General features: G+C 35.0%; 63 protein-coding genes, 1 other RNA gene and 1 pseudogene (1 of these 65 running past the window's edge). 56 read left to right on the top strand and 9 right to left on the bottom strand.

What is annotated here, in order from left to right:
* The 3 genes from DES36_RS02540 to DES36_RS02530 all read left to right on the top strand — a co-directional run.
* Positions 1-2,635: D-glucuronyl C5-epimerase family protein (locus DES36_RS02540; RefSeq protein ID WP_207657418.1), on the top strand; the 2,635-nt coding region annotated here is incomplete at its 5' end.
* Positions 2,636-2,730: 95 nt separating this feature from the next.
* Positions 2,731-5,835: a glucosaminidase domain-containing protein gene (locus DES36_RS02535; protein WP_113919644.1), complete on the top strand. Its 3,105-nt coding sequence runs from the start codon at positions 2,731-2,733 to the stop codon at positions 5,833-5,835.
* A gap of 434 nt (positions 5,836-6,269) precedes the next feature.
* Positions 6,270-8,624 (top strand): N-acetylmuramoyl-L-alanine amidase, encoded by a 2,355-nt coding sequence (locus tag DES36_RS02530; RefSeq protein ID WP_170128145.1) that lies wholly within the window; start codon positions 6,270-6,272, stop codon positions 8,622-8,624.
* A gap of 38 nt (positions 8,625-8,662) precedes the next feature.
* Here the strand turns inward: DES36_RS02530 and DES36_RS02525 are convergent, their stop codons facing one another.
* Positions 8,663-9,685 (bottom strand): LCP family protein, encoded by a 1,023-nt coding sequence (locus DES36_RS02525; RefSeq protein ID WP_113919642.1) that lies wholly within the window; start codon positions 9,683-9,685, stop codon positions 8,663-8,665.
* Positions 9,686-9,998: 313 nt separating this feature from the next.
* Here DES36_RS02525 and galE point away from each other — a divergent pair, with 313 nt between their 5' ends.
* The 6 genes from galE (at position 9,999) to DES36_RS02495 (ending at position 18,406) form a co-directional block, all read left to right on the top strand.
* Positions 9,999-11,006: a UDP-glucose 4-epimerase GalE gene (galE, locus tag DES36_RS02520; protein WP_113919677.1), complete on the top strand. Its 1,008-nt coding sequence runs from the start codon at positions 9,999-10,001 to the stop codon at positions 11,004-11,006.
* A 143-nt stretch (positions 11,007-11,149) separates the two neighbouring features.
* Positions 11,150-11,548: a glycerol-3-phosphate cytidylyltransferase gene (tagD, locus tag DES36_RS02515; RefSeq protein WP_113919641.1), complete on the top strand. Its 399-nt coding sequence runs from the start codon at positions 11,150-11,152 to the stop codon at positions 11,546-11,548.
* A 95-nt stretch (positions 11,549-11,643) separates the two neighbouring features.
* Positions 11,644-13,884 (top strand): CDP-glycerol glycerophosphotransferase family protein, encoded by a 2,241-nt coding sequence (locus DES36_RS02510; protein WP_113919640.1) that lies wholly within the window; start codon positions 11,644-11,646, stop codon positions 13,882-13,884.
* A gap of 2 nt (positions 13,885-13,886) precedes the next feature.
* Positions 13,887-15,122: a CDP-glycerol glycerophosphotransferase family protein gene (locus tag DES36_RS02505; RefSeq protein ID WP_113919639.1), complete on the top strand. Its 1,236-nt coding sequence runs from the start codon at positions 13,887-13,889 to the stop codon at positions 15,120-15,122.
* A 9-nt stretch (positions 15,123-15,131) separates the two neighbouring features.
* Positions 15,132-16,256 carry a CDP-glycerol glycerophosphotransferase family protein gene (locus tag DES36_RS02500; protein ID WP_113919638.1) on the top strand — a complete coding sequence of 375 codons (1,125 nt, stop codon included), beginning with the start codon at positions 15,132-15,134 and terminating at the stop codon, positions 16,254-16,256.
* Positions 16,257-16,639: 383 nt separating this feature from the next.
* Positions 16,640-18,406, top strand: coding sequence for a polysaccharide biosynthesis protein (locus tag DES36_RS02495; RefSeq protein ID WP_146953589.1), 1,767 nt, complete (start codon positions 16,640-16,642; stop codon positions 18,404-18,406).
* 16 nt (positions 18,407-18,422) lie between these two features.
* Here the strand turns inward: DES36_RS02495 and DES36_RS02490 are convergent, their stop codons facing one another.
* Positions 18,423-19,331 carry a hypothetical protein gene (locus tag DES36_RS02490; protein WP_113919636.1) on the bottom strand — a complete coding sequence of 303 codons (909 nt, stop codon included), beginning with the start codon at positions 19,329-19,331 and terminating at the stop codon, positions 18,423-18,425.
* Between the two features lie 645 nt (positions 19,332-19,976).
* On the opposite strand from DES36_RS02490, the gene DES36_RS02480 reads away from it, so the two are divergent.
* The gene (locus tag DES36_RS02480) at positions 19,977-20,546 is read left to right on the top strand and encodes a DNA-3-methyladenine glycosylase (protein WP_113919634.1); all 570 of its coding nucleotides are present in this window, start codon (positions 19,977-19,979) and stop codon (positions 20,544-20,546) included.
* Positions 20,547-20,849: 303 nt separating this feature from the next.
* Here DES36_RS02480 and DES36_RS02475 read toward each other — a convergent pair whose 3' ends face one another.
* A complete protein-coding gene (locus tag DES36_RS02475) occupies positions 20,850-21,809 on the bottom strand; it encodes a peptidoglycan-binding domain-containing protein (protein WP_113919633.1) in 960 nt (319 codons plus the stop codon).
* Between the two features lie 142 nt (positions 21,810-21,951).
* Between DES36_RS02475 and DES36_RS02470 the strand changes: the two genes are divergently transcribed.
* On the top strand, positions 21,952-22,410 hold the full coding sequence (locus DES36_RS02470; RefSeq protein ID WP_113919632.1) for a hypothetical protein: 459 nt from the start codon (positions 21,952-21,954) through the stop codon (positions 22,408-22,410).
* Between the two features lie 490 nt (positions 22,411-22,900).
* Here DES36_RS02470 and DES36_RS02465 read toward each other — a convergent pair whose 3' ends face one another.
* Entirely contained in the window at positions 22,901-24,646 is a 1,746-nt protein-coding gene (locus tag DES36_RS02465; protein ID WP_170128144.1) for a B12-binding domain-containing radical SAM protein, read from the bottom strand.
* Between the two features lie 259 nt (positions 24,647-24,905).
* Here DES36_RS02465 and ftsE point away from each other — a divergent pair, with 259 nt between their 5' ends.
* The 11 genes from ftsE to yihA all read left to right on the top strand — a co-directional run bounded on the left by ftsE (position 24,906) and on the right by yihA (position 41,767).
* Positions 24,906-25,592, top strand: coding sequence for a cell division ATP-binding protein FtsE (gene ftsE / locus DES36_RS02460; RefSeq protein ID WP_113919630.1), 687 nt, complete (start codon positions 24,906-24,908; stop codon positions 25,590-25,592).
* A complete protein-coding gene (gene ftsX / locus DES36_RS02455) occupies positions 25,582-26,478 on the top strand; it encodes a permease-like cell division protein FtsX (protein ID WP_113919629.1) in 897 nt (298 codons plus the stop codon). Before ftsE ends, ftsX begins: the two co-directional genes overlap by 11 nt.
* Positions 26,479-26,512: 34 nt before the next feature.
* Entirely contained in the window at positions 26,513-27,742 is a 1,230-nt protein-coding gene (locus DES36_RS02450; protein WP_170128143.1) for a murein hydrolase activator EnvC family protein, read from the top strand.
* Between the two features lie 533 nt (positions 27,743-28,275).
* Positions 28,276-29,490, top strand: coding sequence for a S41 family peptidase (locus DES36_RS02445; protein ID WP_113919627.1), 1,215 nt, complete (start codon positions 28,276-28,278; stop codon positions 29,488-29,490).
* Positions 29,491-29,912: 422 nt separating this feature from the next.
* The gene (gene uvrB, locus DES36_RS02440; protein WP_113919626.1) at positions 29,913-31,865 is read left to right on the top strand and encodes an excinuclease ABC subunit UvrB; all 1,953 of its coding nucleotides are present in this window, start codon (positions 29,913-29,915) and stop codon (positions 31,863-31,865) included.
* Positions 31,866-32,195: 330 nt separating this feature from the next.
* The gene (uvrA, locus tag DES36_RS02435) at positions 32,196-35,006 is read left to right on the top strand and encodes an excinuclease ABC subunit UvrA (RefSeq protein WP_113919625.1); all 2,811 of its coding nucleotides are present in this window, start codon (positions 32,196-32,198) and stop codon (positions 35,004-35,006) included.
* 378 nt (positions 35,007-35,384) lie between these two features.
* The gene (tig, locus tag DES36_RS02430) at positions 35,385-36,680 is read left to right on the top strand and encodes a trigger factor (protein WP_113919624.1); all 1,296 of its coding nucleotides are present in this window, start codon (positions 35,385-35,387) and stop codon (positions 36,678-36,680) included.
* Between the two features lie 30 nt (positions 36,681-36,710).
* Positions 36,711-37,292, top strand: coding sequence for an ATP-dependent Clp endopeptidase proteolytic subunit ClpP (gene clpP, locus DES36_RS02425; RefSeq protein ID WP_113919676.1), 582 nt, complete (start codon positions 36,711-36,713; stop codon positions 37,290-37,292).
* A gap of 13 nt (positions 37,293-37,305) precedes the next feature.
* A complete protein-coding gene (gene clpX / locus DES36_RS02420; protein ID WP_113919623.1) occupies positions 37,306-38,586 on the top strand; it encodes an ATP-dependent Clp protease ATP-binding subunit ClpX in 1,281 nt (426 codons plus the stop codon).
* A 236-nt stretch (positions 38,587-38,822) separates the two neighbouring features.
* Positions 38,823-41,174 (top strand): endopeptidase La, encoded by a 2,352-nt coding sequence (lon, locus tag DES36_RS02415; protein ID WP_341457115.1) that lies wholly within the window; start codon positions 38,823-38,825, stop codon positions 41,172-41,174.
* On the top strand, positions 41,174-41,767 hold the full coding sequence (gene yihA / locus DES36_RS02410) for a ribosome biogenesis GTP-binding protein YihA/YsxC (protein ID WP_113919622.1): 594 nt from the start codon (positions 41,174-41,176) through the stop codon (positions 41,765-41,767). The genes lon and yihA overlap by 1 nt, the downstream gene beginning before the upstream one ends.
* Before the next feature lie 256 nt (positions 41,768-42,023).
* Here yihA and DES36_RS02405 read toward each other — a convergent pair whose 3' ends face one another.
* The 3 genes from DES36_RS02405 to DES36_RS14715 form a co-directional block, all read right to left on the bottom strand.
* Positions 42,024-42,773 carry a hypothetical protein gene (locus tag DES36_RS02405; protein ID WP_113919621.1) on the bottom strand — a complete coding sequence of 250 codons (750 nt, stop codon included), beginning with the start codon at positions 42,771-42,773 and terminating at the stop codon, positions 42,024-42,026.
* 191 nt (positions 42,774-42,964) lie between these two features.
* Positions 42,965-43,192 carry a hypothetical protein gene (locus tag DES36_RS02400; protein ID WP_146953588.1) on the bottom strand — a complete coding sequence of 76 codons (228 nt, stop codon included), beginning with the start codon at positions 43,190-43,192 and terminating at the stop codon, positions 42,965-42,967.
* Positions 43,193-43,369: 177 nt separating this feature from the next.
* A complete protein-coding gene (locus DES36_RS14715) occupies positions 43,370-43,525 on the bottom strand; it encodes a hypothetical protein (protein ID WP_170128142.1) in 156 nt (51 codons plus the stop codon).
* Positions 43,526-43,690: 165 nt separating this feature from the next.
* Between DES36_RS14715 and DES36_RS02395 the strand changes: the two genes are divergently transcribed.
* From DES36_RS02395 to trxB, 17 genes are all read left to right on the top strand, one after another.
* Complete coding sequence (locus tag DES36_RS02395; RefSeq protein WP_146953586.1) at positions 43,691-43,990, top strand: hypothetical protein; 300 nt, start codon at positions 43,691-43,693, stop codon at positions 43,988-43,990.
* Positions 43,991-44,001: 11 nt separating this feature from the next.
* Positions 44,002-44,361, top strand: a complete 360-nt coding sequence (locus DES36_RS02390; protein WP_113919618.1) for a hypothetical protein — start codon at positions 44,002-44,004, stop codon at positions 44,359-44,361.
* A gap of 26 nt (positions 44,362-44,387) precedes the next feature.
* On the top strand, positions 44,388-45,629 hold the full coding sequence (locus DES36_RS02385) for a S8 family peptidase (RefSeq protein WP_207657417.1): 1,242 nt from the start codon (positions 44,388-44,390) through the stop codon (positions 45,627-45,629).
* Between the two features lie 38 nt (positions 45,630-45,667).
* On the top strand, positions 45,668-46,213 hold the full coding sequence (locus DES36_RS02380; protein ID WP_113919616.1) for a hypothetical protein: 546 nt from the start codon (positions 45,668-45,670) through the stop codon (positions 46,211-46,213).
* 170 nt (positions 46,214-46,383) lie between these two features.
* Positions 46,384-47,490 carry a tRNA epoxyqueuosine(34) reductase QueG gene (gene queG, locus DES36_RS02375; protein WP_113919615.1) on the top strand — a complete coding sequence of 369 codons (1,107 nt, stop codon included), beginning with the start codon at positions 46,384-46,386 and terminating at the stop codon, positions 47,488-47,490.
* Between the two features lie 224 nt (positions 47,491-47,714).
* Complete coding sequence (locus tag DES36_RS02370) at positions 47,715-49,133, top strand: Rne/Rng family ribonuclease (protein ID WP_242981678.1); 1,419 nt, start codon at positions 47,715-47,717, stop codon at positions 49,131-49,133.
* 285 nt (positions 49,134-49,418) lie between these two features.
* Complete coding sequence (gene rplU, locus DES36_RS02365) at positions 49,419-49,736, top strand: 50S ribosomal protein L21 (RefSeq protein ID WP_113919613.1); 318 nt, start codon at positions 49,419-49,421, stop codon at positions 49,734-49,736.
* 6 nt (positions 49,737-49,742) lie between these two features.
* Positions 49,743-50,066, top strand: a complete 324-nt coding sequence (locus DES36_RS02360; RefSeq protein WP_113919612.1) for a ribosomal-processing cysteine protease Prp — start codon at positions 49,743-49,745, stop codon at positions 50,064-50,066.
* A gap of 16 nt (positions 50,067-50,082) precedes the next feature.
* Positions 50,083-50,370: a 50S ribosomal protein L27 gene (gene rpmA, locus DES36_RS02355; RefSeq protein ID WP_113919611.1), complete on the top strand. Its 288-nt coding sequence runs from the start codon at positions 50,083-50,085 to the stop codon at positions 50,368-50,370.
* Positions 50,371-50,721: 351 nt separating this feature from the next.
* Positions 50,722-52,005 (top strand): GTPase ObgE, encoded by a 1,284-nt coding sequence (gene obgE, locus DES36_RS02345; protein WP_113919609.1) that lies wholly within the window; start codon positions 50,722-50,724, stop codon positions 52,003-52,005.
* 9 nt (positions 52,006-52,014) lie between these two features.
* Positions 52,015-52,320, top strand: a complete 306-nt coding sequence (gene yhbY, locus DES36_RS02340) for a ribosome assembly RNA-binding protein YhbY (protein ID WP_113919608.1) — start codon at positions 52,015-52,017, stop codon at positions 52,318-52,320.
* 12 nt (positions 52,321-52,332) lie between these two features.
* Positions 52,333-52,950, top strand: a complete 618-nt coding sequence (gene nadD / locus DES36_RS02335) for a nicotinate-nucleotide adenylyltransferase (RefSeq protein ID WP_113919607.1) — start codon at positions 52,333-52,335, stop codon at positions 52,948-52,950.
* A 144-nt stretch (positions 52,951-53,094) separates the two neighbouring features.
* Entirely contained in the window at positions 53,095-53,661 is a 567-nt protein-coding gene (yqeK, locus tag DES36_RS02330) for a bis(5'-nucleosyl)-tetraphosphatase (symmetrical) YqeK (RefSeq protein WP_170128140.1), read from the top strand.
* A gap of 13 nt (positions 53,662-53,674) precedes the next feature.
* Complete coding sequence (rsfS, locus tag DES36_RS02325; protein ID WP_113919605.1) at positions 53,675-54,013, top strand: ribosome silencing factor; 339 nt, start codon at positions 53,675-53,677, stop codon at positions 54,011-54,013.
* 345 nt (positions 54,014-54,358) lie between these two features.
* Positions 54,359-56,770, top strand: coding sequence for a leucine--tRNA ligase (gene leuS / locus DES36_RS02320; RefSeq protein ID WP_113919604.1), 2,412 nt, complete (start codon positions 54,359-54,361; stop codon positions 56,768-56,770).
* A 357-nt stretch (positions 56,771-57,127) separates the two neighbouring features.
* Positions 57,128-57,595, top strand: a complete 468-nt coding sequence (gene trmL / locus DES36_RS02315) for a tRNA (uridine(34)/cytosine(34)/5-carboxymethylaminomethyluridine(34)-2'-O)-methyltransferase TrmL (RefSeq protein WP_113919603.1) — start codon at positions 57,128-57,130, stop codon at positions 57,593-57,595.
* A 386-nt stretch (positions 57,596-57,981) separates the two neighbouring features.
* Complete coding sequence (gene trxB, locus DES36_RS02310) at positions 57,982-58,893, top strand: thioredoxin-disulfide reductase (RefSeq protein ID WP_113919602.1); 912 nt, start codon at positions 57,982-57,984, stop codon at positions 58,891-58,893.
* A 362-nt stretch (positions 58,894-59,255) separates the two neighbouring features.
* On the opposite strand, the gene gap (DES36_RS02305) is transcribed toward trxB, so the two are convergent.
* Entirely contained in the window at positions 59,256-60,299 is a 1,044-nt protein-coding gene (gap, locus tag DES36_RS02305; protein WP_113919601.1) for a type I glyceraldehyde-3-phosphate dehydrogenase, read from the bottom strand.
* 283 nt (positions 60,300-60,582) lie between these two features.
* On the opposite strand from gap (DES36_RS02305), the gene DES36_RS02300 reads away from it, so the two are divergent.
* The 14 genes from DES36_RS02300 (at position 60,583) to DES36_RS02235 (ending at position 75,849) form a co-directional block, all read left to right on the top strand.
* A complete protein-coding gene (locus tag DES36_RS02300) occupies positions 60,583-61,620 on the top strand; it encodes a sugar-binding transcriptional regulator (RefSeq protein WP_113919600.1) in 1,038 nt (345 codons plus the stop codon).
* Positions 61,621-61,631: 11 nt separating this feature from the next.
* Positions 61,632-62,633 carry a type I glyceraldehyde-3-phosphate dehydrogenase gene (gap, locus tag DES36_RS02295; RefSeq protein WP_113919599.1) on the top strand — a complete coding sequence of 334 codons (1,002 nt, stop codon included), beginning with the start codon at positions 61,632-61,634 and terminating at the stop codon, positions 62,631-62,633.
* 377 nt (positions 62,634-63,010) lie between these two features.
* Complete coding sequence (locus DES36_RS02290) at positions 63,011-64,201, top strand: phosphoglycerate kinase (protein WP_113919598.1); 1,191 nt, start codon at positions 63,011-63,013, stop codon at positions 64,199-64,201.
* Positions 64,202-64,211: 10 nt separating this feature from the next.
* On the top strand, positions 64,212-64,955 hold the full coding sequence (tpiA, locus tag DES36_RS02285) for a triose-phosphate isomerase (protein WP_113919597.1): 744 nt from the start codon (positions 64,212-64,214) through the stop codon (positions 64,953-64,955).
* A gap of 190 nt (positions 64,956-65,145) precedes the next feature.
* The gene (gpmI, locus tag DES36_RS02280) at positions 65,146-66,681 is read left to right on the top strand and encodes a 2,3-bisphosphoglycerate-independent phosphoglycerate mutase (protein WP_113919596.1); all 1,536 of its coding nucleotides are present in this window, start codon (positions 65,146-65,148) and stop codon (positions 66,679-66,681) included.
* A gap of 25 nt (positions 66,682-66,706) precedes the next feature.
* Positions 66,707-67,993: a phosphopyruvate hydratase gene (eno, locus tag DES36_RS02275; protein WP_113919595.1), complete on the top strand. Its 1,287-nt coding sequence runs from the start codon at positions 66,707-66,709 to the stop codon at positions 67,991-67,993.
* Between the two features lie 265 nt (positions 67,994-68,258).
* Positions 68,259-68,486: a preprotein translocase subunit SecG gene (gene secG, locus DES36_RS02270; RefSeq protein ID WP_113919594.1), complete on the top strand. Its 228-nt coding sequence runs from the start codon at positions 68,259-68,261 to the stop codon at positions 68,484-68,486.
* Between the two features lie 201 nt (positions 68,487-68,687).
* A complete protein-coding gene (locus DES36_RS02265; RefSeq protein ID WP_113919593.1) occupies positions 68,688-70,652 on the top strand; it encodes a sodium-translocating pyrophosphatase in 1,965 nt (654 codons plus the stop codon).
* 492 nt (positions 70,653-71,144) lie between these two features.
* A complete protein-coding gene (locus DES36_RS02260; RefSeq protein ID WP_113919592.1) occupies positions 71,145-71,411 on the top strand; it encodes a DUF1294 domain-containing protein in 267 nt (88 codons plus the stop codon).
* A gap of 109 nt (positions 71,412-71,520) precedes the next feature.
* A complete protein-coding gene (gene rnr / locus DES36_RS02255; RefSeq protein ID WP_113919591.1) occupies positions 71,521-73,707 on the top strand; it encodes a ribonuclease R in 2,187 nt (728 codons plus the stop codon).
* A 98-nt stretch (positions 73,708-73,805) separates the two neighbouring features.
* On the top strand, positions 73,806-74,264 hold the full coding sequence (smpB, locus tag DES36_RS02250) for an SsrA-binding protein SmpB (protein WP_146953591.1): 459 nt from the start codon (positions 73,806-73,808) through the stop codon (positions 74,262-74,264).
* 165 nt (positions 74,265-74,429) lie between these two features.
* Positions 74,430-74,795: a four helix bundle protein gene (locus DES36_RS02245; RefSeq protein ID WP_113919589.1), complete on the top strand. Its 366-nt coding sequence runs from the start codon at positions 74,430-74,432 to the stop codon at positions 74,793-74,795.
* An 86-nt stretch (positions 74,796-74,881) separates the two neighbouring features.
* Positions 74,882-75,238, top strand: a transfer-messenger RNA (tmRNA) gene (ssrA, locus tag DES36_RS02240).
* 137 nt (positions 75,239-75,375) lie between these two features.
* On the top strand, positions 75,376-75,849 hold the full coding sequence (locus DES36_RS02235) for a flavodoxin family protein (protein WP_113919588.1): 474 nt from the start codon (positions 75,376-75,378) through the stop codon (positions 75,847-75,849).
* Here the strand turns inward: DES36_RS02235 and DES36_RS15420 are convergent.
* Positions 75,848-75,949 (bottom strand): annotated as a pseudogene (locus DES36_RS15420) (EamA family transporter); the annotation flags it as partial. The gene DES36_RS02235 and the pseudogene DES36_RS15420 sit on opposite strands and share 2 nt — an antisense overlap.
* A gap of 67 nt (positions 75,950-76,016) precedes the next feature.
* Between DES36_RS15420 and asnB the strand changes: the two are divergent.
* From asnB to gltB, 3 genes are all read left to right on the top strand, one after another.
* A complete protein-coding gene (gene asnB / locus DES36_RS02225) occupies positions 76,017-77,843 on the top strand; it encodes an asparagine synthase (glutamine-hydrolyzing) (protein WP_113919587.1) in 1,827 nt (608 codons plus the stop codon).
* 320 nt (positions 77,844-78,163) lie between these two features.
* Positions 78,164-80,731, top strand: coding sequence for a PEP/pyruvate-binding domain-containing protein (locus tag DES36_RS02220; protein WP_341457113.1), 2,568 nt, complete (start codon positions 78,164-78,166; stop codon positions 80,729-80,731).
* A 116-nt stretch (positions 80,732-80,847) separates the two neighbouring features.
* Positions 80,848-84,548, top strand: partial view of a glutamate synthase large subunit gene (gene gltB, locus DES36_RS02215; RefSeq protein WP_113919586.1) — the 5' portion only. Its footprint extends 880 nt past the window's final position; only the first 3,701 of its 4,581 coding nucleotides appear in the window; the start codon lies at positions 80,848-80,850; the stop codon falls past the right edge of the window.

Genomic DNA, 84,548 nt, shown 5'->3' with positions numbered 1-84,548 from the left:
CATAATTCAATATTATGAAAAGAATTCCCCCGTAACATATCCCTACGAATATGTTGCTCAAGGTTTAGAATTAGAAAAATTTGTAGATATCGTTATATTAGAAGCAAAGGCTGAAGGTGTCAGGGCAGATATAGCCTTTGCACAAATCATATTAGAGACAAATTGGTTTACATTTAGTCAACAAGCAGATATAACCAAAAATAACTTTGGAGGGCTCAAGGATGAGAATGGAAACTATTTATCTTTTCAATCCATAGAAGAAGGAATAAGAGCGAATATTCAGCTTTTAAAGGGAGATGCAAGTACTGAATCATTAAATCAAGAAAAAATTAAACAGCATCTAGAACAAATGGTAAATACACAGATTGGAGTAGCAACGGAGGAACAATTAGAGAAAAATGATTCCTTAGAGGAATCTAATGCTACAAGTTTACTTAATACAGAAATAATTAAAATGGAAGATAATCCATCTCCAGAAGCTATAAAACAGATCGAAGATGTAAGTACTCAAAAGCAAATATCACAAAATATACCGACCAATGTTGCAGAGCAAAATATAACAATGAATAGTGTGTCCCAGGTAATTGAAGCTCAACCAGCAGAAGTAAAAACATTAACTATAGATGGAACAGGGTATGCCGGAGTGAGTCATAGGATAAGATCTTATGGAACAAGTGAAAATGGAGTTTTGTATCAATTTTGGGTAAAAGATTTAAGTGAGAACAAATGGATGATGATTCAAGACTATAACAAAAGCAGTGCTCAATGGATACCTACCAAGCCAGGGAAATACTTATATGGCGTACATATCAAGGATGAAATGAGTAGTGAAAGATTAGATGCACATTCATATAAGGAGATAATAATTAAGGAGATACCAGCAGAAGTAAAAACCTTAAGCATAGAAGGACCTGAGTATGTAGGCGGGAGTCACAGAATAAGGTCATATGGAACAACTACTAATGGAGTAGTATATCAGTTTTGGATAAAAGATTTAAGTGAGAACAAATGGAGTATGATTCAAGACTACAGTAAAAGTAGTGCTGTGTGGACACCAACAAAATCAGGTAAGTATTTATATGGAGTACATATCAAGGATAAAAAGAGTACTGAGAAATTGGAGGCTTATTTATATAAAGAGATAACAATTGAACCTGCGAAAGTGAAAACTTTAAGCATAGACGGTCCAGGATATGTAGGAGGAAGTCATAAAATAAGCTCCTATGGAACAAGTGTGAATGGAGTCTTATATCAATTTTGGGTAAAGGATTTAAGTGAGAATAAATGGAGTATGATCCAAGACTATAGTAAAAGCAGCGCCACATGGATTCCTGAAAATTCTGGAGAATATTGGTATGGCGTACATATCAAGGATGAAGGTAGTAATGAAAAGTTGGACACGCATTTATATAAAAGAATAACTATTAGAGAGGCAATAATTAACAGTTTAGCTATTCAAAATAAAGGGTATGTGCGAGATGAACTAAAAGTAAATGCAGGTGGTTTAAGCGCGAATGGAGTCTTGTATCAGTTTTGGATAAAAGATTTAGGTGAGAATAAATGGTCTATGATTCAAGACTATAGTAAAAGTAGTAGTGCAGTTTGGACACCAACAAAGCCTGGAAAATATTTGTATGGAGTCCATGTTAAGGATGAAAAAAGTGATAAAGAGCTAGACGAATATTTATATATAAGCATTGATATAGAATATAATATTGTTGATAAAGCATTATATTCTTATAAAGAACAAGGTATAGAATATAAAACGCGCTTACAAGATTATAATGTTATTGGAGATTATTTAAATTATGGAAAGACAGTAAAATATACTGAATCCACTAAACTTATATTTGATGATAATGGGATACCAAAAGTTAAATATGGTCAAGATTTCTATTATAATCCAGTGATCATTTCTCAATATGCGCTTACGAAGTATGGTCAGTATATAAATGAAAAAGGAGAAAAACACAAGTTAGATTTTCTAGCTGCCGTAGATACACTTATTGAGCTACAAGATGAAACTGGAGCTTTTAGATACGATTTTTCCTGGAAATACTACTTAACAGGTGAAACATATAAACCGGGATGGGTTTCAGGAATGGCCCAAGGACAAGCTTTAAATGCTTTATCAAGAGCATACAGGTTAAGTAACAATCCTAAATATTTAAAGGCTGGAGATAAAGCGGTAGAGTTTTTAATTACCCCTACTGACCAAGGGGGAACAATGTCTACATTAGAAAATCTGGATCCATCGCTTAAGGATTACATCTTTTTTGAAGAATATATTAGCACACCAAATAATTATACACTAAATGGATATATGTTTACTCTATTAGGATTATATGATTGGAAAATTATCACTAGTGAATATCGGTTAGAAGAAGAGAATCTTGCTGAAGAATATTTTGAGTCTGGGATTAAGACCTTAGAAATAATATTACCTTATTATGATATAGGAGGTTTTAGTGCATATGATTTAGGACATTTTAATTTTAATAAAGAACCACATATTAGTGAGAGATACCATGCAGTGCATATACAATTATTGCATGCATTAGATAGCGTAGAAAGTAATAAAGAGTTAAAAGAATATGAAAAACTATGGAGATTATACGTTGATGAATTAGAATAAAAGTATAAACTTAAAAATAAAGAATATATATTTGTTTTTAGAGATATAAATTTTATACATTAATTTAATAATAATCATAGACTAGGGGGAAGGTAGTGTACTCTAAACATTATTTTAGTAGAATAATTATTACAATATTTATTATGTGTTTGTTATTGATAAGTAATAATAAAACAACGGTTTTGGCAGCAAATCAGGTACCAATTATAGGAGAAACAGAAGCAACTAAAGGGCAGATAATTCAATATTATGAAAAGAATTCCCCCGTAACATATCCCTACGAATATGTTGCTCAAGGTTTAGAATTAGAAAAATTTGTAGATATCGTTATATTAGAAGCAAAGGCTGAAGGTGTCAGGGCAGATATAGCCTTTGCACAAATCATATTAGAGACAAATTGGTTTACATTTAGTCAACAAGCAGATATAACCAAAAATAACTTTGGAGGGCTCAAGGATGAGAATGGAAACTATTTATCTTTTCAATCCATAGAAGAAGGAATAAGAGCGAATATTCAGCTTTTAAAGGGAGATGCAAGTACTGAATCATTAAATCAAGAAAAAATTAAACAGCATCTAGAACAAATGGTAAATACACAGATTGGAGTAGCAACGGAGGAACAATTAGAGAAAAATGATTCCTTAGAGGAATCTAATGCTACAAGTTTATTCAATACAGAAATAATTAAAATGGAAGATAATCCATCTCCAGAAGCTATAAAACAGATCGAAGATGTAAGTACTCAAAAGCAAATATCACAAAATATACCGACCAATGTTGCAGAGCAAAATATAACAATGAATAGTGTGTCCCAGGTAATTGAAGCTCAACCAGCAGAAGTAAAAACATTAACTATAGATGGAACAGGGTATGCCGGAGTGAGTCATAGGATAAGATCTTATGGAACAAGTGAAAACGGAGTCTTGTATCAATTTTGGGTAAAAGATTTAAGTGAGAACAAATGGATGATGATTCAAGACTATAGCAAAAGCAGTGCTCAATGGATACCTACCAAGCCAGGGAAATACTTATATGGCGTACATATCAAGGATGAAATGAGTAGTGAAAGATTAGATGCACATTCATATAAGGAGATAATAATTAAGGAGATACCAGTAGAAGTAAAAACCCTCACTATAGATGGTACAGGTTATGTAGGGAGTAATCATAGGATCAGATCGTACGGAACAAGTCCAAATGGAGTTTTATATCAATTCTGGATAAAGGATTTAAGTACAAATAAATGGACAATGATACAAGACTATAGTAAAAGTAGTGCTGCTTGGATACCTGCTAAGCCAGGGAAGTATTTATACGGAGTACATATTAAGGACGAAAAAAGTCAAGAAAAGTTAGATGCCCATTTGTATAAGGAAATAACGATTAAAGAGATACCTACAGAAGTAATAAGCTTAGCTATAGAAGGTACAGGTTATGTAAAAGAACAACATATAATAAGATCTAGTGGTACAAGTCGAAACGGAGTGTTATATCAGTTTTGGATAAAAGATCTAAGTGAAAATAGATGGATTATGATTCAAGACTATGGAAGTAAAAGCAATACTATATGGATGCCGGAAAAACCAGGGGATTATCTATATGGAGTACATATAAAAGATGAAAAAAGCACAAATAGATTAGATGCTCATATATATAAAGAAATAACTGTTAAAGAAATACCTACAGAAGTAACTAGTTTAGCTATTGATGGTACAGGTTATGTAGGAGAACAACATGTAATCAAATCTAGTGGTACAAGTCGAAACGGAGTGTTATATCAGTTTTGGATAAAAGATCTAAGTGAAAATAAATGGACTATGATTCAAGACTATGGAAGTAAAAACAGTGCTATATGGACACCAACGAAGCCAGGTAATTATCTATATGGAATACATATTAAAGATGAGAAGAGTACTGAAGGATTAGATGCTCATTTATATAAAGAGGTAACTGTAAGATCACCTATCACATATGTTTATACAAATTACAATCAAACCCTAATGGAGAATATTAACATTCAAATGACAATTAACCCTCAAACAGATTTGTATGGCGGTGGCTGGAAAACAGCAACATGGGAAGATACTGCTCAAAAGATAAACCCCAATAATTGTATAGATACAAATTTAATACTAGTCAGTAATAGTAGTGCTGAGGTAATGGGGGTTGGAAAAATTACTGCTAGTCCTCAATTGAATGTAAGGAATCAACCCACAACAAATAACAGCACAATAATCGCTACTGTTGATGAAGGCAAAGAATACACAATTACAGGACAATCAAATGGATGGTATAAGATTACTACTGAAACGGGTGTAACAGGTTGGATTTCTGGGGCTTACGTAGAAGTAAGTTATACAAACTTATCAAAGCTTACAACTTTAGAAATCAAAAAAGCATTATACGTGAGAAGTGAACCAACTACCGCAACCAATAACAATTTTGCTCTTGCTAGAGTTGGAGAAAAGTACACTATTCAAGGTCAAAGGAATGGTTGGTATAAAATTAAAGTAGGAGATCGATTTGGCTGGATTGAAATCTCAGATAATAGGGGTCTATGTATTTCAATTTTATCAAATCCCGTAACAAGTGTATCTTATCCTCTGCATACAACAGCAAACCAGATTTCTACTGAGATGTACCAATTTCTAGTTTTATCAGGAAGCTCAGGGATTTCTGTAGATGACCTGAGCAAAGAATTAGTCGGCAAAGGCATTCTTCAAGGAAAAGCTCAAGCGTTTATCGATGCAGGAAAGCGATACAATATTAATGAAGTATATCTTTTATCTCATGCATTATTAGAGACAGGTAATGGCAAGTCATCTCTAGCCAATGGGATTTTGGTGACCTCTGTTGATGGACAACCTGTAACACCTAAAGTTGTATATAATATGTATGGTATTGGTGCAGTGGATAGTAATCCTATAGGTGGTGGAACCGAATATGCATACAAAGCTGGATGGTTCTCACCAGAGGAAGCAATCATAGGAGGAGCAAAATTTATAGGGCAAGGTTATATAAATGAAGGGCAGGATACTTTATATAAAATGAAATGGAATCCATTAAATCCTGGCACTCATCAATATGCAACTGATATCGGCTGGGCTACAAAGCAAACAAAAAATATTGGAATGGTAATGGATATATGTGAACGATATGGCAGTACAAAGTTAATATTTGACATCCCAGTTTATAGATAGGCTGTAGTACTGAATAAAATAAATACCACATACTGTGTGGAAAATGTAATATAGATAAAATCCCTTGTGATGTCAATAAATCACAAGGGATTTTTGTACTCATATTTTTACAGTAAGTCCTTTGCAAATATAATTATAACAAGGTAAGTGCTTTACAACAGAATACCTTATACTAAACTCTCTAAAGTTTTAGTGCTCTAGTAGTATCAAGTGGCTAAAGTTTGTAGTAGTGGTTCCTTTCGATGGCAATATTCATCATTATTACAAATTGACATATTTTATGACAAATTATATAATTACCAATAGAAGAAACTTCATTGTTACGATTGAATCATGTAGTTTAGCATACATTTTTCCATTGATGATGTAGATGAACATGTATAAAGATCATGAATGATTCTATTAATTTTTGTTACATTTTAAGGGAGGAAAAAGTGGTTTATCATAGAAAAAACAAAAAAACATTACCTCGAATGATTATTTTGTGTATCATTTTGATGAGTATTATATTACCAATATCAGTATCAGCATCAGATTTTATACATATTATGGGAGAAACTCAAATAGATAAAAAAACAATAGTTCAGTATTATAAAGAAAATTCTCCTATTTCATATCCTGAGGAATATCTTAATCAAGGTGTTGGTTTAGAGGGGTTTGTAGATTTAGTTATACGAGAATCAAAAGCAGAAGGAATAAGATGGGATATTGCTTTTGCGCAAATTCTAGTAGAAACAGATTGGTTTAAATTCAGTGATGAAGTGAATATAGCGCGGAATAATTTTGGTAGATTAAAGGACCAGGAAGGAAATTATTTATCTTTTCGTACCTTAGAAGAAGGAATAAGGGCCAATATTCAACTCCTTAAGGGATATGCAAGCGCTGAACCATTAAATAAAGAAAAGATCATTCCAACCTATGATTTAATCAACCCTAAAGGAATTGTTGTTAATGTAGAAGATTTAGGAAATGGGAATTGGTCTGAAGATTCTGAATATGGAGAAAAAATCAAGATACATCTACAGAAGATTATAAATATGCAAACTATGGAACAAATGGAGACAAAATTAGAAGTAGAATTAGAGGGTATTAATCAAACAGTAAATGTTGACTCTAAAAACCAAATAGCACAAAATATATATACGAGTACCAACAACGAGATACTAACGACAACTAGTGTATCTCAACCAGTAGAAGTAAAAACCCTAACTATAGATGGTACAGGTTATGTAGGGAGTAGTCATAGGATAAGATCCTATGGAACAAGTCTAAATGGAGCCTTATATCAATTCTGGATAAAGGATTTAAGTACAAATAAATGGACAATGATACAAGACTATAGTAAAAGTAGTGTTGCTTGGATACCTGCTATACCAGGGAAATATTTATACGGAGTACATATAAAGGACGAAAAAAGTCAAGAAAAGCTAGATGCTCACTTGTATAAAGAAATAATAATTGAAGGGGTACCAACAGAAGTAAGAACTTTAACTATAGATGGATCAGGATATACAGGAAGCAATCATAGAATAAGGTCTTACGGAACAAGCAATAATGGAGTGCTATATCAATTTTGGGTAAAAGATTTAAGTGAGAACAAATGGACAATGATACAAGACTATAGTAAAAGCAGCGCTATATGGATACCTACAAAGCCAGGGAAGTATCTATATGGAGTACATATTAAGGACGAGAAAAGCAATGAAAAACTAGATAAATACTTGTATAAGGAGATAGAAATTAAAGGGGTATCTGCAGAAGTAAAAACACTAACTATAGATGGATCGGGATGTGTAGGTGACAGTCATAGAATAAGATCTTATGGAACAAGCAATAATGGAGTCTTATATCAGTTTTGGGTAAAAGATTTGAGTGCAAACAAATGGACGATGATTCAAGACTATAGTAAAAGTAGCGCTACTTGGATACCCACGAAGCAAGGAAAGTACTTATATGGAGTACATATAAAAGATGAAAAAAGTAGTAAAATGCTCGATTCTTATTTGTATAAAGAAATGACTATAAAAGGATCTCTACATAAAAAAACAATTATGCTCGACCCAGGTCACGAAGGCAAATATCCCTTAGACCCAGGGGCTGTTGGAAATCGTCTGTACGAATATCAACTTAATAATAGTCTTACAAAAATGATTGCTAATAAACTAGAATCACAAGGTTATAATGTAATCTATACTCGTAATCCTAATATCGAAGGACCAGCTCCATTAAAAGAAAGAGATGAAAAAGTTAATTCTCTTATGCCAGACTTATTGATCAGTATTCATCATGATTCAAGTGTAAACCGCTCAGCAAGTGGTTACAGTATATTCTGGAGTAGCTATAGGTATCGAATTGATAAAAGTGGGATAGTTGTAACGGATAATGGTGTAGAGTATCCATTTGTTGATCAAATTAAGCGAATGGTAAATGGTTCAGAAGAGACATATATCGTTTATAATAAAAATGGGAAGAATGTTGAGAAAAATATTAACGATTCTGATGGTGCTATCATGGTTAGAGATAGGACATTAAGTACAGTTGCTAAAGAATCTCAAAGGTTCGCTAATATTTTGCATAGCAAGTTACAAACATTAGACTATATAGATCCAAGACCTAATCCAGTAAACAATAATAATATATACATCATAAGAGAAACGAATGTGCCAACTGTATTATTTGAAGGCGGTTTTATATCAAATTCTACAGAAGCTCAAAAAATTAATAACACTACAAATCAAAATAAATTTGCTAATAAAGTAGTTGAGGCAGTTAACGCATATTTTAAATAAAAACAAAGAAAATCCCTTAAGCATAAGGGATTTTTTTATTACTGAATTTCATTGCTAATTCCGGATACCGTAGAGGTAGGGATGTAATCAGACTCTTCGTAAATAAACTCATGTAAGTAGGTAACATTGTCAGAAAGGTTTCTTGGTTTTAAATAAAATGTTCCATCCCAGGTTCCTCCTTGAGAATACTTATCCAACGGTAGCCGAGTATTCTCCATGTCCTTTATACCAGAAGTGAAAACGGATGTAGCATAACTAACCATTTCATTTGTATTAAGGCTAGTCTCAATATAAGGTGATAGATTTTTAATGAGAGATAGTGCTTGTGCTAAAGAGCCATCATTTAATACTTTGTTAACAATGTTTTCTAAGACAGTTCTCTGCCTTTCAGTTCGTTCATAGTCACCATTACCTGCATAACGTATTCTGCTATATGCTAATGCTTGTCTTCCAGATAATGTTTGTAATCCTGAAGAAGTAATTTTTTTAGTAGACTTACCAGAAAAATTGTCAAATGATTTTATTACTATATTAAATTGTTCGATTTCGCTTTGTTTTACATCAATCTCCACCCCACCAACAGCATCTACAATCTTCTCCAATGCTTCAAAATTCACAGTAACATAATCCCTAATATTCATATCAAAGTTTTGATTAATCGTTTTAATTGCTAGTTCCGGTCCTCCATAGGCATAGGAGTGATTTATCTTGTCATATTTTTCACCAGGGATACTGACATATGTATCTCGCATAATAGAGGTTAGTTTTAGTTTTTTATGTTCTTTGTCTAATGTGCCAATCATAATGGTATCGGCTCTGCCACTATATCCTTCCTCTCGAGTATCAATACCAAATAATGCGATATTGACGATGTTTTCGTTTTTATTTAGCTCTTCTGAAATATTTAAATCATCTGATATCTCTACTTTGTCAATATCTCCTAGCAATACATTCGATACTACAAAAGCTCCTGATATACCTAGTACAACTAATATAAATATAAATGTGAGGAATTTTCTTAGGAAGCTTCCTTTTTTCTTTTTCTTTCGTTTTTTAGCCATATGTATTCTCCTTCTATAAATAATTTTTACATGATTTTATAAAACTAATTTTCACTTAAGTAGATGAGTTGTGTGACGAAAGATGTCGCTTAAACACTTATTTATTATAACATGATTTTCCTCAAGGGAATATTGAATTTGTAATGAGGATATAAAATTCGTGTAAAATAAAAATGATAAATATATGAAATATGTTAGAATGAATTAACAAAATTATAAATAGTAGATAAATTGTGGTAAAATGTTTTAGAAACATATTGAATATTTTATCAAGGTATTTAATAAAGTGTACAAATCACAAATGGAGGCAGTAATTATGATCTTGGTTACAGGTGGTGCAGGCTATATAGGGAGCCATGCTTGTGTTGAATTATTAAATGAGGGTTATGATATTGTAGTTGTGGATAATCTTTCTAATAGTAAGACAGAATCCCTTAAACGAGTGGAAGAATTGACGGGTAAGTCGATAAAGTTTTACGAAGTAGATATTTTAGATAGACAAAGCCTTGAACAGGTTTTTGATGAAAATAATATTGAGGCTGTCATTCACTTTGCTGGATTGAAGGCTGTAGGAGAGTCTGTTCAAATACCTCTAAGGTACTATCACAATAATATTACAGGCACTCTTATCCTTTGTGAAGTGATGGAGAAGCATAATGTAAAGAAATTGGTGTTTAGCTCATCTGCTACGGTTTACGGTGTTCCTGATACTGTGCCAATTTCAGAGGATTTTCCTCTTAGTACCACCAACCCCTATGGAAGTACTAAACTCATGATTGAGCAGATTTTAAGAGATCTTTATATTTCTGACAAAGAGTGGAGCATTTCTCTTCTTCGCTATTTTAATCCTATAGGAGCTCATGAGAGTGGGAGAATAGGGGAGGATCCTAATGGCATACCGAATAATCTGATGCCTTTTATTACCCAGGTAGCTATAGGCAAGAGGGAAAAATTAAGCGTCTTTGGCAATGATTACGATACTCATGATGGAACTGGTGTTAGAGATTATATTCACGTAGTAGACTTGGCAAAAGGGCATCTAAAGGCTCTTCAAAAGATAAAAGACACTACTGGTATAGAAGCTTTTAATTTAGGAACAGGCACAGGATACAGTGTGCTAGATATTGTAAAGAACTTTGAAAAGGCCAATGGTATAAAAATCCCCTATGAGATTACACCAAGACGCCCTGGAGATATCGCTCAGTGCTATGCTGATCCTACAAAGGCTAAAGTAGAATTAGGCTGGGTCGCAGAAAAGGGTATTGAGGATATGTGTAGAGATTCTTGGAATTGGCAAAAGAAGAATCCTAAGGGCTATTGATTGCTAAAATGCTTAAGGGTAGTAGTGAGAAATCTGTCGGGTGTGGACAATTGTCTTTTGTAATGTTATAATACCATATGTTAAAATAAATTAACAAAATATAGTAGATACAAATGAAAATAAAATAACTTTAGGTGATATATATGAAGCGAGTCATAACTTATGGAACTTTTGATTTATTACATGTAGGGCATATTAATCTTTTACGAAGAGCAAAACAATTAGGCGATTATTTAATTGTTGCAATCTCAGATGATGAATTTAACGCAATGAAAGGCAAAAAAGCTTATTATACTTTTGAAGCAAGAAAAACAATTTTAGAATCAATACGATATGTGGACTTGGTTATTCCCGAGCAAAATTGGGAACAAAAGGTCCAAGATGTTCAAAAATATAATGTAGATGTATTTGTTATGGGCGATGATTGGGAAGGCAAATTTGATTTTGTAAAAGAATATTGTGATGTAGTTTATTTGCCACGAACTGAGGGGATTTCAACTACAAAAATCAAGCATGATTTAAAAGATCAATTAAATAAATAAAAATTTAGGGATGCATTTTGCATCTCATTTTTTTAGATACTATATTAACTATAGTAGTTTCATTATGGGTGGAATAAAAGGAGAACATATTATTTATGAAAAGTAGAGATTTACAAGGCTTCGATAGAGCTACTTTGCAAACAAAATTTCAATTATCAAATATCATCTTTGATCAAACGAATGCTAATATTGCAAATACTATTAGCAAAAAAATTATTATCAAAGAGGCAACTGGTTTGCAAGTAGATGATCAAGAAATCGATACATATTATCTTGTTCACAATTTATATTATGAACAAAATAAGTATTTTGATGAATGCCTTTCGTCTATAAAAAATTATATAAAAAAAATATCTTATGAAACTTTTATTAAAGACAATGATCTAAGGGATGAGGCGGTATTGTTAAAAACGGATTACGAGCCTGTAAAGCATCCTTTTAATGAACAAGTATTAAATGGAGTGAATTACGAGATTACTCCAGAAAGAATCATCATTTCTTTAGAAAAAGATATTCTATTAGATAAAGTTTCCCTCTTGCTATTTGCTAAAGGGGAGTCTTTTTTGTACGAGGTAGAGGTAGTAGATTATAAAATCGTATGCGATTTGCATTTAGGTCTTGGTGTGAAAAAATACAAACTATTTCTATTAAATAATAATCAGATTTTTGACTTTCATTATGATAATCCTGAGGTTATATCTTTGCGCCCATTTAGCATCATGAATAAAAGGATTTTTCAGCTTTCATATGAAAACAAAGGTTTGTATCTGTCATCAAATCGATTAAAAAGTTATGTTACGATTGATGATGTCCTGTGGCAAGAGGAGGAAATTACTCTTCGTGCAAAAATAAATGTGGAAGACAGCCCAAATGAATGCTCTATGATTTTTAAAGGTAGAAAAAACAACAAAGTTGAAAAGGTAGAGGCTGAGATATTAGAGAATGGCTTTGTACAAGCTGTAGTACCTGTCAAAGAGTTTCTTGATGAACGATTTACAGATATTTATGTGCAAATACAATTTGATTCTACTGAAATACTATGTGTTTTGTCTAAAAAAGAATCTTATTTTGAAAAGAAATATAGGGTCCTCGAAAAAGATATTAGTATTGAGACAACGAAAGCGGGAAAAATTGTCCTTGAGGTAATCAAGGATAAATCTTGGATTACAAAAAGAATAAACAGTATTCGATATAATTTAATAAGATTAATGGTCAAAAAGCTAAATAGAGGTAATAAAAAGGTCATTTTTGAGAGTTTTGGAGGAAGGCAATACAGTGACCACCCCAGAGCCATTTACGAGTATATTCTTAAAAATTACCCACATATGAACTGCGTATGGAGTATAGAACCAGATGCTATTAAAATCTTTAAGGAAAATAAAGTCCCTTATGTAAAGAGATTCTCTCTTAGATGGTTTTATCGTATGGCTTCATCTAAATACTGGGTGTCCAATACGAGATTTCCCCTTTGGGTAGAAAAACCTAGAGATACGGTTTATTTGCAAACATGGCATGGAACGCCTCTAAAGAGATTAGGTACAGATATTGACGAAGTCCATATGCCAAGTACAAATACATTTAGCTATAATCGAAATTTTTACCGAGAATCTAGAAATTGGGATTATCTTGTCTCACCAAATTCCTTCTGTACAAATATTTTTTCTCGAGCATTTAGCATACCAAAGGAGAGCATTCTAGAAAGTGGTTCACCTAGAAATGACTTCTTAGTGCAGAATAAGAATAATATGGATACGACCAATGAAATAAAGAAAAAATACAATATCCCATTAGCTAAAAAGGTAATATTATATGCGCCAACTTGGCGAGACGATCAGTATTTTGAAAAATCTAAATACAAGTTTACAAATCCTATAGACTTAGAGAAGCTAAAGAACAGTATTTCTGACGAGTATGTCATTATTTTCCGCATGCACTATTTAGTTGCAGATAGCATTGATTTAACTGGTTATGAGGAGTTTGCCTACAATATTTCAACAGGAGATATTGCTCAGCTGTATTTAATAGCTGATGTACTCATTACAGATTATTCTTCTGTTTATTTTGACTATGCTGTGCTAAAGAGACCGATGATTTTCTTTATGTATGATCTTGAAGATTACAGAGATCGATTACGTGGTTTTTATCTAGATGTAGAGACAAGCATGCCTGGACCTATTGTTCAAACAAATGATCAATTAGTCTACGAATTGAAAAATATACGTGGTAATGATGAACGATTAGACAGATTTATAGAATCGTTTTGTAAGCTAGAAGATGGAAATGCAACGAAAAGAATTTGTGATTTCATCTTTAAAGACAATGAAACAGGTGATTGACCATGGATAAATTAAAACATGTAATAGCAAAAAATAGATTACTACGAAAGATCGCTATTACTCTTTTAAAAACTTTCCGTAGTTTTACTTATAATATTCTCATTAGAATATTGCCCGTAAATGACAAGTTGGTTTTATTCTGTAGTCATAAGGGTCAAGGATTTTCGTGTAATCCTAAGGCTTTATATAATGAAATGAGATATGATGAGAGATATAAGGATTTTACATTTGTATGGGCATTTAATAATCTAAAAAAGAATCGTATTGAAGGGGCTATAAACGTAAAATATAATAGCTTACAGTACTTTTATTACTTAGCTACTTCTAAGTACTGGTTCTTTAATGCAAAGATGCCTGTTTACTATAGGAAAAAAAGCAATCAAATATACTTGCAAACTTGGCATGGTACGCCTCTTAAAAGATTAGCTGCAGATATAGAGGTAGGAGATAATACTACTTTTTATCGAAGTGAGATGAGTTGGGAAGACATGGTAAATAGCTATGTGAAAGATTCTCAAAAGTATGACCATATGATCTCAGCTAATGAGTTTTCTTCTCAGGCTTTTACTAGCGCTTTTCGTTTAAAACCTGGTGTCATTATTGAGACAGGTTACCCACGAAATGATATCTTAGTAAATGGGAGCAAAGAATATATAGAAGAATTGAAAGAGAAATACAATATACCAAAGAATAAAAAAGTGATTTTATACGCGCCTACGTGGAGAGATAATACATATGACACAAAGGGGTACGTTTTTGAACTGAAAGTAAATTTTAGCAAGTGGTATGAAGCTCTTGGTGAGGAGTATGTGGTTGTTTATAAGCCTCATTATCTTATATACAATACAAAGAATAAAGAGCTGCCGCCAAACTTTGTTTATGATGCAAGTCATTGTCAAGATATCAATGATTTATATCTTATGAGCGATATTTTGGTTACAGATTATTCCAGCGTATTCTTTGATTATGGCGTCTTAAGGCGACCTGTCTTATTTTATATGTACGATTTAGAAGAATATAGAGATCATTTGAGGGGATTTTATCTAGATATTTATAAAGAACTACCAGGTCCCATATTGGAGAAGGAAGAAGAGCTATTAGATCAGATTGTTCATATTGAGCAGGTTCAAGAAGAATATGATAATCGGATGAATGCGTTTTACCAGAATTATTGTCAGTGGAATGATGGGAAATCGAGTAAAAAGGTATTAGATATTGTCTTTAGACAAGATAGATGAGGTTAAGATATGGAAAAGATAATAGCTTTATTGGTGGTGAAACTAACTTCTTTACTTACCCGTTTCATTCCAATAAATAAAAAGAAGATCGTCTTTATTTCTTATTTTGAGACACATCTTACGGGAAATTTTAAATTAATAAGTGATGAATTGAAAAAAAGGAATAAAGGCTACAAAATAGTCCATCTCATTCGAAAGTTTGACAATACCCTCTTTGGAAAATTCATATACTTACTAAATTTTGTCATGCAAACATATCATATTAATACCTCCTCTGCGGTTTTATTAGATGGGAATAATTTTCCTGTATGCAATATAAAAAAGAAAGAGGAAACGACAATCATTCAAATCTGGCATGCTTGTGGAGCAGTAAAGAAATTTGGTTGCGATATTAGCAGAAGGTTTAAAATTAGAAACTACGATTATGTATATGTTGCAGGCGAAGAATTTCAAAAGACTTTCTCGACAGCCTTTAATATGGAGAAGGATAAGATCTTAAAGCTTGGCGTAGCAAAGACAGACATACTATACAATAAAGATACGATGGAGAAATACCGTCAACAAATGTACAAAAGATATCCACAAATAAAGGGAAAAAAGGTCTTGTTATACGCCCCTACTTTTAGAGGAGATGGGGTTTTTGATAAGAAATATGTCCAGTTGGATTTGTCTTATATCTACCAAGAGCTAGAGGAAGATTATGTTTTATTGTACAAAATGCATCCCTTTTTACATGATATTAGCTTGGGACACGAAAATAACGAGAGCATTATCAATGTGAATCATTTAGATATATATGAGCTATTTTCCGTAAGCGATATTTTAGTATCGGATTATTCGGCAGTAATATTTGATTTTTCTATACTAGAAAAACCCATTATACTTTACGCACCAGACTTAGAAGAATACAAAGCCAAAAGAGGATTGTACTATGACTATGAGGAACTAGCGCCAGGCCCCATTTGCTATACGAAAGAAGATATGGTTCGAGTCATTAAAAACGAAGATTACCAAGTGGAAAAGGTAAGGCAAATGAAAGAGCGATTTTTTGATCATCAGGATGGTCAGTCGACAGAGCGGGTTGTGAATGAGATTGAGAGAGTATTGCAAGGTGGTAAGGTGGTAAGGTGGTAAGGTGGTCAACAAAGGCATCTTGTGTATTCCTTTTGGGTCTTAGATCCTTCGCTTCGCTCCAGGATGACCTTCGCGAAAGCGCAGTGACCCTAGCTACTGCCCCAGTCATTCTGAGCCTAGCGAAGAATCTTACTAGTCTTCTTTAAAGGCAAGAAACAATTTTAAATGTTCAATTTTCATTTGCAAATTGCGCGAAGCGCAGCCCCGTCCAAGCAACCAACCAACCGACTAGCCTATAAACTTTACAACTTAATGAGTTCCACTTTCCACTTTTCGCATTCCACATTCTGCTTTCAACTAAATTTTTCTTCTGACAAATTCCTGACTTTTTTTTACATTGGACATGTTATGATGTACAAAAACAGGAAGAAGTTGGGGTGCAAATGAAGAAGAGTTCACGAAAAAATTTTATATTTATGTCTTTGTTAGAAATGATATCCTTAGCCATTTCTTTTTCTTTCAGTCTGATTTTAGTGGATATATGGTATGCAGGTAATTTGCTGCAGTTTTTATACGGAGGGCTTGTCGTAGTTTTGATGTCCAAGCTGTCTGTCATTTTGATTTTCTTTAAATTTTATGCTCAAAGCAAACAGCTCAATAAAGTTCTTGCGATTGTTGCTATTTATAATCTTTTTAGCTTTATCTGCTTGTATTTGATAAATGTTGAATGTTTATATGAAATTTGCACAATTAATTTATTAGTGGACGTGTTGTTTATTGGAATCAATAGAAACCTAGAAAGAAAGGCTCAAGAGAAGCGTGATGCAGCAAGGGTCTCTGTAATGTCCCCAAATAAAAAGAAAGCTTTTTCAAATTTCAGCAAAAAAGAAATGAGTTCTTACACACCAACACCTTTGATTATTGTGAAAGATTTAAAGATGAAGGAACTTAAACAAATAAAAAACTTTGCTCCTAATGGCATCATATTAAATATTAGCCTTCAAGATGAAAATTTTGTTTATATAGATGATTTGCGAGATAAGATTAATGAGATTGGATTTGATTCCATTGTGGTTTACACTAAGAATTTTTATAGACTAGAATTTTTAGATATCTTTGAAATAACAAAGGACATGCCCTTTTCAATAGAGTTGTTAGATGAAAACTATTCACTTACTGAATTAACTAATATAGAAGATATTATAAAGTACTTCCCATTAAATATAGAAAGTAGTGGAGATTTTATTGATGAAAATATACTGCTCCTTTATACAGGAGATGTGTGTGTGGAATTATGTGAGCAAATAATAGAAAAAGGCGCAAAAGGCATTACGGTAGTAGACTATGAAGCAAATCTGTTGCAATTATATCAAAGGTATATGGACCATAACGAAATTGTCTTGATCTCTGCACAACCAGAAGGTGTAGTAGAACAAGAGGTCTTTGAAGGACACCAACGAATTGTTTATGGTTTGCCCATTGATGATATTGAAAAATGTGAGAGTGACATTAAATCGTGTATTGAACGGAATATTGTTTACACCAAGAAAATTCTACAAAGTATACCTGAGTCTGTTAAGACTTTTACATTTGTATCTTCTTCTTTAGCAGAAAAACCAAAATCAATTATGGGTAATTGCTATGGAAATGTAGAGTCCTTAGTTCGGTCGAGAGATAAATATATGGAAACTTGTTATCAAGTTGTCCGATTGCCAAATTATTTAAAGAGGGATAATCCTTTTATAAGAGAATTACGACAATATCCCTTTAATAAAGTAGTCGAAGCAAATCCCAAGGATATCTTTGTCCATTTGTACGATAAAGAAGAAGCTGTTAGGATTTTATTGAGTTGTATACAAAAGAAGGAGTCTGTGGGGGTCTATGTAGGTCATCAAATATTTTTACCCAATTTTATAAGCGAAATGAACTACAGGGGGCTGCTGGAAGAAAAAATTCATGTTACATTTACAAAAGGAGCTTATCCACTCAAATTGTACATAGCTCATCAAGCTTTAGGACACATGTCTTCTGATAAGCTAGATTCCTATGTATATGAATTGCCTGAAGTGAAGGTAGACTATTATTTAGCTTTAAAAGTCGTGGATATAATAGAAGCAAAGCTCCAAATGGGTTTGTTAGAAGAATGTAGGAAGTATTTAAAACAACTTACTGAAGAAAAGTTGTATATATATAGTGCGTATAGTTCTTAGAGGAGTAGGTTTAAACCTACTCCTCTAAAGCTCGTTCGACCATAGCTCGAATTTGAGCCAGATCTCCTTTTTTAATGATGATTTCAGAATGTTTGTCCTTGAGTTTTACCTCGTCATCACCCAATTCTGGTGAATCGAATAGGACATGATAAAGTTGCTTGTCGTATTCTCTCTGTCTTTGTTCAAGTGTTTTTATTTGTTTGTCTATGTAGAGTTCTTTTTCTTCTAAGGTTTTTATTTGCTTTAAGATTCCTTCAGAAATTTGTTCTAAATTTTCAAATACAGAATAAAATGAATCATTCTCTTGTGTATTTAAAGCTCCGTTGTCGTTGTGCTCCTTATTAGAGTGAGAAATGGAAGCACTTTTTTGAAGGGCTTCTGCCATTTCTTGTTGTTTTTTTGATAAGTCTAATTCCCTATCTTTAATCATAGTTTCAAGAAAAGACAATTCTTCTTTTTTATCGATGATTTTATTTTTTAGAGATTCTAAGTCTTGCTTCATGCCCATGAATTGATTGATGTCGTCGATTTCTTCATCTTTTTGTCTATTTGATGATATTTTGTTTATCACCGCAATCAAGATGAAAATTAGCACAAAATCTATTGCAGCATTTATTCCATAAGGTATATAGGATTCTATAGACAAACCAAGATAAAAAATCAATAATAAAATAGCAGCGATATTACTTGCTAGGATGCCTAGTATTGTGCGTATATAACTGTACCGCTGTTTTTTAGTGATTATAAATAAGGATAAAACCAATACTTTGATTCCTATTAAATAATACATATTTGAGCTTATTTGAGTTATATATGTAGAATTTAATAGAACGAACTGGTTAATAATAGAGCTGCTAAAATAAGAAAGAGAAATCATCAATCCACTAAAAACCCATAACAACAATAGTTTCCCAAAAGTTTTCATCAAACACCTCCGTATGTATAAAAGCATTTTTATTATACCATAAATCTATAGGTAGTAATTAGTATAATTGCGTTTTCTGTTTAAGGTGGTCGTCGGCGCGGAAGAACTTTTGTGAGGTGGTCGGGTAGTCAGGTGGTCAGGTGGTCAGGTGGTCAGGTGGTCAGGTGGTCAGCAAATATGCGACCTACGTCGCGGTGAACAATGAACAGGGAACAATGAATAATGAACAATATAAAGGTTTATTGAGTCGCATATTTGCACTGTTCTATGTTCTATGTTCCATGTTCAGTGTTCATTTTTCATTGAAGATTTTTGTGTTTGTTATAGTACTAATTAAATTAGAACTATTATATAGTTTATGTACTTACAGTTTGTTCAGTGGGATTCTTCGCTACGCTATGGATGACTAAGCAGTAGCTAAGGTCACTGCGCTTCATGCACGTCATTCTGAAGCGAAGCGAAGAATCTTTGACCTTAAAAACTGACCACAGAGCCTACCCCAAGGTTATGCCAAAATGCTGAAGACTGGCCGCTGATTGCAGGTTTTATCAGCTTTTAGCTCTTCGCGATTTTAAAATCTTGTGTTTAAAATGCCCAACAAGGGTAATATAATATTTATAATATATAGGAATAGGACGATAGTGGATGAAATTAGACAAATCTTTTTATACTAGAGATACATTGGAAGTGGCGCAGGATCTTTTAGGGAAGGTTCTTGTTTGTAATGACATTAAGGTGAGAATAAGAGAGGTAGAAGCTTATATTGGGGCGATAGACAAGGCGGCTCATTGTTATGGACAACGGCGTACTAAAAGGACTGAGGTCATGTTTTATGAGGGCGGGCATGTGTATGTGTACATGATTTATGGCATGTACTATTGCATGAATATTGTGACAGGGAATGCTGACGAAGGGTCGGGGGTTTTGTTGAGAGGTGTAGAACCTGTAGGAAATATAGATGCGATGTTTGTCAATCGGTACGGAATTTCCCGGGAAATTGCCAGTAAGTATCAAATTAAGAATTTATGTAATGGACCAGGAAAGCTTACTAAAGCTTTAAATATTACAAAAAAAGATAATGGAAGGTCGCTTTTAGGAGAACGTTTGTATTTAGAAGATGATCATTTTGTCGTAAAACAAATTCAAAAGGGGAAGAGAATCAATATTGATTATGCAGAGGAAGCTGTAGATTTTGAATGGAGATATTACTACTAAGGTGGTCAGGTGGTCAGGTGGTCGGGTGGTCAGCAAATATGCGACTGACGTCGCAGTGAAGAATGAATATAGAACAATGAATAGTTAACAATATAAAATGCTCTGTAAATAGTCGCATATTTGTACTGTTCCATGTTCCATGTTCCATGTTCAGTGTTCATTATTCAATTTAAGATTTAAAATTATTATCAAGTCTTTCTAATATGGATAATATTAAAAACAAAAAAGCGAAAAGAAAAACCATAACCTGTTTTACCAAGTTAATTGATCTTTTACCTTTCCGCTTTCTGCCTTCAACTTCCGCTATTTAAATTTCACTTGTTGATCTAATGGTTTTTTCATGGATGTTAAGGTTTTGGTGTCTAGGTAGCCTGTTATTTCAAGGTCGTTTTTTTCTTGATAGATTTTGATAGCATCTACGCTAATGGAGCCTAGTTGGCCATCTGGATTTCCTTGTAAATATCCTAAATTAATTAATACATCTTGATACTCCATGATGGCTTTACCTCTTTTGCCAGCTAAGTATTCAAGGGTCTCGGATTTTAAGGATTTTTGAGTCTCTTGCGTTAGTACGCCTGTATCTTCAAGTTTTCGATCTTCTTGATAGCTTTTTACGGCTGTTTCCGTAAGATTATCAAAGTTTCCTTTTGGATAATCTTTTATGTAATCAAGATAGTAAAGAATAAGTTGATAACTTTGAATTTCCTCTCCAGATTTTCCAACTTTAAATTCAATTGGTTTTGAGATTAAGGACTCTTGAGTTTCTTTATCCAAAGTACCTGTCGCTTGTAATTTTTCTTTTGTCTGATATTCCTTTACTGCTGCTTCTGTAGTCTTCTCAAAATTGCCTCCAGGAATTCCTTTATACTGTCCTTCTGGTAAGGCTTCTAAGTAGCCTAAATAGTAGAGAAGCTTTTGATAAGCTAAGATTTCCTCTGAAGAATCACCTAATGTGTAACCAGCTTCATTGACTGTGGGTTTATTTTCGTATAAACCTTCATAAGCTACTTCTCCTGAAGTTGAAGTGGAGGGTTGAGAATCTTCTTTTTTTTCTTTTTCTTTCTTTTCTTCTTTTTTAGCTACTTGCGTATTTTCATCCATTTTACTTGATGAGCTGTAAAAGACCTTCTTCATTTTTTCTTCTTTAAGACTTATGTCTCCAATTTTGCTTATATCTTCACTGCTTACCAGAAAAGAAGATGTAAGAGTCATGATGAAAATCATGATAATGCAATAAGTTCCTAAGTTTTTTACTAATTTCACACTAGTTTTCCCCTTTTGTCATATTTAGTTTTATTTTATCAATAATAACAGTGTAAATCAATAGATGGGAAGTATTGCTAAAAAGGAACAATTTTAAATTCAGAACATAATATAGTAATAAGGCAGAGGGGGAGTGTTTCTATTGGCAAATCAAATTCCAATAATAAATTTTGTCGTACATATTGTTAAAGAAGAGTCTTATTACTTAAGCAACTGTGTTGAACATGTAGTGATGGTAAACGAATTATTGCAGGAGCAGGAAAATTTGAAAGAGATAGAGAATGTAGTTCAAGGATTAAATAGAGTATATGAAAATATTCAAAAAACCATACCTCAATTAGAACAATTAGAAGACAGAGCCCTTTATGGAACTCGGGATTCAAAATTTGTCTATGAACTGTGCACAGATTGCAATAAGGTTTTGCAAGAATTGAACAATATTGCCGTTCTTTTCTTACAAGCCTTGGGAGAATTGGAAAAGCACTGTGAGAAAAACCTATTCCTATTGATTATTCATCATATCACCATTGAAGAAAGATATGGCTTAGAAGTGTTGTCTGGGTATATTGGACGGATAGCGAGTAGTGGATTTATGGTTTAAGCTGAAAGCAGAACTTTTTAAGCTAGTATGTTGGAAACTTAGGAAATTTATTGGTTGGTTCGTTGGACGGTTGGGCGGTTGGACGGGACTGCGCTTCGCCCACGTGATCCTGGAGCGAAGCGACGAAGGATCCCTAGGAATTAAGTAGTAACATAGACATGTATGAAAATGAAAAATAAACTCGACTTTCAATGAGATCTAGTGAGATTCTTCGCTACGCTCAGAATGACACGGCAGGAGCTAGGGTCACTGCGCTTGGCGCATATCGTCCTTTACCTTAATTATCCACCCTAGTCATCCTGGAGCGAAGCGAAGGATCTTACCATATTAACTATTAACGCATGAACGATATAATCACCTAGTATTAAATTAAAACACAAAACCTTCAATGAACGATGAAAAATAAACATCGAACACGGAACAGTACAAAGATGCGACTATTTACTTAGCCTTTAATACTGCTAATTATTCATTGTTCCATGTTCATTGTTCACTGCGACGCAGTCGCATATTTGCTTATCACCTTATACTCATTCACTTGCCGTAACATCGGCTTTGTAGCCTTATGAAACATGAGGACAGTATCTCGCTTCATAGGGGCGGCTAGGTTTGTGATATTGTATTTAAAAATTTCTATCTGAACTTCTTTATACAGTTTTTTAGCTGGCGTTTCTATTTGGTATGGGAGGTATTTTGCTTTAAAATTTGGGTTTTTTAGCAACTCGAAGACTTCTTCTTTTCTTGGTGATGTGGATGCTATAAAAGCTGGAAGGGTTAGCTTGTTGTACATTAAATAATCTAATTTTAGTAGTTCTTTTATGAAGTCTACATTTTCTTCTAAAGTGTAAGCAAAATCTAGCAAGATTTCATAAAGTCTATCCTTGTTATGAGATACGTCAAATAATTTTTTTTCTTCCCAATAGCTTACAAACTCCTGAAAAAAGCTAAAAGGGGCTTTTTCTTTTTGAAGGATGAAGTAGTCTAAGGTGTTTTGGAAGTTACCGCTATTGTTGTATCGATCTAAAAGACTTTCGATTTTTTTTAGGCCTATAATCTCGTCATAGCTTATAAAATCATTGGACAAGATTTCATAAGGTGGATTTGCAGTGTATTTTAGGTGGTATTTGTCCCTTTGTAAGTAAATCGGGGAACCCTTTAGTACCTTAAGAAAGCCCAACTGGAGCATATCTGGTTTCATAGTATAAACTTTATTAAATGAATGAGCAAAGGTATCAAAGTCTTCTTCTGGCAATCCAGCAATAAGGTCTAAATGTATATGCATATTTTGACTAGATTGAAGCTTGCGTATGTTTTTTTCGATTTTTTCAATACTCGTAGCTCTTTGTATGGATGCTAAAGTAGATTCGTTGACAGATTGAATGCCAACTTCTAACTGAAACAATCCTACAGGGGCAGTATTTAGTAATTTTATAATCTCGTCATCTAATAAATCTGCTGCCATCTCAAAGTGAAAGTTTGTATGGCCATTATTGTTCTGTATAAGAAAGGAAATAATATCTTTTGCCCAAGAAACATTACAGTTAAAAGTACGATCTACAAACTTCACTTGTTTTACATTGTGATCTAGAAAATGCAGTAAATCTCTTTTTACCCGATCAATAGAATGGAGTCGCACTGCCTTATCTACAGAAGACAGACAATAGCTGCAAGAAAAAGGACATCCCCTACTTCCCTCATAATACAAGATTTGATTTTTATATTTGCCCATATCCTCTTTTTCGTAGGCAAAATGCAATTGATCCATATCTTGTAAAGCAGGTCGATCTCTTGTTTCATAGATGGTTTGGTCTTTTTTATAGACAATGCCATCTGTGTTGTAATAATCTTCTCCACTTTGATATTTAGATAATAGCTCTCTAAAGGTAATCTCCCCTTCACCTTTTACAACAATATCTGCACAGGAGTGATCTAACACTTCTTTTCCATCAAAAGATACCTCTGGTCCCCCTAGTACGATAAGGGCAGTAGGAAGTATTTTTTTTAGATTCCCTACGATTTTTAAGGTTTCCTCTAGATTCCAAATATAACAAGAAAAGCCGTATATATCTCCTTTGCAACGATATAAATCGCTGAGTATATGATCTAGTTGATCATTAATGGTATATTCTTTTAATAAGGATTGAAATCCTTTAGGTATAGAGTTTGAATGTAAAGCTCGGATGGATAAACTAGTATGGATGTATTTAGAGTTTAGAGTAGATAATATGATTTTCATGTTCATGCCTCTTTCATTTAGTTATTACAATTTATTTACATTGTTGATTATAGTCATAATACCATATAATGAAATGTAGAAAAAATAGATTTTTAGTACAAGAATTATGAATGCAAAAGTAAAATCTTGTTAAATTTAGGGTTTCAAAAAGAAAAATATAGGAATTTTGTCAAAGGGGTTTTATTATTTTGCAGAGTTTGATATAATGTGACTGTTACAAATAGTTTACAATTAGACAAATCATCTTGGAGGTAATTTTTTGATTGAGTTAAAAGATGTAAGTGTTACTTATGACAAGACGAAACACCTTGCCCTCTCGGATGTAAACCTAGAGATTGGTACCGGGGAATTTGTATTTGTTGTCGGTAAAAGTGGTGCAGGAAAATCTACTTTTATAAAGTTATTGTTGAAAGAATTGGAACCTTCTCTCGGTCAAATCAAAATTGACAGTCGAAACATCACACAGATGAAAAAAAGAGATATTCCTTATTATAGAAGAAAATTGGGGATTGTATTTCAAGATTTCCGATTGCTTTCAGAAAAAACAGTTTATGGAAATGTTGCTTTTGCAATGGAGATTGTTGAAAAGAGCCCTTCTGAGATTAAGGATAGGGTTAATGAAGTTTTAGAATTAGTTGGATTGTCTCATAGAGCAGATTATTTTCCAGATCAATTGTCAGGTGGAGAGCAACAGAGAGTTGGAATAGCTAGGGCAATTGTCAATAAGCCTGATTTTATCATTTGCGATGAACCTACTGGGAATTTAGATCCGAATACATCAAAAGACATTATGAATATATTAGAAAATATCAACAATCAAGATACTACAATTATTATGGCAACCCACGATAAAGAAATCGTAAATTATATGCAAAAAAGGGTAATAGCCTTAAGCGGCGGAAAGATTATTAAAGACGGAAGAGGTGGGTACCCAAATGAAGATTAATACCTTTAGGTATTTCTTTAGAGACTGCTTTAGGAGCATTAAGAAAAATTCCTTAATGAGTATAGCATCGATCATTTCAGTTTTAGCAGCTTTAGTCATACTTGGGATCTTCTTGATTTTAGCCTTTAATATAGAACATATTACGAATGAGATGGAAAATCAATTGGAGTTAAAGGTATTTTTAAAAGAAGACATAACAGAGGCCCAAAAAGATTCTCTCGAAAATGCTTTTGATTCTAATTCCAATATAGAGAGTTTTATCTTTGAAACAAAAGAAGATGCATTAAAAAACATGGCAGAAGAGTTAAATCAATATCAAAAAATCCTAGAAGGATTGGAAGAAGACAATCCTTTGCCTGAATCTTATGTAGTAAAAGCCGTAAACGGTGAAAAAATCGTACCATTAAGCAAAGAATTAAGTGAATTAGAAGGTGTAGACTACATAAATTATGGCGAGGAATATGTAGATTCGCTTATAAAATTTAGCAATTTTGCAAATGCACTTAGCTTAGTTGTATTAGTAATCTTGACAGGAATATCGTTGTTTATTATTTTTAACACAATTAAAATTACAGTTTTCGCTCGAAGAAAAGAAATTGGCATCATGAAACTAATTGGCTCAACCAATTGGTACATTCGAATTCCTTTTCTCATTGAAGGAAGTATATTAGGATTTGTGGGTTCTTTGTTAGCGGTTCTTGTAGTAAGAAATGGCTATTATTTCTTCTTGGGAATCCTTCAAGAGCAATCTGGAATTCTTATGGGTACTACATTTGCAACACCTGAAATGATTATGCCTCAGATTACCACTTACTTTCTAATCTATGGTATTGGTGTAGGAGCAGTAGGAAGCCTGTTTTCAATGCGAAAATTCTTGGATATATAAGAAAATGAACACAAATGAATTAGGGGGCTATATTGTGAAAAAGAAGTTACTCAGTTTATTGTTAGCAGGTCTTATGCTCTTTAGCTTGCCGGTATATGCATCTACAGCAGACCTAAAAGGTGACCTGGAAAAAAATGAAGAATCTCAAGACGAAGTACAAGAAAAACTTGATGCAAATAATGCCTCTATGGAAGAATTGAAGGCTGAAATCGACAAATTAGACGGTCAAATTAAAAAGGCAGAAAACGAAATTGCAGATATTGAAAATAATATTAACAAAACGCAAAAAGAATTAGATGCAATAGTCGTTGAGCTCGAAAAAGCTATAGCACAAAAAGAAGAGCAAAAAAAGACTTTAGACGAGAGATTAAGGGTCATGTACATGTACAGTGATACAAGCCCATTAGAGATTCTCTTTAGCGCTCAAAACTTTAGTGATTTGATTTCAAAAGTAGATATGATTAAGACGATTGCAGAATATGATCAAGATTTGTTTGCAAAATTAGAAGCTATAGAAAATGAAATCGCAAAGAAAAAAGAAGAGATTGAAGTAAAGAAAAATAATCTTTTAGGTATGAAAAAGAAAGCTGAGGATCAAAGAGGCAGCTTAAACACAATCAAAGCGGAAAGAAACAACTATATGAGTGAGTTACAGGCCAATGCAAATAAGCTAGAATCTGAGCTTAGAGAATTAGAAGCACAGTCTAATTCTATTGAGGCTGAAATTAAAGCCATACTTGCACAGCGAGCTGCAGAAGAGGCAGCAAAGCGAGCAGCAGAACAAGCTCAAAACAATACTGGTGGAGGATCTAGCGGAGGATCCACACAGCCCTCAAGCCAACCAACAACCAATGGTGCATATAGATGGCCAGTACCTGGACACTCTTCAATATCTTCGCCATATGGAAGTCGCATTCACCCTGTTTTAGGGACGAGAAGTTTTCATACAGGAATTGATATTCCAACGGGAAGACGTGCTGGAGTGAATGCAGTAGCTGTAGGAGATGGAGTAGTAATTAAATCTGTACATAGTGGTAGCTACGGCAATTATGTTATTGTAGACATGGGAACAGATAAAAACGGCAACAATATTAGTGCCCTTTACGCTCATTTAGCACAACGTTACGTTGGTGCTGGAACTAGAGTTTCAGCAGGACAAGCAATAGGAGAAGTTGGTACAACAGGTAGATCTACTGGCATACATCTTCATTTCGAAATAAGAGTAAACGGCTCACATACAAATCCATTAAATTACGTAAGATAATACATATAAAAAACTTCTAGGCCCAGCCTAGAAGTTTTTTTATATGTAGAATAAGCGTAGACTACGGTCGCTTCTGTAGGGTTGGTTCTACGTTTTAAGTTGTACGTTTCTGGGGTCATTTTCTCTAGGGTCAAGATTCTTCGCTTCGCTCTAGAATAACAAGGGTAGCAGCTAGGGACGGCTTCGTGAGTCTTTATGTGTCAGAGACACTGTTTGACTCTAGCCACTGCTTTGTCATCCTTGAGGCTTTAGCCGAAGGATCTTTCTTTTCTCTACCTCGCCTATAGGCGAGTTTAGGTTTTCCTGACCACCTGACCACCTTAAAAAAGATATTTCCCGTACAACCTTTAATAAAATCTTAAGTTTGATTTTATATACTTTTTCAAGGAAGGATGGTGCCTCAATCCATTTTATCTTGATAAAGGGTTTATAAAGTGGTAACATTCTTAAGAGTTAGAGTGATTAAAGCTCGATGATTTTGCATATAATTCATTTATAGGTAAAATATTCTTTAATATACAAGGGGAGGCTTTATGAAAAATAAAAAATGGTATGTGGTTGTAATTGTAGTGATTTTGCTTTTATTAGTGACGAATGCTACAACCTTTATTGTTGCAAATGGCATATCCATTGCATTAGGAGACAAGATTATCGTAAAAACAGAAGATACTGCTACAACAGAGTACATAAAGAAGCTATTATATTTAAAAGATGAAATTCAAACAAGTTACTACAAGGATGTTAAGGACCAGAGTTTACTAGATGGCGCTATAAAAGGGATGTTTGAAGCTGTTGGCGATCCCTATACGGCTTATTATGACGCAGACCAGTTCCAAGCTTATATGGAACAAGTACAAGGGAGCTATGTTGGAATTGGTGTAGTAGTAGGATTAAATGAAGATAATAAAGTAACTGTTGTTTCAGCAATAGATGGTTCTCCTGGCAAGAAAGCTGGTTTGCTTTCTGGAGATCTTATTGTAAAAGTAAATGGAGACGATGTTACGGGATTAAACTTAGAACAGGTGGTCTCTAAAATAAAAGGAGATGCAGGAACCTCTGTAGTATTAGAAATTGAGAGAGAAGGTTCTGCTAAGCTCATTGAGAAAGAAATCACCCGAGAAGAAATCGTGTTAAATAGCGTAGATAGCATGCTTTTAGAAGACAATATTGGCTATATCACGATTACCCAATTTGAAACGAATACTGCAAAAGAATTTAAAGAGCATTTAGACAAATTGCAGTCTGCAAATATTAAAGGACTTATTTTGGATGTAAGAGATAATCCTGGTGGAATGATGGACACGGTAGTACAGATTGTAGATCAGTTGATAGGCGAATCTGTAATTGTTTATACGGAGGATAAAGCGGGTAAAAAAGAGATTATGAGCTCTGAAGAAAAGAGCAAAATAGATTTACCAATGGTGGTATTAATCAATGAGGGTTCAGCTAGCGCTTCTGAAATATTTGCAGGAGCATTGCAAGACACAGGGGCAGCTACAGTAGTAGGAGCTACTTCTTTTGGCAAAGGGATTGTACAGAGAATGAGCGATTTAAATGATGGCACAGGTTATAAGATAACTGTATCAGAATACTTTACACCTAATGGCAGAAACATCCACGGCAAAGGAATCGAGCCAGATGTACCAGTAGAAATGTCTCAAAAAGCTCGTTATGAAGGAGATTTTGATATAAAAGATGATGTTCAATTGAATAAGGCGATTGAGATTATGAGGGAGAAAATTAAATAAGGTGGTAAGCTGACAAGGTGGTAAGGTGGTAAGCAAAGGCAATCTCGCCTTTAGGCGAGGTAGATTTATGCTTTGATACTTTTACAGTGACCTGTTTAGTAAAAAGTGAAAATAAGCAAAGGTAGTGGGCCAGGCCCCTCCTTTGCTTATTTCCTATATTTTAAGTATATTGACGTGGGTTTTTGAGTGTTGTATAATAAGCTCGAACATATGTGCGATTCAAATTAAGTGTGGTACATGCTATGTATTTATTTTATCTTTTATATACAAGAATAATAATATAAGTTTGTAAGGTGCCAATAAGAACTAAGAGGCAAGATACAGTGTTAGGAGTAAGAGTTACCTCGCCTAGAGGCGAGTTGTGGTTTTGCTTACCACCTTACTACCTGACCACCTTACCACCTTAACAGGAGGTTTATAGTATGCCAGATTTCAAAGTTACTTCTGATTTTACTCCTCAAGGGGATCAGGGGAAGGCTATTGCGGAGTTAAGCAAAGGGGTAAAGGATGGGCTTAAAGCGCAAACTTTACTAGGAGTTACAGGTTCTGGAAAGACCTATACTATGGCAAAAATTATTGAAAATGTGAACAAGCCGACTTTAATATTAGCTCACAATAAAACATTAGCTGCCCAATTATATAATGAATTTACAGAGTTTTTCGGAGAAAATGCTGTTGAGTATTTCGTCAGTTATTACGATTATTATCAGCCTGAGGCATATGTGCCTGGCTCCGATTTATATATTGAAAAAGATGCGTCTGTTAACGATGAAATTGACAAACTTCGCCATTCGGCGACAGCAGCTCTCTTTGAGCGAAAAGATGTCATCGTCGTATCCTCTGTATCTTGTATTTATGGACTGGGTAGTCCAATTGATTATGAAAACTTAGTTTTATCCCTCCGTCCTGGAATGGAAAAAGATCGAGATGATGTCATTCGCAAGCTTATCGATATACAGTACAAGCGAAATGATATTGAATTCGCTCGAGGAACATTCCGAGTTCGAGGGGATGTTTTAGAGATTTTTCCAGCTGCATCTACAGATCAAGCTGTTCGAATAGAGTTTTTTGGGGATGAAGTAGATCGAATTTCAGAAATCGATGTGCTTACAGGTGAGGTAACAGGTTATCGAACTCATATCTCTATCTTTCCAGCATCTCACTATGCTACAACTCCTGAAAAACTAGAAGTTGCCATAAAGGAAATTGAAAAAGAGCTAGAAGAGCAAATAAAGGAATTTAAAAAATCAGATAAATTGCTTGAGGCTCAGAGGATTGAGCAGAGGACCAATTACGATATTGAAATGCTTCGAGAAATGGGCTACTGTAATGGCATAGAAAATTATTCTAGACATGTCAGTGGATTAGAACCTGGAAGTCCGCCCTTTACTTTAATTGATTATTTTCCTAAGGACTTTCTCCTTATAATAGATGAATCCCATGTTACCATTCCTCAGGTTCGGGGTATGTATGCTGGAGACCGTTCTCGAAAAATGAATCTAGTAGAATATGGATTCAGGTTGCCATCTGCATTAGATAATAGACCATTAAATTTCCAAGAGTTTGAGGGTAAAATTAGCACTGCTGTATTTGCTTCTGCAACTCCAGGTCCTTATGAAAAGGAAAAATCACTAAAGGTAGTAGAACAAATCATTCGACCAACTGGATTAATTGATCCAGAAATTGAAGTAGTACCAATACAAGGTCAAATTGACCACTTAGTTGGTCAAATCAATGAAAAGATTGAAAAAAATCAAAGAGTACTCGTTACTACTTTGACCAAAAAAATGGCAGAAGATTTGACAGATTACTTAAAAGAAATTGATATAAAGGTTCAATATCTACACTCTGATGTCATTACTTTAGAGCGTACAAAAATCATACGAGATTTACGACTGGGTATATACGATGTGTTAATAGGCATTAATTTGCTTAGAGAAGGCCTTGATATTCCAGAGGTAGGTTTAGTAGCCATATTAGATGCAGATAAGGAAGGATTTTTGCGATCAGAAACTTCCCTTATTCAAACCATTGGACGTGCTGCACGAAATGTAGACGCCAAAGTAATCATGTACGCAGATAATATGACAGGCTCTATGGAAAGAGCTATTACAGAAACCAATAGAAGAAGGACTATTCAAGAGGAATACAATAAAAAGCACAATATAAAACCTCAATCCGTCAAAAAGAAAATCCACGACGCCATAGAAGTAACAAAAGTCGCCGAAGACGAAGAAAAATATGCTGTGGTAGGCGAAAATATAGAAGAAACGATAATAAAACTAGAACAAGAAATGATTGCGGCAGCAGAAGAACTAGAATTCGAAAGAGCAGCCGAGTTGAGAGACCGAATTCAAGCCTTAAAGAAGGCTTGAATTCAGTAGTTCTAAGTTGTAAGTTCTATGTAAAAGCGTAATAGTCACTTTAGGTGACCAAAAACTTAGAACATACAACGTAGAACTTAGAACTCAAAAGAGGGCTTAAATTAGGTAGTTCTAAGTTGTAAGTTCTATGTAAAAGTGTAATAGTCACCTTAGGTGACCAAAAACTTAGAACATACAACGTAGAACTTAGAACTCAAAAGAGGGCTTAAATTCGGTAGTTCTAAGATCTAAGTTCTATGTAAAAGCATAACAGTCACCTTCGGTGACTAAAAACTTAGAACTTACAACATAGAACTTACAACTTAAACGAAGGGAGCATTTATGAAATACATTACGATAAAAGGTGCTAAAGAACACAATCTAAAGAATATTAATATAAAGATTCCTAGGGATCAGTTTGTGGTTTTGACTGGGCTTAGTGGGTCTGGGAAATCTTCTTTGGCTTTTGATACCATATACGCAGAGGGACAGAGAAAGTATGTAGAGTCTCTTTCTTCCTATGCAAGAATGTTTTTAGGTCAAATGAGCAAGCCTGATGTAGAAAGTATTGAAGGTTTGTCTCCAGCAATATCTATTGATCAAAAGACCACCAATCGAAATCCTCGATCCACTGTAGGAACGGTTACGGAAATCTATGATTACTACCGATTGTTATACGCTAGGATAGGTATTCCTCACTGTCCTAAGTGTGGTAAGGAGATTTCATCCCAATCTGTAGACCAGATGGTAGACCAAATTATGTCTATGGAGCCTAGGACAAAATTCCAGATACTAGCACCTATTATTCGAGGAGCAAAAGGACAGCACAAAAAACTTCTTGAATCCATTAAGAAAGATGGATATGTGCGAGCAATTATCGATGGGAATATGTTTGAATTAAGCGAGGAAATTGATTTAGATAAAAATAAAAAACACACCATTGAAGTAGTTATCGATCGTTTAGTAATAAAAGAGAATATGGAAAAAAGATTGACAGATTCTATAGAAACAGCCTTAAAAATGTCAGAAGGAGTTATTATAGTTGATGTAATTGACGGAGAAAGGCTTACTTATAGTGAAAAATTTGCCTGTGACGATTGCGGTATTTCTATGGATAAATTAGAACCTAGAATGTTCTCCTTTAATAATCCCTTTGGCATGTGTGAAGAATGTAATGGCTTAGGGTTTCATAGTCAAGTGGATCCAGAATTGTTAATTCCTGATAGGACTCTGTCTCTAAACAAAGGAGCTGTTCAATTCTATGGAATAGGCAATGAAGCTACTTATTACCATGAAATCGTATCAGGGTTAGCAAAGCTTTACGATTTTTCTATGGATGAGCCTATAGAAAATGCCCCTAAAGAGTTTATGGATGCACTTCTTTACGGAACTGATAGAGTCGTTCGCATTAACTTTGATTCTCATTTTGGAGGGTGGAAGGAAAAAGATGTAGTCTTTGAGGGTATTGTAAAAAACATGGACAGAAGGCATAGAGGGACAACGTCAGAACAGATGTTAAAGAAAATTGAGAACTTTATGTCAGATATTCCTTGCCCCAAATGCAAAGGAAAGAGATTAAATGACAATACTCTCGCAGTCACTGTTAATGATATTAATATCATCGAATTAACGGATTTGTCTGTAAAAGATAGCATAGACTTTTTCCGCAAAATTGAATTGACGCCATATGAAAAGATGATCTCTGAGCAAGTACTAATCGAATTAAAATCTCGTCTACATTTTCTGAAGGATGTAGGACTAGACTACCTGAATCTTTCTCGAAGTGCAGGCACCCTTTCGGGTGGTGAATCTCAGAGAATTCGGCTAGCCACTCAGATAGGTGCAGGTTTAGTTGGCGTTTTATATGTATTAGATGAACCTAGCATTGGTCTACACCAGAGAGATAATGAGAAGCTTCTTCAGGCTTTGAGAAACCTCACCAATCTAGGCAATACATTGATTGTAGTGGAACATGATGAGGATACCATGTATGAAGCGGATTATATTATCGATATTGGACCAGGTGCAGGCATTCACGGAGGCGAAGTAGTAGCCGAAGGAGATGTAGAAAAGATTAAAAAGTCTAGAAAGTCTATAACAGGTCAGTACCTAAGTGGCAAGAAGAGCATCCCTGTTCCATCCCAAAGACGAAAGGGAAATGGACATTTTCTTGAGATTAAAGGAGCCAAAGAGAATAATTTAAAGAACATTAATGTAAAATTCCCTCTTGGAACTTTAAACTGTGTAACGGGAGTATCTGGTTCTGGAAAAAGCACTTTGATAAATGAAATTCTCTATAAAGGTGTAGCCAACAAGACCAATCGCTTAAACAGAAAGATAGGAAAGCATAAGGAAATAGTGGGTATTGAGAATATTGACAAAGTCATTGATATTGATCAATCTCCAATAGGTCGAACACCTAGGTCAAATCCTGCCACCTATACTGGGGTATTTGATATGATTCGAGATTTATATTCTCAGACACCAGACGCAAAAGTAAAAGGATATCAAAAAGGTCGCTTCAGTTTTAATGTAAAAGGTGGGAGATGTGAAAACTGCAAGGGCGATGGCATTATAAAAATCGAAATGAACTTTCTTCCTGATGTGTATGTTCCTTGTGAAGTCTGTAAGGGGAAACGCTACAATAGAGAAACGCTTGAGGTAAAATATAAAGGAAAGAGCATTGCCGATGTCTTAGAAATGACTGTGGAAGAAGCCCTTGAATTTTTCAAGAATATTCCTAGAATCGAGCCAAAGATGCGAACGCTATACGAGGTAGGGCTAGGCTATATTAAATTAGGACAACCCTCTACTCAGTTATCTGGAGGAGAAGCACAGCGAATTAAATTGGCAACAGAGTTGAGTAAAAGGGGTACAGGCAAAACTTTATATATTTTAGATGAGCCCACTACAGGACTTCATATTGCAGATGTAGATAAATTGGTTACGGTCTTAGAACGACTAGTAGATAATGGAAACACCGTAGTCGTTATTGAACATAATTTAGATGTGATTAAAGTTGCAGATTATGTTGTTGATTTAGGTCCAGAAGGTGGAGAAGGCGGTGGGAGTATCGTCATTACAGGAACACCAGAGGAAGTGGCTCAACATGAAGGATCTTATACAGGGCATTTTCTAAAAGAAAAAATTTAGAAAATTTATGTGTTTTTTGTTTTGATTTGGAAAAAGTTTGGTATAATGCCAATATAGCCACTAGCAATCAGCGTTCAGTCATCAGTTTAGGGCACTGCTCTGCGGGTCAAAAACGATAAGCCAAAGGCGCTTTTAGTCCCTAGTGTTTAGTTAATAGCATTAGAGGATTCGTTTTGGGTCTACAAAATTATGTGCGAAAGCTCGTGTAGGGGACGACTCTGTCGTCCTGCTTAATCAACACTTACGATAGATGTAAGGTGAAAATGGAATTGTAACTAATTTAAATTTCCAATTTGTATCTTTCAAAATCGTATGTTATAATGAAAAGGTTAAAAATTTGTTTATTCAGAAGAAGAAAGTGGATATAGGAGGATTTCGATGGGATCAACAGTTGAAAAAATAGAAAAAAATGTAGCGACGGTAAAAATGGAAGTTTCAGCAGAGGACTTTAATAAAGCCGTAAACCAATCATATAATAAGAACAAAGGCAAATTTAATGTTCCAGGATTTAGAAAAGGAAAAGCACCAAGAAAGGTCATTGAAGCACAATATGGAGCGAATGTATTCTATGAAGACGCAATCGATTTTGCATTCCCAGAGGCTTATAATAAAGCTGTAGAAGAACATGAATTATTTCCAGTTTCCAGACCATCTATGGAAAGTTTAGATACAATTGATGCACAAGAAGGTCTTGTTATGACCATAAGCGTTGCTGTAAAACCTGAAGTTGAATTAGGTGAATACAAAGGCGCTGAAATCGAAAGTTTAGATTATGTAGTAACAGATGAAGACATCAATGCAGAATTAGAAAAAATTCAAAGTCAAAATGGTCGATTGGTAAGTGTTGAAGAAGGTACTGCTGCAAAAGAACAAGATACAGCTGTAATTGACTTCGAAGGATTTGTAGATGAAGTTGCTTTTGAAGGCGGTAAAGGTGAAAACTACAATCTAGTATTAGGATCAAAACAATTTATTCCAGGTTTTGAAGAACAATTAATTGGTGCAAAAGTAGGAGAAGAAGTAGACGTAAAAGTAACTTTCCCTGAAGAGTATCATGCTGCTGACTTAGCTGGAAAAGAAGCTATTTTCAAAGTAAAAGTGAACGAAATAAAGACAAAAGAATTGCCTGAAATTGATGACGAATTCGTAAAAGACATTAGTGAGTTTGATACATTAGATGAATACAAACAAGACTTAAAGGCAAAACTGCAAGAGACAAAGACAAATGAACTAAAAGAAGAAGCAAGAAACAAAGCAGCTAAATTCGCTGTAGATAACGCCACTGTTGAGATTCCTAAGCCAATGGTCGATGAAGAAATCGATAAGACAATAGAAAACTTCTCATACCGTATGCAAATGCAAGGAATCAGTATGGAAGATTATTTTAGATACACCAACTCTTCTGAAGAAGCATTTAGAGAAAGTGCAAGAGGGGATGTAGAAAACCAAATCAAGACGGATTTAGTTTTGACAAAAATAACTGAGGTAGAAAATATTCAAGCGACAGAAGAAGAAATTGCAGAAGCTATTGAAGAATATGCAAAATCTTATAATATGGAAGCAGACAAGATGAAAGAGACTATGACAGATAGTGATAAAGAATATTTCCAACAAACAGTTAAGAGAAAAAATGTAATTGCATACTTAGTTGAAAATGCAGTACAAAAGAATTAATAGATAAAAAAAGGAGTGGAATTTATGGATATGAATTTAGTTCCTATGGTTGTCGAACAAACAGGCAGAGGTGAAAGATCTTACGATATCTTTTCTAGATTATTAAAGGAGAGAATCATCTTCTTAAATGGTGAAGTTAATGATACAACGGCAAGTTTAGTTGTAGCTCAATTGCTATTTTTAGAAGCAGAAGATGCTGACAAAGACATTCAGTTGTATATTAATAGTCCTGGAGGTTCTGTTACAGCTGGTTTTGCTATATATGATACCATGAATTACATTAAAAGCGATGTCTCTACAATTTGTATTGGTATGGCAGCATCAATGGGAGCCTTCTTATTAGCTGCAGGACAAAAAGGAAAGAGATTTGCCCTTCCTAATAGTGAAATTATGATTCATCAACCACTAGGTGGCGCAAAAGGTCAATCTGTGGACGTACAAATTTACGCAAACCGATTGATTCGAACAAGAGATGAAATCAATAGAATATTAAGTGAAAAAACAGGTCAACCTATCGAAGTCGTTCAAAAAGATACAGACAGAGATAATTTTATGAATGCTAAAGAGGCAAAAGATTACGGTTTGATCGACAAAGTTATTACTTCAAGGTAAGTGAGGTGTTATAGTGGCAAAAAATGACGAACAACATATAAATTGTTCATTTTGTGGAAAAACTCAAAATCAAGTAAAGAGAATGGTCGCAGGACCAGGTGTTTATATTTGCAATGAGTGCATCGACCTTTGTCAAGAAATTGTAGGCGAAGAATATGTCTACGAAGATATTAATCTTGGTGATATTCCGGTACCACATGAAATAAAAGATTTTCTAGATGAATTTGTTATCTCACAAGAGAGAGCGAAGAAATCTTTATCTGTTGCAGTATACAATCATTACAAGAGGATTAATGCTGAGCAAATTGACGATGTTGAACTTCAAAAGAGCAATATCCTTTTATTAGGGCCTACTGGTTCAGGTAAGACTTTATTAGCTCAGACTCTAGCAAAAATCTTAAACGTCCCTTTTGCTATTGCAGATGCCACATCTTTGACAGAAGCAGGTTATGTAGGGGAAGATGTAGAAAATATTTTACTAAAATTGATTCAAGCTGCTGATTATGATATTGAAAGAGCGCAAACAGGTATCATCTATATTGACGAAATTGACAAAGTCGCTCGAAAAAGTGAAAACCCATCCATTACCCGTGATGTTAGCGGTGAGGGCGTTCAGCAAGCATTGCTCAAGATTCTTGAAGGTACAGTAGCAAATGTTCCTCCACAAGGTGGAAGAAAACATCCTCATCAAGAGTTCTTGCAGATTGATACCACGAATATTTTATTTATTCTTGGTGGTGCATTTGATGGAATCGAAAAGATCATTGCAAAACGTAGTGGTAGTAAGGCAATTGGATTTGGTGCCGATGTCAAAGGAAAAAAAGATTCCAATAGCATTAAGTTATTAAAAGAGATTCAGACAAAAGATTTACTAAAATATGGTCTAATTCCTGAGTTTATAGGTAGGGTTCCAATTATCACTACATTAGAGCCATTGGATGAAAGTGCCTTAATAAGAATCTTAACCGAACCTAAAAATGCTTTAGTTAAACAATATCAAAGATTGTTCGAAATGGATGATGTAGAATTAATTTTTGAAGAAGGTGCCTTAAAAGCAATCGCAAAAAAGGCTCTTAAAAACGAAACAGGTGCTAGAGGTTTAAGAGGAATTATTGAAGAAGTGATGTTAGACGTAATGTACGATGTTCCTTCTCAAAAGGACATTATCAAGTGCATTATTTCTGAAGAAACCATCACAAAAAACAAAGCACCTCTTCTAGTATACAGAGAAAAACAACTAGAAGAACCTAAGAAAACAAGTAAAAAGAAAAGCGACGAAGAAAGCGCTAGCTGAGAAAAAGCTCTAGAGAGAACCTCTAGAGCTTTTTTAAGCAATCAGCGTTCACGGGTGGCCAACGAACTTTCGAAGTTTTTTGCTTTTCTTAGAACTTAAAACGTACTACTTGCAACAAATCTTTTTAAAAGGAAATGACAGCATTCGCACTTTTTTTGTTGTAATAATTGCATAAGATAGTTAAAATGATATAATGATAAACGAATAGACTGTTTTTGTTAAGGAGGACTTAGGGTTTGGACGATACCATTAAATATATAGAAGAGCCAAATGAAATTTTTCAAGATAAAGAATACCCCCTAATCCCATTAAGGGGATTAAGTGTATTTCCAGGAATGGTTTTACACTTTGATGTAGGGCGAACAAAGTCTATAAATGCATTAGAAGAAGCTATGGCAGATGATCAAAATGTTATATTGGTCTGTCAAAGGAATGCAGATGTAGATGATCCAGAACCAGAAGATTTGTATTCAGTAGGTACATTAGCTGTTGTAAAACAACTCTTAAAGATGCCAGGAAATGTTATTCGAGTTTTAGTAGAAATTGAAGGCAGGGCATTGATTACAGAATATACGGAACAAGAAAACTTTTTTAAAGTTCATATACAAGAGATTAAAGGAGAACAACTAAAAGATAAAGAATCAAAAGCTTTATTGCGAATGACGAAACAATCTTTTATAACTTACCTGGGTTTGACGAAGAAATCATCACCAGATATCATTTTGGCGATGGATTCTATTAAAAACACAGATCAACTACTAGACGTCATTGGAGCAAATTTGCTTTTAGATATTGAAGAAAGCCAGGATTTACTTCAAGAACTCGATACGAAAAGACGTGTATACAAAATATACGAAGTATTAGTAAAGGAATTAGAGCTTCTTGAAATAGAAAAGGATATTGACGACAAAGTCAAAGACCAAATGGATAAGCAGCAAAAAGAATATTATCTAAGAGAGCAAATGCGTGTCATTCAAGAAGAGCTTGGAGATGGCTCTACTTCTAATAGTATTGAAGAGTATAGAGAAAAATTATCTAAGCTGGATTTAGAGGATGAAATCAAAGAAAAAGTAGAAAAGGAAATCTCAAGGTTAAGCAAAGTTCCATCAGGAACAAGTGAGGCTGGAGTTATCCAAACTTATATTGAATGGATTCTAGATTTACCTTGGAATACAGAAACAGAAGAGTTCATCGAACTAAAGGAAGCTAGAAAGATTCTAGATGAAGATCATTATGCTTTAGATAAAGTAAAGGAAAGAATTCTAGAGTATTTAGCGGTAACAAAACTATCAAATTCATTAAAGGCACCTATTTTATGCTTAGTAGGACCTCCAGGTGTAGGTAAAACTTCCATAGCAAAATCCATATCTCGTGCTATAGGTCGTAAATTTGTTCGAATGTCTTTAGGTGGAATGAGAGACGAAGCTGAGATTCGTGGACATCGTCGTACTTATGTAGGAGCTATCCCTGGAAGAATTATTTACAATATTAAACAAGCTGAAAGCAAAAATCCACTATTTCTTCTAGATGAAATAGATAAAATGAGTCAAGATTTTAGAGGGGATCCAGCATCTGCTCTATTAGAGGTACTTGATCCAGAACAAAACACAACATTTACAGACAATTATTTAGAACTTCCGTTTGACTTATCAAAAGTGATGTTCATTACCACTGCTAATAGCACAAGTACGATACCAGGTCCACTATTAGACCGTATGGAAATCATTGAACTATCGGGTTATATGGCTCAAGAAAAATTAGAAATCGCTAAAAAATATCTTTTGCCAAAACAAACCGAAATGAACGGATTAAAGAAGAGTAATATCAAGATTTCTGAAGAGACTTTAATGGAAGTGATCAATTACTACTCTCGGGAATCTGGAGTACGTGGATTAGAAAGATTGATTGCGCGTATTTGTAGAGTAGTAGCTAGAATTATCGTAGAAGATAATAAAAAATCTGTTACTGTAAATAATAAAAACTTAGAGAAATTCTTAGGATCAAGGAAATACTTCTATGATATTATCGAAGACAAAAAAGAAATTGGCTTGGTCAACGGCTTGGCTTGGACATCTGTAGGTGGAGAGACATTACAAATTGAAGCTATTTCTATGCCAGGAAAAGGAAAGGTCGAACTTACCGGACATTTAGGGGATGTAATGAAGGAATCAGCTCTAGCAGGAATTAGTTATATCCGCTCTAAAACAAAAGATCTAGGTATTGATGAAAACTTTTATAAAGAATTAGATATTCACCTTCACGTTCCAGAAGGAGCCATACCAAAGGATGGTCCCTCTGCAGGAATTACCATGACTACTGCGTTAATATCTATGTTGACAAAAACGCCAGTAAATCAGAATCTAGCTATGACTGGAGAAATCACTCTGAGAGGAAGAGTGCTGCCAATTGGTGGAGTAAAAGAAAAGCTTTTAGCCGCTCATCGAGCAAATATTCGAAATATCATTATTCCTAAGGAAAATGAGAAGGATCTAGATGAAATACCAGATAATATTAAAAAAGAGCTTCATATTTCCACTGTAGGCAATATGGAAGAGGTTATTCAATTGGTGTTTCATGGTGATTTATAATGAAAATCAATAATGTTCATTTGATTATTAGTGCAGTAAATGCAAAGCATTATCCACAACACGACCTACCAGAAGTTTTGCTTTTAGGTAGGTCGAATGTGGGCAAATCTTCGTTTATTAACACAATGATCAACAGAAAAGCCCTAGCTAGAACCAGTTCTCAGCCTGGAAAAACCCGAACGATTAATTTTTATAATGTAGAAGATCTTTTTTGCTTTGTAGATATGCCTGGTTATGGATACGCCAAGGTATCTAGAGAGGAAAGAAAAGACTTTAAGAGGATGATCGAAGAATATATAAAAAAACGTGAAAATCTAACAATTGTCATACACCTAATTGATTTTCGCCATGAGCCTACTGCTGACGATATAGAAGTGCATAATTGGCTTAGAAAGATGGACATAACTCCTATCGTCGTAGCCACAAAAATTGACAAAGTAAAGAACAATGACTACCGAAAAAATATAAAACAAATCGTTCAAGCATTCGACTTAGAAGATCCAGAAGATATTATCTTGTTTTCTTCTACTGCAAAAAGAGGAAAAGAAGAATTGATGGGAATTCTAGATGAAATCTTTTTGGATCAAGAATAAGGGATAATCTTATAATCTAATGCAGAGGCACTTAGAAATTTTTGGTTGGACGGAAAAAAATTAAGGTGGTCGGGTGGTCAGGTGGTCAGGAAAACCTAAACTCGCCTATAGGCGAGGTAAAGAAAAGAAAGATACTTCGGCTAAAGCCTCAAGGATCTAAGACCCAAGAGAAATACCCTAAACTGATTGCTGAACGCTAGTGGCTGATTGCTAATCCAAAAGGAATACTCAAACAAAAAGACAGAGTAAATGACATTTACTCTGTCTTTTTGTTTGAGAATTTATCGAGCAAATCAACGATATCGGATAATTGCTCATTTTTGTTTTTGTTTTGATCTACATTTTGGTGTTCAAAAGATTCAAATTGTTGATCTTCATTTATGCCTAGGTTATCTTCTTCTACAGAATCGTCAACGCGAGAAATTTCTGCGGTGCTTTGAAGTAATTTGAGTATGTTGACGGTTTGTTTGATTTTTGTGTATTTATCTCTTGGCATGAAAAGTTTTAGATTATCTAGTATGTATTCTGCCTTGACTTCTAGCGATTGTGCAGTTTTAATGCCGTTGATGCTATTTTTTATTTTATCTATTGTGTGGAGCCTTGATATCGTATTGTTGACTTGTCGATTGGCGCTTCCTGATAAATAAGGAGACATCTCTTGGGCAATCTCTAGACCTTCCTTAAGGGTCATTGGTCTAACGCTTACTGTATTAATGGAAGGTTCGCTTTGAATTTTTGTTAGTGAGCCTATATCATGTTTTATGCTATTTAACTTGATTAAAGCTCTTAAGAGAATTTGATTTTTTGGTTGAAGATAAGGGTTAAGCGTTTCTACAGCTTGAATGACGTCTTCTGTATCTTCACTATAGCTTGCCTCAAAGTCCGTATTGACAACTTGATGCCCTATTGGCTCTTGAGTGATATCATCTAAAGGAAAGGCTTTTCTATACAATGGAAGTTGACTATGGCCTTTTGGCCCCCACTCGTATGATCTGTTTTTATTCATATACAACACTCCAAGTTTATTTACTATAATCTATGCTTCTCCAATTTCATATAGACCTAGCTGTGCATAAGGTGTTTCATTGATTCATTTGGGGATTATGTACCTAGTCTATCAGCCCCCAAATGAATCAAAAGGATTAACCTTTATTGTATTAATTTGCTACTAGGATTTCCTGAGGTGATTCACGGATCCTAAAAAATATCAAATCCGTCTCCACATAGACATAATATTACGATTAAGATTAATAGCCAATTGTCTCCTAAATTAAATTTATCAAAAATATTGTCTCCACAACCATCATCTTTAAGTAGTAAAAAGACTACAAGTAAAATTACAATAATCAAAAGCGTATTATCATCATCGAATATACCTTCTAAAAAACCCATACTTACCTCCCTATTATATATAGGAAATGGCATTGGCCATTTCCCAAACTCTTATTTCCCTATAGTCTATATTCTATACAGGGACTTCTTATGCAATTTTTAATATGTGTTTCTTTGCACGGTGCATTATTTTGAAAAATTTACTCTGGTGTATATTACGTTAAGCAATTCATATGGTGATGAATTAATTGTGTTTTTTACGTAATTTTCTTAATTAGTGAATATGATCACTAATAGTAAGAAGAAGAACAACAATGTTTCGTCATTATCCCCGCATATACCACAGCTGTCAAATAATACAATTAATAACAAGAAAAACATTAATAGTGTTGAACAATCACAGTTATCTCCAAAAAAACAAGACATTTATTTACCTCCTAAATTAATGATATTGGCATTGCTTAGTTCATATTACGCAGATGTAGAGGAAAGTGTGAAAAAATAAAGCACAATTTAAAAACAAGGACATAGAATACTATTGAGAACTTATAAATGGGAGGGATTCATATCAAAGACAAAGAGGTAATGGATATGATCAAGAAAGTCGATGATCTAAAACAGAAAGACGAAGCGCTGTATGAGAAAAAAGTTGACGAACTAAAAAATACCATCGGTAAAGATAAAGTAGATAAGAAGTTAAAAGAGTTGGATAAAAAATACGGTAATCAATTGAATGACTCAATAAATAAGATTAGCGAATTTAAAAAAACAGCTTCTAACGAAGAAGTAGCTCAATTAATTCTAGATATGAAAGATAAACTCTCAAAAGAAGACCAAAAGAAATTTGATAAGTTCCTAAAGATGGCAAAAAACTATATGAAAGATATTTAATGGGGGTAGAGATGTCAATTTTAAATAATTTATTAAATTCCGATCCGGAAGCAGCTGAAAAGCGCAAGGAGATCAATGAAAAGAAATTGGCTGAAAAAAAGGAAAGACGAGCAAAAAAACTTGCAGAGACAAAAGCAAGACGTGAAAAGATAAAAGCAGAGAAGGCAGAAAGGTTAGCCAAAAGAAAAGGAGCGAGAAAACAAAAGGTTAAGGATATAAATGAGAATAGAGAAGAAGATATAGATATTAAAGAAGAATTAGAAGAAGCAAAAGAAGAAACACAAAAAGAAAGCGAAGAAATTCAAGAAGATAATAAGGAAGTAGAAGAAGTCAAATACATCAAAACAAGATCACGAAAAAGAAATAACTAATATCATATTATCACCCTTTTTCTCGTTTGCACATAGATTATAGCAAACGCAGGAAAGGGGTGTTTGCTATTTCTAGACGAAAAAAAATTGATAGTAGATTGTTAAATCGAATTCAAAAAAACAATGATGAGAATGTTTCCATCATTATATTATATAAGGATTTCAATAAACTAAGTAAGAGAAAAGCATTAGAAAATTGTGATTGTACAATAAAGTATAATTTAGACCTTATTGATGCTGTAGCTGTAGATATACCAGCATCAAGAATAGAGGAACTATCGAAGTTGCCGGAAGTCAATTTTATTGCTGACGATTCAAAAGTGACGACGCAAATGGAAATCGTACGAGGTACTGTTGCCAGTGACGTATCAGAGGATCTAGGATATGATGGGAGCAATATAGGCGTGGCTGTACTAGATACAGGGGTATATCCTCATGAGGATCTAACTGCAAAAGAAAATCGAATCGTTGCGTTTAAAGATTTTGTCAATAACTACACTAGTCCATATGATGATAATGGTCATGGTACCCATGTAGCTGGAATTATTGCTGGAGACGGAACAGCTTCTAAAGGCAAGTATAGAGGCATTGCCCCAAAGTCAAAAATCATCGGCGTAAAGGTAATGAATGCCGATGGAGGGGGGGCAACCTCTGATATTGTCGCTGGCATGCAATGGGTTTTAAATAATAGAGACAAATACAATATTAAAATTATGTCCTTGTCGCTTGGATCTAATCCAGATCTTAGAGAATATGATGACCCGTTAGTAAAAGGGGTCAATGCATTATGGTCTAAGGGGGTGGTAGTAGTTACTGCAGCAGGAAATGCAGGACCAGAAAGTACTACTATTAACTCTCCAGGGATTAGTCAAAAGGTCATAACTGTAGGATGTTCCGATGCAAAGGGAACTGTAGATATAAAAGATGATACTATTGCTGAGTTCTCTAGTCGTGGTCCTACTGCTTCAAAAAAAACAAAGCCAGATTTAGTAGCTCCAGGAGTTAAAGTAAATTCTTTAAAGACAAATAAACAGTACGTACCTAATGAGAATGCCGCATTGTCAAAAGAGAGAGGTTATGTTCAGTTAAGTGGTACGTCCATGTCTACGCCGGTAGTTTCAGGTGCTTTAGCTCTACTATTACAAAAAGAGCCTAATTTGGCTCCAGATACAATTAAGAAGAGATTGTTAAAATCAACAGATAAAATTGCAGGCGGTAGATACGATCAAGGTAGAGGCTCTTTAAATATTAAAAAACTCTTATCATAATGAAATAGAAGAAATCATATAATGAACTAGGTGATTATATGAAAAAATATACGAAAGCATTGATAATCGTTGCTCTTTTATTGATGGGCATAACAGTGTGGAATTGGAAAAGTAATCAGGTAAGACTTACTAATGGCAGTATCTATTTAGGGTATTTTACTCAGGTCCCTCCTAATTATGAGGAATTACTACAACAGACTTATGGTCAATCTCCTCACTATGCTAATTTTGGAGATGTAAAAATAAGTATTGAAAAAACCATAAAAGAAAAATACTATATTGTCTATTCTTGGGTAAATGGTGACCAGAGTTACTTTGCAGTAAATTCAATTATTGAAAATACAAAGAAAAATAAACTAAACAAAGATGATTTTAGTAGTATGTATATTAAAGATGACAAGGGAAATACACTCTTTCCCTTGCCATATTATAGTATCGTAGATTTTCCTTCAGATCAACCACTAGGCTGGAAGCAAATACTATACGTAAAATTCTACCCATTAGACAAAGATGTGAAAACTGTAGATATATATATTACATACAAAGGGGAGCAGAAAGTTATTGAAGATGTACCAGTATCTTGAAAGGGGAAAGCTGACAGCGGAAAGCGGAATAGCCACCATTTGGTGGCTTTTGTTTTTTCAGCTTTCTGCATTCAGCTTTCCGCTAATAGATTTTTTGCTAAGCAACTAGTTTCTTCCTACTTACATAAATTTATGGTATACTAACACTCATAAAGTATTGGTGACGGTGGATGAAGGATAGAATAATTGAAGAGGCTAAAAAATTAAATATCGATTTGATTGGATTTACGAATGCGGATGTTTTTCATGAGGCTAAATCTGCAATTGAGGATAGAATAGATAAGGAAAATCTGTCTCCTTTTTTACCGCTAGATTTAGAAAAAAATACAAATCCTTTAAAAGTATGGGATGAAGCAAAGTCCATTATTAGCATTGGGATTTTTTATAAGCATGACATCCTCTTTGGAGAAGATGAGTCAAATGGTGGCAAAATCTCTAGGGTGGCTTGGGGAAAAGACTATCACATTGTTTTAATGGACAAGATGAATAGACTTATGAGTACCATTCAGGCAATCTATCCTCAATTAGAGTACAAGCCATTTACGGATAGTGGTTTTTTATTAGATCGAGCTATTGCTGAACGAAGCGGATTGGGTTATTATGGAAAAAATGGCTTTATCATCAATCCCCTCTACGGAAGCTACATATTCTTAGGTCATATACTCGTCAATGTAGACATTGAAGAAAATGCAAAGAAAATGAATTCTAAATGCGGCCCTTGTAAAAGGTGTATTACCGCCTGCCCTACAGGAGCCCTAGAGGAAGGACAAGGCTTCCGTTCTAAGAAGTGTATTTCCTATTTGACTCAAAAAAAAGAGTTTCTAAATAGAGAAGAAAGAAAATCTTTAGGCAATAGCCTCTATGGTTGCGATATTTGCCAAGAGGTCTGTCCTATGAATAAAGGAAGTCTTCTTTCAAAAGAAGGACAGTTTGCACCGGATTTATCTACAGTAAAACCAAAACTCAAAGATCTATTAAAGATGGACAATAAAACCTTTAAGAAAAATTACGGGAGTACAGCAGCAGGTTGGAGAGGAAAAAAGAATCTCCAAAGAAACGCCATCATTGTAGCTGGCAATGTACAAAGTGAAGAAAATTTTCGATTATTAATAGACACATTAAAGGACAATAGACCAGATATTCGACTCTATGCTATGCTATCTCTATTAGAGTACGGAGAAAAGGGAAGAGTATTAGTGGAAAAGAGTTTGGTATTAGAGGATGAAGAATTCAAACAAAAATACGTGGAAAGCGGAAAACTGAAAGGGGAAGACTAGCCACCTGTGGTGGCTTTAATTTAATGGCATATGAACGGAGTAAACTGTCTCTACGAACTTAGAGGCTAGGTGTTATACGCTAGAGGCAAGAAAATCAAGATCTTTCGGCTAAAGCCTCAAGGATGATATGCTTTTCTCTATCTCGCCTAAAGGCGAGTGTAGGTTTTTCTTTCCACTTTCCCCATTCCGCTTTCAGCAAAAAAGAGGTGATTAACGTGAATAGAATGATAATAGATGTTCAAGATGGTCAGGTTTGTATTGCCATTACAAAAGAGAATAAATTAGACCATTTTTTTATAGAGAGAGCAACAGGATCTGAACATTATGGAAACATTTATATAGGGAGAGTAGAGCAGATTAAACCAGGCATTCAAGCGGCCTTTGTCAATATTGGAGAAGGAAAAAATGGTTTGCTTCATCAAAAGGATATTCATCCCAATGATGAAAACCTGCCCATTGAAAAATGCGTTAAAAAAGGGCAAGAATTGATCGTTCAGGTTAAAAAAGAAGCTATTGGAGATAAGGGTCCTCGGTTGACAACAAAATGTTCTCTATCTGGACATTTTCTAGTTTTATTGCCAATGGAAAAAAAGGTTTATATCTCTAAAAAAATTAGGAATACGGATGAAAAAAATCGATTAATGAAGATTGCAAAAAACCTTAAAGGCCAAGATTATGGGCTTATAGTGCGAACGGAAGCAGAAGGTGCAGAAGAAGAAAACATAAAAAGAGAATTAGATTATCTTCTTAGCAAGTGGAAAAAGGTAAATCCTATAGAAATTGCCCCAAAGCTATTGTTAAGAGATTCCTCTATTGTAGGTCGGATGATAAGAGATTACTATAATGAAGAAATTGATGATATTATAGTAAATGGAAGAGAAATTTTAGAAGAATTAGAAAGATATTTTAGTATCTACTTTTTAGAAAGTGTAGAGAAGATAAAATATATAGAACAACCATATCTCTTAAATTACTGTGGATTAGAAGATCAAGTAAATGAATTGTTTGATCGCAAGGTATGGTTGGAGAGCGGTGGATATATTGTTATTGATTATACAGAAGCTTGTACGGTAATTGACGTAAATAGTGGAAGGTTTACTGGTCATAATAATATGGAAGAAACCTTTTTAAAGATTAATCTAGAAGCTACTGAAGCAATAGCAAATCAAATTCGATTGAGAAATATCGGTGGTATTATTATCATTGATTATATAAATATAAAAAAAATGGAAGAGCAGAAGACTGTAGTAGATTACTTAGAGAAATGCCTTGAAAAAGATAAATTAAAGACAAAAATATATGGCTTTACTGAGCTTTGTATTTTACAAATGACACGAAAGCAACAGGGAAAGAGATTAAATAGGATACAAACAGAGGAGTGTAAAATTTGCGTAGGGACAGGTTATCTTCCGAAGCAAGAAGTTCTATTTTACAAAGCTATGTCTATAATGGAAAGAAATAAGAATCTCTTAAAACAAAATACCCTTTTTCTTAAAGTGAATCCTTATTTAAAAGAACTCATTGTAGAGAAAAGAGAAAAAAATGAGCATAATGTAGTTCAAATGATTGAGGAGTATTATAAGGTTAAAGTGCAAATTGAAGTTAGTCCTTTTATGGAGTTTGGGGAAATAATTATTTTTTAAGGTGGTCAGGTAGTCAGCAAATATGCGACTGACGTCGCAGTGAACGATGAACATGGAACAATGAATAATGAACAATTTGAAAGAGTAATAAGGATCGCATATTTGTGTTTTTCAATATAATAGTGCTTGTCGTTTGTTCGAAAAACTACAAAAAAATTTGACTTCGAACAAGCGTCTGTGCTATACTAATTTGACGTACGAGGTACGTTGAAGCCGCACGAGAGAGGTTATAAAGCCATTTGGCTACCTGGTAGGCGAGACTGGATTGAGGAGGTGTTTTATAGTATGTACGCTATAATTAAAAGTGGTGGAAAACAATATTGTGTTCAAGAAGGCGACATTATCGAAGTTGAAAAATTAAACGTGGCTGAAGGTCAAGCTGAAGTAAACTTTGAAGATGTTTTAGCTATTAACAATGGAGAAATGGTAGTTGGTACTCCAAATGTTGCTGGTGCTGTTGTTTCTGCAGAAGTTGTAGAACAAGGTAAAGGCAAAAAAGTAATCATCTACAAATACAAATCTAAAAAAGATTATAGAAGAAAACAAGGTCATAGACAACCATATACAAAAGTTAAGATTACTAGTATCTCAGCTGGAAAGTAATATCCTATGATTCGTTGTAAAATCAGTAGAAAAGATGGACGTATTTCCTCTGTGAACATTGCTGGACATAGTGGATACGACATCATTGGATATGACATTGTATGCGCTGCAGTATCCGCATTATCTATTACGGTGCTGAATGGACTTACAGAGTATGTCAAAGCAGACATTAAGTACGAGATAAAAGACGATGGATATATTGACTTTGAAATACTGGATACAGATGATAAAGTCAAGATTTTACAAATAGATGCTATTGTTGAAACTTTTTATCTAGGACTTAAAAGTATCGAATTAAATTACAGTGAATATATAAAAGTACAAGAATGAACGGAGGTGTACTAAAATGATAAAAATGAATTTACAATTATTTGCCCATAAAAAAGGGGTAGGTAGTTCTCGAAATGGTAGAGATAGTGAATCAAAACGATTAGGCGTTAAAAGAGCGGATGGACAATTTGTACTAGCTGGAAATATATTAGTAAGACAGAGAGGTACAAAGATTCACCCAGGTGTTAATGTAAAAAGAGGTGGAGACGATACTTTATTTGCAACAGCAGACGGCATCGTGAGATTCGAAAGAAAAGGTAGAGACAAAAAACAAGTTAGTATATATCCAAGAGAAGCTATGTAAGATGACAGCCACCTCAAATGAGGTGGCGTTTTTAATAATTAAGGTGGTCAGGTGGTCAGGTAGTCAGGTGGTCAGGTGGTCAGGTAGTCAGGTGGTCAGGTGGTCAGGTGGTAGGGTGGACAGAAAAACCCTTACTCGCCTATGGGCGAGATAATGACGGGGGCTCCTCCTCTAGTCATCCTGAGGAGCTTGCGACGAAGGATCTTTGCTTTCTGACTATTAAAGCATACCATATGAATTGGAGTTTTTTAAATTTTAAATTCTCAATTCTAAATTGTTTTTATAGGGCTATCTTAATAAAAAAGTGGGTATAACTAAGGATATATTGTTTCGCAAAGAGAGAGTGATAAAATGTTCGTAGATAGAGTACAAATTGATATAAAAGCTGGGAATGGTGGTCATGGGAGCATGGCTTTTCGTAGAGAAAAATACGTTCCTAATGGAGGACCAGCAGGTGGAGACGGTGGAAAAGGCGGAGATGTGGTTTTTAAAGTCGATTCTAATCTTAGAACTCTAGTGGATTTTCGATATAAGAGAAAACACGAGGCACCTTCTGGTGGAAATGGAGAAGGTAGTAATCGTTCAGGAAAAGCAGGTGAAAATTTGATTATTGGAGTACCTCCAGGTACTGTAATCTTCAATAAAGATACTGGAAATATTATTGCCGATTTAACTGAAATGGATGAAGAAGTCATCATTGCAAAAGGTGGCAAAGGTGGAAGAGGCAATCAGCATTTTGCCACTGCCACAAGACAAGCACCTCACTTTGCTGAAGGTGGCGAAAAAGGTCAAGAGCTTACGGTTGTGTTAGAATTAAAATTGTTGGCAGATGTAGGTTTACTAGGATTCCCTAATGTTGGGAAATCAACATTTCTATCTGTAGTATCAAAAGCAAAGCCAAAAATTGCAAATTATCATTTTACTACACTAGTGCCCAATTTAGGCGTTGTTAAATGGAAGGACTACCCTAGTTTTGTAGTAGCAGATATTCCTGGAATTATTGAAGGAGCCAATGAAGGTGCAGGACTAGGTCATCAGTTTTTAAGGCACGTAGAGAGAACAAAGCTGTTAATTCATATACTAGATGTTTCTGGGTTTGAAGGCAGAGATCCTTATGATGATTTTAAAAAGATTAATCTAGAATTAGAAAAACACAATAAAAAATTATCAGAAAGAAGACAGATCGTAGCATTAAATAAAGCCGATGTTGTAGAAGATTTATCCACTTTAGATGAATTGAAGGAAAAATTAATACAAGACGGTTTTGAAGTGTTTGTTTTATCTGCTGCAACAAATCAAGGCATTGAAGCAATATTAGACCGTACAGCTACATTATTGAAAGAAATTGGAGAGGTAGAGCCAATTTTTGAGGTAAATGAAGAAGAGGCGCAAAAGGTATATCGCCCAACCTTTGAGAAAGATTACAGAGTACGAAGAGAGAACGATTATTATGTTATTGAAGGAGAACTAGTAGAGCGATTGCTCACTTCTGTAAATTTTGATGATTACGATTCTGTAGCTTATTTCCAGAAAGTATTAAGAGATAAAGGTGTCATTCGAGATCTTGAAGATTTGGGGATCGAAGACGGAAAAATAGTACGTATGGGTGATATCGAATTTGAATATTTTAAATAGGAGGAAAAAATGCTAAATAGCAAACAGAGAAATTTTTTGAGATCTCTTGCTCATCATGAGCCGGACATTATTCACATTGGCAAGGAAGGTATTACACCTAATATTGTAGTTCAAACCAAAGATGCCTTGAAAGCTAGAGAACTAGTAAAAGGTAAGGTGCAACAAAATTCACTTGAAGAGGTAAAAGAAGTGGCAGAAAGTTTAGCAACTTCTACAAGTGCAGAGATCGTTTGTGTTATTGGAAATAAATTTGTATTATATAAACACAATCATACAAAGCCTATTATTGAACTCCCCAAATCAAAAGGAAAATAAGGAGCAAGCCAAGTGAAAAATGAGGAGAGAAAGAAAGTTGGTATACTTGGAGGGACATTTAATCCAATTCATTTTGGTCATCTTTTGTTAGCTGAATCAGCAAGAGATCAACTTCAATTAGATAAAGTTCTTTTTATTCCAACAGGAACAAATCCTTACAAACAGGATATTGAGGATGCAGGGGTAAATCATCGGTATAATATGACGAAAATAGCAACTGTATCTAATCCCTATTTTGATATCTCTAAGATCGAAATGGAACGAGAAGGGGTTACTTATACAGTTGATACTTTAAAGGAATTAGATGAAATCTATGAGGACACTGATTTCTACTTTATATCAGGGGCAGACATTATTTTTCAGATTCATCAGTGGAAAGATGCTAAAATTGTATTAAAAAAGCTAAAAATTGTGACCACCTTTCGACCAGGATACGATGGTAAATGCTTGATACGAAGGATTAGGGAGCTTAATGAAAACTACGGTGCCAATATTACCAATCTTGATACCCTAGAAATAGATGTATCTTCATCAGAAATAAGATCTCGAGTAAAAAAAGGACATTCTATTAGGTACTTACTACCACAAAGGGTGCTAAAATATATATATGAGAATAATCTGTACAGGTGAAGTCGTTAGACGCTAGTCCTTAGTCCCTAGTATTTGGGTATTCCTTAAAGGTCATTTTAGCTACCGAAGATAGCTAAATGCTAGTGACTATAGACTAGTGTCTAGGGTCTAAGCAGGCGGCGCCTGCGCCAAGGGGGTGTTTTCTTGAATTACGACCAAATTGAAGGTAAATTAAGGGGGATCCTATCAGAGCATAGGTTTTTACATTCAATAGGTGTAGTTGAATGTGCCAGCGATTTAGCAATGAGGTATCATTGTGATATCGAAAAAACAAGAATAGCAGCAATTAGTCATGACTGCGCTAAAGAAATGAAGACGGAAGAGCTAATGGTCATTGCAAAGGATGAGAATCTAGAACTAGATGAGGTGATTCTTGCAGAACCTCAATTATTGCATGGACCTGTAGGGGAATTTGTAGCAAAGAGGGATTTTGGTATACAGGATGAAGAAGTATTGAATGCCATACATTATCACACTACAGGCAGGGCAAAAATGTCTACTTTGGAAAAAATCATCTATTTGGCTGATATTATAGAAAAGAACAGGTCTTATAACGGTATAGAAGAAGTAAGAAAATTATCAAAAATCGATTTAGATCAAGCGATTTTACGAGCTATTGATAATACGGTGCATTTTGTCATTTCGATGAATGCATTATTACATCCACAGACGATAGACGCTAGAAATTCAATATTATTAGAATATAAATGATAAGGAGAATTATATGGATCAAAAGACAGCAGAATTTGTTGAATTAATTAAGAAAAGTATAGATGATAAACAAGGCTTTGATATTGAAGCTATTGATGTAAAAGGTTTGACTTCGTTAGCAGATGTGTTTGTTATTGCAAGCGGCTCATCTGACCGTACTGTTCAAGCTATTGCAGACAATATCGAAGACAATGCCACAAAACTAGGTATAGAACCCATAGGCAGAGAAGGTCGTCAAGGAGGCCGCTGGATCCTACTAGACTACAATCAAGTAGTCGTCCACATATTTCATCAAGAAGAGAGAACTTTCTATAATTTAGAAAGACTGTGGAGTGACGGACGAAAGCTGTAAGTTTTATGTTCTAAGTTGTAAGTTCTATGTAGAAGTTGTAAGTTTTAGTTCTAAGTTCTAAGTTTTATGTAAAAGCACTTCGTCGCCTATGTTGACTTGATTTTTACTTAAAACAAGATTAGCTAATGCTACATGCTATTTGCAGGTATCTTGTCAATTAGGTGACTTTTGCTTTTACTTAGAACATACGACTTAGAACTTACAACTAATGTGTTTGACATGCAAATTAATGTTCATTATAATGATAAAAGATGGTAAATAAAGCGCCTATGGCGCTCTTTTTATAGGGAGTAATTTTTTATTTATAGAAGGTTCATTTCTGAGGGGAATTGAGGAGGCAAAAGAATGTCATCGTATAATTTTAAGAAGATAGAAAGAAAGTGGCAAAAGGAGTGGGAGGAAAAGGAAGTTTTTAAGGCAATTGATTTTTCCGAGAAACCAAAGTTTTTTGGTTTGGTTGAATTTCCATATCCTTCAGGTGTAGGGCTACATGTAGGACATGTTCGCGCTTACACTTCTCTAGAAGTAATATCGAGAAAAAGAAGATTAGAAGGTTATAATGTATTATTTCCAATTGGTTGGGATGCTTTTGGTTTGCCAACTGAGAATTATGCTATAAAAACAGGAAGACATCCAAGAGTTGTAACAGATGAAAATATTGAAGTTTTCACGAATCAGCTAAAAGAAATAGGATACTCTTTTGATTGGGATCGAACAGTTGACTCTACAGATCCAGACTATTATAAGTGGACTCAGTGGATCTTTCTAAATTTATTTGAAAAGGGTTTTGCTTATAAAGATACAACTTATGTTAATTTCTGCAATGATTGTAAAGTTGTTTTGGCCAATGAAGAATCTCAGGGTGGAGTTTGCGATCGATGTGGCAGTGAAGTTGTGCAAATGGAAAAAGATGTATGGTTCCTAAAGATTAGAGAATACGCAGATAAACTATTAGATGGTTTGGATGAAGTTCATTTTCCACCTAGAATTCGATTAGAACAAGAAAACTGGATTGGAAGATCTTATGGTGCTCAGGTAGATTTTTCGATTAAGGATTCTAAAGAAAAATTAACTGTATTTACTACAAGACCAGATACATTGTACGGTGCAACGTTTATGGTTATTGCACCAGAACATCCGCTTTTAGAGAATATGAAAGATCGAATCAGCAATTTGGACGAGCTCACTCAGTATCAAGAGCAAGCGAGGAAAAAGACCGAATTCGAAAGAGTTCAGTTGGCAAAAGAAAAGACAGGTGTAGAAATAAAAGGTATTTCTGCTATTAATCCTCTTAATGGAAATAGTATTCCAGTATGGATTGCAGACTATGTCATGATGGGTTACGGTACAGGCGCTATTATGGCCGTTCCAGGGCATGATACACGTGATTGGGAATTTGCAAAGAAATTTAACCTACCTATTGTTGAAGTAATTAAGGGTGGAAATGTTCAAGAAGAAGCCTATACAGATATTGAACAAGGAATACTCGTCAATTCAGGGCGATTGGATGGTTTAAGCGTAAAAGAAGCAAAGGCAAAAGCTATTGAATATGTAGAAGAGTTAGGAATCGGCAAGAGGACTACAAACTACAAGATGAAGGATTGGGCTTTTAATCGCCAGAGATATTGGGGAGAACCTATACCAATTGTTGAGTGCGAGCACTGCGGACTTGTAGGTGTGAATAAGGAAGACCTTCCTATTCGATTACCTGAAGTAGAAAATTATCAACCAACAGAAACTGGAGAGTCTCCACTAGCTTCTATTGAAGAATGGGTTAACACTACTTGTCCAAAATGCGGAGCCCCTGCAAAAAGAGAAACAGATACAATGCCACAATGGGCTGGCTCAAGTTGGTATTTCTTGAGATATACAGATCCACACAATCACGAGGAATTTGCGTCTAAGGACAAGCTAAATTATTGGATGCCAGTAGACTGGTATAATGGCGGTATGGAACATGTGACAAGACATCTTATTTACTCTAGATTTTGGCACAGATTTTTATATGATATTGGAGAGGTTTCAGTAAAAGAGCCTTATGCTAAAAGATCTGCTCAAGGCTTGATTTTAGGTTCTGATGGAGAAAAAATGTCCAAATCCAGAGGAAATGTCATTAATCCTAGAGACATTATCGAAGAATATGGTGCAGATACTTTAAGAACGTATATTATGTTTATAGGAGATTATGAGAAACCAGCTCCTTGGAACGATAATGGTGTGAAGGGATGTAAGAGATTCCTAGATAGATTGTGGAAATTGCAGGAAATTTTAGTGGATGGGGATGAATACAGCAAAGAAAATGAAGTCCTCATGCACAAGACAATAAAGAAAGTAAACGAAGATTATGAAGCTCTTAAGTTTAATACAGCCATTGCGGCAATGATGAGTGCTTTAAATGATTTTAATGGAAAAGGGCAGATTAATAAGGCAGAGTTTAAGACCTTTATTATGTTACTAAATCCTATTGCTCCCCATATCACAGAAGAACTTTGGGAGATTGTAGGTTTCGACGGAGTGCTAAATCAAGCATCTTGGCCAACATATGACGAAGAAAAGACTGTAGAATCAGTTATAGAAATGGCTGTTCAAGTAAATGGTAAAGTAAGAGGCAAGATCACCATTCCAGTAAACGCAACAAAAGAAGATGCTAATAAAGCCGCTATGGTAGATGAAAGCATCACAAACCATATTAATGGAAAGAATATCGTAAAAGAAATCTTTGTACCTGGGAAAATATATAATATTGTTGTGAAGTAAAAAACTCTCCCTTGGGGGAGTTTTTTACTTCACTAGCTGAAAGCTGAATGCGGAAAGCCGAAGGGAAAACCTTTCCTCGCCTTTGGGCGAGGTGGTTTTGACCCTAGCTACTGCATATATCATCCTGAGGCGCTTGCAACGAAGGATCTCTAAGAATTGACTAGTCATATCAATATATGTAGAAGTGGTAGTTATGTTTGTTTTCAAAAGAAGCCTATTGAGACCCTTCCTTGTGCTCTGGATGACTGTGTAGTAGCTAGAGTGTTCCGCTTTCCACTTTCCGCAAAATCAACTCTATAAAATTTGATATTTAACTAAAACATCTTTGCTAGTTATAAAGATGAAGGGAGTAGTTATATGAATCACATTGTACTATTTGAACCAGAAATCCCACAGAATACGGGGAATGTGGCTCGGACTTGTGCTATTACTGGAAGTAAATTGCATTTAATAGAGCCTCTTGGGTTTTCTTTAAATGACAAGTACTTAAAACGAGCAGGACTAGATTATTGGGATTTGTTAGATAAAGAAATTCACGAAAGTTTTGATGATTTTTTAGAAAAATATAATGGAACGAATCTGTTTTTCTTAACGACGAAAGCTCATAAATACTATATGGATATTGAGTATCCACAGGAGAGCTTTTTCATATTTGGTAAAGAGACAGCTGGATTGCCAGAGAAAATTCATGAAAAATTTGCAGAGCAAAGATTTAAAGTCCCCATGATCGATAACCCTCATGCAAGATCTTTAAATTTGTCTAATACAGTTAATATTGTTTTGTACGAAGCGTTGAGGCAGAATAACTTCCCGGGAATGCTTTAAGGTGGTCAGGTGGTAAGGTGGTTAGCAAAAGCATGCTCGCCAAAGGCGAAGTTGATTTTTCGGTCTTGTGTACTCGATTTTCAGCTTTTAAATTTTGAAATTGTGTAAAGTTAGTTTGTAGAGATCCTTCGCTTTGCTCAGGATGACTGGGCAGTAGCTTGGGTCTATATCTCACTAATGTTGCACTAAGGGATGAACAATGAACACTTAACAGTATAAAAGTTAAATAAGTTATTGAATATTTGTGGTATTCTACTGTTCTTGTTATAAAGTTCAGCATTCCGCTTTCCATTTTCCGCGTATCCATGAATGAAATCAGCCTTTACGGGTATGAATAAAATTGTTAATGAATATTATACATGTAGAAAAATAATAGGAGTGGTGAAATGCAAGATTATGATGTTGTAATAATCGGAGGAGGGCCTGCTGGGTTGTCAGCGGGATTGTATTCATCAAGGGCTCTGTTAAAGACATTGATTGTAGAGTCTGGTGCAGTTGGAGGTCAAGTTACAACTACTAGTGATATGGAAAATTACCCCGGTTCTATAAGCGATAATGCTATGGATTTAGCAAATCGAATGAAGGAGCAAGCCCTTCACTTTGGTACGGAAATTGTTACTGGTAGATGTAAGTCTGTAAAGAAAGTAGATTCCTATTTTCACATTGTAACAGATAAAGAAGAGTACAAGGCGAAAGCTGTCATCATTGCAACAGGTTCTCAACCACGAAATATAGGGTGTAAAGGGGAGCAAGAGTTCAGAGGTTTAGGTGTATCCTATTGTGCCACTTGTGACGCTAATTTTTTTAGAGGCTTACATGTAGTAGTAGTTGGCGGTGGAGATTCAGCCATAGATGAAGGACTATACTTGACGAAATTTGCTGATAAAGTTACTGTAGTTCATAGAAGAGATACATTAAGAGCCGCTAAATCTCTACAGAAAAAGGCTTTTGCAAATGTAAAGATGGAATTTATTTTAGATAGCGTAGTAGAAGAAATAAAAGGTGATGGCATTGTAAATGCAGTTGTTTTAAGAAATGTTAAGACAAAAGAACTAACAGAGCTGAAAGCAGATGGTGTTTTTGGCTTTGTAGGATATAATCCAAGTTCTGAACTGTTTAAGGATTTAGTTGAAGTAGATGGTAAAGGATATATTGTATCCGATGAAAATATGAAAACTACTGTGCCAGGAATATTCGTTGCTGGAGATGTTCGAAAGAAGATGTTAAAACAGGTAATCACTGCAACAGCGGATGGAGCAGTTGCTGCTATTAGTGCGGAGAAGTATATTACTGGATAAAGGTGGTAAGGTGGTAAGGTGGTAAGCAAATATGCGACTGACGTCGCAGTGAATGATGAACACGGAACAATGAATAATGAACAATTTAGAAGAGTAATAAGCGTCGCATATTTGTACTGTTCCATGTTCCATGTTCACTTTTCATTGTTCATTGAAAGTTTTTTTCTTTTTTTCGACCAAATCTTCAACCTATATCTCATTTATAGAAAGATTTATGACGAAGGTTTTTATCTATAATAAACTAAATATGAATTGAAAAGAAAAATTTTTTTTATCAAAATAAAAAAGCATCCATTTTTGGATGCTTTTTTAAAGTTGTATGGTTATTGGGTGTCTATGTCAATATAAGGTATAAGGTGTGATTAAGCAAATGAAGTGGCTTCTTCTGCACTTTTAGCTAATTCTCTTGCTACTAGTTTCGTAAGATCTACTACTCGGGCGGAATAACCCCACTCATTATCGTACCAAGATATGATCTTTACTAGATTTTGTCCTACCATCATAGTAGATAATCCATCTATGATAGAAGAATGAGAATCTTTTCGATAGTCTACAGAAACTAATGGTTCATTTGAAAAGTCTAGAATGCCATTCATATATGTGTTTGCAGCTTCTTCTAAAGCAGCGTTTACTTCATCTACAGTAGTATTGGTTTTTAGTTCATAGACTGCATCTACTAAAGATACGGCACTTGTTGGCACTCTCATAGAAGAGCCATTAATTAGGCCTTTAAGTTCTGGAATGACAATTCCGATTGCCTTTGCGGCTCCTGTAGATGTAGGGATGATAGATTCTGTTGTGGCTCTTGCCCTTCTATAATCCTTATGTGTTCCGTCTAATAATCTTTGATCATTAGTAAAAGAATGTATTGTAGTCATAAGTCCTTTCACAATGCCAAATTTATCGTTGAGAACTTTTGTAAATGGTGCGAGGCAATTTGTCGTACAAGAAGCATTAGATATAATGTGATGTGTTTCTGGGTCATATAGGTCCTCATTTACACCCATGACTACAGTGATATCTTCGTCTTTTCCGGGGGCTGTGATGATTACTTTTTTAACTCCTTTAGCTAAGTGTTTTTGCGCACTTTCTCGGTCTCTAAATTTTCCAGTTGATTCTATTACAATGTCAATATCGTATTGATCCCATGGAACGTCATCTAGATTTCTTTCTCCTGTAATATAGACTTTTTTTCCATTAATGATTAGTCCGTCTTGGACTATTTCAATAGTGCCGTTAAATCTACCAAATAGAGAATCGTACTGTATTAAATGAGCTAACAATTCATAATCTGTTGAGTGATTAATAAGTACCAATTCAAAATCTTCACATTCTTGTTCTTCAAGAATCCTTAATACATTTCTTCCTATTCGACCGAATCCATTAATTGCTACCTTAATTGCCAATTGTATATCTCCCTTCGACATATATGTATAATAATTAAAATTTAGATAGATAAAAATGAGCTTTATTTCATTGAAAAGTATAACACATTATTTGTTCAATATGCAATATTTTATGTAAACAATTTCATATTATTTATGTGTTAAAAGAAGAAAAAATTGAAGAATTTTCTTGTTTACTATTGAAATAAAAAACAAAAGCATATATAATGTATTTAATGACCCGCAGGGACAAAATTGACCCAATGTAATACGCATAAGTTTATTGAGTTTGGGAGATAGTAGCATGGGAGGATTAGATATGGATGATAAAGAGCTCATTCGCATTCAACAAAAGATTATCCCAGAAGTGCTAGAAATGATGGAGTTGCGGTATGAATTATTGTCCTATATTAAAGCCCATCAGCCTATAGGTAGGAGAAATCTAGCCAATGAATTGTCTTTAGGTGAAAGGCAAGTTCGCAATGAAATCGAATTTTTTAATAAGCAGAATTTTGTCCTAGTTGAAAGACAAGGGATTTCTCTAACAAATTTAGGAGAGAAAATTCTCGCACAACTAAAAGAGGTCATGTACCATTATAAAAACTTAGAGGACCTCATAGAGAAATTGAGAGATAAACTTGGAATTAAAAAAGTTTTTATTATTCCAGGAGATAGTCAAAAAAATAAAACAATTTTAGAATTTATGGGGAAAACTGCGGCAAACTATATTATAAGTATTTTAAAGAATCATTCTATTATCGCAGTAACTGGAGGTAGTGGCGTAGCAGCTGTTGCACGTAATTTCCCAGAAGTACATTATCCCAATATCACCGTTCTCTCTGCAAGGGGTGGAATTGGAAGAAGTCATTCGACGCAAGCAAATAGCATCGTCTCTATGATAGGCAACAAATTGGATGCTCAACAAGAGGTATTACATTTACCCGATAATATCGATAAGGATATACTCAAAGTTTTGAGAGAAACTCCTGATATAAAGGATGTATTCTGTAAATTTGACGATATCGATATATTAATACAGGGAATAGGTAGAGCTGATGTTATGGCTCAGTGGAGAAATCTACCACAGGATGCCATCAAGCATTTAAAGGATGAGAATGCTGTGGCTGAAACATTTGGACATTTTATTAATCAAAGTGGCCAAATTGTATGTCCCTCTAGTAATGTAGGAATTAACATTGAACAATACCTTAAAATTCCTATAGTAGTAGCAATAGCTGGAGGGAAAGATAAAGCAAATGCAATTAAAGCAACATGTAATGTAAGACGAGATTTGATCTTGATTACAGATGAATGTGCAGCTAATGAAATAATAAATAACTAGGAGGAATCATCATGGCAGTTAAAGTAGCAATCAATGGTTTTGGTAGAATAGGACGTTTAGCATTTAGAGCAATTTTTGGAGATACAAATTTTGATATTGTAGCAATCAACGACTTAACAGATGCAGCATCTTTGGCATATTTCTTAAAATACGATACTTCACAAGGCAGATACGATAAATCTGTAGAAGCAAAAGAAGGTGCAATCGTAGTTGATGGCAAAGAAATTAAGATTTTAGCGGAAAGAGATCCAGAAACTTTACCTTGGGGTGAAATGGGTGTAGACGTAGTTATCGAATCTACTGGTTTCTTTGCAACAAAAGAAGGTGCAGAAAAGCACATTAAAGCAGGTGCGAAGAAAGTTATTATCTCTGCTCCAGCAAGTGGTGAAGTAAAAATGATTGTATTTAATGTAAACCACGATATTTTAGACGGAACTGAAACAATAATCAGTGGTGCATCTTGTACAACAAACTGTTTAGCACCAGTTGCAAAAGTATTAAATGATAAATTTGGTCTAAAAGAAGGTTTAATGACTACAATTCATGCGTATACAAATGACCAAAAAACACTAGATGGTCCTCATAAAGATGTAAGAAGAGGTAGAACAGCAGCGGCAAATGCAATTCCAACAAGCACAGGTGCTGCAGCAGCTGTAGGTAAAGTACTTCCTGAACTTAATGGAAGATTAGATGGAGCAGCTATTAGAGTGCCTCTAACAACAGGTTCCTTAGTGGACTTAACATTTACAACAGAAAAGAAAGTCACAGTAGAAGAAATCAATGCAGCAATGAAAGCAGCGGCTAACGAAACTTTAGGTTATACTGAAGATCCAATCGTTTCATCTGATGTTATTGGAATGAAATACGGTTCTTTATTTGATGGCACATTAACTAAAATCATTGAAAAAGATGGAGAACAATTGATTAAGATCACTTCTTGGTATGACAATGAAATGTCTTATACTTCTCAATTAGTACGACTTGTTAAATACTTCGGTTCAATGAATAAATAATTAAGACTTGAATACGGGAAGGAGATACCTCCTTCCCGTTTATTGTATGTGCAGAAAAAATCACTTCGTAGTTTTTTCTCAGGTGGTAAGGTGGTAAGGTGGTCACTAGAGTGACCTGGGTTTCCACAGTCCACTTTCCACGCTCTTATATAATATAAATAACATTTTATTTCTTGATATAATAACTTGATTGATGTATCATGATTGTGGTAAATTATACCACATATTATCTCCGCAGCTTTGCTGCGTCGGTCGTTTGCACCTGCTCATAAAAATCAATCCATTGTTATATGCAAGCATAAAGAATGACTTGATTTTTGCGAGCAAATCTGTTGGTTCGTATTTTGGGAAAAAGAAGAACAAGGAGGATGGATACTATGGCGAAGAAAAGTATAAAAGATGTAGATTTAAAGGGTAAAAGGGTATTAATGAGGGTTGATTTTAATGTTCCTTTTAATGAAACAAAAGAGATTACAGACAACGGAAGAATTGTAGGTGCATTGCCATCTATTAAATACATTATAGAACAGGGTGCAAAATTAGTACTAATGTCTCATTTGGGTCGCCCAAAAGGAAAACCTAATCCTGAATTTTCTCTTGAGCCCGTAGCTAAGGAATTATCAAAATTATTAGATAAAGAAATTACTTTTGCTAATGATGATTTAGTAGTTAGTCCAAAAACAGTAGAAATGACTTCTCAGCTAAAGGATGGAGATGTACTTTTACTTCAAAATACTCGATATAGAAAAGAGGATGAAGCAAATGATCCCGAATTTTCAAAAGAGTTGGCTTCATTAGGTGATGTTTTTGTAAATGATGCTTTTGGAGCTGTTCATAGAGCTCATGCTTCAACTGCTGGAGTAGCAGAATATCTACCAGCTGTATCTGGTTTGTTAATCGAGAAAGAATTGCGTATTATGGGAAATGCATTAGACAATGCAGATAGACCTTTTGTAGCAATACTTGGTGGCGCTAAGGTTTCCGATAAAATTGGTGTTATCAACAATTTAATTGAAAAGGTAGACACATTGATTGTTGGTGGAGGTATGTCTTATACTTTTCTAAAAGCTCAAGGTTATGAAATCGGAACCTCTTTATTAGAAGAGGATAAAATTGAACTTGCAAAAGAATTAATGAATAAAGCAAAAGAAAAGGGTATAAAATTCCTTCTTCCAGTTGATGTAGTTGTAGCAAAAGAGTTTGCTGCTGATGCGGAGCATAAAACTGTAAGCTTTGATGCTATACCTTCAGACCAAGAAGGTTTGGATATTGGCGAAAAGTCGAGAGAAATATTTAGCGAGGAAATCGTAAAAGCTAAGACAATTATCTGGAATGGACCAGTTGGTGTATTCGAATTTGATGCATTTGCAAAGGGTACTCTTGCGATTGCTGAAGCTATGGCAAAAGCAGATGCTACCACTATTATAGGTGGTGGGGATTCAGCTGCTGCAGTAAAGAAATTAGGCTATGGAGATAAGATGACTCACATTTCTACAGGTGGGGGAGCTTCCTTGACATACTTAGAAGGAAAATCATTACCAGGTATTGAAATTTTAGAGGATCTATAAGGAGAATAAGATGAGAAGACCAGTAATTGCAGGTAATTGGAAATTAAATAATAATATCGAAGCAACGAAAGAATTTTTATTACAATTAAAGGATAAAATAAAAGACGCAGAAGTGGATGCAGTTATTTGTCCTACTTATACGTCCCTTAGCACTGCAATAGAATTATTGAAGGACACTGATGTAAAAGTAGGTGCACAAAACATGCATTGGACAACATCAGGAGCATATACTGGAGAGATTTCTGGCGAGATGCTTAAAGAACTAGGAGTAGAGTACGTAATTATCGGACACTCTGAAAGAAGACAGTACTTTGCTGAAACAGATGAAACAGTCAATAAAAAAGTACTAAAAGCGTTATCTTTAGACCTTATTCCTATAGTATGTGTTGGAGAAAGTTTAGAAGAACGTGAAAAAGGTCTACAAGAAGATATTGTCACAAACCAAGTCCGATTAGCATTAGAAGGCGTAACCAAAGATCAAATAAGCAAAGTGATTATTGCATATGAACCAATCTGGGCTATTGGCACCGGAAAAACAGCTTCAAGCGAACAAGCTGAGGAAGTATGTAAATGGATTCGAGAAACAGTAGAAAAACTCTACACATCACAAGAATCTGAAGCAATAAGAATTCAATACGGCGGAAGCGTAAATAAATCAAATGTAAAAGAACTAATGGGCATGCCAAATATTGATGGAGCATTAGTAGGTGGCGCAAGTTTGAAAATGGATTTTGTGGACTTAATAAAATACTGATTAAGGTGGTCAGGTGGTAAGGTGGTAAGGTGGTCAGCAAAACCATTGTTCGCCTAGAGGCGAGGTAATCTCTCACCTCTCAACTCGTAGGGAACGACGCCCTCGTCGTTCCACACAAAGTCACCCTTGGTGACTAAATGGTTTTACTTAGAGCTTAGAACGTATAACTTAGAACTTACACGAGGGGGTTTTGGATATTTTAAGTGCAATTATTATTTTAGATGGCTATGGTTGCTCGAAAGAGACTGCAGGAAATGCTATAAAAGCTGCAAAGACACCTGTTTTAGATGCACTTTGGCAGGAAAATCCTCATAGCTTGCTTAATGCGAGCGGCTTAGCGGTTGGTCTTCCTGAAGGACAAATGGGTAATTCAGAAGTTGGTCATCTTAATATAGGTGCCGGCAGAGTCGTCTATCAAGAATTAACTAGAATTACAAAGTCTATAGAGGACGGAGATTTTTACGAAAATCCTGAATTAATTGAAGCAATTGAAAGCGCAAGAGTCAATGGTACCGCAATTCATTTAATGGGGTTATTGTCTGATGGAGGCGTACACAGCCATCAAGATCACCTTATAGCTTTGATTGATATGATTAAGAAAAAAGGCTTTAAGGAGAAAGTTTATATTCACTGTTTCCTAGATGGACGTGATACTCCACCTACAAGCGGTTTACACTATGTAGAACTTTTAGAACAAAAAATTGGAGAAATCGGTCTTGGGCAGATTGCAACCGTTTCTGGTAGATATTATGCGATGGATCGAGACAATCGCTGGGAAAGAGTAAAGCTAGCATATGACGCGATGGTAAATAGCGTAGGAAAAAAAGCAGAGTCTGCTGTACAAGCAGTGAAGGACTCCTATAAGGAACAAGTTAATGACGAATTTGTCTTGCCCACTGTTATTTGCAATGGAGAAAATCCAATAGGCGCAATTGGCGAAAAGGATTCCGTCGTGTTTTTTAACTTTAGACCTGATCGAGCTCGTCAAATTACCCGTGCATTAACAGACGAAGAATTTGATGGTTTTGAAAGAGAAAATGGTTATAAGAAACTTTATTTTGCAACGATGACTCAATACGATACTACACTTGATAATGTTCATGTGGCATTTAAACCACAGTCTATTAATAATACACTTGGCGAGACCATTTCAAAAAACGGGTTAAAGCAACTTCGAATTGCAGAAACAGAAAAATACGCTCATGTAACTTATTTTTTTAATGGAGGAGCCGAAAGAGAGTATGCGGGGGAAGATAGAGCCCTTATCTCATCCCCTAAAGTTGCTACTTACGACTTAAAACCTGATATGAGTGCATATGAGGTAGCAGAAAAGGTAGTAAAGGCAATAGGAGAGAAGGACTACTCTCTTATAGTCCTTAATTTTGCTAACTGTGATATGGTAGGACATACTGGCGTTTTTGGTGCAGCAGTAAAAGCTGTTGAAGCGGTAGACGAATGTTTAGGCAAAGTTATTGAGGCGATAAAGGCAAAAGGTGGCTGTGCCCTAATTACTGCAGATCATGGTAATGCAGAGCAGATGGTCGACCCTGAAAGTGGCGAAGCTTTTACAGCCCACACTACAAATCCAGTTACATGTATTTTAACAGGCGCTAAGGATGTTACATCTATTAAAGATGGCAAATTAGCTGATATTGCACCAACTATTTTACAATTACTAAATATCGATAAACCAGCTGAAATGACTGGAGAATCGCTAATAAATTAATAAAATTTTGAAGGGAGAATATCATATGACAATTATTAATGATGTATATGCAAGAGAAATCTTAGATTCAAGAGGAAATCCTACAGTAGAGGTAGAAGTAACATTAGAGAGTGGTGCTTTTGGTAGAGCACAAGTGCCATCAGGAGCCTCAACAGGTGCTTTCGAAGCAGTAGAACTTAGAGATGGGGATCAAAATAGATATTTAGGTAAAGGTGTTACAAAGGCGGTTGACAATGTCAACGATATTATTGCCCCAGAAATTATCGGTTTAGATGCAAGAGATCAAGTTGGCATCGACCAATTGATGATTGAATTAGATGGCACCAACAATAAAGGAAAATTAGGAGCAAATGCGATCTTAGGCGTATCATTAGCTGTTGCAAGAGCAGCTGCAGAAGCTTGTGGTTTACCACTGTACCAATATCTAGGTGGAGTGAATGCAAAAACGCTTCCAGTTCCAATGATGAACATTTTGAATGGTGGAGAACATGCTGACAACAATGTAGATATTCAAGAATTTATGATTATGCCAGTTGGTGCAGATTCTTTCAAAGAAGCATTGAGAATGTGTGCTGAAATCTTTCACAATCTCAAAAAAGTTCTTAACAGCAAAGGGCTTAGCACTGCAGTAGGTGATGAAGGTGGTTTTGCTCCAAATTTATCATCAAGTGAAGAAGCTCTTGATGTAATTATTGAAGGTATTGAAAAAGCTGGATACAAACCAGGAGAAGATATATTCTTAGCTATGGACGTAGCCGCTACAGAAATGTATCAAGACGGAAAATACAATTTCAAAGGCGAAGGTGTTGTAAGAACAGCTGAAGAAATGGTATCTTATTTTGAAGAATTAGTTGCTAAATATCCAATCATCTCTATTGAAGATGGTCTATCAGAAGAAGATTGGGAAGGTTGGAAGCTTTTAACAGAGCGATTGGGAAGCAAAATTCAACTAGTAGGTGACGATTTATTTGTAACAAATACAGAAAGATTAGCAAGAGGTATTGAACAAGGCATCGCAAATTCAATATTAATAAAAGTAAATCAAATTGGTACATTAACAGAAACATTAGATTCCATTGAAATGGCAAAAAGAGCAGGTTACACTGCAGTAATTTCACATCGTTCTGGAGAAACAGAAGATTGCACAATCTCTGATTTAGTAGTAGCAGTCAATGCTGGACAAATCAAAACAGGTGCACCTTCAAGAACGGACCGTGTAGTAAAATACAATCAACTTCTAAGAATCGAAGATGAATTATTTGAATCCGCAAAATACAATGGAATTAAATCTTTCTACAATCTTAAAAAATAATTTAGACTCTAGTCACTAGACCCTAGACCCTAGCATCAGGGTATTCCTCTAGGGTCTTTTTCGTGTAATAGGAAAGTTTTACTTTTGACATTGATTCCTCCCAGTCATCTTGAGCGCAAGCGAAAAATCTTGACCCAAAAGGAATACATACAAGCTAGCGACTAAAGTCTAGGGACTAAAGACTAGCGATTATATTCTTTCTCTTGCTATCTTTTTTACCCTATGTTAAAATGTTATTGTTAAACAATTGGTTAAGAGGTGTGACATGCAAACTTTTATTTTAATAGCATTGGTTATTTCGAGTATTGTGTTAATTGCAAGTGTAATGTTGCAATCTGGTAAGGATGCTGGTTTGTCCGGATCTATTGCTGGAGGAGCGGATGGTCTTTATGGTAAGAAAAAAAGTAGAGGTTATGACGCTATTTTTGAAAAAATGACAAAGATTTCTGCTACGGTTTTCATGTTATCTGCATTTATAAACTCGCTGTTATAATTTTTACAAAGATGAGCCACTAACGTGAAATCAATAAAATGTTAGTGGTATCTTTATGTTTCGTTTGAAAAGATTTACGAACTTATTTGATGTAAACTTTAAAGCCTGTCTTAGTAATAGGCCTAAGCACAAACGTGCATGTATTTGCATCAATATATAGAGAGTAAACCTTAAAATAAATTATTAAAGGGGAATTATATTATGGATTGGATTTATTCAGCACCAAATGTAGGCGCAGTCGCCCTTCTCTTTGCTCTATACTTCGCTAAAAAAGTGGACAAGGTAGATGCTGGAACAGATAGAATGAAGGAGATTGCTTCCTATATACACGATGGCGCCATGGCGTTTTTGCGTAGACAGTACATGTATATGGCTGTTTTCATTGTAGTGGCAGCAATAATTTTAGCAGTAACACCAGGATTAGGTTTATACACTGCAATTTGTTTTGTTCTAGGAGCAATTTGCTCGATTTTAGCAGGGTTCTTCGGCATGCAAGTTGCTACAAAAGCAAATGTTCGAACTGCTAATGCAGCTAGAGAAGGTGGAATGAACAAAGCATTAAGCATTGCCTTTTCAGGTGGAGCAGTTATGGGAATGTGTGTAGTAGGTTTAGGATTATTAGGCGTTGGAGCACTTTATATTATTTTTAAAGATCCTACTATTGTCACAGGTTTTGGTCTTGGAGCTTCTTCTATGGCTTTATTTGGACGAGTTGGCGGTGGTATTTATACAAAAGCAGCAGATGTAGGCGCCGACTTAGTAGGTAAAGTAGAAGCAGGTATTCCAGAAGACGATCCTAGAAACCCAGCCGTAATCGCAGACAATGTTGGTGACAATGTTGGTGACGTTGCAGGTATGGGTTCGGATTTATTTGAATCTTACGTAGGTTCTATTATTTCAGCTCTTACTTTAGGAGCCATAACATATGGAATAAGTGGAGTAGCTTTTCCATTAGTACTTTCAGCATTAGGCGTTCTAGCTTCTATTATTGCAACATTCTTTGTAAGGGGAGATGAAAAATCAGACCCACATAAAACTTTAAATATAGGAACTTATGTAGCAGGAATTATCGTTATAATAGGATCCTTTTTCTTGAGTAGATACTTCTTTGATGGCCTTAATGAATTTATTGCTATTGTAGCAGGTCTTGCAGTTGGTATTATTATTGGAAGAGTAACAGAATATTACACTTCTGCTGATTACAAACCAGTACAAAAAATTGCACAACAATCTGAGACAGGTGCAGCTACAAATATCATCAGCGGTCTTGCGGTTGGTATGTACTCAACAGCTATTCCTGTAGTACTTATCGTAGTAGCAGTATTAATTGCATTCAATTTCGCAGGTCTTTATGGTATTGCACTTGCAGCTGTAGGTATGCTTTCAATAGTAGGTATTACGATTGCAGTTGATGCTTATGGTCCAATTTCGGACAATGCAGGTGGTATTGCTGAAATGGCAGAGTTAGATCCATCTGTTCGAAAAATTACGGATACGCTGGATTCAGTAGGTAATACAACAGCAGCTATTGGTAAAGGTTTTGCCATTGGTTCCGCAGCACTTACAGCATTATCTTTATTCGTATCCTATGCGGCAGCTGTAGGGCTTACAACTATCGATATCTTAAATCCAATTGTAATCGCAGGTATGTTTATTGGTGGAATGTTGCCATATGTATTCTCCGCTTTAACTATGGAAGCAGTTGGTGGAGCGGCAAACGAAATGATTGAAGAAGTAAGAAGACAATTTAGAACCATTCCAGGTATCTTAGAAGGAACAGGAAAACCAGATTATGCTACTTGCGTAGACATCTCTACAAAAGCTGCATTAAAGAAGATGATTGTTCCAGGTTTATTAGCAGTAATTGTGCCATTAGTAGTAGGATTTATATTAGGTAAAAACGCCTTAGGTGGACTTCTTGCAGGAGCAACTGTTACAGGTGTTCTGGTAGCGATTCAAATGGCAAACTCCGGTGGAGCTTGGGATAATGCGAAAAAGTATATCGAAGGTGGAGCGCATGGTGGGAAAGGTAGCGAAGCTCACAAAGCAGCTGTAGTCGGCGATACTGTAGGAGACCCATACAAAGATACATCAGGTCCATCTATTAATGTCTTGATAAAACTAATGACTATTGTTTCCTTAGTATTTGCACCATTATTTTTATAATTAAATAGCACATTAAATAGAATGCCTTCTGGGAGAGTAATCTTCTGGAAGGTATTTTTTTAAGGACAGGTGGTCAGGTGGTCAGGTGGTCAGCAAAAACTTTAAAGCTCAAAAGGTTTTGGTTGGTCGGTTGGTTCGTTGGACGGTTGGACGGGAAAACCACACTCGCCGAAAGGCCAGGTAATGTAGATTCTTCGCTTCGCTCAAGAATGACTTTAGTTGAAGTTGTACGCGTTTAACCCCATTTGAGATGGTTGTATAAACCCATGCTAAAGAATGACTTTAGTTGAAGTTGTATTTTCGTGTTGAGGCTTAATCTTTTTTGATGTTTTGCACTTTGACCCTAGCGCCTGCACATGTCATCCTGAGGCTTTAGCCGAAGGATCTTAAGACCGTCGAGGTCACACCTAAGTGTATTTAATTCTCAATTGTAAATTTTCAATTGTGCGCAAAGCGTACGAAAGGTATAATGGTCTAGGGAGTTGGAAAATTATGAGAGAGATTATTTATTATTTGTTTATAGTTAATGTAGTAAGCATTTTATTCATGTATGCAGATAAAAAAAGAGCTATAAGGGGAGAGTATCGAATAAGTGAAAAGGTTCTTCTTGGCTTAAGTGTAATGGGGGGGAGTCTGGGCATATGGTTTGGTATGCATAGTTTTCATCATAAGACAAAAAAACCAATCTTTAAATATGGTGTGCCTATTATTCTTTCTATTCAAATTATTTTGTATATTGTTTATACATTTAATAAATAATAAATACAATAAAATAGGAATGGTCTTTAGTTATTAAAACTAGTCTTAGAGATAGTTGTTTATTATAAATAAAAGAGTGATAAAAGTATGGGAATAAGGAGGGGAAATTTTGATTTCAAAAGAAAATGTATTAGCTCTAATGGATCACGAAGATTATAAAGCTATGGGATATAAGGATATGATTTATTTATTTGGTTTGCATAATAAAAAAGAGAAGAAGGCTCTTAAAGATATTTTACATGCTCTATTAGAAGAAAATAAGGTAATGCAGAATAAAAGAGGCAAGTATATCTTACCTGATCCGAATAAATACGTCTCAGGGACCTTGCAAGGTCATGCTAAGGGTTTTGGCTTCGTTATTCCTGATGACAATATATTTGGCACAGATATTTTTATCAGCCCTGCTGACTTAATGGGAGCGATGGATGGAGATAAAGTCCTTGTAAAAATAGAACGAAAATCTGGAAACAATAAAAGCGCAGAAGGAGAAATTATTCAGATTTTAGAAAGAAAGTCTCAGCTAATAGTCGGTACCTATGAGGACAGCCGAAATTTTGGTTTTGTTGTACCGGATAATAAAAAGATTTTTCGAGATATATATATTCCTAAAAATGGTCATGAAACGCCAAAGACAGGTGATAAAGTTGTAGTTGAGATTACGGTGTGGCCAAGTGCCAACCGGAGCCCTGAGGGTAGAATTGTAGAATTACTAGGTCATCAAAAAGATATCGGTATTGATATTTTATCTATAGTACGAGAGCACAATTTACCAGATGATTTTCCTGATGAGGTGAAAGTTCAATTACACAATATACCGAGTATTGTAGAGGAGAAAGAAATAGCGAATAGACGAGATCTAAGGAAGATGAAAATGGTCACTATAGATGGTGCAGATGCAAAGGATTTGGATGATGCAGTGTCTATTCAAAAATTGCCTAATGGACATTACAAATTAGGGGTTCATATTGCTGATGTAAGCTACTATGTTACTGAAGGAAGCGATATCGATAAAGAAGCATTCGATAGAGGTACGAGCGTTTATTTATTAGACCGAGTTATTCCTATGCTTCCTAGAGAATTATCTAATGGGATTTGCAGCTTGAATGCAAAGGTAGATCGCTTAGCTTTTAGCTGTGAGATGGAAATTGACAAGGGTGGAAAAGTAGTACAACATGATATCTTTAAATCCGTTATCAATGTAAAGTCAAGAATGACTTACGATGATGTGACAGAGATATTAGTTCACGATAATGAAGAGCTAAAAGAGAAATATAAAGATTTAGTAGAAGATTTTAAGTCTATGGAAGAGTTGGCGCAAATTCTTCGTGAAAAGAGGAGGATGAAGAGAGGCGCTATTGATTTTGACTTCCCTGAATCAAAAATCTTATTGGATGAAAAGGGTAAGTCTGTAGGCGTAGAGCTTCGAGAAAGAACGATTTCTCATAGATTGATCGAAGAGTTTATGTTGGTATGTAATGAGACAGTAGCAGAGCATATGTTTTGGACACAACTGCCCTTTGTATATCGGGTTCATGAGGAACCTAAATCCGAAAAAATACAGGCATTAAGCGAGTTTATTCGAACCTTTGGTTATCGTATTCACTATCAGGACACTATTCATCCCTCTGCACTGCAAAAACTGCTAGAAGATGTATCTGGAAAACAAGAAGAAGCTCTCATAAGTAGATTGACATTAAGGTCTATGCAACAAGCTCGTTACTATGAGGAAAACTTAGGTCACTTTGGTCTGTCTGCACAATACTACACCCATTTTACCTCGCCGATAAGAAGATATCCTGATTTGATCATTCACCGTATTATCAGTGAAATGTTAGAGAACAAATTGACGGATAAGAGAATTGAAAAATTACAAAAGAAAATAGGCGAAATTAGTAAGCAGTGTTCTCAAAGAGAGCGAAGAGCTGAATTAGCTGAAAGAGATGTAGATGATTTAAAGAAATGCGAATATATGCTTACTAAGATTGGAGAAGAATTTGAGGGAATTATCTCTAGTGTAACATCCTTTGGATTTTTCGTGGAATTAGAAAATACAATAGAAGGCCTCGTAAGAGTTCAGACAATAGATGATGATTACTATATTTACGATGACAAAAAACACAGATTTATAGGTGAACACACGAAGGAAATTTATAAATTAGGTGATAAAGTAGATATCGTCGTTCATAAAGTAGATATGACTACTAGACAGATCGATTTTCTATTAGTTGACAAAGATGAAGAAATAGATTATAATAATATAACCATTGATGATGAGTCAAACAATGGTCAATATTGATTTATAGATAATAATTACAGGCGGACAATTTTGTTCGCCTATATTCATCTGTTTATATTAAAAAATGCACTGTAAAGCTGCCGCAAGTGAGGGGTGTACTGTTGAAAAATAATGGAATAAAAGTAATCGCTCAAAATAAAAAAGCAAGACATGAGTATTTCATTGAAGATACTTATGAAGCCGGCATAGAGTTATTTGGTACTGAAGTAAAGTCCATTAGAGCAGGAAAAATTAACTTAAAGGAATCTCATGCAGATATCAAAAATGGCGAAGTCTTTGTTTACAATATGCATATCAGCCCATACGAAATGGGAAACATATACAATAAAGACCCTCTAAGGGTTCGAAAACTATTGCTACACAAAAGCGAAATTAGAAAACTAATCGGTCTCAGGCAACAACAAGGCTACACCTTAGTACCACTAAGTGTATACTTGAAAAACAGCAAAGTAAAAATAGAACTAGCCCTGGCCAAAGGAAAAAAACTCCACGATAAGAGACATGATATAGCGTCTAAAGATGCCGAGCGAAGAATGGCACAAGCTACAAGGCGATAAAATCGCCTTAGTTCTAAGTTTTAAGATCTAAGTTCTATGTGTAAAAGCACTACAGTCATCAAAGATGACAGAATACTGGAAGAACAGTTTTAGATTAATTGGAAATATTTTAGTAATATGAAAATAAGCATTTCTTATTTATAAAATATTTTAGGTAGTGATATTATGGGTAGTTCATTTGAATACCTTAAGGTTTGGCAAAAATCTAGTGATTTTATAATTGAAATATATGATATTCTTTTACAATATCCTGATTACGAGAGATATGCTATGGTATCACAAATAAGAAGAGCTACAAACTCTGTATGTGCTAATATCGCAGAAGGAACTGGGAGAAGAACAAAAAAAGATTTTATTAATTTTCTTTATGTAGCAAGGGGTTCTCTAGAAGAAGTAAGAAGTTTCCTCTTGATTTCTGAGCGATTAGGGTATATAAATAAAGAAGAGCTAAATAAATTAAAAGTAAGTTCAGAGACAATAAGTAAAATGTTAAATGGCCTCATCAAAAGTTTGTACAATGAAATTGTGTAAAAAATAAGCTATGTGAGATAAAATTGATAGACAATTAGAAATAAGTTTTTACATAGAACTTAGAACATACAACTTACAACTAACCTGGGGGCGCAATGGCTTCGACGGGGGTGTTGAAGCAGGAGTAGCGAGTCGATGTCGCCAAGCATCGTTAAAAGTGGCATTTAAAATTAAACGCAAACGAAAATAACAACGCTTACGCGTTAGCAGCCTAGTTGCTGCTCGTCCGACCTTAGAGACCCACGACTAAGGACCCGGGCGCCAAATTAGTGGGGAACCGCTTTTAGGGATGTTCCGACCTAAGAGTGAACAATCGGAACTAGCCTGCGAAGTAGCTTGTCATTGAGCGACTTCAAAGGCGAATGCTAAAGCAATGACTGCGCTCGGAGAAACTCCTGTGAATGCATTTTCGGACGTGGGTTCGATTCCCACCGCCTCCACCAAAATAAGCTTCTTCTCGAAATAGGGAGGGAGCTTATTTTGGTATATAGTAAATTAGATATAAATATGATAAAGTAATAGAAAAATAATTATATTTTATAATAGAGATATAGTAAGAGCTTGAAAGGAAATATTATTTATGAAATCTTTAATCATATACGATTCTGCTTATAAGAATAATACTGAAAAAATAGCTAGAGTACTAGCTAATAAGATCGATGCAGATTTACTAAGTTTAAAAGAGTCCAAGGGAGTAATTATAGAGGATTATGATTTGATCGGATTTGGGTCTGGGGTTTATAAGGAAACCATATCCTCAAAACTATTTGATTATGTTGAAAAATTAAATCTAAGAGGGAAAGATGTTTTTGTGTTTTCAACAAGTGGAGTAGGAATGAAATTCTATAATAAAAAATTGATCCATCTTTTAGAATCAAGAGGAGCAATATGCAAGGGGAGTTTTGCATGTAAAGGAAGCTTTAATAGTAGAGAGTTTAGCGATAACAAGATATTTGAGCTTATGAGCAAATTTGCTATGGGGCACCCAAATAATGAGGATCTTATTAAAGCAGAAAAGTTTGTTGAGAGAATAGTGCGTCAAATTAAGGAGTAAATAGAAATAGGGAAAGAACGATTGCAATTACAGGCCCACAATAAGAGATCAGTGTAGCAATACTGACGCCAATTTGTTGAGAGGCTTCATAACAAAAAATGTGTATCAAAAATATATCAACCTCCATATACTGAAAAAAATAGTGATTTCATGTGAGGTGATAGCTTTTGTGTGGCATAGTTGGATGGATTAATACGAATGAAGATTTATTATCATACCTACCGGTTATTCATAAAATGATGGAGACTCTATCTTATAGGGGGCCAGATGATTCTGGGTCTTTTATACATAAACATGCTCTTTTGGGTCATAGAAGGCTGATCGTAATCGACCCTGAAGGTGGGCTACAACCAATGAATAAAACCATAGGAAATAGTCAATATACACTTGTTTATAATGGAGAGTTGTACAATACGGAAGATCTAAGGAGAGAATTAAAAGATCTTGGTTATACCTTTCAGTCTTATTCCGATACAGAAGTGTTGCTTACCTCCTATATACACTGGAAGGAAGATTGTGTAAATCATTTTAACGGAATTTTTGCCTTTTGCGTATTTGATCAACATAATAATAAAGCTTTTTTGGCTCGGGATCATTTAGGTGTAAAGCCTCTATTTTATACTCAAAAAGGCTCTTCACTTATATTCGCTTCGGAAATTAAAGCTCTTTTAGCTCATCCTCATGTTCGAAGAGAATTAGACGAAGAGGGAATAATGGAGCTAATCGGTTTAGGTCCTGCAACAGATTTGGGTTCTGGCGTTTTTAAGAATATTCTAGAAGTTCCTCCTGCTCATTCACTTTTGTTCTCTAATGGTAGGATTACTTTAAAGGAATACTGGAAATTAGAAGCTAGAGAAAACAACGAATCCTTTGAGGACATTGTAGATCATACAAAAACTCTTCTCGTTGACGCCATAAAAAGGCAATTAATTAGCGATGTTCCTATTTGTACATTCTTATCTGGAGGGCTTGATTCTAGTTTTATTTCTACAGTAGCTTCTCATTATGTGGATGAGTTGAATACTTTTTCTGTAGACTATAAAGATAATTCGAAATTTTTCAAATCCAGTTATTATCAACCAAATTCTGATGAATATTACATTGATGTAATGCATAAGTTTCTAAAGTCAAATCACACCAATATTATACTTTCTCAGAGTGATTTAGTACATTCTCTTGAAGAAGCTGTTATAGCGCGGGATTTGCCAGGAATGGCAGATGTAGATTCGTCTTTGCTCTTGTTCTGTAAAGAGATTCGAAAATATTCCACAGTAGCTTTATCAGGTGAGTGTGCGGATGAGATCTTTGGTGGCTATCCTTGGTTTACAAATAAAGAAGATCTCTATGCAGACACTTTCCCCTGGTCGAAATCTGTAGGGTATCGAAAAAATATTTTGAACCATTCTTATAAGAAATTACCTATAGAGGAGTATGTTCGTTCTAAATTTAAAGACACTTTATCAAAAGTATCAAAACTTGATGATGATCCAATAGAAGATATTAAACTAAGGGAAATGACATATCTCAATATTAAGTGGTTTATGCTGACCTTGTTAAACCGAAAGGACCGAATGAGCATGAGAACCAGCTTAGAAGTGCGAGTGCCCTTTGCAGATTATCGACTGGTAGAATACGCTTATAATATACCCGCTAAATATAAGCTAATGGCAGGCAGAGAAAAAGGCTTGCTTAGAGATGCCATGAAAGATTTTTTGCCTAAAGAAATAACGGAAAGAAAAAAGAGCCCCTACCCAAAAACGCATCATCCCCATTATACCAGTCACGTTAGAGAAAAGCTTATAAAAATATTAGAAGACAAAAATTCTCCAATTTTAAACTTAATTGATGTGCCCTATGTAAAAGAAATTGCAGCAAGCAATGGAGAAAATTTTAAAGTTCCGTGGTATGGGCAACTTATGACTGGTCCTCAAATTATGGCCCTTTTAACTCAAATTGATTTTTGGTTAAGGCAATATGATGTGAAAATTCTATAATAAGTTTTCAAAAAAATATTAAAAAAATTAACGAAAAAAGGTATTGACGAAAAAAGGTATTGACGAATAATATATTTTATAATAAAATGTCTTTTATTAAAAGAGTAATAAAAAGTTAAGCAACGGCGCTTAAATCATATTAATGATTTGAGCGCCATTTTTTGTTTAATAGGAGAGTGCTAGCTCTTGCTAGTCATCCTGAGCGCAAGCGAAGGATCTTGACCCAAAAGGAATACTTTTATGCTAGTGACTAAAGGCTAGCGACTAAAGTGCAACAAGATCTAAAAATGATTTGACAAGCCTAATTCCTATGAAAAGGGGTGATTATCATAAAGAATTATTGCATATTATTTGATAAAGTCAGCACTGGGATTATTGGTTTTGATAAAACCATTGATATGCTTCGACTTGGAGACAATGTAGTCTGGCAAGTGGATTCTGCTGAAGATTATAGACATTTTGTTAAACCCTTTATTCGCCAAGGGAGAGAGGATAAGAGAAAAATCGTTTATATGCGCTTTTCAGATCAGGAATCCCTACTTGATGACACCAATGGAGTTAAGATTTATGACTTAAATGCAAATGAAGGATTTGAATCCTTTGGAACCAAAGTTCATGATATTATCACAGAAGAAGGACTGGAAGTTTTTTATGTATTTGATTGCCTTAGTGAACTCTTAAGAGATTGGCACTCGGATTTAATGATTGGTAATTTCTTCAAGATTACATGTCCTTATCTTCATGAGCTAAATACAGTGGCCTATTTTGCAATCATGAGAAATACCCACACCTATGCCACTATTGCTAGAATACGAGAGACCACTCAAGTGCTATTAGACCTCTATCAAATCAAAGGAGAATACTATGTACACCCTTTAAAAGTATCAAAAAGATATACGCCTGCAATGTTTATGCCACATAGGTCAAAAGACGAGGAGTTTCTTCCAATTACTTCTAGTATGGATTTATCAGCTATTTTTAAAAATACGAGCATTCAAGAGGAAAGAATGGATTATTGGGATAGAATTTTTAAGGATGCAAAAGATACTTTATTTCTTTCTCAATTGGAACAGCATAAAACGAAAAATATATTAATCAGCTTGCTCATTGGTCGAGAACGCCGCATCACAACCTTGGCAAAAAAGTACTTTACGCTGTACGATTTGCTTAATATTCACAATAGACAAATCGGCACTGGATTTATAGGTGGCAAGTCGGTGGGAATGCTTCTGGCTAGAAAAATACTCGAAACAGATGGAGAAGAAAGCCTTAATCGAAAAATGGAATTACATGATTCTTTTTACTTGGGATCAGATATATTCTACACCTATATCGTACAAAATAATCTATGGAAACTTAGAACGAAACAAAAGAAAATATCAGGTTATTTTAAGTACGCGGAAGAAATGAGACAAAAAATTCTTACAGGAAAATTCCCAGAAAATATTCGAGAAAAATTCCAACAAATGTTAGAGTATTTTGGCCAGTCGCCAATTATTGTAAGGTCTAGCTCTCTACTAGAGGATAACTTTGGAAATGCTTTTGCAGGAAAATACGAAAGCGTATTTTGCGTCAATCAAGGGAGTCCCCAACAAAGATATGAGGAATTTGCTAATGCAGTGAGAACCGTTTATGCTAGCACTTTAAACGATGATGCCCTAGCTTATCGCCTTAAGAGAGGGCTCTTTTATAAAGATGAACAAATGGCGCTTCTTGTCCAAAGAGTTTCAGGGGATTATCATGGAGATTATTTTTTTCCACATATTGCAGGTGTGGGTAATTCTTCCAACATTTATGTATGGGATAAGAATATGGATGTGGATGCGGGGATGCTAAGGCTTGTATTTGGTATGGGTACTAGAGCAGTAGACCGAATTATAGGTGACTATCCACGTCTTGTTCCACTAGATAAACCAGAGCAAACCCCCTTAGTATATTATGAGGATGAAGGCAGATTTTCTCAAAGAAAAGTAGATGTACTTTATTTAAAAAACAACAATTTAACCACTGAACCTTTAGAGAAAATTATGACTTTAGATATTGGCACTAGCAAAGATCTCTTTGCAAAGCAAGATGATATGGCAATGAAAAGAATGAAGGAATTGGGAATCCAAAACAAACAAATGTATATTTTAGGATTTGATAAGCTTTTAAAAGAAAGTACTTTTCCTTGTGTAATGAAAGAGATGCTCCGCTTGCTTTCTGATAAGTATGATTATCCTGTAGATATTGAATTTACAGCAAATTTTACAGCTGAAGGTGATTATAAAATCAATCTTGTACAATGTCGACCTCTACAAACGAAAGGCCTTGGCAAAGCTGTAGAGATGCCTGTAATTAAAGAAGTTAAAGATTGTTTCTTTCATTTTAGTGGCAATTTTATGGGTGGAAATGTAAGAATACCTGTAGATTATGTGGTTTTAGTAGATTCTAAGGCTTATATCGAACTTCCCCAAGATGAAAAATACAATGTAGCTAGAGTTATTGGTACCATAAATAGTGAACTAAAGGATCAAAAAGTAATGCTTGTTGGTCCTGGAAGGTGGGGAACCACCACACCCTCTTTAGGGGTGCCTGTTCGTTTTGCTGAGATATGCAATGCATCTGTTATATGCGAAGTGGCATATAAATCGGGTAGTCTTATGCCAGAATTATCTTTTGGAAGCCACTTTTTTCAAGATTTAGTAGAGTCGGATATCTTCTATGCTGCTATTTTTGATGGCTATGAAAATGTAATCTACAATCCAAATTATTTAATGGATTCAAAGAATTATTTAGAAGAGATTCTTCATAAAGAGGCATCCGTAAAAGATGTAATTTACATTGCAAAAACAGAGGGGCTTGAAATCTATTCTGATATTGTTTCTCAGAAAGTCATTTGTAAATAGGAATTTAGATATATGAATCACAAGTTTTTAAGATATTGATTTCTATAATAATTGAAAAAATAATTTTCAGAATTAAATAAATATTCAAAATAATTAGACAATGGAGAGTGAAAAAAATGCTAGATAGGTTGCCTGAAAAGCAGGGATTATATGATCCAAGATATGAACATGATGCATGTGGTATGGGGTTTGTCGTTAATATAAAGGGCGAAAAATCTCATTCCATTATTGATGATGCTTTGACAGTACTTGAAAATTTAAATCATAGAGGTGCAAGCGGGGCAGATGAGTGCACAGGCGACGGAGCTGGAATCTTAATTCAAATTCCACATACTTTCTTTAAAAGAGAATGTGATGTATTAGGGTTTAATTTACCACCAAAAGGCTCTTATGCTGTTGGCATGATTTTCGCTCATAAATACGATAATTTTAGAGAGGTACAAAAAAAGACATTTGAAGATATTGTTAAAGAAGAAGGACAGAAAATATTAGGTTGGCGAGAAGTTCCTATCGATAAGTCATCTATAGGTCAGACTGCAATTGTAGCAATGCCCAGATTTATTCAAGTATTTATTGAAAAAAATGAAGATCTGCTTACGGATATGGATTTTGAACGAAAATTATACGTGATTCGAAAGAGAGCAGAAAAAGCAATTGCTCCTTTATGTGAGAGCAAAGGTGGTACCTTTTATATTGCCAGTTTGTCTTGTAAAACCTTAGTTTATAAGGGGATGTTAACAGCTGGTCAGCTTCGAGAATTCTACTTAGATTTAGCTGATCTAGATTTTACTTCAGCACTTGCTATGGTTCACTCTCGATTTAGCACGAATACTTTTCCAAGTTGGGAAAGGGCACACCCTAATCGGTATCTGGTCCATAATGGGGAGATTAACACCATTAGAGGAAATGTAAACTGGATGAGAGCAAGGCAAAAGGGCTTAAAATCTCCTCTGTTTGGTGACGATATTGAGAAAGTTTTTCCCATTGTTGATGAATGTGGTAGTGATTCGGCCATGTTTGACAATAGTTTAGAGTTCTTATATTTAGGAGGGAGATCTTTACCACATGCTGTTATGATGATGATTCCAGAACCCTGGGAAAAAAATTCCCAAATGAGCAAAAAGAAAAGAGCCTTTTATGAATACCATAACTTTTTATTGGAGCCTTGGGATGGACCAGCAGCAATGGGTTTTACAGATGGTGAAATCATAGGTGGAATTTTGGATAGAAACGGTTTAAGACCGTCAAGGTATTATGTTACGAAAGATGAGAAAGTAATTATGGCTTCTGAAGTAGGCGTTATGGATATAAATCCTGAAAACGTAAAGTACAAGGGTCGCCTAGAACCAGGAAAGATGCTTTTAATTGATACAAAAGAAAAGCGCATTATTTCAGACGAAGAGATTAAAGAAAGCATCTCTAAAGCAAGTCCCTATGAAATATGGGCGAAAAATCATGTAGTACATATAGAAGATTTGCTAGTGTGCAAAGAGCCATTAATGAATGAAGAAACGAGCTTGTTAAAAAGACAAAAAGCCTTTGGATATACCCACGAAGATGTGACGAAGACAGTAATCCCCATGGCTATACACGGTAATGACCCAATAGGAGCTATGGGAATGGATTCGCCCCTTGCAGTACTCTCTGAAAAACCACAAATGCTTTATTTGTATTTCAAACAGCTATTTGCTCAAGTAACCAATCCGCCAATCGATGGAATACGAGAGGATCTGATAACCTCAAGTAAAGTCTTAGCGGGAACATTAGGTGACATTTTAGAGTCACAATGCGATCATTCAAAAGCAATTGCACTAGATAATCCAATTATCACAAATGAGCAAATGGCTACGATTAAGGGTCTAGAAGATGAGGGCCTAAAAGCAGTTACTATTTCCATACTATATGATCCTGAAGAAGGCGCTTTTGGTTTAGAAAAGACTATGAAAAAGATCTTTAAAATAGCCGATAAAGCCATTTTAGATGGAGCCAATATTATCGTCTTAAGCGATCGAGGCGTTAACGAACACAGAGCTGCTATTCCAGCACTTCTCGCAAGTTCTGGCTTACATCATCACTTAATTAGAGAAGAAATTAGAACAAAAGTAGGAATTGTTCTTGAATCTGGAGAACCTCGTGAAGTGCACCACTTCTGCTTATTAATTAGTTATGGCGTAAGTGCTATTAATCCCTACTTGGCTTTTGAAACCATAAGTGACTATGCCGAAAAAGAATTATTAGAAGGAATAGACTATAAAACTGCAGAAAAGAATTACATTAAAAGTGCAATAAAGGGAATTATGAAAGTTCTTTCAAAAATGGGCATTTCCACTGTGAGAAGTTATCATGGAGCTCAAATATTTGAAGCTGTAGGAATGAACAGATCTGTAATAGAAAAGTATTTTACAGCTACCCCTAGTAGAATGGAAGGCATTGGACTTGAGGAAATTGCACAAGAAAATAAAATGAGGCATGAAAGCGGATTTAACGAAAATTCACCTTATACGGATACATTGGAAGTTGGTGGATACTTTCAAAATAAAGACGATGGAGAAAAGCATATGTACAATCCAGAGTCTATCTATATGGTTCAAAAGGCAGTTCGAACAGGTGATTACAATTTGTTTAAACAGTTTTCTACAATAATCAATCAAGAAAATGTATACACCATAAGAGGGCTTCTAGATTTTAACTTTTCAGGCAGTGATATTATTCCTATCGAAGAGGTTGAACCCGTTAGCTCAATTGTAAAGAGATTTAAAACAGGAGCAATGTCATATGGTTCTATTAGCATAGAGGCCCATGAGGCTTTAGCAATTGCCATGAACCGTTTAGGTGGAAAGAGCAATACTGGAGAAGGTGGAGAAGACCCTAGACGATTTGCTCCGATGGAAAACGGAGATTCAAAGTGTAGCGCTATTAAACAAGTTGCATCAGGTCGATTTGGCGTTACAAGTCATTATTTAGTCAATGCCAAAGAAATTCAAATTAAAATGGCACAAGGAGCTAAGCCAGGTGAAGGAGGACAATTACCGGGAAGAAAAGTATATCCATGGATTGCAAAGGTAAGGCAGTCTACTCCAGGAGTAGGATTAATTTCACCACCACCTCATCACGACATCTATTCCATTGAAGATTTAGCTGAACTAATCCACGATTTAAAAAATGCCAATAGAGACGCTCGAATTAATGTTAAATTAGTATCTGAAGTAGGTGTAGGAACCATAGCTGCTGGTGTTGCTAAGGGAAAAGCAGATGTCATATTAGTTAGCGGTTATGACGGAGGAACGGGTGCAGCACCAAGAACAAGTATACGTAATGCTGGTTTGCCATGGGAGCTAGGGCTTGCAGAAACTCATCAAACCCTGCTACTAAATAAACTTAGAAACAGGGTACGCTTAGAAACAGATGGTAAACTCCTTACAGGTAAAGACGTAGCCATTGCAGCTCTATTAGGGGCAGAAGAATTCGGCTTTGCAACAACTCCACTTATTGCCCTAGGGTGCATTATGATGAGGGTATGTGATCTAAATACTTGTCCAGTAGGAGTTGCAACTCAAGATGCAGAACTGAGAAAGAATTTTACAGGAAAACCAGAGTACGTTGTGAACTTTATGGAGTTTATTGCACAAGAATTGCGTGAGATTATGGCAAAGCTAGGCTTTAGAACTATAGATGAGATGGTTGGCAGGTCCGATCGATTAAAAATCAAAGAATCCATGAAAAATTGGAAAACAAAAGGATTGGATTTTACAAATATCTTATATCAACCCTATATGGAAAATGCTGACAGAAGACATTGCACTACAACACAAAACCA

The organism is Alkalibaculum bacchi (assembly GCF_003317055.1).
GTDB classification, from domain to species: domain Bacteria; phylum Bacillota; class Clostridia; order Eubacteriales; family Alkalibacteraceae; genus Alkalibaculum; species Alkalibaculum bacchi.
This window is presented reverse-complemented; position numbering and strand designations above follow the sequence as displayed.

Bases quoted from the DNA above. Each gene is read 5' to 3' on its own strand.
- secG (WP_113919594.1), top strand. From the start codon at position 68,259: ATGCAAACTTTTATTTTAATAGCATTGGTTATTTCGAGTATTGTGTTA.
- tagD (WP_113919641.1), top strand. From the start codon at position 11,150: ATGAAGCGAGTCATAACTTATGGAACTTTTGATTTATTACATGTAGGG.
- trxB (WP_113919602.1), top strand. From the start codon at position 57,982: ATGCAAGATTATGATGTTGTAATAATCGGAGGAGGGCCTGCTGGGTTG.
- rplU (WP_113919613.1), top strand. From the start codon at position 49,419: ATGTACGCTATAATTAAAAGTGGTGGAAAACAATATTGTGTTCAAGAA.
- DES36_RS02290 (WP_113919598.1), top strand. From the start codon at position 63,011: ATGGCGAAGAAAAGTATAAAAGATGTAGATTTAAAGGGTAAAAGGGTA.
- rsfS (WP_113919605.1), top strand. From the start codon at position 53,675: ATGGATCAAAAGACAGCAGAATTTGTTGAATTAATTAAGAAAAGTATA.
- DES36_RS02245 (WP_113919589.1), top strand. From the start codon at position 74,430: ATGGGTAGTTCATTTGAATACCTTAAGGTTTGGCAAAAATCTAGTGAT.
- rpmA (WP_113919611.1), top strand. From the start codon at position 50,083: ATGATAAAAATGAATTTACAATTATTTGCCCATAAAAAAGGGGTAGGT.
- DES36_RS02395 (WP_146953586.1), top strand. From the start codon at position 43,691: ATGATCAAGAAAGTCGATGATCTAAAACAGAAAGACGAAGCGCTGTAT.
- DES36_RS02525 (WP_113919642.1), bottom strand. From the start codon at position 9,685: ATGGCTAAAAAACGAAAGAAAAAGAAAAAAGGAAGCTTCCTAAGAAAA.
- DES36_RS02465 (WP_170128144.1), bottom strand. From the start codon at position 24,646: ATGAAAATCATATTATCTACTCTAAACTCTAAATACATCCATACTAGT.
- DES36_RS02400 (WP_146953588.1), bottom strand. From the start codon at position 43,192: ATGCCATTTCCTATATATAATAGGGAGGTAAGTATGGGTTTTTTAGAA.
- DES36_RS02500 (WP_113919638.1), top strand. From the start codon at position 15,132: ATGGAAAAGATAATAGCTTTATTGGTGGTGAAACTAACTTCTTTACTT.
- tig (WP_113919624.1), top strand. From the start codon at position 35,385: ATGGGATCAACAGTTGAAAAAATAGAAAAAAATGTAGCGACGGTAAAA.
- DES36_RS02265 (WP_113919593.1), top strand. From the start codon at position 68,688: ATGGATTGGATTTATTCAGCACCAAATGTAGGCGCAGTCGCCCTTCTC.
- yhbY (WP_113919608.1), top strand. From the start codon at position 52,015: ATGCTAAATAGCAAACAGAGAAATTTTTTGAGATCTCTTGCTCATCAT.
- queG (WP_113919615.1), top strand. From the start codon at position 46,384: ATGAAGGATAGAATAATTGAAGAGGCTAAAAAATTAAATATCGATTTG.
- DES36_RS02360 (WP_113919612.1), top strand. From the start codon at position 49,743: ATGATTCGTTGTAAAATCAGTAGAAAAGATGGACGTATTTCCTCTGTG.
- DES36_RS02260 (WP_113919592.1), top strand. From the start codon at position 71,145: ATGAGAGAGATTATTTATTATTTGTTTATAGTTAATGTAGTAAGCATT.
- DES36_RS02380 (WP_113919616.1), top strand. From the start codon at position 45,668: ATGAAAAAATATACGAAAGCATTGATAATCGTTGCTCTTTTATTGATG.
- ftsX (WP_113919629.1), top strand. From the start codon at position 25,582: ATGAAGATTAATACCTTTAGGTATTTCTTTAGAGACTGCTTTAGGAGC.
- DES36_RS02235 (WP_113919588.1), top strand. From the start codon at position 75,376: ATGAAATCTTTAATCATATACGATTCTGCTTATAAGAATAATACTGAA.
- clpP (WP_113919676.1), top strand. From the start codon at position 36,711: ATGAATTTAGTTCCTATGGTTGTCGAACAAACAGGCAGAGGTGAAAGA.
- gap (WP_113919599.1), top strand. From the start codon at position 61,632: ATGGCAGTTAAAGTAGCAATCAATGGTTTTGGTAGAATAGGACGTTTA.
- DES36_RS02480 (WP_113919634.1), top strand. From the start codon at position 19,977: ATGAAATTAGACAAATCTTTTTATACTAGAGATACATTGGAAGTGGCG.
- DES36_RS02370 (WP_242981678.1), top strand. From the start codon at position 47,715: ATGATAATAGATGTTCAAGATGGTCAGGTTTGTATTGCCATTACAAAA.
- eno (WP_113919595.1), top strand. From the start codon at position 66,707: ATGACAATTATTAATGATGTATATGCAAGAGAAATCTTAGATTCAAGA.
- uvrB (WP_113919626.1), top strand. From the start codon at position 29,913: ATGCCAGATTTCAAAGTTACTTCTGATTTTACTCCTCAAGGGGATCAG.
- DES36_RS02510 (WP_113919640.1), top strand. From the start codon at position 11,644: ATGAAAAGTAGAGATTTACAAGGCTTCGATAGAGCTACTTTGCAAACA.
- trmL (WP_113919603.1), top strand. From the start codon at position 57,128: ATGAATCACATTGTACTATTTGAACCAGAAATCCCACAGAATACGGGG.
- DES36_RS02390 (WP_113919618.1), top strand. From the start codon at position 44,002: ATGTCAATTTTAAATAATTTATTAAATTCCGATCCGGAAGCAGCTGAA.
- yihA (WP_113919622.1), top strand. From the start codon at position 41,174: ATGAAAATCAATAATGTTCATTTGATTATTAGTGCAGTAAATGCAAAG.
- uvrA (WP_113919625.1), top strand. From the start codon at position 32,196: ATGAAATACATTACGATAAAAGGTGCTAAAGAACACAATCTAAAGAAT.
- DES36_RS02300 (WP_113919600.1), top strand. From the start codon at position 60,583: ATGGGAGGATTAGATATGGATGATAAAGAGCTCATTCGCATTCAACAA.
- obgE (WP_113919609.1), top strand. From the start codon at position 50,722: ATGTTCGTAGATAGAGTACAAATTGATATAAAAGCTGGGAATGGTGGT.
- DES36_RS02490 (WP_113919636.1), bottom strand. From the start codon at position 19,331: ATGAAAACTTTTGGGAAACTATTGTTGTTATGGGTTTTTAGTGGATTG.
- DES36_RS02445 (WP_113919627.1), top strand. From the start codon at position 28,276: ATGAAAAATAAAAAATGGTATGTGGTTGTAATTGTAGTGATTTTGCTT.
- DES36_RS02495 (WP_146953589.1), top strand. From the start codon at position 16,640: ATGAAGAAGAGTTCACGAAAAAATTTTATATTTATGTCTTTGTTAGAA.
- DES36_RS02405 (WP_113919621.1), bottom strand. From the start codon at position 42,773: ATGAATAAAAACAGATCATACGAGTGGGGGCCAAAAGGCCATAGTCAA.
- DES36_RS14715 (WP_170128142.1), bottom strand. From the start codon at position 43,525: ATGTCTTGTTTTTTTGGAGATAACTGTGATTGTTCAACACTATTAATG.
- tpiA (WP_113919597.1), top strand. From the start codon at position 64,212: ATGAGAAGACCAGTAATTGCAGGTAATTGGAAATTAAATAATAATATC.
- DES36_RS02505 (WP_113919639.1), top strand. From the start codon at position 13,887: ATGGATAAATTAAAACATGTAATAGCAAAAAATAGATTACTACGAAAG.
- leuS (WP_113919604.1), top strand. From the start codon at position 54,359: ATGTCATCGTATAATTTTAAGAAGATAGAAAGAAAGTGGCAAAAGGAG.